The following is an 82348-nucleotide window of genomic DNA, read 5'->3' on the forward strand; positions in this document are numbered from 1 at the left end:
TGCCAATCGTCAGATTGTAAGTTTAAACTAGCTTTGAATTTATTAGCTTTCTGTTTAAAGAAAGGTGCAAATTTATTGGTCCAACTTGCTATAGTAACATGTGATACCTTAATACCAGAGTTAACTATCAAGAATTGAGAAATAGCTCTTGTTGATGAATTATTTAAAAAATATAGTGTTAATGCAGTTAATATCACATGTAGTGGAAAACGCATTCCTTTCATAGAAAGGGATCCGGTAATTAATTCACTAGATGCCATATAAATATTTGTAGTATGATGTTTAACTATTATGTGATTACACTTTTTGTTATTGCATTTGTAGCGATTGTAATATTTATATGAGTGATGTAAGTATGTTCCTTTACCACATTTAGGACATCTAGGATAATTTCTTTTAGGTAATCCTTCACCGTCGCCAAGTGCGAACTGGCGCTTACATTGCTTGCATTGATACTTTTGTTTAGCCTGCTTATTGAAACCAAACTTATATAGTTTATCAGAATGACAACGTGGGCATTTTATATTAGTCTTGTTCATTGTTCTTCTCTCCTTTTCTAAGGGGGGTATTATTTATTATTGCAAACTTATTGTATTTCCTTGAATTGAGAAGAGCAATGTTCATATAACTTAACAGATCGTCATTTATAGTAGGGGGAAATTATATTTTATCATAAATTATATAATAATAAAAATATAATTAAATATATACGTAAAAATATATTTAATCACAATAGAAAAATGAAATAAAATGTAGAAGGTTGTATTAAATGAATTCCTACAATATTATATATATGGAAGTATAAATTAAAAAGATTTATATTAATTATTAAAAAATTTAATTGTATAAAAGTAATGATTAAAATTGTATTTAGTATTATAATGAAAAAGTTAAGGGAGGATACTTCCTTAATTTTTTTGTTAAGAGAATTGGGAAAATATATAAAATCGTATCTTAGAAATGTGGTGATTAAGTGTTAGGTCTTATAGGAATAAGAAAAAATGTTGATATAAACATAAGAGAAAGATTGGCAATTGCATTAAGTAAGCAATCTAAGGCAGTAAAAGAATTAAATAAACTATATGAAGAAGTCGTAATAATAAGCACATGTAATAGGACAGAAATTTATATTTCAGGATGCTTAGAAAGTGAAGAGGATATAAGAAAAATATTTGAAGTATTAGACTGGGATATTTCACTTTTAGAGTATACCTTTTATCTTGAAGGAATAAGTGTAGCTAAGCATTTATTAGAAGTAGTTTGTGGTTTTCACTCTAAAATATTAGGAGAAGATCAAATATTAGGACAAATAAAACTAGCATATGAGTTAAGTTTGGAGAATAAGGCTATACACACAAAGCTTTTAAGATTATTTGAAGAAGCAATAAGTTGTGGAAAAAAATTTAGAACAGAAAGCAAATTGTATGAAATACCAGTATCAGCATCATCTATTGCAGTAAAGGAAGTTGAAGAATTTGGTGCAAGTAGTATTATGGTATTAGGATATGGCACAATAGGTAGTTTAGTAGTTAAATATGCATTGGGTAGTAAGTTTAATAAAGTATTTATTGTTGTAAGAAATAAGGGGAAGGTCCCAGATTTAAAAGATGACAGAGTAGAGATTTTAGACTTTAATGAATATAAAGATGTTATTAATGAGGTAGATGCAGTTATAAGTTGTACAGCAGCTCCTCACGTTGTTATAAAAAATGATTATATAAATAATAATGGAAAAGAAATTATGTTAATTGATTTAGCACTACCAAGAGATATTGATGAAGCTTTATCACAAAATGAAAGAGTAACTTTACTAGATATAGATACTATAAGCAAACTAGATGTAGATAATAAAAAATTAAGAAATGAAAAAATGAATGAGTATAAATTTTTAGTTGATGAATATTTAAATGAATACAAAAATTGGTTAAATATTCGAGAAGTTACATATTATATACATGAAATGAAGAATACAGGAAATAGTGTTATAGAAAGTAGAGTTAAGTCTTTTGAGCATAAATGTAAAGATAAGAGAGATATTGAGTTAGCTACAACTTTAATAAAGAGTACTTCAGACTATTATGTAAATAGAGCTATAAAATTATTAAAGGAAGAAAAGTTAAAAGGACGTGAAAATGAATGTCTGAATATTCTAAAGCAAATCTTCATGGAGAATTAAGTTATGCACCTATAACGTTTTTTGGAGAAAAACTTAAAATTGGAGTAATAGGGGCAGGGCGAGGTGCATTAATAAAGGTAAGGAACTTTTATAATAAAGGTAGTAATATAGAAGTTTTAGCATTAGATTTCTTAGAAGACTTTTATAAGTTTAATAGGGATAAAGTAAAGCTAATAAAGGGAAAGTATAATAAGGACTTTATATTAGATAAGCATTTAATAATAATTGCTATTGATAATAATGATGTAATTAATGAAATAAAAGATGATTGTAAAAAATTATGTAAAATTTATATCAATTCATCAAACTTTAAGGATGGAATGGGAGTAATACCTGTTACAAGAGAAAGTGAATTTATTACTGTAGCAGTTAATACTAAGGTAGGGAATCCAAGGGGGTCAGTAATGGTAGCAGAATCTATTACTGAATCTTTGGGAGAATTTGATGAATATATAAGACTAACAGGAGAAATAAGAAATTGCTTATTTTTAGATAAAGAAATTAAAGATGATTTATTAAAATTTATAAATTCAAGTGATTGTAAATTTTTTTATGATAAAGGTAAAATTTATAAAGTATTAAAATTGTTTTATAATGAAGAGATAGTTAGGAAGATAAAATCCTTAAGAAAGGAAGAGTAATATATGGAATTAATTTTAGCTACTAGAAAAAGTGCATTAGCTCAAACTCAAACTGAAACAGTAATGAAACTATTGAAGGATAAAGAAAACATTGATAGTAAAAAGCTTTTAGTAGTTACAGAAGGAGATAAAAGGCTTGATGTATCACTAAATAAAATCGGTGGTAAAGGATTATTTACAAAAGATATAGAAATTGCATTATTAGAAAAGAGAGCTCATGCTGCAGTTCATTCAATGAAGGATGTACCGTATGAAATGGGAGAGGATTTTGAGTTAATAGCAATGCCAGAAAGAGAAGATGTTAGGGATGTATTAGTCTGTAGTAGTGGATTAAAATTAGATCAGCTACCTAATGGAGCAATAATAGGAACTAGTAGTATAAGAAGAGCAGCTCAAATAAAATCTATAAGAAATGATTTAAATATAGTTCCTATAAGAGGAAATGTTGGAACAAGATTAGAGAAAATGAAAAATGAAGGTATGGATGGAATAATACTTGCAGCTGCAGGATTAAAAAGATTAGGTATGGAAGATATAATTACTGAATATTTAAATCCAGAAATATTTGTTCCAGCAGTTTCACAAGGAGCACTTGGAATTGAGTGCTTAAAAAATGGTGAGTATAATAAATATTTTAGAGAATTAGATAATAAAGATGTAAGAGTAACTGTAGAGGCTGAAAGAAGCTTTATGAGAGAATTAAATGGTGGATGCCATAGTTTAATTGGTGCATATGCAACTCTTGATGGAAATGATATATATATTATTGGAACATATGAAGTAAATGGTACAATAGTTAAAAAGGATATTTTAGGTAAAAAAGAAGATAATATTGAGCTAGGAAGAAAGTTAGCTCAAAAAATATTAAAAGCATAAAAGTACTAATGATATAACAGAATTTAATGAAGGTAGGAATTAAATATGAATGGAAAAGCTTATATTATAGGGACTGGACCGGGAGATGAAGAATTATTAACTGTAAAGGCAGTAAAGGTATTAAAAAAATGTACAGCAGTACTTTATGACAGATTAGTTTCTAATAACATTTTAAATTATTTAAATGATGATTGTTTAATTTATTATTGTGGAAAGGAACCAGGTGCTCACTATAAGACTCAAGAAGAAATAAATGAAATGATAGTGAAACTTGTAAAAGAAGGACATATAGTTGGAAGAGTTAAAGGTGGAGACCCATATGTTTTTGGTAGAGGTGGAGAAGAAGTTTTAGCTCTTGAAGAAGAAGGACTATGTTTTGAAGTAATACCAGGTGTAACTTCACCAATAGCTGTATTAAATTATGCAGGTATACCAATAACTCATAGAGGAATTGCACAAAGTTTTCATATTGTAACTGGAATGACAGGAACAAATGAAAAGCTTAATTGGGAAGCTCTTGCAAAAGAAAAAGGAACATTAGTATTTATGATGGGGCTTGAAAATATAGAAAGAATAGTATCAAATCTAATTACTAATGGAAAAGATAAAGAAACATCTGCAGCAATTGTAATGAGAGGAACATCATCAAAGCAAAGAAAAGTAATAGGAACTTTAGAGAATATTACTGATAAGGCCAGAGAGGCTCAGCTTAAGTCTCCATGTATTATAGTTGTAGGAGAAGTTGTTAATTTAAATGAAAAACTATCTTGGTATGAAGAAAAACCTTTATTTGGTACGAATGTCTGTATTACTAGATCAAGAGAACAAAGTTCAAGCTTAAAAAGTTCTTTAAGTGATTTAGGAGCAGAAGTAACTGAAATTAATTCTATTAAAATTAAATCAACTAAAGAAAACTTAAAAGAATATTTAGATAAGTTACCAGAATATGATCATATTATTTTAACTTCAGTAAATGGAGTTAATAATTTTTTTGATTATTTAATTGAAACAGGATACGATGTTAGAAATATAAAAGCTAAATTTTCTGTTGTTGGAAAGGCTACAAAAAAGGCATTAATAAATAGAGGAATAGTACCTTTTATTATGGCAAGAGAATTTGTAGGTGAAGGATTATTTAAAGTATTAGAGCCACATTTAGTTAAAGGAGAAAAAGTTTTAATTCCATGTTCATCAAGTAGCAGAAGTTATTTATATGATGAAATAAGTGCATTAGGATTACATGTAGATAGAGTTCATACTTATGATACTGTTTGTGGAACTGTAAAAAATAAGAGAGTATTTGATGAAGTAGATTATGTATTATTTACAAGTCCTAGCACAGTAACTAATATGATTGATATGTTAGGAATAGAAGCTATAAGAGAGAAGAAGCTTATTGCAATAGGACCACAAACAGCAAAAGCAATAAATGCAAATAATATGGAATGCTTTGTATGTAGGAAGCACTCAGAAGAAGGATTCCTTAAGGAAATAATAGAATTCAAGGAGGCAGAAAATGTTTAGAAGAGGGAGAAGGTTAAGAACAAATTCTGTAATAAGAAATTTAGTTAGGGAAAATTCATTAAGTGTAGATGATTTTATTTATCCAGTATTCGTGGTTGAAGGTAATAATATAAAGAGAGAAATAAGTTCTTTAAAAGGCAATTACCATTGGTCAGTAGATAAATTAGATGAATTAGTTAAAGAGTTAAATGAAGCAAAGGTTAAATCAGTAATTTTATTTGGTATTCCTGATCATAAGGATTGTGTTGGTAGCGAAGCTTATAATGATAATGGTATAGTACAAAAAGCTATTAGAAGATTAAAAGAACTTAATAGTAATTTATATATAATTACAGATGTTTGTATGTGTGAATATACTGATCATGGTCATTGTGGTATTTTAGATAATCATAATGTTAATAATGATAAAACTTTAGTATATTTAGGTGAAATTGCTTTATCTCATGCTAAGGCTGGAGCTGATATGGTTGCTCCTTCAGATATGATGGATGGAAGAATAGGATATATAAGAGAAGTTTTAGATAAAAACGGATTTGAAAGTTTACCTATAATGAGTTATGCAGCTAAATATTCATCAGCATTTTATGGACCATTTAGGGAAGCGGCAGGTTCTGCACCAAGCTTTGGAGATAGAAAGGGATATCAAATGGACCCAGCAAATTCTAGAGAAGCAATGGCAGAAATTGAAGCAGATTTAAATGAAGGTGCAGATGTAATAATGGTTAAACCTGCAATGTCGTATTTAGATATAGTAAAAGAAGCAAGAGACAAAATTAATGCTCCTATTTGTGTTTATAATGTAAGTGGTGAATATGCTATGGTTAAAAATGCTGGTGAAGCAGGATTAATTAATGAAAAATTAGTTGCATCAGAAATGCTTTTATCAATGAAAAGAGCTGGTGCTAAGATGATAATAACTTATTATGCATTAGAGGCAGCTAAATGGCTTAAGGAGGATGAATAATATGTCTAATAAAGAAATTTTTGAAGAATCAAAGAAGTATATGCCTGGAGGAGTTAACTCTCCAGTAAGAGCATATAGAGATATGGGAATAGATCCTCCAGTAATGAAGTCAGGAAAAGGGGTAATATTAACTGATGAAGATGGTAAGGATTATATAGATTTTGTACTTGCATGGGGACCTATGATTTTAGGGCATTCTAATGAAGATGTAGTAACTGCAATTAAAGAAATATCAGAGTCAGCAATTGCGTTTGGAACACCAACTGATTTAGAACTTAAAATGAGTAAGTTCTTATGTGAGGAAATGGATAATGTTGAAATGGTTAGATTTGTTAACTCAGGTACAGAAGCTACAATGAGTGCTATAAAACTAGCTAGAGGATATACAGGTAAAAATAAAATAATTAAATTTGCTGGATGTTATCATGGACACTTTGATGGCTTTTTAGTTGAAGCAGGATCAGGTGTATTAACTGAAGGAATAGCTGGTTGTTTAGGTATACCAAATGATAGTATTAAAAATACTTTAGTTGGCGTATATAATGATATGGAGCAAGTTAGATCTTTATTTGAAGCATATGGAGATGATATTGCTGCAGTAATTATTGAGCCAGTTGCAGGTAATATGGGAGTAGTTAAGGCTGAAGATGAATTTATGGAAACTTTAAGAGTATTATGTGATGAATATGGTTCATTATTAATATTTGATGAAGTTATGAGTGGATTTAGAGTTGCTTATAAAGGGGCTCAAAGTTTATTCAATGTTAAGCCAGACTTAATTACTTATGCAAAGATAATAGGGGGAGGACTTCCTTGTGGTCTTTATGGTGGTAGACGTGATATAATGGAAAAATTATCACCTGTAGGCGGAGTATATCAGGCTGGTACTATGTCAGGAAATCCAGTTGTTATGGCAGCTGGAATGGCGACTTTAAATATATTAAAAGCAAATCAAGGAATTTATGATCATATAAATAAATTAGGTGAAAAGCTTCAAAATGGAATTGAAGATATTGCAAGAGAAAAGGGAATTAAATTAACAGTTAATAGAGTTGGGGGAATGATGACTGTATTCTTTACAGATAGAAATCCTGTTAGAACTTATGAAGATGCAAAAAGCTGTGATTTAGAAATGTTTAGAAAATATTTCTTGCATATGAATAAAAATGGATTCAATATACCACAATCTCAATTTGAATCAATGTTTTTAAGTGCAGTTCATACTGAAGAACACATAGATAAATTCTTAGAAACATTTAAAAGATTTCAACCATAAGGGAATTAAATAGTTAATAGTCTTTAGATAGTTAAGGGTTAATAGTTTTGAGTTAATAGTTGGGGAGTTTCAAAAAATATTATAAATTCAGCCTAAGTAGAATTTATTAATTAACTCTTAACTCTTAACTAAAAAAAGGGGGGATTTTATGAGTAAAGCAATAGTTTTAGTAGCGTTTGGAAGTGCAAATTTAGAGGGGATTAAACAAAGTATAGGTTTATTAGAGCAGGATTTAAATGAATATTTTGATGGAGAGTATACAGTACTTAAGGCTTTTACATCAAATAAAATAATTGAACTTTTAAAAGAAAGACATGATTATATTATTCCACATTTAAGTAAGGCATTATTTAACTTAGTTAACCAAGGGTATGAAGAAGTTATAATACAGCCATTACACATAATGAGTACTAGTGATATAAAACGTATAGAAGAAGTTGTTGATGAATATAAATACTCTATGAAAAGAATAGTGGTTTGTAAAACTTTATTTTCTAATGAAGAAGAAGTACTAATAAAAGAAAGTAAGGAAATAGCAAATATAATTTGTGATGATTCAGAGAAAAGTGACATATTATTAGTTGGGCATGGATCTAAGAAAAACTCAAATAAAATATATGATATTATTGCAGAATCAGTGAGAGAGAAGTGTAATAAAAGAGTTTATTTAGCAACTTTAGAAGGTGAAAAAACTTTAGATTTAGCAATTGAAGAAATACTAAAAGATGATACTAAAAAAATAGTATTGAAGTCTTTATTTATAATTCCAGGAAAGCATGTAATTGATGATATATTAAATAGTAATGATTCATGGAGTGAAAAATTAAAATCCAAAGGTATAGAGATAACTATTGGTAAAAAGTCATTATTACAGTATGAAAAAATAAGAGAAATGTATATTAAAAGAATAAATAAAATAATTGAAAGTTAATAAAGGTTTAGAACTCTAGTTAGATTAATAAGATTTAACTAGGGTTTCTTATTTATAAAATTAATTGATTATTGAAGTAGAATATAGATATTAATTTTGACTATACAATTAATAAAATATAAGTTTTTTTAATCATTATTTTTATTTGTTTAAAAAGTAAACCTTTATATTAATAGTTTGAGGAATTTTAAAAGTATGGGATTTTTCGTTTGAAAAAAGTAGAAAAAAGTTGTATCATATATAATTGTGATAAAAAAATACAAAGATTATAAATTAGGTAGAGGTGTAGAAATGTATAAGAGAGAAATTGATAATTTAACTCACTCTGCAGAAGTAAAAATTGGCTTATTTAATAAGAGTATAGCTAAATATTTAACATCTGCATTCTTAGGAAGCTTTTTTGTAAGCTTAGGAATTATGTTAATTTATACAATTGGCGGAACAATGCATCATGCAGGCGTTGAAACTTACAAAATATTAATGGGAGCATGCTTTGGTGTTGCTTTAACTTTAGTATTTATGTGTGGTGGAGATTTATTTACTAGTAATGCAATGATAATGACTATTGGAGCTTTAGAAAAGAAAGTAACTTGGTTAGATGCATTAAAGATTTGGATTGCAGTTTGGTTTGGTAACTTAATAGGTGGTGTTGTAGGGGCATTACTATATGTACAAGCTGGACTTGCTAGCGGTAAAAGTGAATATATTGGAGAATTTATTGTAAACAATGTTGCAACAAAGATGAATACACCAGGAATGGAATTATTCCTAAGAGGTTTATTATGTAATGTATTAGTTTGTTTAGCAACTTGGTGTGCATATAAATTAAAAGAAGAAACAGCAAAAATACTAATGATATGGTGGTGTTTATTCACATTTATAACTGCTGGATTTGAACATAGTGTTGCAAATATGGGATTCTTAACTATGGGATTATTATTACCTCACGGAGCAGATGTTACTATTATGGGCATGGTTCATAACTTACTTTGGGTTTCATTAGGTAACTTTGTTGGTGGAGTATTATTTGTAGGTTTACCATATTACTTTATAACAAAAGAAAAGAAAAATTCTTAATAATATTATTGATGGCAGCTATTAATCTTAGCTGTCATTTTTTTGTAAAAATTAAAGTTGACTAAAATAGTAAGAAATAATATTGACAAATAATTATTATTAGTTGATAATATTGTTTAGGGAAACCTATAAATACATTTAGACGGAGGAATAAGCAAAATGAAAGCATTTGTAGATGAAAATGTATGTATTAGCTGTGGATTATGTGAAGGTGTCTGTTCAGACGTATTTTCATTAGACACAGGGGTTGCAGTTGCAATTGAAGGTGAAATTTCAAGTGATCTAGAAGATTCAGTAAGAGAAGCTTGTGATGGATGTCCTGTACAAGCTATTTCTATAGAAGAATAATTACTTGGAAAAATTATAGGTTAAAAATAGACACAAAGGAGATGGAATTATGTCAAAAGTATGTTTATGCAGAGGAATAACAGAAGAACAAATAGTTGAAGCTGTAAAGAATGGGGCAACTTCTTTCGAAGAAGTTAAGGAAGAAACTGGTGCAGGTGCTGGTGGATGCCGTGGCGGAAGATGTAAATGTAACATCGAATTATTAATAGAAAAAAATAAATAATTTTTAATTAATGAATAAATACACTACGTATTATAATTTGTAGTTGTAATTTTGATTAATTAAATAAAATTTATAATTTTATTTAAGGTAGCAGTATACTAATTTATACTGCTACCTTTTTCATTAATCAGAAAATAAGCTATTTAATATCATACCTACAATAACTAAGACAATTCCTATATAGCCAATAGTTGTTGGTAAGGTTGTTTTTAATATTAAAATTTCTCCAAGAAGTGTGAAAATAACTTCACCGGCTTGTGTTGCTTCAATTACAGCAAGCTGATGATGATTGCCTTTAACAAGTTCTGTAGCTTTAAAAAATAAAGTCGTAGCAATTACTCCAGAAAATAAAGCTACTAAAAAAGATTGAAGCACTTGGCTATCTGAAGGTAAACCAACTGTTACTATTCCCAAAATAGATAAAATAAGCCAAAAAGGAAGGCTACATAAAGTCATACCAAAGACTCTTTGGAAGGTATTTAATTCATTATTACAAACATCCATCATTTTTCTATTGCCTAATGGATAAGCAAATGCAGCAATTATTACTGGAATTACCCCAAATAAAATTTGAGAAAATGAAATATTATTTGCTTGCTGAACTTGAATTAAAAATACTCCTATTAATATTATTACTGAGAAATATAATGCCTTTTTTGGTATAGAATTTCTTTTATGAGCTATATAATTAGGTCCTATAGTTATAGTGAAAAATAATGGAGATAAGAGAGCCCCAGCTATAATAGTAATTTGCCATGTGCTTGCAACCATCCAAGAAGCGCCGTATTTTGAGGCGAAGCTAAGAGGTGCATAAAATAATCCAAAACCTACAGTGCTCCAAATGAACCAAGATTTTGGATCACTTTTTATTGATTTAAAAACAGGTTTAATTTCTTTCTTTAATAAAAGTATTATAAATAAAATAGGTAACATAAATAGATATCTAAGAGAGGCGATCCATACCCAGCTTCCCCCAGAAATATTCATTTGACTATTAAGTATAAATGTGAATGAAAAGAAAAAAGCAGCTAATAATCCAAGTGAAAAAGCTTTCTTCATAGTAAATCCTCCTAAAGTTTTCATATGTTAATATAAGTTACTAAATAGTTATAACTATGTATAAATAAATTAAAAAATGGACAAATTCTATTAGAAAATGTCCATTAATAATACAATTATTCTACTGTATAAATCCAGCCTTCAGGTGCTTCGATATCACCAAATTGAATTCCGCAAAGAATTCTATAAAGTTCTTTAGTTACAGGCCCAACTTCAGTTTCGCTGTAGAATACATGAAGTTTATCTTTATACTCTATTCCTCCAATTGGAGTTATAACTGCAGCTGTTCCACAAGCACCAGCTTCCTTAAAATCATCAAGAGAATCTATAGGAACTTGTCTTTCATATACAGGCATATGCAAATATTTTTCTGCAATTTCCATTAGAGAATATTTTGTAATACTTGGTAAGACAGAAGGTGATAATGGAGTAACAAATTCATTATTTTTAGTTATACCAAAGAAATTAGCAGCACCAACTTCTTCAATATTAGTTCTAGTTGCAGGGTCAAGGTAAATACAATCTGCAAAACCTCTATCAGCAGCTATTTTATGAGGATGCATTGAAGCAGCATAGTTACCACCAACTTTTTGTCCACCAGTACCATGAGGAGCAGCTCTATCATAATCAGCAATCATAAAGTTACAAGGAGTAAGTCCGCTTTTAAAGTATGCACCAACAGGTAAACAGAATACACAGAATATATATTCAGGAGCAGGTTTAACTCCAATATTATCTCCAACACCTATTACAAATGGTCTTAAATATAATGTACCACCAGTTCCATATGGTGGAATATAAGCTTCGTTAGCTTTAACAACTTGCATACAAGCATCTATAAACTTTTCTTCCGGAATTTCAGGCATAAGAAGTTTTCTAAGACTTGAATTAAGTCTTTCAGCATTTTTATTAGGTCTGAAAAGTTGAATTTTTCCTTCTTTAGTTCTATAAGCCTTTAATCCCTCAAAACAGGATTGTCCATAATGAAGTGCGCAAGATGCTTCACTTATTGTAAGCATATTATCTTCTGTTAAATGGCCAGCATCCCATTTACCATCTTTCCAATTAGAAATGTAACGGAAATCAGTTTTGATGTATTCGAACCCCAAGTTATTCCAATCGATGTTTACTTTTTTAGTCATTTAAATCGCCCCTTTATTTATACGTAATTTTTGTGATTAGTTTATTTAATTTTTAAGATAAGTTAAAAAGGAAATTCCTGTTCTTAATTATGTAACTTATATTAAATAAAGCTAGAATTTAATATAAGTTGAAATTTAGAATTTCACTTATGTTTATAGTATTATCTTAATTATTTATTTTACCACTAATGTAAAAAATCTTAAATAGTTAAATGATAAATTTATGGTAAATTTTATTAATATATATGAAAATGTTCAAATGTATAATATAATATTATTTAAATGGTAAAAATTAAGTTATTTTATTGAATAAGAAGGTAGGAGGAAAAATAATGAAGAGAGAAGTAATACAGACTAATAATGCACCAGGAGCAATAGGTCCATATTCACAAGGAATAGCAGTTGGAGATTTTGTTTATACATCAGGACAAATTCCACTAAATCCTTCAACAGGAGAATTAGTAACAGATATTAAGCTTGCTACTAAGCAATCAATGGAGAATGTAAAAGCTATATTAGAATCAGCTGGAACATCATTAGATAATGTAATAAAAACAAGTATATTTTTAAAAGATTTAAATGATTTTGAAGCAGTAAATGAAGTTTATGGAACTTATTTTACTGAAAATAAACCAGCTAGAAGTTGTGTTCAAGTTGCAAAATTGCCTAAAGATGCAGTTATAGAAATAGAAGCAATAGCTATAAAATAAAGATAAAATATATTATTAAATTAATAATAAGTAGTATTAAAAAATAATAATTATTAATAAAAGACCTTTAGGTCTTTTTTATTTTACTTAAATATAGTAAATTATATAATTGATGAATAGAATTATTAGGTGAAATAATACTATAATACTAAGTAGATTGATATTTACATATGAAGGGAGTTTATTCTATGAAAAGAAATAAGATGAAATTAGGTGCTATATTAATAAGTATACTAATTACAATTGGAATATTCGCTGGTTGTGAAAGTAAAGCTAGTGAAGAAATAAATGTATTAAATTATGGTGCTAATGCAGCAGAAGAAGTTTATAAAGAATTCCAAAAAGCAACGGGAATAAAAGTAAATGAAAAAACTTTTGATGATATGCAGTATATGTATCAAGAGGTTGCTAGCGGAAAGGTAGATTATGATGTTATTTTAGTTTCGGATGATATGGCTGAAAAGATGATAAAAGAAGAATTGCTTCAAAAGATAAATAAAGATAATATACCTAATATAGTAAATATGAATGAAGGGGATATGGGTAAACCATATGATCTTAATAATGATTATACTGTACCATATATGAACGGTACAATTGGATTAATATATAATACTGAAGTTATTGATGAAGACATAACAAGTTGGAAGAGCTTATTTGATTCTAAATATAAAGATGAAGTATTTATGTTTGATAATATGAGAGATACAATTGGAGTAGCTTTAAAAACATTAGGATATTCATTAAATTCAACTAATGAAGAAGAATTAAAAGAAGCTGGAGAATTATTAATAAAGCAAAAGAAAGAATTAAATCCAACATATGGAGCAGATGAAGTTTTAGATTTAATGAGATCAGGGGAAAAATCTATTGCTATGATTTGGTCAGGAGAGGGATTAAACTTAGAAGCTGAAGACGATAGATTTAAATATGTAATTCCAGAAGAAGGTGCTGATTTCTGGTTAGACTCTTGGGCAATTCCTAAGTCTGCAAAAAATGTCAGCGGAGCAGAAAAATTTATAGATTTTATGAGTAGTAAAGACATAGCGTTAAGAACAGCTGATGAAATAGGATATACTACACCACAAAAGCAAGCTATGGAGGAACAAGCTGATGAAATTAAGAATAATGAAAATGCATATATGCCACAAGAAATATTAGATAAGTGTGAAGGATATAAGTTTTTAGATAAGGAGAATTTAGAATTATATCAAGAGGTTTGGATTAAAGTTAAAAGTTAAGATAATTAGATAATATTCACAATAATACTTTGTGGAAAAACTAGAGTGTATAGTATATAATATTTGTAAAAGGACATGAGCTTAGGAGGAGAGAATATGGATAAAATAATTGACTTTAATGAGCTTAAAAATAGAGTTAATGATAAAGATGTAGATCAATTTGAATCATATATTTATAGTTTATATTATAAGGTTGCTGAAGGTAAGCTATCTATGGCGGATTTTTCAAACCAATTAACTGAGTATATGGTACAAAATAACATTTCTCAAGATAAGTTTTTAAAAATGCAAACTAAACTTATGGAGAGATATGGAATAGATACTACAGGATTTGAAGAGCAACTTAAAAGTTTAGGCTTAAATAATATTTCAACTGATCCTAAAGATTATGAAAAAGTTAGAAGAACTTTAGGTTTTCAAGAAAAATATAAAGATAGACTAAAAGTAAAAGGTGCAACTGAATATACAATAAATAACGATAAAAATAATCTTACTATTCTTTTAGATGAACATAACGTTATTTTAAAAAGCCCAGGAAAAATAGATTTAGCGGACAATGAATTAAATGAATTTTTATGTTCATATAAAAAGACAGTTGAGAATGACGTGCTTAAGATTTCACTTTGTGAAGATACAAGAGAATATGATTACTAAAAATAGAAACAAATTTCTATTTATTTTAACTAAATTTTATGTATAATGAATAAGGGAGGTAGCCAATTTAAAGTGGCAAATTATAGGTGAAGTGTTATTAATTAAGCTTATGCTGTAAGTTTAATATATAATTTGAAATTGCCTAATTGCAACTAAGAGATTGGATACACCCTTATTTTAATGTAAAAAAATAAATTGATATAAATAAAGTTATTATAAATTTTACGTTGCTGGAGGATGAGGATGAGCGTTTTAACAGTTAAGAATATCAGCCATGGATTTGGTGATAGAGCAATTTTTGAAGATGTATCATTTAGATTACTAAAGGGAGAACATGTAGGTCTTATTGGAGCAAATGGTGAGGGTAAGTCTACATTTATGAATATAATTACTAGCAAATTAATGCCTGATGAGGGAAAAGTAATTTGGAGTAATAGAGTTAGAGTTGGTTATATGGATCAACATGCTGAACTTGCAAAAGGATTAACTATAAGAGATGTCCTTAGAAGTGCATTCCAATACTTATTTGACATGGAAACTGAAATGAATGAACTTTATGGTAGAATGGGCGAAATGGACGAAGATGAAATGAATAAGGCTTTAGAAAGAACAGCTGTTATTCAAGACATGTTAGATAATAATGGATTTTACGTTATAGATGCTAAGGCAGAAGAAGTTGCTAAGGGGTTAGGACTTTTAGATGTAGGTCTTGACAGAGATGTTACTGAACTTAGTGGTGGACAAAGAACTAAAGTATTATTAGGAAAGCTTTTACTTGAAAATCCTGATATTCTTTTACTAGACGAGCCTACTAACTATTTAGATGAAGCGCATATTGAATGGTTAAAGAGATTCTTACAATCATATGAAAATGCATTTATTTTAATATCACATGATATTCCATTCTTAAATTCAGTTATTAACTTAATTTATCATGTGGAAAATAGAAAGCTTACTAGATATGTTGGGGATTATTATGAATTCCAAAGAATTTACGAAGCTAATAAAGCACAATTAGAAGCTGCATATGAAAGACAACAAGCAGAGGTTGCACAACTTAAAGATTTCGTTGCTAGAAATAAAGCAAGAGTGGCAACAAGTGGTATGGCAAAGGCTAGACAAAAGAAGCTTGATAAGATGGAAATGATTGAACTTGCAGCTGAAAAACCAAAGCCAGAATTCAATTTCTTAAAGGGAAGAACTTCAGGTAAGGTTATATTTGAAACTAAAGATTTAGTTATTGGATATAATGAGCCTTTAACTAAACCTCTAAATCTTTATATGGAAAGAGGACAAAAGATAGCTTTAGTTGGAGCAAATGGGCTTGGTAAGACTACACTTTTAAAGAGTTTAATGGGAGTAATTCCTTCATTAGGTGGAGAAGTTAGTTTAGGTGAATATCAACAAATTGGTTATTTCGAACAAGAAATAAAAGAAGCTAATTATAATACTTGTATTGAAGAAGTATGGGAAAAGTTCCCTTCTAAGACTCAATATGAAGTAAGATCAGCTCTTGCTAAATGTGGTTTAACAACTAAGCACATTGAAAGTAAGGTATGTGTATTAAGTGGTGGAGAGCAAGCAAAGGTAAGATTATGTAAGCTTATTAATGAAGAAACAAATATCTTAATCCTAGATGAGCCTACTAACCATTTAGATGTTGAAGCTAAAGAGGAATTAAAGAGAGCTTTAAAGGAATATAAGGGAAGTATTTTACTTGTGTGCCATGAGCCTGAGTTCTATAAGGATGTTGTAACAGATATCTGGAATTGCGAGGAGTGGACTACTAAAGTTGTATAGTAGAGTTATATTAAGAGTTAGTGTAAAAGCTAGCTCTTTTTTATTTATGACGAATTGTCAAGCTAAGTGTTGCACTTAGCTTGACAATTCGTCTTATTAAAAAAGTTTTTTAAAAGTCATAATTAAATTTTAAATCCTAAATAAATTTCGCAAATAGCTGTAACTATAAAGAAAATACCTATAATATAAGGTGTAGCTAATATTGCTATAAAAGGATTAAATAATATCAATAATCCTAAAATGAATAAAAGAATTATATATACTGTATGAAAGTTAAATCCTAAATTTTTATATTTAATTGCCATAATGAATAAGTAAATTCCTCTAATAAGTGCCCATAAACCAAAAAATAACGCAATTGTGTCAATTGTTTCTGCAGGAGAGAAGCAAAGAAGCAATCCAAATAAAATTGAAATTGTTCCATTTACAATCAAAAAAACATTGTTCATAGAAGTAAAGGACCTAATAATTGCAAATATTCCAGCTACAATTATTAATACTCCACAAATATTAATAAAGCTTGAAAATGTACTAAATGGATTAATGAAAAATAAAACACCTATTATTCCAAATAGAATTCCTTCAATAATAAATAGATATTCTAAAAGTTTTTTCACAAATATCACTCCCTTAAATTTTTGATTATGAAATATATCTTTAGTTTGTGATAAATTTGTAATATTATATATAAATTTTTTGTTTAAATATAATTACAAAATTATTAAGAGAAATAACTTCTTTTTGCAATTATTTAATTTTATGATAATATTAGTTTAATAGAATATATATATTATGTTAAGAAAGCACACTTATAATATGATAAAGTTCTATATTGTAGGAATAAGAAAGTAAAATGTTAAATGGAGGTACAGTGTGATAAAGAGAACATGTAAGCAGTGTGGAAAAGATTTTACTCTTACTGATTCAGAAGTTAATTTTTATAAAAGTAAGGATTTAGATATTCCAAAAAGATGTAGTGAGTGTAGAAAGAAGAATAAAGATAATAACAATAATGTAAATAAGGATAATATAAATAATTTTGATATAAGCAATAAACAAGAAAATAATAACTATAGTAATAATAGAAGTTACAACAACAATAATAATAAAAAGAAATATACATTTGGAAGTGTTATAGCTGCAGGATTAGTTGTTATACTTTTACTTGTTGGTAAGGTATTTAATATAACACCTAATTGGGGAGAAATATTTAATACAGCTCAAAGTGAGCAAAGTAGTAACGTATCCCTTGAATTTAGAAATGAAGCTTTATGGGAAGATCACTTTTTAAAGCATAGAAGTGAGTTTGGATATTCTACTAAAGAAGAGTATTTAAAAGGGGCAAATGAAGTTATTAATTCTGCAACATCTTTACATAAGTTTGAGGCTGAAGATAATGATGAAATTTACTATGATGAAAGTAAGAATGAAATTGTTTTTGTATCATCTGATGGATATATAAGAACTTATTTTAGACCTAGTGAAGGAATTAATTATTATAATAGACAATAGAAGAAATAAGTAAATTTATATATCTTGAGAGGTATAAATTATTTTATTTAAATTAATATTTTGGCAATTAAAAATAATAGAATATTGAAATTGAGGAGTTATATCATGAATTTGGTATAGCTCCTTAATTTTTATTTTTAGTTAATTAAATTGCTATAAGAAAAAGTAAACAGAAATAATTTATTTTCATAGAATAGAAAGGAGAAGTTTAAGTTAATATTTATAAATTTAAATATATGAAAAATTAGGATAATAAAATATTTTATTAGATGGGGGAATTGAGAATATGAAAGTTAGAAAAGCTGTAATACCAGCTGCTGGTCTTGGTACTAGATTTCTACCAGCAACTAAGGCACAACCTAAAGAAATGTTGCCAATAGTTGATAAGCCAACGATTCAATATATTATAGAAGAAGCAGTTGATTCTGGAATAGAAGAAATATTAATAATAACAGGAAGAAATAAAGAATCTATAGAAAATCATTTTGATAAATCTATAGAATTAGAAATGCAGCTTGAGAGGTCAGGAAAACTTAAAGAGTTAGATATAGTAAGAAAGATATCTAGTATGGCAGATATACATTATATAAGACAAAAAGAGCCAAAAGGATTGGGTGATGCAGTTTCTTGTGCAAAATCCTTTGTTGGTAATGAACCTTTTGCAGTAATGCTTGGTGATGATGTTATAGATAGTGAAGTTCCATGCTTGAAACAATTGATGAATTGTTTTAATGAGTATAAAACATCCATATTAGGAGTTCAAAAGGTAAATGAAAATGACGTGATGAAGTATGGAATAATAAAGGGATTATATATAGAGAAAACGTATATAAAGTTAAAGCGCTTATTGAAAAGCCTACTATAGATGAAGCTCCTAGTAATATTGCGATTTTAGGAAGGTATATAATAACACCTCAAATATTTGAAGTTTTAAATAATGTTAAGCCAGGAAAAAATGGAGAGATACAATTAACAGATGCATTACAACAATTAATATCTATTGAAGCAATGTATGCATGTGAGTTTGTTGGTAATAGATATGATGTAGGAGACAATTTAGGGCTTTTACAAGCTAATATTGAATTTGCTTTAAAGAGAGGAGATCTTAGAGAAAAACTTGTGAAATATATTAAGATGTGTAAGTTATAAAAAATAATTTAGATTTTAGATTAGAGTAGGAAAAGTTCTGTATCGAAATTTATTATTCTCATTTAAATCTAAAAAAATAAAATATAAATTACTATGAGAGGACTTTATATTTTTTCTCTAAAAAGCATAACTAAAAGGATAATTAATTAGATATTAAAAATAGTGTTAGGAGAAATAAAATGATAATTGTTAGGGTAATGGGTGGAACGGGGAATCAAATGTTTCAATATGCATTAGCTAGAAAGCTTAAAGAAATGAATAAGTATGTAGTTTTAGATATAAGTGCATATAAAACATGGGAATTTAGATATGATTTTTGTTTAAATAGAATTTTTGATATTAATAAAGATATTTATATTACAGAAGATCCAAATGAATTTATTATAAAGAATTGTAGAAATATAAAAATTATTGATTGTGAAAATCAACCTTATTATAATGCTGATATATTAAATTATGATAATGTTTATTTAAATGGATATTGGATGAGTGAGAAATATTTTAAAGATATAGAAAAAATACTAAGAAAAGAGTTTATATTTAAAAATACATTAGATAAAGAAAAAAGTGAATTAGTTAATGAGTTAAAAAACACAAATTCAGTTGGAATACATGTAAGAAGAGGTGATTATCTTCAAGGTAATGCTGCAAATATATTTACAGGAATAACTACAAAAAAATATTATGATAATTCATTGAAGTATATTAAAGAAAAGGTAAGTAATCCTCAATTTTATGTTTTTACTGATGATAGAGAATGGGCTAAAGAAACATTTAAAAATACAAGTGTAAAAGTTATTGATGTAGCTATAGATAAGACTAATTATACTAATATACAGATTATGAGTAGTTGTAAGCATAACATATTAGCAAATAGCACAGCAAGTTGGTGGGCAGCATGGTTAAATAATAATAAAAATAAAATTATTATAACTCCTGATATATGGCTTAATCAAAAAGAAGCTAATATGGATGATATAGTTCCTCATGATTGGATTAGAATAAGTCATATTTAGTAAATACTAATCAAAATAAAAAGCTATAGAGTAAAAAAAATTTAGTTAAAATACTCTATAGTTTTTCTATTTAATACATATATTAAAAATTTAATCGTTTAATAGAAACATATATGGATCCATTTCTTTTGATAAAGTTAAATTCATATCATCTTGCAATATAGTATTAGTTGTATTACTATTGCCTTCCGGATTAGTTGAATTTCCACAATATCTATACCTAACTAAAATAGAATCTATAAATCCTATTCTACAGCCATTTCTAGTAAGCTGTAAAAATCTAGGTAAATCTTCGAGTAAAACATAACTTTCATCATATAATCCATAAGTATCTATGGTTGAACGTTTATAGGAAAGACCTGGAGCAGGGAAGAAAGAGCCTCTAAATCTAAGAATTGATTTAAAACAATCAATTGCCAATCCATTAATAAAAGAAGTATGCAGTGGATTTGGACTAGTCCAATAGAACTTATTAGGATCCTCATCTTTAAAACAAGCTATTCTACCAACAGCTACCCCATATTCAGGGTTATTTTCATGGAATTTTACAATATCACTTATGGTATTTTCTGAATAAAATAAATCATCATCAGATAAATATACTAGATAATCTCCATGACTCAATTTAATTGCATTATTTATATTTTTTACTGTTTTTAAATTTTTTTCGTTATAATGAATTACATAGTTAGATATATTACCGGTATTATTTTGATTAATATAATTTTCTAAATCAGTTTTAGAAAAATTATCTGAATGATCATCAGATATTATTATTTCAATATTAGGGTAAGATTGATTTAAAATAGAATCTAAGCATTGTTTTATATATTGAAGTCTATTATAGGAAAGCAGTAATATACTTACTAATTTTACATCTGTTTTTTTTGTAGTATTGGCATTGAGTTTTGATTTTATAAGAGAATCTAATTTTTTGCATTGTTTAATCCAGTTAAAATGAATATTACTATATTCCTGTATTCCGTAGCAAACACTTTTTAGTCTATTTTCATCATTACAAACTTTAACTAATACATTTGATAAATTTTCAATATTATCAATTTGAAAATTACTTCCGAATAGGCCAAAGTTTGTTATATCATTAAAGCAATGAACATTACTAGAAACTATATAACAGCCGTTAGAGGCAGCCTCAGGAAAAACATTTGGAAATCCTTCAAATCGTGATGGTAAACAAAAGACTTTAGCATTTTCATATAGTTTTTTTAATTCATATTTATCAGAGATAGGGCCAACAAATTCTATTCGATCTCGCGCTTGGGGGCATGTTGCTAATAAATTTTCAGTATAATTTATTAACCAATCTTCGCAAGGTCCTACTAATTGTAATTTCCAATCTGGAATTTTATCAGTTATAGAAATAAAGGCTTGTATCAATATTTCAGTAGCTTTAGAATAGTCACCTAATCTTCCAACAGTGAGTATAGTATTTTTTTTATCTTCATATTTCACTATATTATTATTTCCAGTAAAATCATAATAACCTTGAGTTAAATAGCTAGCCTTATAGGGCCAAGTACTATTTATAATATTTAATAAATGATAGGATTCTACAGTAAAAATATCAATTAATGATAAATTGTTTTTCAAATTTTCATCAACATTAATTGTAGATAACCAATATGGATTGAAATCCGTTTTTAAATATACCAATCCATTAGGATTTAGTTTTTTATACTTCTTTATTATTGAAATATTAAAATTATAATATCCCACAAGCATTAATACATCAGTATTTATTAAATAATCATTAACTTCTTCATCGCTAGAAACTATTTCAATTGGTAGATTGTCTAGATATTTTTTAGCATCAGAAAAATCATTTTTTTCAAAGGTAATAATTTTAGAATTATATTTGAAATATTTTCTTAAAATAAAAGGAATAAGACAAATGTCTTTAGTTAAAGCAGAACTATCTAAATTAGGCCAATAGAATGTAAAATTTAACATAGTTAACCTCCTGAAATTTGGTAATTAAATATAGAAAAAATATTATATTAATCATATTATTTTAAATTAATAAATTAGAGATATAATAAGTTTTTTTATATATAGCTTTTTATAATATATTCAAAAATCTAATTAATGGTTAAAAGTGCGGTGTGTAACATTAGGGTTAATTATTAAATAGTATGGTTATAAAATAATATAGAATAAATATAGGAGATAGCTATGAATCGTATACTTTTTTTATGCCCATGTGATAATACGCCATATGGAGGAATACATGTAATTTATGAAAATGTAGATATATTAAACAAAAATAATTTTAATGCATATGTTTTACATGAAGTCGATAATTTTAGGTGCACATGGTTTGCAAATAATACTAAAATACTTTATTTTAAGGATGTATTAATAAATTTTGAGAATGATATTTTAGTAATACCAGAGATATATGGCCCAAATATATTAAATATAGTTCCAGGAGTTAAAAAGGTGATTTTTAATCAAGGGGCATATCTTACATTTAGTAGATTTGGTGCTAATTATAATGAGAAAAGTCCATATTTAAGTGATGAAATTATTGGTATAATATCAATTTCACAAGATAATAAAGAATACTTAGAATATACATTTAAAGATAGAATAATTAATAGAATTATAAATTGTATAGAGTATTATGGTATTAATCCTAATTATGAATCTAAAAATAAGGTGATTAGCATTATTGAAAAAAATAATATACAAGATTTTATACAAATAATAAATATTTTAAAAATAAGAGATAATTTAAAGGGGTATACCTTTGATATAATTAAAAACGAAACACACCAAAATGTATTACAAAGATTAGAAAAAAGTAAAATTTATATAAGTTTATCTGATGAAGAAGGGTTTGGATTATCAGCAGCAGAAGCAATGGCTATGGGGTGCGTTGTAATTGGTTATCATGGCCAGGGAGCAAAGGAATATTTTAAAGAGGAGTTTTCTTATAGGGTTGAGCAGGGAGACGTTATAGATATATGTAAAAAAGTTGAAGAAGTTATTGAATTAATAGAAAATAGAAATGAAGAATATTTGAGTAAAGTTAAAAAGGCAAGAGAATTTATTTTGGCTAATTATTCAAAAGAACAGCAAGAAAAATCAGTAGTGGAAACTTGGACAGATATTTTAACAAGACTTTAGTAATAGGATATACACTATAGAGTAATGAAGAGAAAGGTTCCTCTATAGTGTATATCAATGTTATTAAATATATTGAAAAGTACCTTAATATTTTTATAAGGATTAATAAATACATTATATTGAAAAATTATATATTTATCTAATTTTTTAAACTAGGAATTTATTATATCCTTAAATTATTTTTTTATTATATTTAAAATTAGCACTTCATATAAAAGTTAACTACACTATCACCATGAGAAAATTTCCTAGTTATTATGAAGTTATTCATGGTCATGTAATCATGGAATAAAGATAAATTCTTTGCATTTTCTGCATTAGGATCAGTATATAAGGTTGAAGAAATAAATAAAGCAAGATTCCTAGAAGCTTTTAAAGCTTTTAAAACTAAATTTTTAGCATTAATATCTGTCAAGAACTTATCACCATTATTTATTAAAATGTAATCAAAACCATCTCCTAAATTATCTTCTAAACTAAAAGTTTTATGAAGTTTTGATGCTATTTTATAGGAACCACTGGAGGAATTTCCAATATAAAAATCAAGATTTTTTCTATAAAACTTAAGCATTAATCCATTAACTCCACAATTTCCATATACATCTAATACTTTTAAGTTTTCTTTTTCAGGAACTAATGATAAGTAAGATAAATTAAAATGTACATCAGTAATATTGATATCCCATTTACTTTCAAATTTCACTTTATTAGTTTCCATTATATTTGCATATGAACTATTTTTATTAAATGAAGCACTTCCATAATGATGAACAAAAGTATCTCGACATAATAAAACTTTATATCCAGAGAGTATTATTCTGAAACAATAATCATCATCTTCAAAGTTTCCGGGAAAATAATCTTCATCAAGCAATCCAACTTTATTTAAAACCGATCTTTTAATAAGCATACAATATCCAACAACCATAACCCTTTCTTCCCAGCGTGTTTTATTACTTATATTAATTTGAGATGCAAAGTTTTGCATTTCATCAAGTGTATTATAGTTAACAGGAATGCTTTGCCAATAGGAAGAAGAGTTAGTAACAGGGCTAACAGCTCCTATATTATCATTACTATATAAGGCAATTTTTAAATTAGTAAGCCAGTTTTTAGTTACTACAATATCATTATTTAAAAGTAAAATATCATTCATAGGATTAGCAAACTTTATTCCATCGTTGCAACCACCAGGAAATCCATTATTAGTAGTATTTAATTGAAGTTTTATATCATATTGAAGCTTTAGCCAATTTGTTGTTTCTTCATTTGAATTATTATCAATAACAATAATTTCATAGTTTTCATTAGAGGTATATTTCCTAATACTTTCAATACATTGTTTAGTATAGTTTAGGTTATTATAGCTTAAAATAATAATGCTTGTACCAGGATAATCATTTATATTATCAATCATAAGTTCTCCTAAAATATTAATAATAAATATGATATGAAAATACTGCTCATTTATTGTCTAAACTAAAAGTAAATGTTATAGTTTAAATAAAAAAAGATGGAGGGAAATAATGAAGACAAAGTTAACAGCACTTCCACCTATAGGAATGCGTATTATTAAATCATCAATTGGAGTACTGTTAGGATTTATTATTTATTTAATTAGGGGAAGACAAGGGGCTCCTTTTTACACCGCGTTATCGGTATTATGGTGTATGCAGCCATATACAAGTAATGCAAAAGCTAATGCTATTCAAAGAACAATAGGAACATTTATAGGCGCGTTTTTTGGACTAATAATGATATTAGTAGAATTTTATTTATTGCCATTAGACAATGAGTTAATAAGATATATTTTAATATCAATACTAATAATACCAGTAATATATACAACGGTTATTATTAATAAAAAAAATGCTTCATATTTTTCATGTGTTGTATATTTGAGCATAGTAGTAAATCATCTTACTGATACTAATCCATATTTATTTGTTATAAACAGAATCTTAGATACAATGATAGGGATAATTTTAGCATTAATAATAAATACAGCAAGAATTCCACGAAAGAAAAATAAAAATGTTTTATTTGTATCTGAGTTAGACAAGGTATTATTAAATATGCAATCAACCTTAACACCATATAGTAAGGTTGAGTTAAATAAAATGCTTGATGATGGAGCAGAGTTTACAATAGTAACAATGAGAACACCAGCAGCCTTATTGGAGGCGTTAAAAGATATAAGAATAAAATTACCAGTTGTAGCTATGGATGGAGCTATGCTATTTGATATAAAGAATAATAGATGTTTGAAACTATATAAAATGAGTTATTTAGAAAGCAAAGAGTTGATTAATTTATTTAATGATAGAGGGTTGCACTGCTTTGTTAACGTAGTAGTAGAGGATTCAGTATTAATATATTATGGAGATTTCAAAAATGAAGCAGAGGAGACTATATATAAAGAATTGAGATATTCGCCATATCGTAATTATATAAAAGAAGAGCTACCAGAAAGGTATGGTGCTGCTTATTTAATGACCATAGATAAAAGTGAAAAGATAGATGAAATACATAAAGAATTAGAATTAAAAGGATATGTAAATGGATTTAAGGTTTTAAAGTATCCATCGGAAGATTTTAAGGGATATTCATATATAAAAATATATAATAAAAAAGCCAATAAAGAAAATATGATAGATGAAATAAGGAAGATGATTAATGTTGATAAAATAATTAGATTTGAAACTACTCAAGAATCAACAGGAGTAATAATAGGTAAAAATGATTCAAATGAGATGGTTAAAAATTTAAAGAAGATATATGAACCTTATTTTTGGGAGAAACAATAAAAAAGTTATTTTTATAAAGGGTGTATAAATTTGATTAAATTAAATCAGAGTTATTTATACATCCTTTTTAACAGTTTATACAAAAGTTTCACCTGATTTATTGGCTTTATCAATTTCAGATAAGGCATGTACTCTAAGCATGTTAATTATAATTGAAAAAAAGTAAGCATAATATAAGTTTTCATGAGGGGTTAAATTAGTATTTTGTGATAATAAATCATTTTGCAGTTTCTTTTCTTCTAATCTGTCAGAAGCAACAATGAAGAGTAGTGCATATCCAACTAGTATTAATTCAGCACCCAGTAAGGTAACAGAGGAAGCTGTTTCCCCAGTATTATTCATATCCAAACTATCTAAAATATCTATGTTAGCTCCATGAATGAATAAAAAATATCCAATTACTAATAATGAAGATCCAAATTTTTCGAGTGTTGCAAATTTAATATCTAATTGTTTAAAATATTCATCTAATTCCTCATTTCTATTTTCATTTCTTTTATCTTTCAATTTAATATCCTCCATAGGGCAGTTTTTATGAAGATATCATATTATATCAATATATGATTTATAAAGTTGTTTTGTACAATACAACTTTATAAAAAAGAAAAAGGAGGTTTGTCCTCCTTTTTCACATTATTACAAGAATAAAGCATCTTTGTAACGTCTATTAATAATATAATAGTTTTTTAGTAACTCGTTAAATACCTTTTTCAACTCAACTAGTTTTGTTATATTAGTATTTATCTCACTTAATAAATTTCCCCACAATGGATTTTTATTGTAATTATTATCTTCAATAAATAATTTAAATAAATCATAAATTAATTTAGAATTGTGCTCACCAATATGTTGAATAGTTTTTGGATTATTTAAATTAAGTATAGCTTTATTTAATAATTCTTTATTTTCTAATGAAAAATAAATTAAAGACTCAATGACGCTATCAGGAATTATCAATCTATGATCAATTAAGCCTTTATTGTAAGATAAATATTCAAGAGCTTTATTGAAGTCATTTAAGCGATAATAAGCCCAAGCAAGAATTGAGTTAAGATGTTCAAGAAAGTAAATGTTTTTAAATTTTTTAGCCATATTTAAAGAAATTTCTAGATAGTTAATAGCATCACTATAATTATCTAGCATAAAATAAACCTCTGCAATCTTTTCATATGATGACATAATGCTTATAATATTACCTTCCGCAACATATAAATCTAAAGCTTTATTGATTGAGTCGTAAGCCTTAATAGGATTATTTTCAATTCTATATGCATATGATAACCAAAAATAACAATGGCCAGTTTCTTTAAGCGATAAAGCTTCTTGAATAAGTTGTTTACCGTGGATTTTATTATTAGAAAGTATTAATATATCAATTCCTGCATAGAAATTATATATATACTTTTGTTTGGCAGTTAGCAAATCAAAAGATGATAAAATCATATTTTTAGAATACTCAAACTTATCTCTGTTTGGAGTGGATGAGTACCTAGCTAATTTTGCTAAAAAGTAATCAAGTATCAAAGGCGAAGCTATATATTTATCTTCATCTTTTTCTAGATTATCAAATAATTTGTTAGTATAATCAAATTCATTATAATTTAGGTTAGTAAAAAAATCATTTAAGTATTTTTTTCCTTTTAGTAAAAATTCATCAGAATCATAAAATTTTAAACCGAGCCTATCAAAAATAACTGAAATTACGTCTTCACTTGGTAATAATTCACCATTTTCTATTCGACTTAAATATGAGGGAACACAAATTCCTTTTGATAATTGCTTTTGACTAATGTTTTTATTTATTCGATTTAATTTAATTATAGATCCAATTATTTTTTTACTATTTACATATTTATCAATCATTTATTAATCCTTTCAACCATAGTTAAAATTAATTTTTATAGTAATCAATAATATAATGTATTTTTATTTGAGTTTACTATAGTTTACTATAATTATGGTATTATTTGCAAAGGTATTAATAAATAATTACTACTTTATAATTACTTCTAATAGCTTAGAAATGGCTTAAACAGGTAGAAATAGAGCAATGTGTGAAATTATTGTAAAAAAAAGGTGCTTAAATATATATAAATAATATGAAATTTAACATAACATATTTTTTTTTAATTGTTGACGATTATTTAGGAATTAGATATTATGTAAACATAAACAAAGAAATAATATTTAAAAATGAAAAATATTAACAATTCCCGTTGAGGGATTTAATTTTCAATTTCATTGGAAACGATACCTAAAAGATTGTTTTAGATTCTAATAATACTTATATTGATAGTAGCTTATAGGGTAGACAAGCTAATAGATGTATCTTTATATTATCAATGAAAACATTTTCAAAGAGTTGGAATCGTTTCTGAAATTACCTAAGTATAAATATGTATTTAAGTTATATTAACTTTAAATAAATTGATTTTTGGAAAAGTGGAGGAGAATTATTATGAAAAAATTATTAGTAACATTACTTGTTGCAGCTACTTCATTAAATTTTGTAGCTTGTGGATCAAGTAATAGCGGGGATAGCAATAAAGGAGAACAAAATAATACAGCTACATCAAATAGTGATGAAAAAGTTACTTTAAAGGTACAAGCTGAAAAAGACTGGATGCCTTACTATGAAAAAGTTAGAGATACTATAGTAGAAAAGTATCCAAATGCAACAATTGAATTAATTGAAACAGGATCATTTGATCACTTAGATGTATTAGATCAAACAGATGCAACAAACTCTGATGTTGCAGACGTATTTGCTTTACCTGCAGATAGATTATATGGTCTAGCTAAAAACCAAGTTTTAGCTGCAATGCCTGCTGATGAAATGGCAGAAGAAGTTGGTGGATTTGCTGATTTTGATAATGGATTAGGTGGAAACTTCAATATTGATGGTGAATACTTAGCGTTCCCTTATAACATAGAAACATTAATTGGTTATGTTAATGTAGAAAATGCAAAAGCTGCAAACATCGATACAACTCAAAATATAGAATTCACAGAGTTAGAATATAATCAAATTTTAACTACAGTTCACGATGCTTGGTATGGAGTTGCATTTACTAATTCAGCTGATTTTGAATTATTATCAAAAGAATTAACAAGTGATGCAACTAAAGAATGGGCAGATTTAACTGAAGAACAACAAAAATTATTTGAAGGATTATATAACTACTGGAAAGGTCACAAAGAAAATAATACATCTTTATGGGATAAAGATGCAGCTAGTGGATATATAGAAGAACAATTCAAAACTGGTGGAAGCGATATTATTAAGATCGATGGACCTTGGGCAACATCTTCAGTTAGTGAATTAGTAGGAAGCGCTGAAAATATGGAAATCATTCCATTAAGTCAAATCACATTCAATGGACAATCATTAAAACACTGGAAAGGTGGATGGGGTCTTGGAATAAATGCAAGATGTGAAGATGATGAAGCTAAAATGGAAGTTGCACAAGCATTTATAAAAGAAATAGTTAATCCAGATAACGCTAAAGAATTATTTGATGCTACTGGTAAAGTATTAGAAAATGCTACAATTGCAGATTATGAAGGAATTGATGAATTACAATTAAAAGTTATAGAAGCAACTTATGAGAGTTATGAAGTAGCTGAAAACAGACCTCTATTCAGTGAATATGGACAAGTTTGGGAAACATGGCAAAACTCTTTATTATCATGGTCAGCTAAGAACCCTGCAAATGCAGAAGAAGCATATAAAGAAGTTAAAGCTTCATTTGATGGTATGATGTCTAACTTTAACTAATAAAGCTAAATATAAATTTAATAGTATTTAAGATAACTAATTTAAGTTAGTAGTTCTTAGTTGAAGCTTAAATAGAAACTCCTTCGGGAGTTTCTTAAAGATTAGAAATCACTTATTTTCCCTTTCAATCAATCAGTAGTTAAAGCTTTAAAACAGAAGAAAAATGCTACTAGCTTAAATTTGTTTATTATTTAGTAGGAGGATCCACATGAGAGAAAGTATAGAAATGCCCAAAGGTACATTTTATACAATTGTAGCAATATGTGCAGCAATTATAATGATGACATCTATGGAGATGTTAATTAAAGCTAAAGATACAGATTTATTTAATATGTGGTTATCCACTAGTAATTTAGGAGAAGATGCGCTAAGTCAAACAACAAAAGAATTATTCTCTACATATTTAAATGTATGTATATCAACATTCTTTATTAGAATAATAACACCAATGGCTGTAGCTATTCACAGTTACTTTACTTTTACAAAACTTAGAGTTACTAAGCTATTTGTAGCAATATGGGTTGTAATTATAATAGGTGCATTTGCATTAACATTTTTAGGAGAGCAATTTTATTCAATATTCTTTATCGGAAGTGCAATTGGTTATTTAGCTTTAATTTTTGCAATGATTTACTTAGGGAAGTGTATTAGAAATGTTAGAAGTATTTAATTATGAAGTTATTCAGAAGGTATAAAAGGAGGTAAAAGGGTTGAAAAAATTCAATAAGCATTTATATGATAATATTAATCGAGAGTATGATAGAAAAAATTTATACCTATATGAAGTTTCAGTTTTACAGGAAAAAATTGAGGCTGCAACTGGTAAAGAAAAAGAAAATTTAGAAAAGAAATTAAATGAATTAGTAAAAAATAAAAAAGATCATCCGTATAATAAACAATTGGATGAATATAAGAAAAAGGAAAAAGATTTTTTAGAAGAAGTTAATAAAAAGGTGTCAGATTATAAATCAAAGGTTGATACAACATTACCTTCAAAAGTACAAAAATTAGAATTAAGATTATTTAAGGCTAAAGAGTTTGTTAATTTCTATAAAAAGTATACTAAACTTACTTATGATGCGGAATTAATATATGAGCAATCTAAGATAGAAATTGCTCAAATACCACCAGTAATTGAATTTGCTAGAGAAGCAACAAAAGAGTTGAAAGAAGCTCAAAATAAGTTAACAAAAATAAGTTCAAATGACAATGAAAAATTTGAAGCTGAATTTAAAAAATTCAAAGAAAATGAAAATAAGAAATTACATGATAGAATTAGTGAAGTTAAATCAAAGTGTAAGGAAGGTTTAATTTCTGGACAGGCTAAAGAAAATACAATAAAAGAATTAAAGAGAAAATATAAAGAAGCTCTATTAGTTAAATCATTTGAATCTGAAAAAACATATAATGAGGAAATTATTAAAAATAAAAAGTATGAGCTTTCAAAAACTGTTAAGCAAAAAATAAATACTGTTAACATTAATGTTGCAGATTTAAGAAGAGTTTATCCAGTTGAAACTGAAAAAACATTACCTTGGGTATCTTGGATTACTTTTTTAATTCCTGGGCTTGCTCAAGTAGTGAATAAACAATATGTAAAAGCGATTATAATGTTCTTTGCAACAATATATATATATGCTATAGCTATTCCATATGCTTTGGGATATGGAAACTATAAAGGAGACGGTATTGCAGGTCTTATAACTTTGGCTGCTGATGGAGGTAGACTTGATAGATCAATCATTTTCATGATTGAATGTATACTTGCAATATTCTTAGTATTAATTGGTATTTTCTTAATGTATATATGTTTTAAGGATGCCAATACAGTTGAAAAAGATACAATTAAAGGAACAAGATTTAGAAGCTGGATTGAAACTAAACAAACTTTATTTGAAGATGGATTCCCATATTTAGTTTTATCACCAGCAGCTATAATTACTATATTTATAGTATGTATTCCAGTTGTTACTACAATTCTTTTATCATTCACAGGAATGGGACCAGATACCCAAGCTAAGTTTGGATGGGAAGCATTAGAGAACTATAAAATGATTTTCTTAGGTCAAGGTATGGTTGGTGCTATATTCTGGAGAATATTAGGATGGACAGTAATTTGGACTATTGGAGCTACAACTTTAGCAATTGCTTTAGGATTTATTTTAGCAATAGTTCTTAATAATGACAGAATTAAAGGAAAAGTATTATTTAGATCAATATATCTTTTACCATGGGCAGTACCTGCATTTATTTCTATACTATTCTTTAGTATTTTATTTGCTGATGGTGGAACTGTAGTTAACTCATTGAGAAATGTTTTTGGACCAAACTTCTCAATAAAGAATGATACATTCACTATAAGACTTACATTAATTTGTATTCAAGCTTGGCTTGGTAGTGCATATATTTTCTTATTATCTACAGGGGTTTTACAATCTATAAATGCTGAGTTATATGAAGCTGCTGATATTGATGGAGCAACAAGCTTTAAAAAATTAACTAAAATAACTGTACCGCTAGTTTTATTCCAAACAGCGCCACTTTTAGTTGGACAATATACATTTAACTTTAATAACTTCAGTATTATAGCTTTATTTAATAATGGAGGACCATTTGATCCAAGTAAATATGGAAACTTAGCAGGTTCATCAGACCTTTTAATATCTTATATATACAAGTTAACAATGAATAGCCAATATCAAGCTGTTGGAGCAACAATTACTGTTATTATTTCAATAGCATTAATAATAATTGCATATATAGGATATAAAAACACAGACGCATTTAAGAGGGGGTAGGGATGATGAGTATATTTAAAAAGAAAAAAAATGATTTATATCTTTCTGATAAGCAACCTCTTACTGTTGGAGGAAAAATTGCACTTGGTGTATCATATGCATTTTTAATATTGTGGGCAATAATGGTAATAGTACCAATAGCACAAATTGTAATATCATCATTCAATGGAGCACAAGTAAATAGACTTATAATTGGTGGAGAATTTAGTTTCTCATTAAAGCACTTTAAAACATTATTTGAAGATACACTTTATTTAAAATGGATGGCTAATACCTTATTTGTAAGTATTACTACAGCAATATTAGTAATATTAATAGTATCATTTACTGGATATGCTTATTCAAGATACAGATTTAAAGGTAAAAAAGCATCTCTTATGACAGTTATGCTTATTCAAACAATACCAACATTTGCAGGAATTACAGCTTATTTTACAATGTATTCTATTGCATCAGATATAATGCCAGGTCTTACAAGACAAATGATGCTTATATTAATATATGCTGGTGGAGGTATAGCTGGTAATACTATAATTCTAAAGGGATATTTAGATTCAATATCTACAGAACTAGATGATGCAGCTAAGATAGATGGATGTTCTAGTATGAAAATATACAGACTTATTATAATGCCAATTGCAAGACCAATGCTTGCAATAATAGGTTTATGGTCATTCATAGGACCATTTGGTGATTACTTATTACCAAAAGTATTATTAAATTCATCATCTGATTATACGTTAGCAGCAGGTTTACAAACACTTATAACAGATGAACGTACTATAAACCAACCAGCGTTCACAGCCGGAGCACTTTTAACTGCAATACCGATAGTAATATTATTCGTTGTACTACAAAAACAATTAGTATCAGGTCTTTCAAATGGGGCTACAAAAGGATAGGATAGGAGATAGTAGATATGAAGGTAACATTAAATAATATTGGAAAGAAATATGAAAGTAGAGAAGATTTTACTTTAAGACATATAAATTTAGAAATAGAAGATAAGGATTTCTGTGTAATTTTAGGACCATCAGGATGTGGTAAAACCACATTATTACGTATGATTGCAGGTCTTAACTCTATAACAGAAGGAGACTTAATATTTGGTGAGAAGAGAGTTAACAAACTTGCATCAAAAGATAGAGATATAGCTATGGTTTTCCAAAGCTATGCTCTATACCCACATATGACTGTATATGATAATATGGCATTTTCATTATCAATGAGAAAAGAAAGAAAGAACATTATTAATGAGCGTGTTAATGAAGCTGCAAAATTACTTCAAATTGAAAAGTATTTATATTCTAAGCCATCAGATATATCTGGAGGACAAAGACAAAGAGTTGCATTAGGAAGAGCAATTGTAAGAAAACCAAGTGTTTTCTTAATGGATGAACCTCTTTCTAACTTAGATGCTAAGTTAAGAGAGCATATGAGAGTTGAATTAGTTAGAATTCACAAAGCGCTTGGAACAACATCTATTTATGTAACACATGACCAAGTAGAAGCTATGACTATGGCTACAAAGATCGTTCTTATGAATGATGGAAAGATTCAACAAGTTGGTAAACCATATGAATTCTATGAAAAGCCACAAAATATGTTTGTTGCTAGATTCATTGGATCACCTACAATTAATATGATAAAAGGTAAAATGGAAGGAAAGAAATTTGTTTCTGAAGATGGATTAATATCTATCAATCCTTCTGAATCTGATTTAAAAGCTTTATCAAATTATGAAGGCAAGGATGTATACTTAGGAATTCGTTCTGAAAGATTTGTTGGAGATGCTGATAAAGATACATTTGAGTGTACAGTAGATGTTATTGAAGTTTTAGGTAAAGAAAAAACTCTTTATGTTAAATTAAATAGCGGTAAGGATCTTGTAATAACAGTACCTGGATATCATCAATATGAAACTGGAGAAAAGCATAAATTTGGATTTGATTTAAGCGCATTACATTTCTTCGATGCTGAAACTCAATTAAGAATTAACTAATAATAAATAGTAAAACTATAATAAAACCATAATATTCTAAAGTTGGAACTAAACCCGATAGTTCCAACTTTTTTTATTAATTTATTTTTTTATAGAAAACATAGAGTACTTATTTAAATATAAAAAGAATATAGTTTATAAATGAAATATGTATAAATATAACTGAGGGGATTATAAAGTATATGAGTAGTTTTGAGATTGTTACAGGGATTTTTGGTGGGTTGGGTTTATTTTTATATGGTATGAAATTAATGAGTGATGGACTTGAAAACGTTGCTGGGGAAAAGTTAAAAGGTATATTGGAGAAAATAACTAGCAATAAAGTAATAGGAGTACTTGTTGGAACAATTGTAACGGCTATTATCCAGAGTTCTAGTGCTACTACAGTAATGGTAGTTAGCTTTGTTAATGCTGGATTAATGACATTAACACAAGCTACAGGAGTTATATTAGGTTCTAATATAGGTACAACAATTACTGCTCAAATGGTTAGTTTTAATTTAGAGGTTATAGCACCAATATTTATAGGAGTAGGTGCTATAGTTATGATGTCTGCAAAGAAAAAAAGAATAAAAGATTTAGCTTATATTGCTTTAGGATTTGGAATATTATTTATGGGAATGGGATTAATGTCGTCTTCCCTTAAACCAATATCAAATTTACAGATATTTAATGATTTTATTTCGGTAATAGGAAAAAATAATTTTTTAGGTGTATTAGTTGGATTAACTATGACTGCAATATTACAAAGTTCATCTGCAACTACAGGTATTTTAGTAGCTTTAGCAAACTCAGGTAACATAGATATGAATGTAGCATTCCCAATAATATTAGGCTGTAATATAGGAACTTGTGTTACTGCAATATTAGCGGGTTTAACAGCAAATAGAACAGCAAAGAAAGCAGCTTTATTACATCTATTATTTAATATATTTGGAACTGTTTTATTTTTACCATTTTCAGATAAGGTAGTTACATTTGTAAATTATTTAACTCCAGATAATGTAGCGAGACAAGTTGCAAATGCTCATACTATATTTAATGTTGTAATAACAATTTTTATATTACCAATATCAAAATATTTTGTAATGTTAGTTAATCATATATTACCAGATGATGAAGGTAAAGAAAGCTGTGGTGCAATTTATTTAGATAAAAAACTTTTAGAAACCCCAATAGTAGCTAGTGGACAAGTTATTAAAGAAACAATAAGAATGGCTAATAAGGCAAAAAATAATTTGGAATTGGCTATGGAGGTATTCTTAAATTGGAATGAAGAAAAAATGAAAAAAGTATATGCAAATGAAAGTATTATTAATACATTAGAAAGAGATATTACTGAATATTTAATAGAATTATCTCAACATAATTTACCAGAAGAAAATGCAAAATTAGTAAGTCAGGCATATCATACAATTAATGATATTGAGAGGATAGGAGATCATGCAGAAAATATAGTTGAGCTTGCTATTCAAAAATATGAAAATAACATTACTTTATCTTATGATGGTTATAAGGAAGTAAGACAACTATTTGAGGTTACTTTAAGGTCTATAACTATTGCAATTGAAAGTTTTAAATCTAATGAAATAAGCGATGATGAAGTTGAAAAGGTTGAAGAAGAAATAGATAGTTTAGAAAAGCAATTTAGAGAAAATAATATAAATAGATTAAGTGCTAAAACATGTCTAGCAGATGCAGGAATAATGTTTTTTGATCTTTTATCAAATTTAGAAAGAATAGGTGATCATGCTAATAATATTGCTACAGTAAAAGAAAAACCAAATCATAAAATTCATGCAGAATTATGTTAGTAAAAAGTATTAATTATAAAAGGCTATACTTTATTTTTTATAAAGCATAGCCTTATTTTTAAGTAAATAATTTTTTTATGTCATTAATTCTTTTAGTAGCTAAGTCATAACCATGATTATAGTTAGCCTTAAGTTTATCAACATCTTTTTCAAAGCTTTCTAATGAGAATTCAGGTCTTAAAATAAGTGCCTTTCCTTGTTTTTCAAGCTCTTCACAAAATCTTACTGTTTCATTATAACTATCATGACGGTTTAATAAAGCATCTTTTAAGTTTGGATATTTATTATTAAGCAATTTTGCTACAAGAACATTCTTTTTGCTTAATTCTTTTTTATAACCTTTAGGTTGAGTTAAAATTATTAAATGTTTATCATTACCATCTTCGATTGCCTTTTTTATCGGAATTGGATCACAAATTCCTCCATCATAATATTCATTACCATTAAGCTTAATTACTGGGAAAAATATAGGTAAAGCGCATGTTGCTCTTAACATAGTAGCTTTATCATCTAAATTTTTACCATCTAAGTATTCAGTTTTACCTGTTTTAGCATTAGTAACTCCCACTAAAACCTTACCTGGATATTTCTTATATGTATCCATATCAAAAGGAATTAATTTATTTGGTATTTCATCAAAAACAAAATCAAGTCCAAATAAACTTTTACATTTCAAGAAATTCCTATAACCTAAATAACGTTTATCATTTCTATATTTAGTAACTACTTCAAGGTTACGTCCTCTTTGTTGAGAGATATAAGAGATTCCGTTAGTTATTCCAGCAGATACACCTATGCAATAAGGAAATGTAATATTATTGTCAAGTAATGCATCCATAACTCCAGCACTAAAAATTGGTCTAAGAGTTCCACCTTCTAAAATTAAACTAGGCATAAAGCAGCTCCTTTCAATAAGTTCTTATTTAGTAATTATAAAACAAAATAAATTGCAATACAAATATTAGTATATAATAATTAATATTTGTATTTAATATAAATTAAAATTAGGTTATAATGTAAAGAAAAGTATAGTAATAAAATTCAATTAATAATTGTTAGGAGTAGAAAATTAAAGAAGGGGTATTTTATGTTTTTTATAGGCATATTTGGCATAGATAATAAGTTTAAGGAGATTAAAGTATTAAATAATTTCAGCTGTAAAAATTGCAATATTTCTAATGGAGCAAGTCTAGTAAAATATTATACTTTCTTTCATTTTTTCTTTATACCAATATTTAAATGGAATGAAGAGTATTATGTGATTTGTAATGGATGTAACTCTTCTTTTAGTATTCCAAAAGAAAAAGGAAAGGCTATTGAAAGAGGGGAAGATATAGAAATTTCATATTGGGATTTAAAAGATAATAATATAAATAATAATTATTTAAAAAAACGATGTCAAAAATGTAATAGGGAATTAGAAAAAGATTTTGAATATTGTCCATATTGTGGAGAAAAAATCAAATAATTTTTTTGTCAGCGTGGACAAAAAGATTGTTCTAGATAGTTATATAATAAAATATTATATATTGATATAATTTAAGTTAGACAAAGATGTCTTTATTTCATAATAAAGGCATCTTTTTTTGTTTTATAGAAGTTTAATATTTTTAATAAATATAAGGGGATGGGAAGATGAATTTTAATTATAATTTGCCTGTAAATTTAATGTTTGGAAGAGGAAGAAGCAGTGAAATAGGAAAAGAAGTAAAAAAGTATGGTAATAAAGTACTTATAGTGACAGGTAGAAATAGTACTAAAAAAAGTGGATTACTTTATAAGGTTATAGACGTTTTAAATGGTGAAAATATTGAATATGAAATTTTTGATAAAGTTACTCAAAATCCTTTAAGTACAACCATATATGAAGGAGTATCAGCAATACATGAAACTAATTGTAATGTTGTTTTAGGCTTAGGAGGGGGTAGCATAATGGATGCTGCTAAAAGTATAGCATTTTGTGCTAAAAATCCAGGAAATATTGAAGATTATATTTATGGTATTAAAAAAGGTGAGAATTCCCTTCCGATATTGTTAGTACCTACTACTTGTGGAACAGGTAGTGAAGGAAATGCTTTTTCAGTAATAACTAATGTTGATACAAAAGATAAAAAATCTTTAAGAGATAATTTAATAATTGCAAAGGCTTCTATTATAGATCCTGAGCTTATGACAACAATGCCAAAGTCAGTACTTGCAAGTGTTGGATTTGATGCTTTAGCTCATAATATGGAGGCGTATCTTTCTAAAATTACGAATCCTTTAGTTGAGATACAAGCTTTATATGCAATGAAGTTAATAGCAGAAAATTTACCAAAAGTTTATGTGGATTATAACGATTTTGATGCTTGGGAAGCTGTTACTTTGGGAAGTACTTTGGGTGGAATGGTTATTGGAGTTGCAGGTGTAACTGCAGCACATGGAATGGAACATCCCGCTAGTGGACTTAGAGATATTGTACATGGAAAGGGGTTAGCAGCATTAACTCCTATAATAACAGAAAAATCATGGAGAAGTGATGTATATAAGTATGGGGAGATTTCTAAGATATTAGGTGGAAGTTCAGCAGAAGACTGTAGACAAGCTATTGAAAACTTTTTAGATAAAATAGATTTAAAAGTTAAATTAGGTGATTTAGGAATTAGAAAAGAAGATATAAGTTGGATGACTGAAAATTGCTTTAAAGTATCTAAACCTAGTATGGAAAATCACTCAAAAATATTTACTAAAGAAGAAGTAAGTGAAATATATAATGAATCAATATAGATTGGAAAATTAATATAAATAGATTGTCAATAGTAAAGAGGAGATATAAAAATGAGTGATTTTAAAGAATATAAAATTAAACTAGTAGTGAAAAGTTCTAAATGTGATTTATATAAGACAGGAGATGAAATCTATATTGATGGAGCATTACTAGATAAAGAGAAATCCACTAATGTATGTTTAACAGCAATTAATGCATTTTATCCCTTTATTTATGCAGCAAGAAAGAGAGTAACAGCTGAGCAAATGGGATTTGATGAATTAACATTTCAATGCCCCGATTGCCCAGAAAAGGTAGAATTCACTATAATACAGGTTGAATAGTTAAGAGTTTGGAGTTATTTCTTAACTAAAAAAGAGTGCTGTGCACTTTTTAGAAAGGGGAATGGAGTTATGGCTATTACAATAAAAGATATTTTTAAATTAGATTCTCTTACTAGTATGAAAATAGTAGCAGGAGATGAGGGAATAGAAAAACAAGTTGAATGGGTATATGTTGCAGAATGCTTTGAAGATCCTTTAGAGGGAATACAATGGCTTCAAGGCGGTGAATTAGTTTTTATAACTGGTTCTAAAATGAAAGGAAATTTATCAATTTTCTAAGTAATATGTTATTTAGTGATGGAGACGTCACAGGTGATGCTAGAAAGAAGATGACGTATTTTGGATATGATTTAGATGGGAAATGTGCAATATGTGTAATTGATATAGATAAATTTCAATTGTATTTAGAGGAAAGAAATATATTTGATGAAGCTGGAGTAATTAAAGTTAAAGTAATATTTAAGAGAATAGTAGATTATGTTTTAAAGAAACATGGATTTAAAGTACCTATTATAGACAAAGATGATGCGCTTATACTATTTTTAAAAGATGATAAAAATTATATGAATAGGATAGAAAAGATATTAATAGAAATACAAGAAACATTAAGAAAAGAGATGGATAATATTTCAGTAAGTATAGGAATTGGAAGTAGTTATGAAAATTTAAACATGATGAAAAGTTCTTTAAAGGAAGCTGAGTTATCAATTAAGTATTTAAAATGTAATGGATATGATAGTAAAATTAAAAAGTATGATGAAATTGGAGTTTATAAGTTATTATTTAATATAGAAGACAAGGCAGTTTTAGAAAATTTTTATTATGGAACTTTAGGACCAATATTAGAAAATGATAAGAAAATTAAAGAGGTTAATAACATTAAAATATTAGAAACATATTTTAATGAGGATTGTAATGTAACTAGTACAGCAGAAAAGTTATTTCTTCATAGAAATACGTTAAAGTACAGAATAAAAAAAGTTGAAGAATTATTAGAGTGTGATTTAAGAAATTTTAATGATTGCAATAAATTGAAAATGGTAATAGAAATTGGCAAAATTATAAAGCTATATTCATAAGTGATTAATAAATAAGTTTGGTGTTTATGGACAAAAATATTAGATAGTTTAGACATAGCAATAATACACTATATTAACTATAATAAAAGTATAAATTAATTAGCAAATAAACAAAGGCGTTTATAGATTAATGAAATCTATAGGCGCTTTTTGCTTAGTAAATAATAAATTTAAGAAATATAAAAAGACAAGGGTGTCTTTCACAATGCAATTCTAAAGATATTTAGGATAATGTTTGAGTGAAAGGCACTATTTTTATTAAGGGGGAGATTTAATATATGCCAAAAGAAGATAAGTTTGAAAGAGTATTAAATAAGAAGGATGTTTTTGTATTAGCATTTGGTGCAATGATTGGATGGGGGTGGGTTGTTTTATCTGGAGAGTGGATATTAAAAGCTGGAACGGTTGGAGCAATGATAGCTTTTGCACTTGGTGGATTGATGGTTTTATTTGTTGGATTAACCTATGCTGAATTAACAGCAGCAATGCCAAAGTGTGGTGGTGAGCATGTATTTAGTTATAGAGCACTTGGAAGAAATGCATCATTTATTTGTACTTGGGCGATAGTACTTGGATATATATCAGTTGTAGCATTTGAAGCTGTTGCTTTCCCAACAGTAATGCAGTATTTATTTCCAAGTTATATGAAGGTTCATTTGTATTCAGTAGCAGGATTTGATATATATTTGACTTGGCTTCTTGTTGGAGTAATAAGTTCAATTTTAATTGCTGCAGTAAATTATTTTGGAGTTAAAACAGCAGCTAGGTTTCAAGGAATATTAACAATAGTTATAGTAATTATAGGATTATCACTTATAACAGGATCACTATTTAATGGAGAGGTATCAAATGTACAACCATTATTTAAAGATGGAGTTAATGGAATTATAGCTGTAGCTGTAATGACACCATTTATGTATGTTGGATTTGATGTTATACCACAAGCTGCTGAAGAAATGAATATTCCTTTTAAAAAGATTGGACAAATACTTATATTATCAGTAGTTATGGCTGTTGTTTGGTATGTGGCAATAATAGGTGGGGTTTCTTTAGCAATGTCCTCAACTCAAATAGAAACTTCAGAGTTAGTAACAGCAGATGCAATGGCAAATGTATTTTTCAATAGCCCAATAGCATCAAAAGTCTTAATTATAGGTGGAATTGCAGGTATTTTGACTAGTTGGAATTCATTTTATGTTGGAGGAAGTAGAGCAATTTATTCTATGGCTGAATCTGGAATGCTTCCAAGTTTTTTAGCAAGGCTTCATCACAAATATAAAACACCATGTAATGCAGTTATTTTAGTTGGCGTAATTTCATCATTGGCACCATTTTTAGGAAGAAAAATGCTTGTATGGTTATCAGATGCGGGTGGATTAACAATAGTAGTTGCTTACTTAATTGTTTCAATTTCATTTTTAGTATTAAGGAAAAAAGAGCCAGAAATGAGTAGGCCATATAAAGTTAAACATGGAAAGCTTGTAGGAACTATTGCAGTAATAATGTGTGTTGTTTTAGCAATAATGTATTTACCAGGGTCTCCTGCAGCATTAGTATGGCCATATGAATGGGGAATTTTAATAGCTTGGACAGTTCTTGGATCAGTATTCTTTGTTTGGGCAAAGGTTGCAAATAAATATGAAAAGCAGCTAGAAGAGAAATTCTTTAAGGAAGAAGTAATGGAAGAAGAGATTATTGATAGAATATAAGTTAAAAATTAAAGGTAAATAAGTAAAAAATAATTAATATAAAAAAATAAAAGTTTTGAGGTGTAATTATGATTAATGAGAAAAATGTAAAATTAGTAACAGCTATACCAGGGCCGAAATCATTAGAAATAATTGAAGGTAGAAAAAAATATGTAGCAAATGGTGTGTCAATGGCAACAACCATTGCAATAGAAGAAGCTAAGGGAGCTTTAGTAAAAGATGTTGATGGTAATGTTTTATTAGACTTTGCAGCAGGTATAGGTGTGCAAAATGTAGGTCATTGTGATGATGAAATTATAGCAGCTGTAAAAGCGCAAGTAGAAAAATATATACATCCTTGCTTTCATGTGGCAACTTATTCACCTTATGTAGAATTATCTAAGAAGTTAACTGAAATAGTAACAGGTGATTATGAGAAAAAAGTAATGCTTGCTAATAGTGGAGCTGAGGCGTTAGAAAATGCAATAAAGGTTGCAAAAGCTTATACAAAGAGACATGGAATATTATCAGCAAATGGTTCATTTCATGGAAGAACTCTTATGACAATGTCTATAACAAGTAAATATAAACCATATAAAAATGGATTTGGTCCATATGTACCGGATACGTATAAGTTTGATTACCCATATACCTATAGAGCACCTAAAGGTGTATCAGAAGATGATTATGCAGAAGAGTGTTTAGAAAAGCTAAGAACAATGCTTAAAACTACTATTGCAGCTGAGCAAATTGCATGTTTGATAGTTGAGCCTCTTCAAGGTGAAGGTGGATTTGTAGTACCATCTGCAAAGTATATGCAAGGATTACAAAAAATATGTAATGATAATGGAATAGTATTTATTGTTGATGAAGTACAAGCTGGATTTGCAAGGACTGGTAAAATGTTTGCCTATGAGCATTATGGAATTACACCGGATATAGTTACTATGTCTAAATCAATAGCAGCAGGGGTTCCATTAAGTGCAGTTGTTGGTAGAAAAGAAATAATGGATTCAGCTTGTGTTGGTGGTATTGGAGGCACATATGGAGGTAGTCCGCTTGCTTGTGTGGCAGCATTAAAGGTTATAGAAAAAATAGAGAAAGAAAATTTATGTGAAAAATCATTTAAGCTTGGGGAATATATAATGGGAAGATTAAATGAAATGAAAGAAAAATATCAAGTGATTGGCGAAGTCAGAGGACTTGGTTCAATGATAGGATTAGAGTTTGTGAAAGATAGAGAGACAAAGGAACCAGCACCAGAAATGGTTAAGGAAATAATAAATAGTTGTTTTGAAGAGGGAATTATATTAATAAATGCAGGGTTATTAGGAAATGTTATTAGATTTTTACCACCATTAGTTATGACAATAGAACAAGCTGAATATGGAATGGATGTTTTAGATAAGGAAATAAGCAAGATAGCAAAATAGTATTATTTAGGGAAATGGGGCTATATTATATAGAATATGGCTCTATTTTTTTGCAATATATTATAAAAACTCGAAAAATATATTATAATCAAGAAGAAGGTTAATAAAAATATACGTTACTTAGTGGAGATGAAAATGAAGAAAAAAATAATAAGTAGTATTATAATAGTTGTTTTGGTAAGTGCTGGAACAGGTTTGTTGATAGGAAGCAGACCTAAGAAAATAATTATACAAGTAGATGGTAAGGTCATAGAAAGCAAAACAAAGGAAGATAATGTTGGACAAGCAATAGAAGAAGCTAATATTGAATTAGATGTTAATGATAAATTAAATTATGATATTGATGATAAAATTAAAAATAATCAAGTAATAGTAATTAATAGAGTTGAAACAAAAGAGAATGAGGTAATTGAGAAAATAGCTTTTAATGAAATAGTTGTTGATGACTATAAAACTAAAGTTGGGGAAACTAGGATTATTTCAGAGGGGGTAGAAGGAGAGAAAAAAATCATCTATACAATAACATATGAAGATGGTAATGAGATTAGCAGAGTGATAACAAGTGAGGAGATAATAGTCGAGCCTACAGATAAAGTTGTAGCACAGGGAATTTTTGATCCAAGCAGTTTAACTGTTTGTGTAAATAGAAAAAGTACATTGTCATCTGATTATAAACCTACAGATTTAGTGCTACCAGATGTAAGAGCGGTTAACAGTAGCAATAGATTATATATGAGAAAAGAAGCAGCAAGTGCATTAGAGGAATTATTTAAAGCTGCTGAAGATGAAAACTATTATTTATATGCTGTGTCGGGATATAGATCTTATAGTTATCAAAAGAGTATATATAATCCTTATAGTGGATATTCAGCTCCAGCAGGTGCTAGTGAGCATCAGTTAGGATTAGCTATGGATATAACATTAGCTAAATATAACGGTACATTATCAGTTGATTTTGGTAATACGAAAGAAGGAAAATGGGTTAAGGAAAATGCTCATAAGTATGGATTTATAATTAGATATTTACAAGGGAAAGAGGATATAACAGGATATAATTATGAACCATGGCATCTTAGGTATTTAGGGGTTGATTTAGCTACAGAGTTATATGAGAAAAATATTACTTTAGAAGAGTATTATGGTGATTATTAGAAGTTTTATTAATAAAATTATATGTGTGGTATTGAGTAAAAGGTAGAACAGTATTTAAATGAAAATTTTAATATATTAATAAGAATATTTATCCTATGAATTATTATATATTTTAATAACAATAATTTATAGGAGGAAACTTGTGTATTGTAGAGAATGTGGACAACTCATAAGTAATGAAAGTTCTAAGTGTACAAATTGTGGTACCGAAAAAGGATTAGGGGATAATTATTGTTACAAGTGCGGTTCGATAATAAAGAAGCATGATTTGGAGCGTTGTGAATTTTGTGGAGCTAACTTAAATGATAATAGATATGTGGCAAGAGAAAATGCAAAAAGTAAATTAATAGCAGTATTTTTAGCACTATTCTTAGGTGGAATGGGAATTCATAGATTTTATTTAGGATATGTAAAAATAGGAATAGTACAATTGTCATTATGGATTCTAGGATACTTTACAGGTGGAATTACTTGGATTATTACAGAAATATGGGGATTTATAGAATGTATTTTAATCTATATTAATAAGATTAAGGACTCAAATGGTAATGATTTAGAGTGAAAATAGAATTTATCCTAAGTAATAAAATTAATTTTAGGAGATAGAAATTTTAAAAGGTGAAGCAAATTTAAATGCTTCACCTTTTTATCTTATATAGGAAAAAGATTAGATTAACGTCTTCCACTATTAGGTTTAGTCATATTTCCTCCTGCACCAGGCATAGCAGAATTACTGCCACCAGTTGTTACACCACTTTGAGATACATTACTTACAGTACTAGAAAGAGTAAATGAAGTAATTTCAGTACCGCCGCTAGTAGTACCATCAGTGTATAACCCATCAGTAGATGTACCAGTAGATGTACCTCCATAGTAAGCACTATAAGTTTTACCTGTTTCTAATTCAGGTGATGAAATAATAACTGATTGATATGACTTTGATGGTGCAAATGAAATTATCTCTTCTCCAGATTCAGCTTTAATAGTTAATAAGCTATTTGCTGTTCCATTAACATATACATTAATTGAATTTTGTGTGGAAGAAGTACTTGGATTTTGTGCCATTCCAGAACTTCCGGCTGCAATTAGAAGTCCACCATTTATATTAAATGTTGAATCATAATCTAAGGCACCATTTCCATTATCTTGTGGCCCATTTACTATGACTGTACCATCATTTAATTCGATTGAACCATTAGCATCAATACCATCACCAGACGCATCTATATAAACATATCCACCATTAAAGTTTATTTGACCATTTCCAGAAGAAAAGTTATTTTGGCCAGGTCTTCCGCTTGTTGAAGATGAATCATTTCCACCAGATGCATTTATGCCATCATCACTAGCAACTAAATGAATGTTACCACCATTAATATTTATAGTTGTACTTTCTATTCCTTCATAAGATTTACTTATATTTATATCTCCACCATTAATATCTAAAGTTGTGTCAGAGTGAATTCCATCATCACCAGAAGAAATATCAATAGTACCACCATTAATTACAATGCTATTGTTAGAGTGAATTGAATCATCAGAAGAATCAATTGTAAAAGTACCTCCATCTATAGTTATTGTATTAACAGCTTTAATTGCTTTTGCGCTACTAGTATCAGTACTAGTACTTGAACTACTACTAGAGCTATTTCCCCATTGTCCCCATGGATTTTGATCATTATTATTTTTAGAACTACTATTTGCACTACCACCACCAGTAGTTATATTTATAGTTCCATCAGATATATTTACATTGCTCTCAGCTTGTATTCCATCATTAGTTGAAGTGATATTTAGTGTACCACCTTGAATATCAATATAACCTTTCTCAGTTTCTTCACTATTGGTAGATTTTAAACCATCACCAGAAGCATTAATAGTAATATTTCCACCTTTTATAGTAATAGAATCTTTACCCATAAGCCCATCATCAGCAGAAGTAATAGTGATATTTCCGCCAGTGATTTTTAAATCATCTTTACTTGTAATACCATTATTATAATTAGCATTAACTGTTAAAGTACCATTTCCCCTAATAGTTAAATCATCTTTACTAAATATTGTTGCATTTGGTTCATCAGTAGTAGAATCTTCAAATGTATATGAATCACCATCAGTTATAGTATTAGTTGTACCATCAGGCAAAACTAATATTGCATTTTTAGCTGCTTGAACATATATAGGTGCACTATTTTCATAAGTTAAGTTTACATTGTTAAGAACTAAATAAACATTTTCTTCAGATTCACTATTAACAATTATTTGGCAATTAGAAGATGTACCACTTATTTCATAAACTCCGCCGGAGGTAATAGTTACTTTATTATCAGATACTGTAGCACCAGTCCCGCTTACAGTAATTGAGCTATCTAAATTAATATTACAAGTAACTTCACCAATATCATCATCCAATTTTAAATCAGAATTTATAACTGTATTTGTAGTTTCTTGAGCAGTAGTATTAGTGTTATTTGTATTTGATGTTTTTGAGCAAGCTATTGTACTAGCACATAAGGTAACAACAGTTAATAATATAATAAACTTTTTCTTCATAATTTCCTCCAAAATTTCTTAAGTAACAATTTTCTATTCACAAGAAATTTACTTAACTTTTAATTTAATATCATACTTACAAAATTATATTAACAATAAAACCTTAAATTAATCTTAAGTGAGGAGGAGTTGCCTTTAAAAATTTAAATTTTCCTTATTAAACTTTCACAAAAAAATTATTTATAGAAATTATTTATTTTTACTTAAAAAATTTATTTCCTATATATAAATAAAGGAAAATGTAAAATTCAAGAGTAGAATTGTAAAAAATAGTTTAAACATAAAAATATTTTAAGATTTTTTTAAGGTTAGGATTTTATAATTACATTAAGGATTTTAAATAATACGTTTTGGGAGGTACTTTTATGGCAATAAAATCATTTAAGAGATACGAAAAAAAATATCTGTTAAATCAAAGTCAATATGATGAACTTATAAAAAGAATAAGTGAATATATGGATGCAGATGAGCATTGTAAAAATGGTAATAACTATAGTATTTATAATATTTATTATGATACTTTTGATAATCAAGTCATTAGACATTCAATAAATAAACCCTATTATAAAGAAAAGCTTAGATTAAGAAGTTATAAAACGCCAGTTAGTAAAGAGGATAAAGTATTTTTAGAAATAAAGAAAAAAATAAATGGTGTAGTAAATAAAAGAAGGGTAGTTTTAACACTAGGAGAAGTTCAGGATTTCTTAAATAAAGGAATTAGACCTGAAAAAGATGATTATATGAGTAATCAAGTATTAAATGAAATAGAAAATTATTTAGAAAATAATAAGGTTAAACCTAAAGTTTATATAAGTTATAGTAGAAAAGCGTTCTTTTGTAAGACTGATAAAGACTTTAGATTAACATTTGATTCTAAAATAATTACAAGAAGAGATAACTTGTTATTAGAAGCAGGAAATTTTGGTGATGAACTTTTAGAACCAAATCAATATTTAATGGAAGTAAAAATATTAGGAGCAATTCCTTTATGGTTAGTAGAAATCTTTTCTGATTTATCTATATATAGTACAAAGTTTTCAAAGTATGGAAATGAGTATATGAGGTATTGTTTAAATAAAAATAAAGAAAATGAAATGAGGAGAGTAAAAATATGTTAGAAACGATAATATCATCAACGACGGGAGAATCATTTACATTAGCAAATGCATTATTAGTTATAGGATCATCAATAATATTAGGGTTATTAATAAGTTTAGCTTATATGTACACTCATAAGAAAGAGGGGTATACCCCAGGATTTACAATAACATTAATAATGTTACCAGTTATAATTTCAATAATAATTCTTTTAGTAGGTAATAACGTAGCAAGAGCATTTAGTTTAGCAGGTGCATTTTAAATAATTCGTTTTAGAAGTGCCCCTGGAGATCCTAAGGATATATCTTATATATTCTTTACTTTAGCTGTAGGTCTTGCATGTGGTATGGGTTATATAGGATATGGTGTTATAGTAACAGTTATCTTATGCATAATTATGATTGTTTTAGATAAAATAAAATTTGCAGTTCCAAAGACTAAAAATATGAGATTAAAAATATTAGTACCAGAAGATTTAAACTATGAAGGTGTTTTTGATAAAATTTTAGATAGTTATTCAACTAACTGGGCTACTGAAAGTGTAAAAACAAAAGATTTTGGTGCATTATTCGAAATATCTTATAAAATTCATTTAAAAGAAGGTGTAAGCCAAAAGAATTTAATAGATGAATTACGTTGTAAGAATGGAAATTTAACAATTGCATTAACATCAGCAGGATTAGAAGAAAAAGTTTATTTATAATTAAAAATGGTAGAGATTTATAAAATCTCTACCATTTTTTTATAATTTATGAACATTTATAGCCATAGGTCCTTTTTCACCATCTGCAATTGAAAATGACACGTTTTCTCCTTCGTGTAATCCACTATCAGGGCCATTTTCTTTTAATTGAGAATGATGAACAAATATATCATTTCCATTATTAGCAGATATAAATCCATAACCTTTTTCAGAATTAAACCATTTTACGACACCAGTATAACTTGACATATAATCGCTCCTTAATCTATAAGTAATCGAAGATAGTTTATGTAAAAGTAAAAACTTTATTCTTTAGAATTGATTTTAGCTATTTCATTTTTATCCCATATAAAAAGTTGTTCTGAATTGTTAAGTGCAGAAAATAATTTTTCTTTAAAATTAGGAAATGTATTATTTAAATCTTTAATTAATTCTTTCATATCCTGTCTTTTTGTATGTCCATCAGCAGGACATGGATTTTTTATAATAGGATAATTATAAGTTTTAACAGCACGTTTAATCATATATTCATCTATATATACCATTGGTCTAATAATAGTAACATCAAATTTTTCCATATATGATTTTGGAGAAAAACAGTTAATTCGCCCTTCATAGAACATTGTCATTGCAAATGTTTCAACAGCATCATCTTTGTGATGGCCTAAGGCAACTTTAGTACAACCAAGATCTTGTGCAGTACCATTTAATGCACCACGTCTTAGTTTTGCACATAAAGAGCAAGGGTTCTTTTCATTTCTTATATCGAATACTATTTTTGCAATATCTGTTTGAACTTCGTAAAATGGAACTTCTAAATTCTTACATAATTCATGAAGAGGTCCATTATCAACTCCACCAGGATTTAATGTTATTGCAATAAGCTCAAATTTTACTGGAGAAAATTTTTGATAATTTTTTAAGATATGAAGAAGTGTTACACTATCTTTCCCTCCAGATAATCCTACTGCAATTTTATCATTTTCTTCTATCATATTAAAATCATTTATAGCTTGACGAGTTTTACTTAATAATTTTTGCATCATGTTTTTTGCCTCCGAAATTTAATACTTAGATATTTTAACAAAGCATTACTTTTTATACAAATAAATTTAAAGGTGTAATAGGAAAACTGGATTTCCTTAGGTTTAGGATTAACTAGCCTTATCAAATTAATATTTAAAACTTTTTAGTTAATATTTATAAATATCTTGAGCTAACATTGTTAACTTTTCTAAATTTAAAATTTTAATTATATTTTTATTTTTTTCTATGATTTTTAAGTCAGAAAAATTTCTAATAACTCTATTTAAATGGCGATAACTGGAGCCTAAAAGTTCAGCTAAATTATTAATACCATCTATATCAACTAATATTTCACCAGAATTATTCGAGTATATAGATGAAACTAAATAGCTTGCAAAGCGATTTTCAATTTTAGAAAGCATGTTAATGCTCATATAACTTGAATTTTGCCTAAGTTTTTTTTGTAGGGAAGAGATTATAAATCTTAAAAATATTGGATCATTATAACCGTATTCTTTTATCATATTTATAGGTAACGCTAAGCAAATACACGGTTCTAAAGCTTGAACATTACAGTCAGCATAAGGATTTTCAATAAGTTCAATATCACCTATAACAGAAAGAGGAGTGTTAAAGCATATGAGTAACGATTTGCCACTTGAAAGCAAAGTAGTTACTTTATACTTTCCTTTTACTAAAAAATACATATAAGATAATTTATCATTTAGTAAACAAAGAAATTCATTTTTATTAAATGTATGTATTTCTAAAGAGTTTAGTAAATTTTTATTTAAGTAGGAGTATAAAGAGTATTTATTAACATAATAAATAAGTAGCTCATTGTTAGTTATTTTTTTCATAGATTCTCCTTTAAGCATAGACAAAATAATACATATTATTTATTAAATTTATATAAAAGAGTATACTATTAAAAACAAAATAGGACAAATGTCCTATTTTGTTTTTATATCTATTTGATAAGATGTTTCTAGAAATTTAACTGGAGGATTTTAAATGTATAATATTTTAGCGTTAGTCATTGGAGCACTTATTTCTGTCATGATTTCTTTTAATAGTGGATTAGAAGGTTATGTTGGAAGTACATATTCTGTAGTAATTATTCATGCAGTTGGTTTAATTGCAATACTTATAGTTGCTGCAATTAAGAAAGAAAAAATAGTAATAAAGGAAGCTATACCATTTTATTTATTTTTAGGTGGAATTTTTGGAGTTATGCTTACATTAGTTAACATAATTACAATAGGAGGTATAGGTGTTGCTTTAACTACAGCACTTGCGGTATTTGGACAATTAGTATTTTCATCCTTAGTAGACCATTTTGGATTATTTGGTTTAACTAAATATGAATTTAATCCTAAAAAACTTGTAGGTTTTTTTATAGTTTTAGTTGGACTAGTTATTATGACAGTGGCATAAGGGAGAAAAAGTAGTATGTTGATGATTTTATTAGCTGTATTTGGTGGGGTATTAACTACACTATCAATGATAGTGAGTTCTACACTTGGAAAGAAGATTGGATTAATTCAAAGTACAATAATTCATTATATAGGTGGACTTATTGGAGGAGTTTTTATTTTAATAGGTATGGGTAGTACCTCAGCACCATCTATTCTAGATATGAGTAAAATGCCATTATATATTTTCTTCGGCGGAATTATGGGAGTAATAGTTGTTTATACTTCTAATATAGTAATACCAAAAATTCCTGTTGTGTATAGTACATTATTAATGTTTTCTGGACAAATGTTATGTGCAATTGTTATTGATGCAATTGTCATGGGAGACTTTTCATGGCAAAAACTTTTAGGTGCAATAATAGTTGTGTTAGGAATTTTTTATAATTCAAAAGTTGATGAAAAAGAGGCAAACAAGCTTAAGGAAAAAACAGATAAGCTTAAAGAAGCTTAGTATTAAAAAAAGAGGAGGAGATAATTTTTTGATTTGTATAAAAATTATTTCTTCCTCTTTTTTACTTAATGATATTATCAGATAAAGTACAAATGTATTTAAAGATATTCAAACGGCCAATATAATCATTTTAAATTTATAATAAATGGTCTACTATATTCAATAGATAAAAATCAACTGTTGGAAATATATCATCTTTATCTTAAGCAAATTTCATGTTTGAGCATTCATTTCCATCTTTATTATAAAACTTAATTTCTAAGTCGGTACATTCTTCACCACTAAAAAAGTTATAGAAATCAGTAAGATTATCTGCTTTTTCAAAGTTAGGAAATGGTACTATAAAATAAGAGTTTTCTATTAAATTTTCTAGATATTTTACACCCTTAAAATTGATCTCAATAATATGAGCATCTTTATTTTTTCCAAATACAACTCCTGAAATAAGTTTATCTTCATTTAATGTCATAATAGAATAATCACCATTTTTAATTTCAAAGCTAGTATTAAATTTTCCATAATACCATCTATTATTTAAAATGCGTTTAATATTTCTTAACTCTATAAATTCATTATCATCAGATAGGAAAAATTTATAGTTTTCAAAATCTCTTGATATTCTATAATCTTCAACTCTAGTATTTCCAAGGACTTCAATTGCTAATTTATCATCTGAAGAATTATCAGCAATAGTTTCATTATATAATAATCCAAAAGATAAAAGTGCAAAGAGTAAAATCATTGTTGCTATGGGGTTAATAGTTTTTAGGATTAAATTACCATCAAAGTGGCTATTTAGACTTTTAATAAAATCTCCAATTTTAGTATTTTTAAATAATATATAAACCATATTAAATATTATAAATCCTAAAATAGTTCCCAATGTATTAAAAATAATATCATCTATATCAGTGAAATTATAAGGCGTAAAAAGTTGAAGAACTTCTATAGTTAAAGAAGCTGTAAATCCATATAATATAATTTTACTTAATTTATTCTTTTTATTGAAAAGTAGTGGTATTCCAAATCCTAGTGGTATAAATAATAATATATTACCTATGACATTGTAAAGTGCTATGTGTATATCTGCAAAGTCATTATTAAACATTCTTATTGTTTCTATAAATGGAATGTAATTGATATAAAACCTAGTATCAAAATCTAGCATTAGTTCTCCATATTTAAACATTGTTAAATTAACTAATATTAAAAAATAAATGAAAAATAAGTTTATAAATACTTCTCTAATTTTATTTATAGGCTTGTTTTTTATATAAAATTTAATTCTAAATATTACCCAAATTAGAGTAAATAAAATAACTGAAAAGATAAATGAAATACCTATCATAGTGTTGTCCCCTTTTTATCATAAAGTTTTAGTTTATCTAAAGTTAATTTGTAAATGTTGAAGAAACATTTCTAAATTTGTAAACATTATTAATTATAGAAATAGCAAGTACATTTATAATTAATTGACTTCCACCATAGCTTATAAATGGCATGTTTATTCCTAATATAGGAGAAAGAGAAAAATTAGCTAAAATATTTAATATAAATTGAACTGCAAATAATGAGCAAAGTCCACTTACTAATAATTTTCCATAGGTATTTTTAGTATTACTAGAAATAAGCCCAATTCTTATAATAAAAGATAAAACTAATGCTATAACAAGTATTCCAACAATCCATCCAAAAGAAAATATTATTGATGTAAGTGCAAACTCCATATTAGCATCAGGAAGGATAGAAATATTAATATTAGAATTATTACCTAATAATTCAGCAGAATTTCTTAATGTGTTTAATTGATTATAAATCCAACCTTGGCCATCTATATCTTTTGCAGGATTTAAAAATATAAAAAATCTTTCAATTCTATAGGCTGTTTTAAAGATACATAACAAGAATATAGAAACCAATGAAGCAGAAATAATAATTAAATATTTTAATTTAAAACCTGATAAATGCATAATTGTAAAAACTGCAATTAAGTATATTATTATTGTAGATAATGATTGTAAATATATAAATAGTATTACTGGAATGAATGATAAAGTAAGACCTTCAAATAATGATTTTTTATTATTCCAATTGTAATTATCAAATATTCCAGCAAGAGAAATTATTAATAAAATAGGGGTAACTGCTAAAGTGTCAAGAGAAAAAGCACCTATAATTAAGTAACGTTTCATACCATATACAGGCATAGAAAAAGCTAATGTAATCAAAAGTAAAACAATACTACATATATAAAAGGTAAGAGAGTATTTTTTGAGTTTTCTATAGTCTACTTTTAAAATACATAATGATAATACAATTGACATCCCTAAAAAGACCAATAGTTTACTAAAATAATTTATATAATAAGCATCATTAGAAGTATTTGATTGAATAAAAGCTGTAGTTAAAAATCCAAAGAATATTAATCCTGTTGTAATTATTAAAAGAAGCCAATCAGAATTTGATTTATGAGCTTTATTTAAGTCATGGCCAATAATTTCAGCATTACCCATTTGTATTAAAGCCTTATCTATTGCTTTATCTTCAGGAATACCTATTTCTAAATAATCTTCAATAGTATCATTTATATGACATAATAATTCTGCTCTAATTTCAGCATGAACTTTTTTGTTTTTTACTAAACTACATACTTCATTGATATAATTAATAATTTTACTATTTTCTATTTTAGACATAAACTTCCCTCCCATAAAACACTATTTACAGTTTCACTAAATAATTTCCACTCAGATTCTTTTTCTAGAAGAAGTTTTTTGCCGTTATCAGTTATTTTATAATACTTTCTTTTTCTTCCACTATTAGAATCATCCCAATAAGATTCAATATAATTTGCATTTTCTAAATTATGAAGTATTGGATAAAGAGTTCCTTCTTTAAATGAAAAAATACCTTTAGAACGTAAATCTATTTCTTTAATCATTTCATAACCGTACATATCTTTACGATTAAGGATACTTAAGATCAATACTGTTGTACTTCCTTTTAATAGTTCTTTGTTAATTTTCATACTCTCACCACCATACATTGGAATTCGATACATCGTATATCTATGTATTATTTTATTGGAATATTGAGGAAAAGTAAAGAGAGAAATAAATTCTTGAAATTTTAAATTAAAAGGTATATCATATAAATGAGAATAAATGATAATAAACAAAAATAAATGATATTTAAAATTATATATAAAGAAATGAGGGTATTTATATATGTTTATGGAAGAAAGGTTAGAGAAAATATTAGAAATAATTCAAGATAAAAAAAAGGTATTAGTAAAAGATTTAAGTGAAAAATTTAATGTATCAGAAAGTATGATACGTAAGGATTTACAAAGGCTTGAAAAGGAAGGGAAAATAAAGAGAACTTATGGTGGAGCAATACTAGAAAGAGGTAGGGCTTACAATGAAAATACTACATCAAGGGTATTTGTTAATATTGAAGGGAAAGAACATATAGCTAAAGTAGTTTGTGATATTTTAGAGGAAGAGGATGTAATATTCTTAGATATATCAAGTACTAATTTAACAATTGCATCAATGATAAGAAATACAACTAAAAATATAACAGTAATAACAAATATGAATAGAATCTTAATGGAGTTTGATTATTCACCTAATATTGAAGTTATTTCAGTTGGAGGAACGTTTAATAAAAGGTTAGGGGGAACAGTAGGAGCTTATACTGTGGAGCAAATAAAACATTTTAATATAGATAAAGCTTTTGTAGGTGCTGGTGGAGTTAATATTGAAGAGAACTTTTTAAGTAACTTTAATTTTGATGAATCAATTGTTAAAAAGGAAATATTAAAAAATAGTAAGAAAAATTATATTGTTATGGATGATGAAAAATTTTATAAAGATGGAGCTCACAAATTTGGAACATTAGAAGATGTAGATTATATAATTACAGATAAAGCTCCAGATGATACAGTAAAAGTAGAATTAGACAAATATGATGTAAAAGTAATATATTAAATAAGTAATATGGGGAGAGTAGTTATGATTAAATTAATAGCAACAGATATGGATGGAACATTGTTAAATTCTAAAAATGAAATACAAGATGGATTTTATGAAGTTTTTAATAAATTAGAAGAAAAGGGAATAATATTTGCAGCTGCAAGTGGAAGACAATACTATAATCTTTTAAAAAGATTTGAAGGTATTGAAGATAAAATGATGTTTATAGCTGAAAATGGTACATTTGTGGTTTATAAAGGAAAAGAACTTGTAGTTAATGCATTAGATTTAAATCTTGCAAGAGAACTAATCAAAGTAGGGAGAAATATAAAAGATTCATATGTAATACTTTGTGGTAAAAAATCAGCTTATATTGAAAGTGATGATAAAAGATTAATTGAGCAAACAGAAAAATATTATGAAAGATATGAAATAGTATCAGATTTAACTAAAATTGAAGATGATATATTAAAGGTTACTATTTGTGATTTTGCAGGCTCAGAAAATAATAGTAATAAGTATTATGATGATTTTAGGGATAAAGCTCAAATTGCAGTATCAGGGGAAATATGGCTTGATATAACTGCAAAAGGTATTAATAAGGGGGTTGCAATAGAAGAAGTTCAAGACTTATTAAATATAAAGCATGAAGAAACAATGGTATTTGGTGATTACTTAAATGATTTAGAAATGATGAGTAGTGCTTATCATAGTTATGCAATGGAAAATGCTCATGATGATTTAAAAAAGGTAGCAAGATTTAGAGCAAAAAGTAATGATGAAAGTGGAGTTGTACATGCTATAAAAGAAATATTAAATTAATATATAGTAAAAGCAGAGTTATTTTGATTAATGATAATTCAAAAAAAACTCTGCTTTATTTTATTATTTACAATTCAAATTACTAGGTTTAACGTTATCTTGTACGTTTCTTAATGCTTCACCAAATCTTTGATAATGGACTACTTCTCTTTCTCTTAAGAATCCTAAAATCTTTTTAATTTCAGCATCATCTGTTAAGTTTAATAGCCATTCATAAGTTGCTCTAGCTTTTTGTTCAGCAGCCATATCTTCATGTAAATCAGCAATTACATCACCTTTGGCTTGAATATAAGTTGCAGTCCAAGGGTTACCGGTAGCATCAGTATAAAAAAGAGCTTTACCGTGGTCAGCATAGTGACCTGCTAAACCAGCAGCTTTAATTTCATCTATTGATGCATTGCTCATTAGTTGATATACCATGGTTCCAAGTATTTCTACATGGGCCATTTCTTCTGTTCCTATGTCAGTTAATAGACCTTTTGATTTGTTTGTTGGCATTGTATATCTTTGGTTCAAATATCTAAGTGCAGCTCCTAATTCTCCATCAGGACCACCATATTGAGTTATTAAAAGTTTTGCCATATTTAAATCAGAACATTTTAAATTAACAGGATATTCTAATGTTTTTACATAGTACCACATAAACTTACTCCTCCTTATTACTTTCTTTTTCCCAAGGCCAAGGACTGTCAATCCATGCATCAGGGTTTTGAATATAAGAGGAGCCAAAGTTAGTTAAAGGACCATAATCTTGTTCATAATCCCAAATTAATTTTCTTAGCTTAGAGGAAATTACTTTATAATCATCAGTTGCATTTTTACAATTAGGAAAGTTATCTAAATATAGATTTAAATCTAATGCAAAAAATTGTAGCTTTCTAATTGCGTTTAAACATTCATGTTTATTCATGTCCTTCCTCCTTAGAATACTTAATTGCACAATAAGGACTATAAAGATCCTTAAATATTGTTCCAGCATCAAAAGCTGAGTTTAAATCAAATAAGTTTTGATAGGGTTGTAGAACAATGCATGCTTTAGCATAAGTCATAGGAGAAAAAACTTTAAATGATTCATAGCAGTTTTTTTTGGTATCAGCACAAGCAATGTTACAAGCAACATCAGATGTATTGTTTATGCAATCATTGCAGTTTATACATTTATCTATTCTTTGATAGTACATAATAGTGTATCCCTTCGTAAAAATTATCTACAATACACTTTATGTATAAACAAAAAAAATGTGAGGACAAATTGTCGAATTAAATTATTTTACTTTCTTTATGGCCACAATAATCACACTTAAAATAAATCTTTCCATGAACCTTATTATCATAAGCGTATTCATATTCATGCATGGATTCACCACAAACAGGGCAAATAAGTGTTAATTTTTTATTTGAAATATTTTTTTTCATAAATCTTACTCCTTATACAAAGTAGTGTACTCATCTGATTTCATATGAAGATGAGTTTCCTTTAATTATCATACAACTATTTATAATATTCAAGAATAAAGAATAAAATATAAAAAGTAGATAAAAAAGTATATAATTTAACAAAACATTACTTTATTTGCAAAAAAATAAAAAAGGTGTAAAATAGAAAAATACAATGGGAAGTAATTAACAAACGATAAAATTTAATAAGAAATGAGGGATAAAATGGAGCTTAAATTTAATATCTTTGAAACTATGGCACTAGTAACAGTAGTATATTATTTAGGAAAATTTCTAAGAACTAAAATAAAGTTTCTATCAAAGTATTGTATACCAGCTCCTGTTGTTGGAGGACTTGTTTTTGCAATAGTAATGCTAATATTAAAGCTAACTAATATTGCAACTATAATGTTAGATACAACATTACAAAATTTATTTATGACGGCTTTTTTTGCTAGCGTTGGTTTTACAGCAAGCTTTAAAGTTTTAAAAAGTGGTGGAATTAAGGTAGCTATGTTTTTAGGATTAGCAATACTTTTAGTAATTTCTCAAGATATAGTAGGGGCAAGCCTTGCAAAATTATTTGATTTGAATCCACTTTTAGGGTTATGTACAGGTTCAATATCTATGATTGGTGGGCATGGGACTGCAGGATCATTTGGACCTTTGTTAGAGGAAATGGGAGTAAGTGGTGCTACTACAGTTTCATTTGCTTCAGCAACATTTGGATTAGTTATGGGGAGTTTTATTGGAGGATTTGTAGCTAAAGGGTTAATTGATAACTACAAATTAAAGACACCAAAAGAATCACATGATAAATCTATTCCATTAAGTGATTTTCATGAAGATAATCAGGCAGTTCTTTGTCAAAAAAGACTTATGAAGGGATCTGCATTTCTTTTTCTATCAATGGGAATTGGTTCTGTGATTTCAGGATTTATTCAAGATACAGGGTTAACATTTCCTTCTTATATAGGAGCTATGATTGCAGCTGCCGTAATAAGAAACTTCTGTGATATAAGAAAAATAGAAATAGAAGAAAAAGAAATAGAAGTAATAGGAAATATAAGTTTAGGATATTTTTTATGTATAGCTTTAATGGGATTAAAGTTATGGGAATTATTTGATTTAGCATTACCATTGGTAGTAATGTTAATAGCTCAATCTGTACTTATGGCTGTATTTGCATATTTCATTACATTTAAGATAATGGGTAGGGATTATGATGCTGCAGTATTTGCATCAGCAAGCTGTGGATTTGGAATGGGAGCAACTCCTAATGCAGTGGCTAATATGGATGCATTAAGTACAAAGTTTGGATTTGCACCAACACCATATTTCGTTGTACCTATAGTAGGTGCATTGTTTGTAGACTTTGTTAATTCAGCAGTAATAACGTTGTTTGTAAATATACTTAGCTAGTAATAAATTAGTCTTTGTCAGTTGTAGCATGTATTGTTATAATATAGTAATAACATAATTGAAAAGTAGGTGACTATGATGTATAAAAAACAAATAGAAGAATATTTTAACTTGCATAAAGACGAAATGCTAGAAGATATATGCAAGATAATAAGAATAAAAAGTGATAGACAAGAGCCGAAAGAAGGAGTGCCTTTTGGTGAAGGTGTAGTAAAGGTTTTAAAGGAAGCATTAGATATTGCAAGTAACATGGGATTTGCAACTAATAATTATGATAATTATGTTGGAACAGTAGATTTTAATGATAAAGAAAAGGCATTAGATATTTTAGCACATCTTGATGTAGTTCCAGCTGGAGATGAATGGACAGTTACAGAGCCTTATGAACCTATTATAAAAGATGGAAAATTGTATGGAAGAGGTTCTGCAGATGATAAGGGGCCAGCAATAGTAGCATTATATGCATTAAAGGCAGTTAAAGATTTAAATATACCATTAAATAAAAATGTTAGACTTATATTAGGAACTGATGAAGAATGCGGAAGTTCTGATATCGAGTATTATTATAAAATAGAAAAAGAAGCACCTATGACTTTTTCACCAGATGCTGACTTTCCAGTTATTAATGTTGAAAAAGGTGGATTAAAAGCTAACTTTATCGCTGATTTTAAGGAAGATAGAACACTTCCTAGAATTATATCAGTAAATTCAGGGGTTAAGGTAAATGTTATTCCAGATAAGGCAATAGCAGTAATTGAAGGAATAGAGAAGAATGAAGTAGAGAAATATTGTGATACAGTAACAAATAAAATTGGAGTAAAATTTACTGTTAATGAAGAAAATAATAAATGTATCATTGAAGCAAAAGGAAAAGGGGCCCATGCAGCTTATCCAGAAGGTGGTAACAATGCGTTAACTGGAATTTTAACATTATTATCTTCAATGCCATTTGCTGATAGTGAAGGATTTGAAAAATTATGTGGAATTAATAAATTATTACCACATGGTGACTATAAAGGTGAAGCTATTGGAGTAAAGATGGCTGATGAAGTTTCAGGAGAATTAACTTTATCATTTACTATTTTTGAGTATACTACTACAGGATTAAAAGGAACTTTTGATTGTAGAGCACCTCTATGTGCAAATGATGAAAATCTAAGAGATGTAGTTGCTAAAAATTTAAATAATATTGGAGTAATTTTGGAACCATGCAATGTATTTGAAGGACATTATGTAGATGAAAACTCTGATTTTGTTCAAACATTATTAAGATGTTACGAAATGTATAGTGGGAAAAAAGGTGAATGTATAGCAATTGGTGGGGGGACTTATGTCCATCACATAAAAAATGGTGTTGCATTTGGATGCACAATGCCTGGAACTGATAATAATATGCATGGAAATGATGAATTTGCAGTTATAGATGAGCTTATACTTAGCGCTAAAATATTTACACAAGCAATAATAGAATTATGTAAATAATATAATAATTTATATAGAGGGAGATAAAAATATGCAAGCCTATGAAAGATTAATAAAATACGCAAAAATATATACAACGTCTGATCCTAAATCAGAAACTACACCATCAACTAAAAGACAATTTGATTTAGCTAATATTTTAGTTGAAGAAATGAAGGAAATAGGAATTCAAGAAGTTAGAGTAGATGAAAATTGTTATGTTTATGGAATTATTCCTGCAACTAAAGGCTATGAAGATAAATATAGTATAGGATTAATAGCTCATATGGATACTGCACCAGCAGCACCAGGAGAAAATGTAAATCCACAATTAGTTGAAAATTATAATGGAGAAGATTTAACTCTTTTAAATGGAACTGTTTTATCAGTAGAAAAATTTCCGCATTTGAAGAATTTAAAAGGAAGAACTTTAATTACAACAGATGGTAACACTCTTCTAGGGGCTGATGATAAGGCGGGTATAGCAGAAATATTAACAGCTTGTGAAAGAATAATAAAAGAAAATATTCCACATGGAAAGATATGTATTGGCTTTACACCAGATGAAGAAATAGGAAGAGGAGCTAATAAATTTGATGTAAAGAATTTTGGAGCGCAATTTGCTTATACAATGGATGGTGGAGTTGAAGGTGAAATTTCTTATGAAAACTTTAATGCATCAGCAGCTACAGTAGAAATACATGGGGTTTCAGTTCATCCAGGATCAGCAAAGAATACAATGATTAACGCAACAAATGTAGGTATTGAGTTTGATAGAATGTTACCTCAAGGTGAAAAGCCAGAACATACTGAAGGGTATGAAGGATTCTATTATTTAGAAAGCTTTAGAGGAAATACAGATCATGCTGTATTAGGATATATATTAAGAGATCATGATGCTTGTAAGCTTGAATCTAAGAAAGCTACATTAAAGTTAGTTGAAAAGCTATTAAATGAAAAATATGGAGAAGGCACTGTTAAATTGACAATTACTGATCAATATAAGAATATGGCTGAACATGTTAAGCCTTGTATGCATTTAATTGATAATGCAATAGCTGCAATGAAGAGTTTAAATGTTACTCCTGTAATTGAACCTATAAGAGGAGGAACTGATGGAGCAACTCTTAGCTATATGGGATTACCTTGTCCTAATCTAGGAACTGGTGGATATGCATTCCATGGTGAATATGAGCATATTACTGTAGAGGGTATGGAAATTGCAACTAATATAATAATTGAAATATTAAAGAAGTATGCACAATAATTTTATATAAAACTTACATTAGATAAGCAGAGTGAATATCATGACTCTGCTTATTTTTTAATATTATGCATATATATTTCAAAAAATATGAATTAAAACTTTAAAATATAAAAAGTATTTATTTTATTAGAAGGAAATTTATTTTTGAGAAATAGGGGTGGAGAGTGTGGATAAAATTATTGTGATAGGATGTGGTGGAGCAGGGAAATCAACATTTTCCAGGAAATTATCTAATAAATTAGATATACCAGTATATCATTTAGATAAGTTGTTTTGGAATAAAGGCTGGATTGAAACTCCGCAGAAAGAATTTAATAAAAAAATTAAAGAAGTAATAAGCAAAGATAAATGGATAATAGATGGTAATTATATTAAAACAATTGACATAAGGGCAAAAGATGCAGATACTATAATATTTATTAATATGCCAACGTATATTTGTCTTTATAGAATTTTCAAGAGACGATTTATGTATAGAGGAAAAAGCAGACCAGATATGGCTGATGGTTGTCCAGAGGGAATTGATATAGAATTTTTTAAATGGGTATTGAGTTATAACAAAAAAATTAGACCAGAAATACTTAAAAAATTAAGTTTATATAAAGAAAAAAATATTGTAGTTTTAAATGGGAGAAAAGAAGTAAAAAAATTTTTAGAAGGATAAGTACTTTGTTTATAATATATTTTTTTAAAACTTAATACCAGAGAGATTAAATTAGTTTATGAATAGAAGGGAATAAATAATGTTCTATAATTATTTGGATAAAAAAGGATTTAAAGGCAGAAGGAAAAGATAGAATTTGAGAGGCAATTAAACTAAATAATAAAATTTAATAAGTTTTAAGGAAAAACAAGTAAATTTAGCGTTTGAGAAAACTAATTAAGAGTATTAATATTTAATTAAGTAATTACTTAATTAAATTAGAGGTGCTTATGAACGAGAAGATTAAGATATTTAAAGCTATAGGCGATGAAACAAGAGTAAAAATTCTGATTTTATTATCAAATAGAAATATTTGTGCAAAGGGAATTGCTAAGCATTTAGAAATTTCTGAAGCTGCAGTATCTCAGCATATTAAGATTTTAAAAGAAGCTAATATAATAATTGCATATAAACAAGGATACTATGTTATGTATGAATTAAATGAGAAAGTATTAGAAGAAGCTATAGGTTTTATAAATCTTCTTATTCATAAAAATACTGATTTAATTTCAAATGAGTACAATTTTAATATTGAAGAGGCAAATACTGCTAGGTGTAAGCGTGGGTGCAAATCCATGAAGGGTTGTTGTAAAAACAAAATTAAGGAGGAGTAAAAATGAAAGTATGTTTTCCAGTTAACTCTAACGAAGGATTAAATAGTATGCCATATAATCACTTTGGAAGTGCTCCAGAATTTGTTGTATGGGACGGGGAAAGTAATGTAGTTAAATCAATTAGTAATGGTGATTTAGGGCATGAACATGGAAAGTGTAATCCTATTAAAGCATTATCAGGAGAGGTAGTTGATGCTGTAGTTGTAGGAGGAATAGGAAAAGGGGCAATTATTAAGTTAAATTCAATGGGAATAAAAGTATATAAAGCTATTGAAGGAACAATATCAGATAATATTAATTCACTTAAGAATGGTGTATTAAAAGAATTTGATAGCACTCATACATGTAATCATGATGGATGTTCTCATCATGGTAACAATTAAATATATAATGAAAGGGCATCATTAATTTGATGCTTTTTTTATACATAAATATTTAGATTGGTAAATAGAGGAATGGCAAGAACATACTTTCACTTTGAGTAAATTTGTAGTAAAATTAAATGATGCGATAGTATATTTTGTACAAAGGATGGAAAATTAATGAGTGGAAAAGAACATATGATTGTAGGGACTACTGCAACAGCAACAATGGGAGTTGGTTTCTTAATAACAAAAACATTTGATAGTGTAATTTATTTAATACCATTAATAATAGGAGGGTTTATAGGTTCATATATGCCAGATATAGATTCTCATAATTCAAAAGTAAGACAGGTATTTAATAAAATATTAACCTTTTTAATAATAGCAATATTTATAGGATATATGTTAGGAATTATGCTAAATGTAAATGATATTATTCTATTTTTACAAAGTAATTTTAGTAATTATTTTGGAGCTATTATGTTTTGTATAGTAACAATACTAGGGAAATTATCACCGCATAGAATGTTTACTCATAAATGGTTGGGAACATTTCTATTCTGTGGTTGCGTTTACTTTATAGGAAATATTTATTTAACATTGGGCTTTACAATGGGATATATATTACATATAGTTTGTGATAGGTTTTCACCAAGAGGAAAAAATCTAAAGTTTTTTGAATTCAAGCTACCTTGTAGGAATTCAAAAAATAAAACTACAATTGTGTGGTAAAAATAAAGTTTGATTACCAACAATTATATATGCCTATTTAATAATAAGAAAATTATTGATACAATTATAAGTAAAAAGAGAGATAAAAAACATTATTTAATAAACAATATTGAGGTGAAATAATGATTAACTACGATTATGGAAGATTAACTGGTGAAATTATTACTAGGGAAGATTTTGAATATGAAGAAGAAAGAAAAGCATGGAACAGGGCGATAGAGAAGTATCCACTAATAATTGTATATTGTAAAACAGAAGATGATATCAAAAATGCAATTATATTTGCAAAGGCTAATTCACTTTCAATAAGAATAAGAAATGGACGCCACCATTATGAAGGATATTCTAACGGAAATGATGTAGTAGTAATTGATGTAAGTAAAATGAATAAAATATACATGGATGAAGAAAATGAAAGAGTAAAGGTACAAGCTGGAGTAAGAAATAGAGAGTTGTATGAAGCTACTGGTAGAAAAGGATATCCATTTCCAGGTGGGGGATGCCCTACAGTAAGTGCAGTTGGATTTACTTTAGGTGGAGGCTGGGGATACTCGGCAAGGCTTTTAGGACTTGGATGTGATAGATTAGTTGAAGTTGAATTAATAGATTGCAATGGCCAAACTATAGTTTGTAATAAGGAAGTAAATGAAGATTTGTTTTGGGCATTAAGAGGTTGTGGTGGAGGTAATTTTGGTGTAGTTACTTCTATGACTTATAATTTACCACCTAAAATTGATATGGTTACATTAGTTAATATAGATTTTACACATATAGATTTTGAAGAAAATGTTAATTTGCTTGAAAAATGGCAAGAGATTTATAAGGTAATGGATAAAAGGGCTAATTTTAAGTTAGCTTGTTATAATTCAAGTGATAGAGGCAAAGGTGTTAAAATAGTTGGATTAGTATATGGAGATAAAAAGCTGACAAATGAAATACTAAAGCCGATTAAAGATATTGTATCTCAAGGAAGTTATAAACTTGATTATATAGATATTTTTGAAGCAAATAAAATAATTCAAGATAGTCATCCAGAATTTGAAAGATATAAAAGTGCTGGTAGATTTGTTTATAAGGATTATACTAGAGAAGAAATTACTAAACTTTTAGAATTAATTGATGAAAGAGCGGAAGGAGCTACTTATACAGCAATAACTTTTTATGGATTAGGTGGAGTAATAAAAGAAGTTAAAAGTGATAGTACAGCTTTCTATCATAGAGATGCACAATTTATCTTAGGATTCCAATCAGTGTGGGAAGAACCGAGGTTTGCACCAGTAAATAGAAAATGGTTTGTAGAAAAGTTAGAGTACATAAAATCCATAACAGATGGTGGATTTATTAATTTCCCATGTGAGGAGATAAATAGTCAATCAAAAAGTTATGAAGAGGAATATTACGGGGAAAATTCAGAGTTATTAAAATTAATAAAAGAAAAATATGATAAAGACGATTTCTTTAATTTTGAACAAGATATTCGAATAGAGAGAAAATTGTTTTATGATTTCCTTGTTAGATAATATTAAAAAAGGTATTATTAGATAATAAAAAGAACAGTAGAGGTATTTATTCCTCTACTATTTATTTGTTATTTTCTTTATAAAGATAAAGATTAGATTATTAAGATAAAAATACTACTTAGCAATCAGAATTGCTTTCATCTACAGTAGGTGCTTCTATTAAAGTAGCAAAGATATATTCATGACGATGTCCATCAACAGTTGTAGTATAGCCTTTTACTAGATGAACATGTTTGCCATTACCTACATATATTGCAGGACCTGTAGTGTCACAAATTTTATGATGGTGATCTACAAAGTCTGTATTAGTAGATAGCTTATGAACATGTGATTTACCATATTTTATAGCTTCACCAGTAACTCCAGCAAAACGATGGTTGTGTTTATCATCGCATTCTTCAGCAAACATTGTTGAACCTTCAAATTCATGAACATGATCATCTACAGTATTTTCTGAATTGTCATCACTTTGGTAATTAGAATATCTACATCTATTATATCTAGTACTCATAAAAATATTCCTCCTCATTTGTTGTTATAATATATAATATGATTAGGCCAAAAAAGTTGACATAATTTTTTGTTGAAAATATATTAATTTAATGAGTTTTCCCAGTAATTTAAAAAAGTGATAATATCTTTTAAGGTTGGACTCTTAGCATTTCTTACATAATAACCAGATGTTGCAGTTCCTAAAACTAGTGAAAGTTGAGTAGAAAGTCCTAAGACTTGTCCAAAGCAGAAGCCGGCATTAAAATTATCTCCAGCACCTGTAGTTAATTTTGGATTTGGTTCGTAAGGCCCAGGAGTATAATAGTATTTCCCATTACATACTGCACATGCTTCCTTTACAGGATGAATTACTAGTGTATTGATACTTAATCTTTTATAAAGCTCTATTATAAGATTTTTTAAAGGAATTTTATTTTCTTGTGAAGTTACTCCAAAGATTTCTCCAATTTCATAGGCTTCTTTTTCATTCAATCCTAAAATAACATTAAATTTAGATGAAAATTCTTTTAATAATGATAAGGCTTCTAAAACATCAGACTTTAATCTATTTTCAGGATCTGCTAAATCAAAGAAGATATATTTATTATCTTTTTTATTTAGATTAGGAAGTACTTCATTAATTAAACCTTTCCAAATTTGAGCCATATAAGGAAGCATAGTCCAGTTTTCTAATCCTACTAAGGTTGAACTATCAATAATGGAGGTTAACTTTTCTACTCCAACTTTTTCTTTGATCTTATTCCAATTAACATCTTTTAAGCATTCACGTTTGCCAATCATAAGTTTTCCGTCTAAAAATTCAACTGCATCTGTAAGGCCAGGATTTGAAATAGAAATTATATTACATTTCTTAGACATTTCAATAAAAACGGGATTAATAGAATCTTCACCAAGGGCACCTATATAATTTATATTTAAGCCATAGGTAGACAAAGCATTGCTCATAATAGGCCCATTACCACCAAGTTTGCTTTGAAGAGGAATAAATTCAACATTTGAGCTTAATCCAGCAGCTTTACTGATAAAATCGCCGAATTCACTTAATGTTTCCATTCTAATATAGTTATTTGCATCAGTTCTTGTTTTAACAACATGAAGGATTTGATCAACAAATCCATCTAACCCCATTACTGCATTAATATTTACATTATTATGTTGCTCTAGAAAAGTAATTAAGGAGTTAATGTCAGTTTTTAATTTTTCATTCAATTAAAATTCCTCCAATCAATAAAAATAATAGGTTTAAAAATTGATAATAAATAATATAAAATTTGATTTCATAATATATATATAGTGATTTTTAATAAATATGTTAGTATTCTTTAGTTTAATAAAATGATATAATATAAGTTAAATGAAAATTAGTGCTAAAGAAAAATGAAGTTAGGATTTAGATTAAGGGATGATAAAAGATGCAGGATAGAATAGACTACAAAAAAATAGATTTTAATTCAGCAAGAGAGATATTAGGTGGTAAAAATGTTGTTTTTACAGGTAGAGGTTTTTTAGTAAGAGGAGAACTGATGAGGCTTGCAAGACAGGCAGGGGCTAATGTTGATACTGTAGTAACGAAAAAATGTGATCTTTTAATTGTTGGTGAGAAACCAGGTAGCAAGCTTAGAAAAGCAAAAGTTTTGGGGTGTGAAATAATTACTACAAATGATTTTAAAGATATTTTAGAAGGTAAAATAAGTAATGTAGAAAATGATATTGATGAAGACATATTAAATATAAATACTAATGAAAATATAAATGAAGTGATATATATTTTGAGAAAAAATATATTATTGCTTATAAATAATGAAGCTATTAAAATGAAAACTATTAGAAATATAAAATTAAATGGTGGAAATATTATAGAGAATTTTGAAGAGGAAAAGGTTGATTTAATAGTTTATCAGCCAAGCTCTAAAATAACTAATATTTTAGATAAAGCTAAAAAGGATAATATAAATACAATTAGTTTAGGGGTTTTTAATAAAATGCTTATGAATTGATTAATAAAATAATTGGGAGGAAATAAGTTGAATAGTAAGAGAGATGGACATGTACACAGTCATTATTGTCCACATGGAAGTAATGATAGTTTTGAGGAGTATTTAACAAAGGCAATAGAATTAGGAATAGAAGAAATTACATTTACAGAGCACATGACTATGCCAGAAGGTTTAGTTTTATATGGAATAGATAAGGAGTTTTTAAGCTCGGCTGCTCCCAATATAGAGGAAATGAAAAAATATTTAAAAGAAGCAAGTTATTATAAAGAAAAATATAAAGATAAAATTAAAATAAATGTTGGATTAGAAGTAGATTATTTAGAAGGTTATGAAGAGTTTACAACAAATATGCTTAATGAATATGGAAAGTATTTAGATGATGCGATTATCTCTGTTCATATAGGAATGTATGATGAAAAATATTATGCATTTGATTGTATTGAGTCATTTGAAGAGTTATTAAATAAGTTGGGAAGTGTAGAAAAAATATATAATTTATATTATAATACATTATTGAAGGGAATAAAAAGTAATTTAGGAAATTACAAGCCTAAAAGGATTGGGCATCCTACATTAATCAGGATATTTAATAAGCTATATCCTATTAACTATAAAAATGATAAATTATTTGAAGAAATAATTAATGAAGTTAAATTAAGAAATTATGAATTGGACTGTAATACAGCCGGATTAAGAAAGCAGTATTGTGGAGAAAAATATCCAAGTGGAGATTTGTATGATTTAGCAATAAAAAATAATATACAAATGGTTTATGGATCTGACTCTCATGAAGCTAAGGATGTTGGGTTCAACTTCAAATAATATAATTGGAGGAAGAGATATGAGAAGCATAAGGTTAAAAAAAATAATTGCAGTAGCAATGATATTTGTTATGGGAGCATCAGTTTATGGATGTACAGGTACAAATGCTTCTGGAAGCAAAAATGATGATGTTGTAGTTGAAGACTCAAATTCAAATAACGATGGTGCAAATGATGAAACAGTAGTTGAAGATGAGGAAGAAAATAATGAACAAATAAGCAATACAGAAGAAAATTCTGAGGATAAATCTAAAGTAGAAGTATTTAAATTATACTCTAAAGATGCAGAACAAGGAGCAGAAGTTAATTTAGGTGAAGTTGAAATTAATAAAAATGAATCGTTAGAGAATAAACTATCAAAAATTGCAAGTGTATTAAGTGAAAAAGCTTTTGATAATTTACCAATATCTCTTACTGAAATTAAAGACATAGATGGAAAGAAGATTGCTGTATTTAATTTAGATGAAATGGGTAATAATGCTGGAGATGTACAATTTTCAGATTATGAAGGAATAAGTTGGTATAACAATTTCTTTGCAGGATCAACGGGTGGAGAGATAACTGAATACACTTTAATAAGAAACTTATTACAAACTGAATATACTGGAGAATGGATTGATGGTGTAGAATTTACATACAAAGGTTCTAAAATTGAGTTTGATCATGTACCAGAGCTAGGAGAAATTAATTACAGATAAATGTAATTTTAAATTAAATTTTGTTAATTTAATAAAGGTTGTATCATAATTGATGCAACCTTTATTTTACATGACATAAACTATTGTAAATAGTTGCTTTTATTATATAATTTAAGTAAAATAAATTTTGTTATTAAAAATACGAGGTGATAAAGATGAGTGGTATAGCAGGTAATGGGTGCGCAAGAATAGTACCAGAAGAAGCTAAAAAGACTCTTGAGGAAATAGAAAGAAGTATTGTTAAAAGGTATAGAAAACCAATATGGTCTAAATTTATAAAAGCAGTTAAGGATTATCAATTAATAGAAGAAGGTGACAAAATAGCAGTTGCTATTTCAGGTGGGAAAGACTCGCTATTAATGGCAAAGTTATTTCAAGAATTAAAAAAACATGGTCAAGTAAATTTTGATGTAGAGTTTATAGCAATGGATCCAGGATATCATCCACAAATAAAAGATTTATTAATAGAAAACTGCGAGCATTTAAATATTCCAGTACATATTTATGAATCAAAAATCTTCGAAATAATTGATGAAAAAGCAAAAGATTATCCATGTTATCTTTGTGCAAGAATGAGAAGAGGATCATTATATAATAAGGCTAGAGAATTAGGATGCAATAAGCTTGCATTAGGGCATCACTATAATGACGTAATTGAAACAACTATGTTAAATGTTCTTTATGCAGGAAACTTTAAAACAATGTTACCTAAATTAAAGGCTGATAACTTTGAAGGTATTGAACTTATAAGACCACTTTATTATGTAGAGGAAGAAGCAATAATAAGATTTATTAAGTATACTGGATTATGGCCACTTAATTGTGCTTGTATGGTTGCTGCAGAAAAGATTGGTAATAAGAGACATGAAATTAAGGATATGATAGCTGAGTTGAAGAAAAACTTTAATGATGTTGATAAATCTATATTTAAGGCTGCGGCAAACGTTAATATGAATTCTATTTTAGGATGGGAAAAGGATGGAGAAAAGTATTCGTTTTTAGACCCAGAAAATCCAAAGAAATAAATCAATAAAGCGGAATAAAACAGGATAGGTTGCTAATACTAAATATATAATATTTAGTGGAGGTGTTGTTATGGCTAAGAAAGGTCAAGAGGCCACTTGGGAAAATGATCACTTTAAAGGGCCCAAAAAACCAAGAGCAGCAAAAGTACCAGAAGTAAATCCTGTTGGAAATGGAAAATAAAATATATTTTATATAAAGTAAATATAAATAAAAAAATAAGCTAAAGTACTAAAAAGGTATGTACTTTAGCTTATTTTTATATAAAATATAAGTATGAGGAAAATTTGGATAATGTGTAATTAAAATAACATATATAGATTATGGAGGTAAAAATGGATAAAGAAACATTAATAAAAATGGATCCTAATATACTAGTAAGTATGGTTAATATGAAGTTAAGAGATTATTATTCAAGTTTAGATCAGTATTGTGAAGATATTGGGATTGAAAAAGAATGTATCGAAAAGAGACTTGAAACTATCGGATATAAATATCATACAGATATAAATCAATTCAAATAGTTTTTTCAGTAATGATATTAATAAATAGTTAGATAATTAAAAAGAGGTAATGTATATGAAATTGAAAAAAATAGGGAAAATTGCAGTAGTTATCGCTGCATCAACAGCATTAGTTACTACATTGATTAATGATAAGAAGAATAAAGAGAGTACAAGTAACGAATAGTAGTATATTTACTACAAAATTCGAAATAGGGGTAGTAATATGAATATAGGCAAGGGGAAGAAAAACGCAAATGAAAATGTCTGCTCAGAGTTTGAGGGACTGTATGGGGCTATTATTTTTATAGAGATAAAAAATAAAAAAGTTAGTTTGCGCGGCAATTTAAAAAGTATATTTGATATTAAATGTAACAATCTTAATATTTCAATAGATGAATTTTGTGATTATATTCATGAAAATCATGTTGAAAAATTTCTTTGTTTATTTAATGAGTGTAATTTAGCTAAAAAAGATTTTAAGTTACAGCTAAAAAGTCCTTGTCTTGAAATGGATAACTGGATTAAAATTCATTTAAATAAAGTAATAGTTGAAGAAGAAGTTATAGGATATGAGGGATACGTTAGTAAAGTAATTGATTCGAATGAAGATGAAGTAGCACCATTAGAAAATACACCTTATTTAGATGAAGTTACAGGATTGCATAAAAGAATTTATTTAAAAGATAAAATAGATTTTTATTTAGGGATAAATAAAAATTCTAATAACAAAAGTGCATTAATTATATTAGGATTAGATAATTTTAAATATATAAATGATACTTTTGGAGTTACATATGGAGATAAATATTTAAAATCAGTTGCTAGAGAGCTTAAAAATAAAATTATTAGTGATGATTATATTTGTAGACTTGAAGGCGATGAATTTTTAATATTTTTACATAATGCTACAACATTAACAGAGATAGAAACTAAGGCACAATCTATTATAGATGTTTTTAATAAATCGTATAACATAGAAGGAAAACAAGTACATGTTACAACAAGCATAGGGATAGCAATTTATCCAGATGATGGATATAGATTTGATGAGTTAATAAAAAATGCAGATGCAGCAATGTATGAGGCAAAAACAAAGGGAAAGAATCAGTATCAATTTTTTAATGATAGTATTGCACAAGCAATGGATAGAGCATATAAAATACAAAATAATCTGATGAGTGCAATTGAAAATGAAGAAATGTATGTTGTATTTCAACCAAAGGTAATTTTAGCTCATGAGAGAGTAAATGGATTTGAAGCATTAATTAGATGGAATAATAAGGAGATTGGTAACGTTCCTCCAAATGAATTTATTCCTGTTGCCGAAAATAATGGAATGATAGTACACTTAGGAAATTTTGTTTTGAGGGAAGTTTTTAAGAAAGTTGATTTGTTGTTAAAGTCAGGATATTCAAATTTTAAAATTGCAGTGAATTTATCTGATGTACAATTACGAAATCAAAAGTTAATAACTTATGTAAAATATTTATGTGATATTTATAAGATTGATGGTAGATATATTGAATTTGAAATAACTGAAGGAATATTAATTAAATCCTATGAAGATACATTAAGATCATTATATGAGCTTAAAAAACTTGGTTCCACAATAGCATTAGATGATTTTGGAACAGGGTATTCATCATTAAATTATTTAACTAAACTTCCAATTGATGCATTAAAAATTGATAGAAGTTTTGTTATTGATATGATAGAAAATCATAAAAGTAGGTGGATTGTAGAAAATATAATACAGTTATCTCATAAGTTAGGCATAGAAGTTGTAGCTGAAGGCGTAGAACTTGAGGAGCAAGTTGATTATTTAAAATCAATTTTATGTGATATTGTTCAAGGTTATTTTTACAGTAAACCTGAATCTTTTGAAAAAGTGGTAAATTTATTAGAAAAATAATTAGATAATTACTAGTTAAAAAAATAGGAGTGGTAAAATTTTTATTGCTTCTATTTTATTGTGAAAAAATATAGAAGGAGAAAGATACATGAAGAGAAAAGTTGATCTAGTTTCAGGGAATATAATAAAAACATTAATAGCTTTATCTTTACCAATATTGGGGACATCGTTTATTCAAATGGCATATAGTTTAGTAGATATGATATGGATTGGTAAAGCAGGAAGTGCAGCAGTTGCAGCAGTTGGAACTGCTGGCTTTTTTGCTTGGTTTGGAAATTCATTAGTTTTAATAAGTAAGACTGGTGCAGAAGTTGGTGTGTCACAAGCCATTGGTAAAAATAATGAAAAAGAGAGGAATTCATATGTATATAGTAGCATAACATTATGTGTTTTAATGTCAATTATATATGGAGTTATTTTAATTTTATTTAGGAATGAACTTATAGGTTTTTTTAATTTAGGAGACGCAAATATAATAAAGATGTCTTTAGAATATTTAATTATTATTGCATTAGGAATGATATGTGCTTTTTTAAATCCACAATTTACAGGAATATTTACTGCTTCGGGAAATAGTAAAACACCATTTATAGTAAACACTATAGGATTAGTTATGAATATAATTTTAGATCCAGTTTTAATATTTGGGTTTGCTGGAATTAAACCATTAGGGGTAGTAGGTGCAGCTTTAGCAACAGTACTATCACAACTTCTAGTTACTCTTATATTTATATATACATTTATTAAAAATGGATATAATTTTAGTTTTAGTAATAAAAAATTTATTACTTTAAAGTATATAAAAAATATATGTATGTTTGGAGGGCCAACAGCAATCCAAAATTGTTTATTTACATTTTTCTCAATGTTGCTTGGCAGAATCGTAGCTAGTTCAGGACCAGTTTCAATAGCAGTTCAAAAAGTTGGATCACAAATAGAATCTATTTCATGGATGACTGCTGGTGGATTTGCAAGTGCATTAACTGCATTTATTGGACAAAACTATGGAGCTAAGAAATGGAATAGGGTATTAAAAGGATATAAGGTTACACTATTTATTTCTTGTTTATTGGGAATATTTACTACAATATTATTGGTGTTCTTTGGTAGAAGTATTTTTTCAATATTTATAAATGAAAGTGAAGCAATAGCACAAGGAATTGATTATTTGAAGATTTTAGGGTATTCACAATTATTTATGTGCTTGGAAATAACAACATCAGGAGCATTTTATGGAGTAGGAAGAACTGTTATTCCATCAATAATAGGTATTATTTTTACTGGGTTAAGAGTACCTTTGGCTATAATTTTATTTAGACCAGAGATTTTAGGGATAAATGGAGTATGGTGGAGTATTAGTGGAACAAGTATAGTAAAAGGAATAGTACTTGTATTACTATTTTCATTAATAGTAATAAGAGGCTTGAAAAAACAAATAAGCATAGAAGCTTAACATAATTTAAAAAGCTCATGTTAAAATATAATAATTAACATGAGCTTTTTATATATTATTTTTTTAGTACATGATAAATTTCAGGAGTATCCACAGTTATTTTTTCAAAGGTATAACCTTGGCTTTTATAATATTTAATTATACCTTTAATTGCTATAGCGGTATTTTTATTTGCATAAGCATTGTGCATTAAGACTACAACACTGTCTTTTGTAGATATAGATCTATTTAAGATAGTATCTGGAGAGGAGTTTGGATTTGCTCCGTCTAAAGTGTCCTGAGTCCAATCATATATTTTAAATCCATTAGAATGAACTGCATTTACCATTTCATTAGATATTCTATAGGTACTATTATTTGTTCCATAAGGGAATCTTAAAATGCAGTAATTTTCGCCAGTAACATCATAAAGGGCATTTTGAACTCGTTTCATTTCAGAAATGAAACCATCACAACTACTATAAAGTTTATTTCTTTCATGAGTAAAGCTATGTAGACCAATACTATGACCTTCCTCTTTCATTCTAAGTATTATATCTTCTTGACCTTTTATTTGATTACCTATTATGAAGAAGGTTGCTGGAACATTTTCTTCCTTTAATACGTCTAAAGTTTTTATAGTTACTTCTCCGCCAGGAGCATCATCAAATGTTAAATAAACAACCTTTTTCTTATTAAATTCTTTATTGTCATCATCACAATATGTGGTTATTTGGGGAAAGAGAAGTAATGCTATAAGAATAAATAAAGTTAAATTCGATAATTTTTTCATCATATAAAAATCACTCTTTTCACTATAAGATTAATAAGTACCTTTAGATTTAACTCATTTTTAGTATGTACAATTTTTAAAAATATATTTCTTGATATTTTATTTAAAAGAGTATATAATAACAAAAAAAGCTTTAAGTCGAATCAGAGAGTTCGGTAAGTTTCAAAAGTTTGTAGTATTAATTATTTTAATAGGGTTACTATAGCTTCTTACTGAATGTAAGAAGCATTTTTTTTGCCTTTAATAACAGTCCAGTGAGGCTGAAAAGGGGGAATTTAAAATTCTCCTTAAAAGAAAATAGGGAGGGTGTTTTATGGCACAATATACAGGTGAATTATTAAAAGAAAAGAGAAGTGTTAAGGATGGAGTAATGAAGGTTATTCTTGCAATGCAGCATCTAATAGCAATGTTTGGGGCAACAGTATTAGTACCTATATTAACAGGATTAGATCCATCAGTAGCATTATTTTCAGCTGGGATTGGAACATTAATATTCCATTTATGTACAAAGGGAAAGGTTCCGGTATTTTTAGGATCATCATTTGCTTTCATTCCAGTAATAGTAGCAGTTTCAGAAAAATATAATGGCGATTTAAGATATGCTCAAGGTGGTATTATTGTAGTTGGATTGATTTATGTAGCAGTATCTTTTTTAATAAAAAAGATAGGATTAAAGAATATTAAAAAAGTATTACCAGCTCAAGTAGTAGGACCAATGATAATAGTAATTGGTTTAAATTTAATTCCAACAGCTCTAGATATGACTGGAATAATGTCTATAGCTTCAGGAGGAAATGATGCTGTAGTAAGTGTAATAATAGCATGCATAACATTAGGAATAGCATTATTAATTAAAAAGTTTAGTAAAGGATTCTTATCTCAAGTATCTATTTTAATAGCTGTAGTAGTAGGATATGTAATTAGTTTAATGTTAGGATTAGTATCTACAGCAGAAATTCAAAGTGCAAGTTTAGTGGCTGTACCAAGTTTTACATTACCTAAATTTGATATTGGTGCGATTGCAATAATAGCACCAGTAGTTTTAGCTGTAGTAATGGAACATGTAGGTGATATTACTACAAATGGAGAAGTTGTAGGTAAAAACTTTATAGAAGATCCAGGCTTAAATAGAACATTACTAGGAGATGGGCTTGCGACTTTAGCAGCAGGATTTTTAGGAGGGCCAGCAAATACAACATATGGTGAAAATACAGGAGTACTTGCAATAACAAAAAATTATAACCCAGCAATATTAAGATTAACAGCTATTTTTGCAATATTATTAAGTTTTGTTGCAAAGTTTGGTGCAGCAATAAGAACAATACCACAGCCAGTAATGGGTGGAATAAGTTTAATGTTATTTTCAATGATAGCAATTGTTGGAGTTAAAACAATTAAAAGAGAAAAAGTTGAATTTAATATTTGTAATATCATTGTAATGGTAGCAATATTAATTATAGGTCTTTCAGGAAATTTTTTAGAAAAAGCAATAGGAATACAAATAACTGAAACAGTAAGTATATCAGGATTAAGTTTTGCAGCAATTATAGGTGTTTTACTTAATGTAATATTTACAAAATTAAAAAAAGAAAACAATTAAAAATATTAATTATAGCACTAAGTAATAGAAATATTATTTAGTGCTAATTTATTTTAATAAGAAAAATATACAATATATTAATAAATTTAGTAGAAATATATATATTTTTGTAAGTATATGATAAAATTAGTTTATAAATATATATTTTGGAGGTCATTATGAACCTAAATATTAAAAGTAATAAAAAAGTATATAAATATAATAAATTTTTTATATTATTTATGGGAATAACTATATTTCTTTTAGTACAGTATAATTTGATAAATTCAATAGAAGTTATAATGATAATGGTAATGGCTGTTTTAATACTTATTATTGAAGAGTGTTTAATAAGAATAAAAGTAAAAAATACTGAGTGTATTAAGTGTAGAGAAGGTTATGCTTTATCTATTGAAGCAATGAATGGAGCTATTTGGAAGTGGGATGATGATAAAAATAGTTTGTTTATTTCAGGAAAGATAAAGAATGAACTTGGAATAAAGAAAGAAAATATTACATTAGAAGAGTGGTATAGATATGTAGATGATTCGGAATGTGATAGAGTAAGAAATTATTTTAATAATATATGTTTAAATAGAATGTGCTTAGAATCAAATATTAAGTATAGGATAAAGGCAAAAGATGGACAGTTAATTCATATTGATTATACAGGAAAGGGTACTATAAAAGATAAGGTTTATAGTTTATCTGGAGTAATAACAGATGTTAGCAATGAAAAAAAGGCTGAACAAAAGATTCATTTTATGAATTATTATGATGATATAACAGGAATTCCTAACAGAAAGATGTTTACAGAAATATTTAAAGAGTTAATAAACGATAATCTTAGTTGTGGTACAAAGTTAGGATTAATTTTTTATGATATAGATAACTTTAAAAGTATTAATGATACTTATGGTCATGAAGTTGGTGATGAGATACTTTTAAAGCTTTCTGAAAGGGTAAATAAAGAATTAGATGGAAGACATACATTTGCTAGATTTGGAGGAGATGAATTTGTAATTGCTTTTTCTAGAGTACATGATGAAAATGAAATTAGAGAGTTATTAAATAAATTGTTGGTTAGTGTAAGAAAGCCAATTGAAGTTAATAATAAAAGTATATATTGCTCTATAAGTTTAGGGGTTAGTATGTATCCAAGAGATGCAGATAATTTAGATATACTATTAAAAACAGCAGATATGGCAATGCATAAAGCTAAAGAAGAAGGAAAAAATAGATTTAGATTTTTTGATGTTGATATTTTAACTTTATTAAGGAGACAATACGATATTGAAAAAGCATTGAGAACTTCCATAGAAAAGAAAGAAATATTTATGGTTTTTCAACCTAAAATATCTATTAAAGGTGAAAAAGTAAATGGATTTGAAGCATTAGTAAGATGGGTAAGCCAAGAGTTAGGGTTTGTGTCTCCTGCTGAATTTATTCCAATTGCTGAGAATACGGGATTTATTGTTGAGCTAGGAAAATATATTATTGAAGAAAGCTTTAAAAAATGTAGAGAATTATATGAGTCAAGTGATAATAAATTTCATATAGCTATTAATATATCTGATATTCAATTGAGAGAAGAGGGATTTATAGACTTTGTTTCAGCTTTACTTAATAAATATAACATACCTCCCGAATATATAGAGTTCGAAATTACTGAAGGGGTTATTATGCAATCAGTATCAAGAAATATAGAACTTTTATTAAATTTAAAGAAATTAGGTGTATCCATTGCTCTTGATGATTTTGGAACTGGATATTCATCATTAAGTTATTTAAAAAGATTACCAATAGATGTATTGAAAATTGATAAAAGCTTTGTAGACGGTATTGGTGTTGACGAAAAAAGTGAGTATATAGCAGAAAGTATAATAAAGCTTTCACACAGCTTAGATTTAAAAGTAGTTGCTGAAGGTGTAGAAACTAAGGAACAATTGGGATACTTAGATAAAATGAAGTGTGATATTGCACAAGGATATTATTTTAGCAAACCAGAAAAATTTGAAATTATAAAAGAAATGATATAAAAAATTTAATTTTTAAGCACAAAATGGCCTCTTAATGCGTATTATGTAAATATATGGTTTTAGGAGGTTTTTATGCGTATAAGAATAGAAGATGATTTTGATAGCGAATTAGAAAATGAATATAAGTCAATAGATAATGACTCAAACGTAGGAAATGGTAAATTATCAAATTCTAGTGGAACAATAATAGATGTTGACCCAACTGATGTTAAAGCAACTGATGTTGAAGTTGATCAAGCTACTAATGATAATAGTTGTAAAGAAAATGTAGATAAACCAATAATTTCAGAAAAGGATAAAAAGAAAGTAAAAACTTATAATCTTGATAATGGATTTAGTTTAGAACTTCAAGGTGCAACTTTTATAGATGATAACGAAGAAGTAAATGATAATAAGGAAGTAAATGATAATAGTAATTATGCTAATCAAAAAGTACTAGAAGATGATAATATAAAAGAAAGGCTAGTAGAAAATGAAGACAAGATTATAAATAATAGCAATTATACAAAAGCAAGAAAGAAAGAAAAGAGAATAGTTGGAAAGATTACTGTTATATCAAAATTGGGAGATAGAAAGGGAAGTAATATTTCAGATGCTAAGATAAATTTATATGCTTTAAACGGATTATCTCCAAAGATGATAAGTTCAAAGTATACTGATAAGAATGGAGTTGTTATCTTTGATAATTTAGCAGAAGGAAGTTATAGGGTAATTGAAATTGTAAATAGGAAGTATTTTGAAAAGCCAACATATATTCAATGGAATGAAGTGACTATTAATGATGAATTAAGAGAAGAAAGTATTATAGTCATAAATAAAATAAAACATCATTAAAGAAAATACAGAAGGATTGTAGATTAGTATGATATTAGTTTAAAGATATTATACTTTTCTTGCAATCCTTTTTTATGTTAGAATTACATATAAGAAATGAAAGGAAGATACGAGAGATGAAAATAAGAATAAAATATTTTGAAGGTGCAACAAAATTAAAGAAAATTAGTAAGGGTAATTGGATAGATGTTTATGCAAGTAAGGATATATTTGTGCCGCTAAATGAAAGAGCAATGGTACCACTAGGATTTGCTTTAGAATTACCACAAGGATGGGAAGGACATTTAGCACCGAGAAGCTCAACATTTAAAACTTGGGGTATAATACAAACTAATTCTGTTGGTGTTGTTGATGACACATATATTGGAGATAATGATCAATGGCATATGCCGGTATACTGTTTACAAGCAAAACACGATAATGGAACATGGATAAGAACTGGAGATAAAATAGGGCAGTTTAGAATAATGGAAGTAATGCCAGAAATTCAATTTGATGAGGTTGAATCTTTTGGTAATTGTGATCGTGGAGGATTTGGAACTACGGGAACAAATTAAAGTGTTTATTTAAAGTTAGTATAAAAACTGACTTTTTGTTTAAAATATAAACATAAGGAAATAATGAAAGTTTATTGTAATTAAATGTAAAATATGTTAATATAAACAAAAGAAGGGGTTATTACAATCAAAGGGAGAAGTGGGGAAGAAATGAAGTACATTGATTTATCACATGAAATAAAAAATGAAATGCCTGTTTATCCGGGAGATAAAGAGGTTAATTTAATAAAGGAAAAGGATTATATAGAAAATGGATATAATAGCATTTCTATAGCTACAGAAATGCATGCAGGAACACATATTGATGCACCGCTACATATGCAAGAAAATAAAAGTTATATATCAGATTATCCAATTGAAAGGTTTATAGGTAATGTAGCATTACTGGATGTTCGTGGTGAGAAAATTATAGATGTTAAGGATGAGTATTATATAAATATTAAAGAAAATGATATAGTTCTATTATTTACTGGTTGGGATAATTTTTATGGAAAAGAAGAGTATTATACTGAGCATCCAGTAGTAAGTAGGGAGTTAGCCGAACTTTTAATAAAAAAGAAAATTAAGATGTTAGGAATGGATATGCCTTCGCCAGATAGGGATAATTATGAAATTCATAATGTATTGTTTGAAAATGATATATTCCTTTTAGAAAATCTAACTAATTTAAATAAGCTTTTATATAATGAAGAAATTCAATTGTTTGCACAACCTTTAAAGGTTCAAAGTGAAGCTAGTTTAGTTAGAGCTGTAGCAATTTATCAGGGATATTAATAATATAAATAAAAAATAACAGAGTACCAAGTGGATTCTGTTATTTTTATTTATGACGAATTGTCAAGCTAAGTGCAACACTTAGCTTGTTCTTCGTTAAATGCTTCTAACGGTGTCTTGTATCCAAGACA

Annotated in this window: 81 protein-coding genes and 2 pseudogenes; 60 read left to right on the forward strand and 23 right to left on the reverse strand. The window is 27.6% G+C overall.

The annotated features are described in order from the left end of the window. On the reverse strand, positions 1 to 539 hold a 539-nt coding region (locus ABUA17_RS07555; RefSeq protein WP_341484341.1), incomplete at its 3' end, for an IS1/IS1595 family N-terminal zinc-binding domain-containing protein. Positions 540 to 973: 434 nt separating this feature from the next. Here ABUA17_RS07555 and hemA point away from each other — a divergent pair. From hemA to ABUA17_RS07605, 10 genes are all read left to right on the forward strand, one after another. Beyond that, positions 974 to 2176: a glutamyl-tRNA reductase gene (gene hemA, locus ABUA17_RS07560; RefSeq protein WP_042395182.1), complete on the forward strand. Its 1203-nt coding sequence runs from the start codon at positions 974 to 976 to the stop codon at positions 2174 to 2176. Further along, the gene (locus ABUA17_RS07565) at positions 2137 to 2817 is read left to right on the forward strand and encodes an NAD(P)-dependent oxidoreductase (protein ID WP_042395180.1); all 681 of its coding nucleotides are present in this window, start codon (positions 2137 to 2139) and stop codon (positions 2815 to 2817) included. Before hemA ends, ABUA17_RS07565 begins: the two co-directional genes overlap by 40 nt. A gap of 3 nt (positions 2818 to 2820) precedes the next feature. Beyond that, positions 2821 to 3693, forward strand: a complete 873-nt coding sequence (gene hemC / locus ABUA17_RS07570; protein ID WP_042395178.1) for a hydroxymethylbilane synthase — start codon at positions 2821 to 2823, stop codon at positions 3691 to 3693. A gap of 45 nt (positions 3694 to 3738) precedes the next feature. Beyond that, positions 3739 to 5217 (forward strand): uroporphyrinogen-III C-methyltransferase, encoded by a 1479-nt coding sequence (gene cobA / locus ABUA17_RS07575; RefSeq protein WP_055276574.1) that lies wholly within the window; start codon positions 3739 to 3741, stop codon positions 5215 to 5217. Then, on the forward strand, positions 5210 to 6181 hold the full coding sequence (hemB, locus tag ABUA17_RS07580; RefSeq protein WP_042395173.1) for a porphobilinogen synthase: 972 nt from the start codon (positions 5210 to 5212) through the stop codon (positions 6179 to 6181). Before cobA ends, hemB begins: the two co-directional genes overlap by 8 nt. A gap of 1 nt (position 6182) precedes the next feature. Next, positions 6183 to 7457 (forward strand): glutamate-1-semialdehyde 2,1-aminomutase, encoded by a 1275-nt coding sequence (gene hemL / locus ABUA17_RS07585; protein ID WP_042395171.1) that lies wholly within the window; start codon positions 6183 to 6185, stop codon positions 7455 to 7457. A gap of 148 nt (positions 7458 to 7605) precedes the next feature. Then, the gene (locus ABUA17_RS07590) at positions 7606 to 8388 is read left to right on the forward strand and encodes a sirohydrochlorin cobaltochelatase (protein ID WP_042395170.1); all 783 of its coding nucleotides are present in this window, start codon (positions 7606 to 7608) and stop codon (positions 8386 to 8388) included. 291 nt (positions 8389 to 8679) lie between these two features. Then, on the forward strand, positions 8680 to 9465 hold the full coding sequence (locus tag ABUA17_RS07595) for a formate/nitrite transporter family protein (protein WP_042395167.1): 786 nt from the start codon (positions 8680 to 8682) through the stop codon (positions 9463 to 9465). A gap of 159 nt (positions 9466 to 9624) precedes the next feature. Further along, on the forward strand, positions 9625 to 9813 hold the full coding sequence (locus tag ABUA17_RS07600; RefSeq protein WP_042395164.1) for a ferredoxin: 189 nt from the start codon (positions 9625 to 9627) through the stop codon (positions 9811 to 9813). Between the two features lie 49 nt (positions 9814 to 9862). Then, positions 9863 to 10036, forward strand: a complete 174-nt coding sequence (locus ABUA17_RS07605; protein ID WP_042395161.1) for a (2Fe-2S)-binding protein — start codon at positions 9863 to 9865, stop codon at positions 10034 to 10036. Between the two features lie 123 nt (positions 10037 to 10159). Here the strand turns inward: ABUA17_RS07605 and ABUA17_RS07610 are convergent, their stop codons facing one another. Together ABUA17_RS07610 and ABUA17_RS07615 are read right to left on the reverse strand one after the other, a co-directional pair. Beyond that, positions 10160 to 11095: a DMT family transporter gene (locus tag ABUA17_RS07610; RefSeq protein WP_195951091.1), complete on the reverse strand. Its 936-nt coding sequence runs from the start codon at positions 11093 to 11095 to the stop codon at positions 10160 to 10162. Positions 11096 to 11211: 116 nt separating this feature from the next. Continuing rightward, complete coding sequence (locus ABUA17_RS07615; RefSeq protein WP_055276569.1) at positions 11212 to 12237, reverse strand: branched-chain amino acid aminotransferase; 1026 nt, start codon at positions 12235 to 12237, stop codon at positions 11212 to 11214. Between the two features lie 332 nt (positions 12238 to 12569). Between ABUA17_RS07615 and ABUA17_RS07620 the strand changes: the two genes are divergently transcribed. The 4 genes from ABUA17_RS07620 to ABUA17_RS07635 all read left to right on the forward strand — a co-directional run bounded on the left by ABUA17_RS07620 (position 12570) and on the right by ABUA17_RS07635 (position 16642). Continuing rightward, positions 12570 to 12947 (forward strand): RidA family protein, encoded by a 378-nt coding sequence (locus ABUA17_RS07620; protein ID WP_042395155.1) that lies wholly within the window; start codon positions 12570 to 12572, stop codon positions 12945 to 12947. Between the two features lie 188 nt (positions 12948 to 13135). After that, complete coding sequence (locus tag ABUA17_RS07625; RefSeq protein WP_349817947.1) at positions 13136 to 14188, forward strand: ABC transporter substrate-binding protein; 1053 nt, start codon at positions 13136 to 13138, stop codon at positions 14186 to 14188. Positions 14189 to 14284: 96 nt separating this feature from the next. Beyond that, positions 14285 to 14842: a DUF3867 domain-containing protein gene (locus ABUA17_RS07630; RefSeq protein ID WP_042395150.1), complete on the forward strand. Its 558-nt coding sequence runs from the start codon at positions 14285 to 14287 to the stop codon at positions 14840 to 14842. A gap of 243 nt (positions 14843 to 15085) precedes the next feature. Beyond that, entirely contained in the window at positions 15086 to 16642 is a 1557-nt protein-coding gene (locus tag ABUA17_RS07635; RefSeq protein ID WP_042395146.1) for an ABC-F family ATP-binding cassette domain-containing protein, read from the forward strand. A 122-nt stretch (positions 16643 to 16764) separates the two neighbouring features. On the opposite strand, the gene ABUA17_RS07640 is transcribed toward ABUA17_RS07635, so the two are convergent. After that, the gene (locus ABUA17_RS07640; RefSeq protein ID WP_042395140.1) at positions 16765 to 17259 is read right to left on the reverse strand and encodes an HdeD family acid-resistance protein; all 495 of its coding nucleotides are present in this window, start codon (positions 17257 to 17259) and stop codon (positions 16765 to 16767) included. A gap of 256 nt (positions 17260 to 17515) precedes the next feature. On the opposite strand from ABUA17_RS07640, the gene ABUA17_RS07645 reads away from it, so the two are divergent. From ABUA17_RS07645 to ABUA17_RS07655, 3 genes and pseudogenes are all read left to right on the forward strand, one after another. Further along, positions 17516 to 18154, forward strand: a complete 639-nt coding sequence (locus ABUA17_RS07645; protein WP_195951092.1) for a zinc-ribbon domain containing protein — start codon at positions 17516 to 17518, stop codon at positions 18152 to 18154. Between the two features lie 286 nt (positions 18155 to 18440). Further along, positions 18441 to 19303, forward strand: a pseudogene (galU, locus tag ABUA17_RS07650) (UTP--glucose-1-phosphate uridylyltransferase GalU). Positions 19304 to 19482: 179 nt separating this feature from the next. After that, positions 19483 to 20319 carry an alpha-1,2-fucosyltransferase gene (locus ABUA17_RS07655; RefSeq protein WP_042395129.1) on the forward strand — a complete coding sequence of 279 codons (837 nt, stop codon included), beginning with the start codon at positions 19483 to 19485 and terminating at the stop codon, positions 20317 to 20319. A gap of 90 nt (positions 20320 to 20409) precedes the next feature. Here the strand turns inward: ABUA17_RS07655 and ABUA17_RS07660 are convergent, their stop codons facing one another. Continuing rightward, entirely contained in the window at positions 20410 to 22290 is a 1881-nt protein-coding gene (locus ABUA17_RS07660) for a glycosyltransferase (protein WP_195951093.1), read from the reverse strand. Positions 22291 to 22512: 222 nt separating this feature from the next. Here ABUA17_RS07660 and ABUA17_RS07665 point away from each other — a divergent pair, with 222 nt between their 5' ends. Further along, a complete protein-coding gene (locus ABUA17_RS07665) occupies positions 22513 to 23469 on the forward strand; it encodes a glycosyltransferase (protein ID WP_055291980.1) in 957 nt (318 codons plus the stop codon). 199 nt (positions 23470 to 23668) lie between these two features. Here the strand turns inward: ABUA17_RS07665 and ABUA17_RS07670 are convergent, their stop codons facing one another. Then, positions 23669 to 24886, reverse strand: coding sequence for a glycosyltransferase family 2 protein (locus tag ABUA17_RS07670; RefSeq protein ID WP_195951094.1), 1218 nt, complete (start codon positions 24884 to 24886; stop codon positions 23669 to 23671). Positions 24887 to 24995: 109 nt separating this feature from the next. On the opposite strand from ABUA17_RS07670, the gene ABUA17_RS07675 reads away from it, so the two are divergent. After that, positions 24996 to 26276, forward strand: coding sequence for an HAD hydrolase family protein (locus ABUA17_RS07675; RefSeq protein ID WP_195951095.1), 1281 nt, complete (start codon positions 24996 to 24998; stop codon positions 26274 to 26276). 75 nt (positions 26277 to 26351) lie between these two features. Here the strand turns inward: ABUA17_RS07675 and ABUA17_RS07680 are convergent, their stop codons facing one another. Then, positions 26352 to 26783, reverse strand: coding sequence for a hypothetical protein (locus tag ABUA17_RS07680; protein ID WP_195951096.1), 432 nt, complete (start codon positions 26781 to 26783; stop codon positions 26352 to 26354). A gap of 129 nt (positions 26784 to 26912) precedes the next feature. After that, positions 26913 to 28139, reverse strand: coding sequence for a helix-turn-helix transcriptional regulator (locus ABUA17_RS07685; RefSeq protein ID WP_042395116.1), 1227 nt, complete (start codon positions 28137 to 28139; stop codon positions 26913 to 26915). Between the two features lie 595 nt (positions 28140 to 28734). On the opposite strand from ABUA17_RS07685, the gene ABUA17_RS07690 reads away from it, so the two are divergent. From ABUA17_RS07690 to ABUA17_RS07715, 6 genes are all read left to right on the forward strand, one after another. Next, on the forward strand, positions 28735 to 30054 hold the full coding sequence (locus ABUA17_RS07690) for a sugar ABC transporter substrate-binding protein (protein ID WP_195951097.1): 1320 nt from the start codon (positions 28735 to 28737) through the stop codon (positions 30052 to 30054). Between the two features lie 208 nt (positions 30055 to 30262). Then, complete coding sequence (locus ABUA17_RS07695; RefSeq protein ID WP_042395110.1) at positions 30263 to 30724, forward strand: hypothetical protein; 462 nt, start codon at positions 30263 to 30265, stop codon at positions 30722 to 30724. Positions 30725 to 30764: 40 nt separating this feature from the next. Further along, positions 30765 to 32852 carry an ABC transporter permease subunit gene (locus ABUA17_RS07700; RefSeq protein WP_349817948.1) on the forward strand — a complete coding sequence of 696 codons (2088 nt, stop codon included), beginning with the start codon at positions 30765 to 30767 and terminating at the stop codon, positions 32850 to 32852. A 2-nt stretch (positions 32853 to 32854) separates the two neighbouring features. After that, a complete protein-coding gene (locus tag ABUA17_RS07705; protein WP_242858811.1) occupies positions 32855 to 33754 on the forward strand; it encodes a sugar ABC transporter permease in 900 nt (299 codons plus the stop codon). Positions 33755 to 33771: 17 nt separating this feature from the next. Next, positions 33772 to 34854: an ABC transporter ATP-binding protein gene (locus tag ABUA17_RS07710; protein WP_042395104.1), complete on the forward strand. Its 1083-nt coding sequence runs from the start codon at positions 33772 to 33774 to the stop codon at positions 34852 to 34854. A 182-nt stretch (positions 34855 to 35036) separates the two neighbouring features. Further along, positions 35037 to 36668 carry a Na/Pi cotransporter family protein gene (locus tag ABUA17_RS07715; RefSeq protein ID WP_195952233.1) on the forward strand — a complete coding sequence of 544 codons (1632 nt, stop codon included), beginning with the start codon at positions 35037 to 35039 and terminating at the stop codon, positions 36666 to 36668. A 58-nt stretch (positions 36669 to 36726) separates the two neighbouring features. Here the strand turns inward: ABUA17_RS07715 and ABUA17_RS07720 are convergent, their stop codons facing one another. Continuing rightward, positions 36727 to 37563, reverse strand: coding sequence for a patatin-like phospholipase family protein (locus ABUA17_RS07720; RefSeq protein ID WP_042395099.1), 837 nt, complete (start codon positions 37561 to 37563; stop codon positions 36727 to 36729). Between the two features lie 192 nt (positions 37564 to 37755). Here ABUA17_RS07720 and ABUA17_RS07725 point away from each other — a divergent pair, with 192 nt between their 5' ends. The 9 genes from ABUA17_RS07725 (at position 37756) to ABUA17_RS07765 (ending at position 45672) form a co-directional block, all read left to right on the forward strand. Further along, the gene (locus ABUA17_RS07725) at positions 37756 to 38136 is read left to right on the forward strand and encodes a zinc-ribbon domain-containing protein (RefSeq protein WP_042395094.1); all 381 of its coding nucleotides are present in this window, start codon (positions 37756 to 37758) and stop codon (positions 38134 to 38136) included. 167 nt (positions 38137 to 38303) lie between these two features. Continuing rightward, a complete protein-coding gene (locus ABUA17_RS07730) occupies positions 38304 to 39434 on the forward strand; it encodes an iron-containing alcohol dehydrogenase (RefSeq protein ID WP_195951099.1) in 1131 nt (376 codons plus the stop codon). Between the two features lie 51 nt (positions 39435 to 39485). After that, a complete protein-coding gene (locus tag ABUA17_RS07735; RefSeq protein ID WP_055291821.1) occupies positions 39486 to 39758 on the forward strand; it encodes a TIGR04076 family protein in 273 nt (90 codons plus the stop codon). A 69-nt stretch (positions 39759 to 39827) separates the two neighbouring features. Next, positions 39828 to 40037, forward strand: coding sequence for a PucR family transcriptional regulator ligand-binding domain-containing protein (locus ABUA17_RS07740; RefSeq protein ID WP_055291823.1), 210 nt, complete (start codon positions 39828 to 39830; stop codon positions 40035 to 40037). Between the two features lie 5 nt (positions 40038 to 40042). Then, a complete protein-coding gene (locus ABUA17_RS07745; RefSeq protein WP_243275874.1) occupies positions 40043 to 40837 on the forward strand; it encodes a PucR family transcriptional regulator in 795 nt (264 codons plus the stop codon). 278 nt (positions 40838 to 41115) lie between these two features. Next, positions 41116 to 42546, forward strand: coding sequence for an APC family permease (locus ABUA17_RS07750; protein ID WP_195951100.1), 1431 nt, complete (start codon positions 41116 to 41118; stop codon positions 42544 to 42546). Between the two features lie 68 nt (positions 42547 to 42614). Continuing rightward, positions 42615 to 43958 (forward strand): 4-aminobutyrate--2-oxoglutarate transaminase, encoded by a 1344-nt coding sequence (gabT, locus tag ABUA17_RS07755; protein ID WP_042395079.1) that lies wholly within the window; start codon positions 42615 to 42617, stop codon positions 43956 to 43958. A gap of 135 nt (positions 43959 to 44093) precedes the next feature. Beyond that, on the forward strand, positions 44094 to 45110 hold the full coding sequence (locus ABUA17_RS07760; protein ID WP_052330588.1) for a D-alanyl-D-alanine carboxypeptidase family protein: 1017 nt from the start codon (positions 44094 to 44096) through the stop codon (positions 45108 to 45110). Positions 45111 to 45252: 142 nt separating this feature from the next. Then, complete coding sequence (locus tag ABUA17_RS07765) at positions 45253 to 45672, forward strand: TM2 domain-containing protein (RefSeq protein WP_042395077.1); 420 nt, start codon at positions 45253 to 45255, stop codon at positions 45670 to 45672. Between the two features lie 110 nt (positions 45673 to 45782). On the opposite strand, the gene ABUA17_RS07770 is transcribed toward ABUA17_RS07765, so the two are convergent. Beyond that, a complete protein-coding gene (locus ABUA17_RS07770) occupies positions 45783 to 47663 on the reverse strand; it encodes a carbohydrate-binding domain-containing protein (RefSeq protein ID WP_195951101.1) in 1881 nt (626 codons plus the stop codon). A gap of 365 nt (positions 47664 to 48028) precedes the next feature. Between ABUA17_RS07770 and ABUA17_RS07775 the strand changes: the two genes are divergently transcribed. Next, on the forward strand, positions 48029 to 48781 hold the full coding sequence (locus ABUA17_RS07775; RefSeq protein WP_042395071.1) for a polyphosphate polymerase domain-containing protein: 753 nt from the start codon (positions 48029 to 48031) through the stop codon (positions 48779 to 48781). Then, positions 48775 to 49464, forward strand: a pseudogene (locus tag ABUA17_RS07780) (DUF4956 domain-containing protein). Before ABUA17_RS07775 ends, ABUA17_RS07780 begins: the two are co-directional and overlap by 7 nt. A 39-nt stretch (positions 49465 to 49503) precedes the next feature. On the opposite strand, the gene ABUA17_RS07785 reads toward ABUA17_RS07780, so the two are convergent. From ABUA17_RS07785 to ABUA17_RS07795, 3 genes are all read right to left on the reverse strand, one after another. Continuing rightward, on the reverse strand, positions 49504 to 49713 hold the full coding sequence (locus tag ABUA17_RS07785; RefSeq protein WP_042395066.1) for a cold-shock protein: 210 nt from the start codon (positions 49711 to 49713) through the stop codon (positions 49504 to 49506). A 56-nt stretch (positions 49714 to 49769) separates the two neighbouring features. Beyond that, positions 49770 to 50507, reverse strand: coding sequence for a tRNA 2-thiocytidine biosynthesis TtcA family protein (locus ABUA17_RS07790; protein ID WP_042395217.1), 738 nt, complete (start codon positions 50505 to 50507; stop codon positions 49770 to 49772). Between the two features lie 150 nt (positions 50508 to 50657). Next, entirely contained in the window at positions 50658 to 51350 is a 693-nt protein-coding gene (locus ABUA17_RS07795; protein ID WP_042395063.1) for a Crp/Fnr family transcriptional regulator, read from the reverse strand. 154 nt (positions 51351 to 51504) lie between these two features. Here ABUA17_RS07795 and ABUA17_RS07800 point away from each other — a divergent pair, with 154 nt between their 5' ends. Further along, positions 51505 to 51927: a DMT family transporter gene (locus ABUA17_RS07800; protein ID WP_042395061.1), complete on the forward strand. Its 423-nt coding sequence runs from the start codon at positions 51505 to 51507 to the stop codon at positions 51925 to 51927. Between the two features lie 15 nt (positions 51928 to 51942). Next, complete coding sequence (locus ABUA17_RS07805; protein ID WP_042395055.1) at positions 51943 to 52419, forward strand: DMT family transporter; 477 nt, start codon at positions 51943 to 51945, stop codon at positions 52417 to 52419. A 202-nt stretch (positions 52420 to 52621) separates the two neighbouring features. On the opposite strand, the gene ABUA17_RS07810 is transcribed toward ABUA17_RS07805, so the two are convergent. From ABUA17_RS07810 to ABUA17_RS07820, 3 genes are read right to left on the reverse strand one after another with little or no spacing between them, the layout of a single operon-like run. After that, the gene (locus tag ABUA17_RS07810; RefSeq protein ID WP_042395054.1) at positions 52622 to 53767 is read right to left on the reverse strand and encodes a VanZ family protein; all 1146 of its coding nucleotides are present in this window, start codon (positions 53765 to 53767) and stop codon (positions 52622 to 52624) included. A gap of 43 nt (positions 53768 to 53810) precedes the next feature. After that, positions 53811 to 55115, reverse strand: coding sequence for an FtsW/RodA/SpoVE family cell cycle protein (locus ABUA17_RS07815; RefSeq protein WP_042395051.1), 1305 nt, complete (start codon positions 55113 to 55115; stop codon positions 53811 to 53813). After that, complete coding sequence (locus tag ABUA17_RS07820; protein ID WP_042395048.1) at positions 55103 to 55447, reverse strand: PadR family transcriptional regulator; 345 nt, start codon at positions 55445 to 55447, stop codon at positions 55103 to 55105. The genes ABUA17_RS07815 and ABUA17_RS07820 overlap by 13 nt, the downstream gene beginning before the upstream one ends. A 199-nt stretch (positions 55448 to 55646) precedes the next feature. Here ABUA17_RS07820 and ABUA17_RS07825 point away from each other — a divergent pair, with 199 nt between their 5' ends. Beyond that, a complete protein-coding gene (locus tag ABUA17_RS07825; RefSeq protein WP_042395046.1) occupies positions 55647 to 56411 on the forward strand; it encodes a DeoR/GlpR family DNA-binding transcription regulator in 765 nt (254 codons plus the stop codon). A 24-nt stretch (positions 56412 to 56435) separates the two neighbouring features. Beyond that, positions 56436 to 57218: an HAD family hydrolase gene (locus tag ABUA17_RS07830; RefSeq protein ID WP_042395044.1), complete on the forward strand. Its 783-nt coding sequence runs from the start codon at positions 56436 to 56438 to the stop codon at positions 57216 to 57218. Positions 57219 to 57281: 63 nt separating this feature from the next. On the opposite strand, the gene ABUA17_RS07835 is transcribed toward ABUA17_RS07830, so the two are convergent. The 4 genes from ABUA17_RS07835 to ABUA17_RS07850 all read right to left on the reverse strand — a co-directional run bounded on the left by ABUA17_RS07835 (position 57282) and on the right by ABUA17_RS07850 (position 58634). Beyond that, entirely contained in the window at positions 57282 to 57860 is a 579-nt protein-coding gene (locus ABUA17_RS07835) for a manganese catalase family protein (protein ID WP_042395041.1), read from the reverse strand. Between the two features lie 4 nt (positions 57861 to 57864). Then, complete coding sequence (locus tag ABUA17_RS07840) at positions 57865 to 58128, reverse strand: spore coat protein CotJB (protein WP_042395039.1); 264 nt, start codon at positions 58126 to 58128, stop codon at positions 57865 to 57867. After that, positions 58121 to 58399 (reverse strand): spore coat associated protein CotJA, encoded by a 279-nt coding sequence (locus tag ABUA17_RS07845; RefSeq protein ID WP_042395037.1) that lies wholly within the window; start codon positions 58397 to 58399, stop codon positions 58121 to 58123. The genes ABUA17_RS07840 and ABUA17_RS07845 overlap by 8 nt, the downstream gene beginning before the upstream one ends. A 79-nt stretch (positions 58400 to 58478) precedes the next feature. Then, the gene (locus tag ABUA17_RS07850) at positions 58479 to 58634 is read right to left on the reverse strand and encodes a hypothetical protein (RefSeq protein WP_172676182.1); all 156 of its coding nucleotides are present in this window, start codon (positions 58632 to 58634) and stop codon (positions 58479 to 58481) included. A 246-nt stretch (positions 58635 to 58880) separates the two neighbouring features. Here ABUA17_RS07850 and gltS point away from each other — a divergent pair, with 246 nt between their 5' ends. From gltS to ABUA17_RS07890, 8 genes are all read left to right on the forward strand, one after another. Next, positions 58881 to 60077 carry a sodium/glutamate symporter gene (gene gltS / locus ABUA17_RS07855; RefSeq protein ID WP_042395033.1) on the forward strand — a complete coding sequence of 399 codons (1197 nt, stop codon included), beginning with the start codon at positions 58881 to 58883 and terminating at the stop codon, positions 60075 to 60077. Positions 60078 to 60155: 78 nt separating this feature from the next. Further along, positions 60156 to 61559, forward strand: coding sequence for a dipeptidase PepV (gene pepV, locus ABUA17_RS07860; protein ID WP_078061280.1), 1404 nt, complete (start codon positions 60156 to 60158; stop codon positions 61557 to 61559). A gap of 31 nt (positions 61560 to 61590) precedes the next feature. Then, positions 61591 to 62805 (forward strand): peptidase T, encoded by a 1215-nt coding sequence (gene pepT, locus ABUA17_RS07865; RefSeq protein ID WP_042395028.1) that lies wholly within the window; start codon positions 61591 to 61593, stop codon positions 62803 to 62805. A gap of 166 nt (positions 62806 to 62971) precedes the next feature. Then, entirely contained in the window at positions 62972 to 63469 is a 498-nt protein-coding gene (locus ABUA17_RS07870) for a DNA topology modulation protein (protein ID WP_195951102.1), read from the forward strand. A gap of 269 nt (positions 63470 to 63738) precedes the next feature. After that, on the forward strand, positions 63739 to 64122 hold the full coding sequence (locus ABUA17_RS07875; RefSeq protein ID WP_042395022.1) for an ArsR/SmtB family transcription factor: 384 nt from the start codon (positions 63739 to 63741) through the stop codon (positions 64120 to 64122). Positions 64123 to 64124: 2 nt separating this feature from the next. Then, positions 64125 to 64505, forward strand: coding sequence for a NifB/NifX family molybdenum-iron cluster-binding protein (locus tag ABUA17_RS07880; protein WP_042395020.1), 381 nt, complete (start codon positions 64125 to 64127; stop codon positions 64503 to 64505). A gap of 159 nt (positions 64506 to 64664) precedes the next feature. Then, positions 64665 to 65219 (forward strand): metal-dependent hydrolase, encoded by a 555-nt coding sequence (locus ABUA17_RS07885; RefSeq protein WP_042395017.1) that lies wholly within the window; start codon positions 64665 to 64667, stop codon positions 65217 to 65219. Between the two features lie 122 nt (positions 65220 to 65341). After that, the gene (locus ABUA17_RS07890) at positions 65342 to 66739 is read left to right on the forward strand and encodes an FAD-binding oxidoreductase (RefSeq protein WP_042395014.1); all 1398 of its coding nucleotides are present in this window, start codon (positions 65342 to 65344) and stop codon (positions 66737 to 66739) included. A 118-nt stretch (positions 66740 to 66857) separates the two neighbouring features. Here the strand turns inward: ABUA17_RS07890 and ABUA17_RS07895 are convergent, their stop codons facing one another. Further along, a complete protein-coding gene (locus ABUA17_RS07895; RefSeq protein WP_042395012.1) occupies positions 66858 to 67250 on the reverse strand; it encodes a YmaF family protein in 393 nt (130 codons plus the stop codon). Between the two features lie 83 nt (positions 67251 to 67333). Further along, a complete protein-coding gene (locus tag ABUA17_RS07900) occupies positions 67334 to 68461 on the reverse strand; it encodes a hypothetical protein (RefSeq protein WP_052330587.1) in 1128 nt (375 codons plus the stop codon). 203 nt (positions 68462 to 68664) lie between these two features. Here ABUA17_RS07900 and ABUA17_RS07905 point away from each other — a divergent pair, with 203 nt between their 5' ends. The 7 genes from ABUA17_RS07905 to ABUA17_RS07935 all read left to right on the forward strand — a co-directional run bounded on the left by ABUA17_RS07905 (position 68665) and on the right by ABUA17_RS07935 (position 75662). Next, a complete protein-coding gene (locus tag ABUA17_RS07905) occupies positions 68665 to 69249 on the forward strand; it encodes a BRCT domain-containing protein (protein WP_055277878.1) in 585 nt (194 codons plus the stop codon). Between the two features lie 27 nt (positions 69250 to 69276). Further along, a complete protein-coding gene (gene hisJ / locus ABUA17_RS07910; RefSeq protein ID WP_042395006.1) occupies positions 69277 to 70071 on the forward strand; it encodes a histidinol-phosphatase HisJ in 795 nt (264 codons plus the stop codon). Positions 70072 to 70090: 19 nt separating this feature from the next. Then, a complete protein-coding gene (locus ABUA17_RS07915; RefSeq protein WP_195951103.1) occupies positions 70091 to 70768 on the forward strand; it encodes a hypothetical protein in 678 nt (225 codons plus the stop codon). A gap of 155 nt (positions 70769 to 70923) precedes the next feature. Then, positions 70924 to 71793 (forward strand): tRNA 2-thiocytidine biosynthesis TtcA family protein, encoded by an 870-nt coding sequence (locus ABUA17_RS07920; protein WP_042395003.1) that lies wholly within the window; start codon positions 70924 to 70926, stop codon positions 71791 to 71793. A 333-nt stretch (positions 71794 to 72126) separates the two neighbouring features. After that, positions 72127 to 72315, forward strand: coding sequence for a DUF4250 domain-containing protein (locus tag ABUA17_RS07925; protein WP_042395001.1), 189 nt, complete (start codon positions 72127 to 72129; stop codon positions 72313 to 72315). Between the two features lie 205 nt (positions 72316 to 72520). After that, positions 72521 to 74209, forward strand: coding sequence for a putative bifunctional diguanylate cyclase/phosphodiesterase (locus ABUA17_RS07930; protein ID WP_195951104.1), 1689 nt, complete (start codon positions 72521 to 72523; stop codon positions 74207 to 74209). A gap of 88 nt (positions 74210 to 74297) precedes the next feature. After that, positions 74298 to 75662 carry an MATE family efflux transporter gene (locus tag ABUA17_RS07935; RefSeq protein WP_195951105.1) on the forward strand — a complete coding sequence of 455 codons (1365 nt, stop codon included), beginning with the start codon at positions 74298 to 74300 and terminating at the stop codon, positions 75660 to 75662. 55 nt (positions 75663 to 75717) lie between these two features. Here the strand turns inward: ABUA17_RS07935 and ABUA17_RS07940 are convergent, their stop codons facing one another. Next, on the reverse strand, positions 75718 to 76437 hold the full coding sequence (locus ABUA17_RS07940) for a polysaccharide deacetylase family protein (protein ID WP_042394996.1): 720 nt from the start codon (positions 76435 to 76437) through the stop codon (positions 75718 to 75720). 310 nt (positions 76438 to 76747) lie between these two features. On the opposite strand from ABUA17_RS07940, the gene ABUA17_RS07945 reads away from it, so the two are divergent. The 5 genes from ABUA17_RS07945 to ABUA17_RS07965 all read left to right on the forward strand — a co-directional run bounded on the left by ABUA17_RS07945 (position 76748) and on the right by ABUA17_RS07965 (position 82217). Then, positions 76748 to 78034: a uracil-xanthine permease family protein gene (locus tag ABUA17_RS07945; RefSeq protein ID WP_055277874.1), complete on the forward strand. Its 1287-nt coding sequence runs from the start codon at positions 76748 to 76750 to the stop codon at positions 78032 to 78034. 158 nt (positions 78035 to 78192) lie between these two features. Next, a complete protein-coding gene (locus tag ABUA17_RS07950) occupies positions 78193 to 80052 on the forward strand; it encodes a sensor domain-containing protein (RefSeq protein ID WP_078061279.1) in 1860 nt (619 codons plus the stop codon). 72 nt (positions 80053 to 80124) lie between these two features. Next, on the forward strand, positions 80125 to 80886 hold the full coding sequence (locus ABUA17_RS07955; RefSeq protein ID WP_078061278.1) for a prealbumin-like fold domain-containing protein: 762 nt from the start codon (positions 80125 to 80127) through the stop codon (positions 80884 to 80886). A 116-nt stretch (positions 80887 to 81002) separates the two neighbouring features. After that, positions 81003 to 81443 carry a dUTP diphosphatase gene (locus tag ABUA17_RS07960; RefSeq protein ID WP_042394990.1) on the forward strand — a complete coding sequence of 147 codons (441 nt, stop codon included), beginning with the start codon at positions 81003 to 81005 and terminating at the stop codon, positions 81441 to 81443. A gap of 150 nt (positions 81444 to 81593) precedes the next feature. Further along, on the forward strand, positions 81594 to 82217 hold the full coding sequence (locus ABUA17_RS07965; protein ID WP_055277873.1) for a cyclase family protein: 624 nt from the start codon (positions 81594 to 81596) through the stop codon (positions 82215 to 82217). The last annotated feature ends 131 nt before the right edge of the window (positions 82218 to 82348 follow it).

The organism is Clostridium sp. RTP31139st1_H3_RTP31139_211217, from assembly GCF_040227035.1.
Taxonomy (GTDB): Bacteria; Bacillota; Clostridia; order Clostridiales; family Clostridiaceae; genus Clostridium; species Clostridium saudiense.

Coding starts and splice junctions, on each gene's coding strand:
- ABUA17_RS07685 (WP_042395116.1), bottom strand. CDS start 28,139: ATGATTGATAAATATGTAAATAGTAAAAAAATAATTGGATCTATAATT.
- ABUA17_RS07895 (WP_042395012.1), bottom strand. CDS start 67,250: ATGAGTACTAGATATAATAGATGTAGATATTCTAATTACCAAAGTGAT.
- ABUA17_RS07760 (WP_052330588.1), top strand. CDS start 44,094: ATGAAGAAAAAAATAATAAGTAGTATTATAATAGTTGTTTTGGTAAGT.
- ABUA17_RS07885 (WP_042395017.1), top strand. CDS start 64,665: ATGAGTGGAAAAGAACATATGATTGTAGGGACTACTGCAACAGCAACA.
- cobA (WP_055276574.1), top strand. CDS start 3,739: ATGAATGGAAAAGCTTATATTATAGGGACTGGACCGGGAGATGAAGAA.
- ABUA17_RS07715 (WP_195952233.1), top strand. CDS start 35,037: ATGAGTAGTTTTGAGATTGTTACAGGGATTTTTGGTGGGTTGGGTTTA.
- ABUA17_RS07770 (WP_195951101.1), bottom strand. CDS start 47,663: ATGAAGAAAAAGTTTATTATATTATTAACTGTTGTTACCTTATGTGCT.
- ABUA17_RS07625 (WP_349817947.1), top strand. CDS start 13,136: ATGAAAAGAAATAAGATGAAATTAGGTGCTATATTAATAAGTATACTA.
- ABUA17_RS07825 (WP_042395046.1), top strand. CDS start 55,647: ATGTTTATGGAAGAAAGGTTAGAGAAAATATTAGAAATAATTCAAGAT.
- ABUA17_RS07820 (WP_042395048.1), bottom strand. CDS start 55,447: ATGAAAATTAACAAAGAACTATTAAAAGGAAGTACAACAGTATTGATC.
- ABUA17_RS07795 (WP_042395063.1), bottom strand. CDS start 51,350: ATGAAAAAAATAACTAACAATGAGCTACTTATTTATTATGTTAATAAA.
- hemB (WP_042395173.1), top strand. CDS start 5,210: ATGTTTAGAAGAGGGAGAAGGTTAAGAACAAATTCTGTAATAAGAAAT.
- hemC (WP_042395178.1), top strand. CDS start 2,821: ATGGAATTAATTTTAGCTACTAGAAAAAGTGCATTAGCTCAAACTCAA.
- ABUA17_RS07845 (WP_042395037.1), bottom strand. CDS start 58,399: ATGTACTATCAAAGAATAGATAAATGTATAAACTGCAATGATTGCATA.
- ABUA17_RS07930 (WP_195951104.1), top strand. CDS start 72,521: ATGAATATAGGCAAGGGGAAGAAAAACGCAAATGAAAATGTCTGCTCA.
- ABUA17_RS07730 (WP_195951099.1), top strand. CDS start 38,304: ATGAATTTTAATTATAATTTGCCTGTAAATTTAATGTTTGGAAGAGGA.
- ABUA17_RS07720 (WP_042395099.1), bottom strand. CDS start 37,563: ATGCCTAGTTTAATTTTAGAAGGTGGAACTCTTAGACCAATTTTTAGT.
- ABUA17_RS07710 (WP_042395104.1), top strand. CDS start 33,772: ATGAAGGTAACATTAAATAATATTGGAAAGAAATATGAAAGTAGAGAA.
- ABUA17_RS07960 (WP_042394990.1), top strand. CDS start 81,003: ATGAAAATAAGAATAAAATATTTTGAAGGTGCAACAAAATTAAAGAAA.
- ABUA17_RS07610 (WP_195951091.1), bottom strand. CDS start 11,095: ATGAAGAAAGCTTTTTCACTTGGATTATTAGCTGCTTTTTTCTTTTCA.
- ABUA17_RS07965 (WP_055277873.1), top strand. CDS start 81,594: ATGAAGTACATTGATTTATCACATGAAATAAAAAATGAAATGCCTGTT.
- ABUA17_RS07615 (WP_055276569.1), bottom strand. CDS start 12,237: ATGACTAAAAAAGTAAACATCGATTGGAATAACTTGGGGTTCGAATAC.
- ABUA17_RS07790 (WP_042395217.1), bottom strand. CDS start 50,507: ATGCAAAAATTATTAAGTAAAACTCGTCAAGCTATAAATGATTTTAAT.
- ABUA17_RS07655 (WP_042395129.1), top strand. CDS start 19,483: ATGATAATTGTTAGGGTAATGGGTGGAACGGGGAATCAAATGTTTCAA.
- ABUA17_RS07565 (WP_042395180.1), top strand. CDS start 2,137: ATGTCTGAATATTCTAAAGCAAATCTTCATGGAGAATTAAGTTATGCA.
- ABUA17_RS07605 (WP_042395161.1), top strand. CDS start 9,863: ATGTCAAAAGTATGTTTATGCAGAGGAATAACAGAAGAACAAATAGTT.
- ABUA17_RS07810 (WP_042395054.1), bottom strand. CDS start 53,767: ATGATAGGTATTTCATTTATCTTTTCAGTTATTTTATTTACTCTAATT.
- ABUA17_RS07850 (WP_172676182.1), bottom strand. CDS start 58,634: ATGAAAAAAAATATTTCAAATAAAAAATTAACACTTATTTGCCCTGTT.
- ABUA17_RS07705 (WP_242858811.1), top strand. CDS start 32,855: ATGATGAGTATATTTAAAAAGAAAAAAAATGATTTATATCTTTCTGAT.
- ABUA17_RS07675 (WP_195951095.1), top strand. CDS start 24,996: ATGAAGACAAAGTTAACAGCACTTCCACCTATAGGAATGCGTATTATT.
- ABUA17_RS07785 (WP_042395066.1), bottom strand. CDS start 49,713: ATGTCAAGTTATACTGGTGTCGTAAAATGGTTTAATTCTGAAAAAGGT.
- ABUA17_RS07690 (WP_195951097.1), top strand. CDS start 28,735: ATGAAAAAATTATTAGTAACATTACTTGTTGCAGCTACTTCATTAAAT.
- ABUA17_RS07945 (WP_055277874.1), top strand. CDS start 76,748: ATGGCACAATATACAGGTGAATTATTAAAAGAAAAGAGAAGTGTTAAG.
- ABUA17_RS07925 (WP_042395001.1), top strand. CDS start 72,127: ATGGATAAAGAAACATTAATAAAAATGGATCCTAATATACTAGTAAGT.
- ABUA17_RS07595 (WP_042395167.1), top strand. CDS start 8,680: ATGTATAAGAGAGAAATTGATAATTTAACTCACTCTGCAGAAGTAAAA.
- ABUA17_RS07875 (WP_042395022.1), top strand. CDS start 63,739: ATGAACGAGAAGATTAAGATATTTAAAGCTATAGGCGATGAAACAAGA.
- pepV (WP_078061280.1), top strand. CDS start 60,156: ATGTATAAAAAACAAATAGAAGAATATTTTAACTTGCATAAAGACGAA.
- gabT (WP_042395079.1), top strand. CDS start 42,615: ATGATTAATGAGAAAAATGTAAAATTAGTAACAGCTATACCAGGGCCG.
- ABUA17_RS07665 (WP_055291980.1), top strand. CDS start 22,513: ATGAATCGTATACTTTTTTTATGCCCATGTGATAATACGCCATATGGA.
- ABUA17_RS07940 (WP_042394996.1), bottom strand. CDS start 76,437: ATGATGAAAAAATTATCGAATTTAACTTTATTTATTCTTATAGCATTA.
- ABUA17_RS07800 (WP_042395061.1), top strand. CDS start 51,505: ATGTATAATATTTTAGCGTTAGTCATTGGAGCACTTATTTCTGTCATG.
- ABUA17_RS07920 (WP_042395003.1), top strand. CDS start 70,924: ATGAGTGGTATAGCAGGTAATGGGTGCGCAAGAATAGTACCAGAAGAA.
- ABUA17_RS07955 (WP_078061278.1), top strand. CDS start 80,125: ATGCGTATAAGAATAGAAGATGATTTTGATAGCGAATTAGAAAATGAA.
- ABUA17_RS07725 (WP_042395094.1), top strand. CDS start 37,756: ATGTTTTTTATAGGCATATTTGGCATAGATAATAAGTTTAAGGAGATT.
- ABUA17_RS07590 (WP_042395170.1), top strand. CDS start 7,606: ATGAGTAAAGCAATAGTTTTAGTAGCGTTTGGAAGTGCAAATTTAGAG.
- ABUA17_RS07620 (WP_042395155.1), top strand. CDS start 12,570: ATGAAGAGAGAAGTAATACAGACTAATAATGCACCAGGAGCAATAGGT.
- ABUA17_RS07635 (WP_042395146.1), top strand. CDS start 15,086: ATGAGCGTTTTAACAGTTAAGAATATCAGCCATGGATTTGGTGATAGA.
- ABUA17_RS07915 (WP_195951103.1), top strand. CDS start 70,091: ATGAGAAGCATAAGGTTAAAAAAAATAATTGCAGTAGCAATGATATTT.
- ABUA17_RS07890 (WP_042395014.1), top strand. CDS start 65,342: ATGATTAACTACGATTATGGAAGATTAACTGGTGAAATTATTACTAGG.
- ABUA17_RS07880 (WP_042395020.1), top strand. CDS start 64,125: ATGAAAGTATGTTTTCCAGTTAACTCTAACGAAGGATTAAATAGTATG.
- ABUA17_RS07750 (WP_195951100.1), top strand. CDS start 41,116: ATGCCAAAAGAAGATAAGTTTGAAAGAGTATTAAATAAGAAGGATGTT.
- ABUA17_RS07935 (WP_195951105.1), top strand. CDS start 74,298: ATGAAGAGAAAAGTTGATCTAGTTTCAGGGAATATAATAAAAACATTA.
- ABUA17_RS07950 (WP_078061279.1), top strand. CDS start 78,193: ATGAACCTAAATATTAAAAGTAATAAAAAAGTATATAAATATAATAAA.
- ABUA17_RS07735 (WP_055291821.1), top strand. CDS start 39,486: ATGAGTGATTTTAAAGAATATAAAATTAAACTAGTAGTGAAAAGTTCT.
- ABUA17_RS07670 (WP_195951094.1), bottom strand. CDS start 24,886: ATGATTGATAATATAAATGATTATCCTGGTACAAGCATTATTATTTTA.
- ABUA17_RS07740 (WP_055291823.1), top strand. CDS start 39,828: ATGGCTATTACAATAAAAGATATTTTTAAATTAGATTCTCTTACTAGT.
- gltS (WP_042395033.1), top strand. CDS start 58,881: ATGGAGCTTAAATTTAATATCTTTGAAACTATGGCACTAGTAACAGTA.
- ABUA17_RS07815 (WP_042395051.1), bottom strand. CDS start 55,115: ATGTCTAAAATAGAAAATAGTAAAATTATTAATTATATCAATGAAGTA.
- ABUA17_RS07805 (WP_042395055.1), top strand. CDS start 51,943: ATGTTGATGATTTTATTAGCTGTATTTGGTGGGGTATTAACTACACTA.
- ABUA17_RS07835 (WP_042395041.1), bottom strand. CDS start 57,860: ATGTGGTACTATGTAAAAACATTAGAATATCCTGTTAATTTAAAATGT.
- pepT (WP_042395028.1), top strand. CDS start 61,591: ATGCAAGCCTATGAAAGATTAATAAAATACGCAAAAATATATACAACG.
- hemL (WP_042395171.1), top strand. CDS start 6,183: ATGTCTAATAAAGAAATTTTTGAAGAATCAAAGAAGTATATGCCTGGA.
- ABUA17_RS07600 (WP_042395164.1), top strand. CDS start 9,625: ATGAAAGCATTTGTAGATGAAAATGTATGTATTAGCTGTGGATTATGT.
- ABUA17_RS07695 (WP_042395110.1), top strand. CDS start 30,263: ATGAGAGAAAGTATAGAAATGCCCAAAGGTACATTTTATACAATTGTA.
- ABUA17_RS07840 (WP_042395039.1), bottom strand. CDS start 58,128: ATGAATAAACATGAATGTTTAAACGCAATTAGAAAGCTACAATTTTTT.
- ABUA17_RS07660 (WP_195951093.1), bottom strand. CDS start 22,290: ATGTTAAATTTTACATTCTATTGGCCTAATTTAGATAGTTCTGCTTTA.
- ABUA17_RS07630 (WP_042395150.1), top strand. CDS start 14,285: ATGGATAAAATAATTGACTTTAATGAGCTTAAAAATAGAGTTAATGAT.
- ABUA17_RS07830 (WP_042395044.1), top strand. CDS start 56,436: ATGATTAAATTAATAGCAACAGATATGGATGGAACATTGTTAAATTCT.
- ABUA17_RS07745 (WP_243275874.1), top strand. CDS start 40,043: ATGTTATTTAGTGATGGAGACGTCACAGGTGATGCTAGAAAGAAGATG.
- ABUA17_RS07775 (WP_042395071.1), top strand. CDS start 48,029: ATGGCAATAAAATCATTTAAGAGATACGAAAAAAAATATCTGTTAAAT.
- ABUA17_RS07905 (WP_055277878.1), top strand. CDS start 68,665: ATGCAGGATAGAATAGACTACAAAAAAATAGATTTTAATTCAGCAAGA.